This window comes from Flavobacterium xylosi (assembly GCF_042787345.1).
Taxonomy (GTDB): Bacteria; Bacteroidota; Bacteroidia; order Flavobacteriales; family Flavobacteriaceae; genus Flavobacterium; species Flavobacterium xylosi.
This window is the reverse complement of sequence record NZ_JBHZPZ010000006.1, coordinates 57672-173014: the sequence shown is the minus strand read 5'-3', so window position 1 is coordinate 173014 and position 115343 is coordinate 57672. Positions and strand designations below refer to the sequence as shown.

The 115343-nt window shown below is 33.3% G+C and carries 110 protein-coding genes and 2 pseudogenes (1 of these 112 only partly in view); 67 read left to right on the top strand and 45 right to left on the bottom strand.

The genetic code is table 11. From position 1 onward, the window contains the following. The 9 genes from ACFX5E_RS07175 to ACFX5E_RS07135 all read right to left on the bottom strand — a co-directional run. Positions 1-247, bottom strand: partial view of a YeeE/YedE family protein gene (locus ACFX5E_RS07175; protein ID WP_379854522.1) — the beginning only. 317 nt of this gene lie to the left of the window's left edge; 247 of the gene's 564 nt are visible here — the first part of the coding sequence; it begins with the start codon at positions 245-247; its stop codon lies off the left edge, out of view. A gap of 102 nt (positions 248-349) precedes the next feature. Beyond that, positions 350-919 (bottom strand): redoxin domain-containing protein, encoded by a 570-nt coding sequence (locus tag ACFX5E_RS07170; RefSeq protein WP_379854510.1) that lies wholly within the window; start codon positions 917-919, stop codon positions 350-352. A gap of 63 nt (positions 920-982) precedes the next feature. Continuing rightward, positions 983-1303: a rhodanese-like domain-containing protein gene (locus ACFX5E_RS07165; protein ID WP_379854509.1), complete on the bottom strand. Its 321-nt coding sequence runs from the start codon at positions 1301-1303 to the stop codon at positions 983-985. Between the two features lie 10 nt (positions 1304-1313). Then, on the bottom strand, positions 1314-2543 hold the full coding sequence (locus tag ACFX5E_RS07160; protein WP_379854508.1) for an MFS transporter: 1230 nt from the start codon (positions 2541-2543) through the stop codon (positions 1314-1316). Between the two features lie 47 nt (positions 2544-2590). After that, positions 2591-2899: a DUF202 domain-containing protein gene (locus tag ACFX5E_RS07155; protein ID WP_379854507.1), complete on the bottom strand. Its 309-nt coding sequence runs from the start codon at positions 2897-2899 to the stop codon at positions 2591-2593. Between the two features lie 178 nt (positions 2900-3077). Beyond that, complete coding sequence (locus ACFX5E_RS07150; protein WP_379854506.1) at positions 3078-3347, bottom strand: rhodanese-like domain-containing protein; 270 nt, start codon at positions 3345-3347, stop codon at positions 3078-3080. A gap of 59 nt (positions 3348-3406) precedes the next feature. Beyond that, the gene (locus ACFX5E_RS07145; protein WP_379854505.1) at positions 3407-4807 is read right to left on the bottom strand and encodes an MBL fold metallo-hydrolase; all 1401 of its coding nucleotides are present in this window, start codon (positions 4805-4807) and stop codon (positions 3407-3409) included. A gap of 155 nt (positions 4808-4962) precedes the next feature. After that, positions 4963-5760, bottom strand: a complete 798-nt coding sequence (locus ACFX5E_RS07140; protein WP_379854504.1) for a sulfite exporter TauE/SafE family protein — start codon at positions 5758-5760, stop codon at positions 4963-4965. A 133-nt stretch (positions 5761-5893) separates the two neighbouring features. Beyond that, complete coding sequence (locus ACFX5E_RS07135; RefSeq protein WP_379854503.1) at positions 5894-6208, bottom strand: hypothetical protein; 315 nt, start codon at positions 6206-6208, stop codon at positions 5894-5896. Between the two features lie 172 nt (positions 6209-6380). Here ACFX5E_RS07135 and ettA point away from each other — a divergent pair, with 172 nt between their 5' ends. Continuing rightward, on the top strand, positions 6381-8075 hold the full coding sequence (gene ettA, locus ACFX5E_RS07130) for an energy-dependent translational throttle protein EttA (protein WP_379854502.1): 1695 nt from the start codon (positions 6381-6383) through the stop codon (positions 8073-8075). Positions 8076-8138: 63 nt separating this feature from the next. Here the strand turns inward: ettA and ACFX5E_RS07125 are convergent, their stop codons facing one another. From ACFX5E_RS07125 to ACFX5E_RS07115, 3 genes are all read right to left on the bottom strand, one after another. After that, positions 8139-8267, bottom strand: coding sequence for a hypothetical protein (locus ACFX5E_RS07125; protein ID WP_379854501.1), 129 nt, complete (start codon positions 8265-8267; stop codon positions 8139-8141). A 77-nt stretch (positions 8268-8344) separates the two neighbouring features. Continuing rightward, the gene (locus tag ACFX5E_RS07120; protein WP_379854499.1) at positions 8345-8761 is read right to left on the bottom strand and encodes a thiol-disulfide oxidoreductase DCC family protein; all 417 of its coding nucleotides are present in this window, start codon (positions 8759-8761) and stop codon (positions 8345-8347) included. Positions 8762-8908: 147 nt separating this feature from the next. Continuing rightward, entirely contained in the window at positions 8909-11074 is a 2166-nt protein-coding gene (locus ACFX5E_RS07115; RefSeq protein ID WP_379854498.1) for an endonuclease MutS2, read from the bottom strand. 147 nt (positions 11075-11221) lie between these two features. Here ACFX5E_RS07115 and ACFX5E_RS07110 point away from each other — a divergent pair, with 147 nt between their 5' ends. Then, the gene (locus tag ACFX5E_RS07110) at positions 11222-11902 is read left to right on the top strand and encodes a uracil-DNA glycosylase (protein WP_379854497.1); all 681 of its coding nucleotides are present in this window, start codon (positions 11222-11224) and stop codon (positions 11900-11902) included. A gap of 193 nt (positions 11903-12095) precedes the next feature. On the opposite strand, the gene ACFX5E_RS07105 is transcribed toward ACFX5E_RS07110, so the two are convergent. The 5 genes from ACFX5E_RS07105 to porX form a co-directional block, all read right to left on the bottom strand. Beyond that, positions 12096-12470, bottom strand: coding sequence for a DUF4258 domain-containing protein (locus ACFX5E_RS07105; protein ID WP_379854496.1), 375 nt, complete (start codon positions 12468-12470; stop codon positions 12096-12098). 36 nt (positions 12471-12506) lie between these two features. Next, positions 12507-13706, bottom strand: a complete 1200-nt coding sequence (locus tag ACFX5E_RS07100; protein ID WP_379854495.1) for an alanine dehydrogenase — start codon at positions 13704-13706, stop codon at positions 12507-12509. Positions 13707-13797: 91 nt separating this feature from the next. Further along, complete coding sequence (locus tag ACFX5E_RS07095) at positions 13798-14271, bottom strand: GNAT family N-acetyltransferase (RefSeq protein ID WP_379854494.1); 474 nt, start codon at positions 14269-14271, stop codon at positions 13798-13800. Between the two features lie 8 nt (positions 14272-14279). Further along, positions 14280-14687, bottom strand: a complete 408-nt coding sequence (gene tsaE / locus ACFX5E_RS07090) for a tRNA (adenosine(37)-N6)-threonylcarbamoyltransferase complex ATPase subunit type 1 TsaE (protein WP_379854493.1) — start codon at positions 14685-14687, stop codon at positions 14280-14282. A gap of 83 nt (positions 14688-14770) precedes the next feature. After that, positions 14771-16324, bottom strand: a complete 1554-nt coding sequence (gene porX, locus ACFX5E_RS07085) for a T9SS response regulator signal transducer PorX (protein ID WP_379854492.1) — start codon at positions 16322-16324, stop codon at positions 14771-14773. Positions 16325-16759: 435 nt separating this feature from the next. On the opposite strand from porX, the gene ACFX5E_RS07080 reads away from it, so the two are divergent. The 27 genes and pseudogenes from ACFX5E_RS07080 (at position 16760) to ACFX5E_RS06950 (ending at position 41835) form a co-directional block, all read left to right on the top strand. Further along, positions 16760-17683, top strand: a complete 924-nt coding sequence (locus ACFX5E_RS07080) for a 5'-nucleotidase (RefSeq protein WP_379854491.1) — start codon at positions 16760-16762, stop codon at positions 17681-17683. Positions 17684-17886: 203 nt separating this feature from the next. After that, the gene (locus ACFX5E_RS07075; protein WP_379854490.1) at positions 17887-18510 is read left to right on the top strand and encodes a hypothetical protein; all 624 of its coding nucleotides are present in this window, start codon (positions 17887-17889) and stop codon (positions 18508-18510) included. A 58-nt stretch (positions 18511-18568) separates the two neighbouring features. After that, positions 18569-18739 (top strand): hypothetical protein, encoded by a 171-nt coding sequence (locus tag ACFX5E_RS07070; RefSeq protein WP_379854489.1) that lies wholly within the window; start codon positions 18569-18571, stop codon positions 18737-18739. Positions 18740-19050: 311 nt separating this feature from the next. Next, complete coding sequence (locus ACFX5E_RS07065) at positions 19051-20058, top strand: SPFH domain-containing protein (RefSeq protein ID WP_379854488.1); 1008 nt, start codon at positions 19051-19053, stop codon at positions 20056-20058. 6 nt (positions 20059-20064) lie between these two features. Continuing rightward, on the top strand, positions 20065-20982 hold the full coding sequence (locus ACFX5E_RS07060) for an NAD(+)/NADH kinase (protein WP_379854487.1): 918 nt from the start codon (positions 20065-20067) through the stop codon (positions 20980-20982). A 142-nt stretch (positions 20983-21124) separates the two neighbouring features. Then, positions 21125-21628: pseudogene (locus ACFX5E_RS07055) on the top strand (transposase). Positions 21629-21710: 82 nt separating this feature from the next. Beyond that, positions 21711-22808, top strand: a complete 1098-nt coding sequence (locus ACFX5E_RS07050; RefSeq protein ID WP_379854486.1) for a hypothetical protein — start codon at positions 21711-21713, stop codon at positions 22806-22808. 496 nt (positions 22809-23304) lie between these two features. Continuing rightward, a complete protein-coding gene (locus ACFX5E_RS07045) occupies positions 23305-23553 on the top strand; it encodes a hypothetical protein (protein ID WP_379854485.1) in 249 nt (82 codons plus the stop codon). Next, positions 23534-23797: a transposase gene (locus tag ACFX5E_RS07040; protein WP_379854484.1), complete on the top strand. Its 264-nt coding sequence runs from the start codon at positions 23534-23536 to the stop codon at positions 23795-23797. Before ACFX5E_RS07045 ends, ACFX5E_RS07040 begins: the two co-directional genes overlap by 20 nt. A 186-nt stretch (positions 23798-23983) precedes the next feature. Beyond that, positions 23984-24523, top strand: coding sequence for a GNAT family N-acetyltransferase (locus ACFX5E_RS07035; RefSeq protein ID WP_379854483.1), 540 nt, complete (start codon positions 23984-23986; stop codon positions 24521-24523). Between the two features lie 240 nt (positions 24524-24763). Further along, positions 24764-24931 (top strand): hypothetical protein, encoded by a 168-nt coding sequence (locus ACFX5E_RS07030; RefSeq protein ID WP_379854482.1) that lies wholly within the window; start codon positions 24764-24766, stop codon positions 24929-24931. A 27-nt stretch (positions 24932-24958) separates the two neighbouring features. Next, complete coding sequence (locus tag ACFX5E_RS07025; protein WP_379854481.1) at positions 24959-25369, top strand: GyrI-like domain-containing protein; 411 nt, start codon at positions 24959-24961, stop codon at positions 25367-25369. A gap of 269 nt (positions 25370-25638) precedes the next feature. Next, the gene (locus ACFX5E_RS07020) at positions 25639-26952 is read left to right on the top strand and encodes a M16 family metallopeptidase (protein ID WP_379854480.1); all 1314 of its coding nucleotides are present in this window, start codon (positions 25639-25641) and stop codon (positions 26950-26952) included. A gap of 4 nt (positions 26953-26956) precedes the next feature. Further along, a complete protein-coding gene (locus tag ACFX5E_RS07015) occupies positions 26957-28357 on the top strand; it encodes a M16 family metallopeptidase (RefSeq protein ID WP_379854479.1) in 1401 nt (466 codons plus the stop codon). 184 nt (positions 28358-28541) lie between these two features. Further along, positions 28542-29783, top strand: a complete 1242-nt coding sequence (locus ACFX5E_RS07010) for an HD domain-containing protein (RefSeq protein ID WP_379854477.1) — start codon at positions 28542-28544, stop codon at positions 29781-29783. Positions 29784-29901: 118 nt separating this feature from the next. Then, a complete protein-coding gene (gene lpxD / locus ACFX5E_RS07005) occupies positions 29902-30945 on the top strand; it encodes a UDP-3-O-(3-hydroxymyristoyl)glucosamine N-acyltransferase (protein ID WP_379854476.1) in 1044 nt (347 codons plus the stop codon). Beyond that, the gene (locus tag ACFX5E_RS07000; protein ID WP_379854520.1) at positions 30938-32326 is read left to right on the top strand and encodes a bifunctional UDP-3-O-[3-hydroxymyristoyl] N-acetylglucosamine deacetylase/3-hydroxyacyl-ACP dehydratase; all 1389 of its coding nucleotides are present in this window, start codon (positions 30938-30940) and stop codon (positions 32324-32326) included. The genes lpxD and ACFX5E_RS07000 overlap by 8 nt, the downstream gene beginning before the upstream one ends. A gap of 70 nt (positions 32327-32396) precedes the next feature. After that, positions 32397-33182 (top strand): acyl-ACP--UDP-N-acetylglucosamine O-acyltransferase, encoded by a 786-nt coding sequence (lpxA, locus tag ACFX5E_RS06995; protein WP_196850832.1) that lies wholly within the window; start codon positions 32397-32399, stop codon positions 33180-33182. A 161-nt stretch (positions 33183-33343) separates the two neighbouring features. Beyond that, entirely contained in the window at positions 33344-33910 is a 567-nt protein-coding gene (gene efp / locus ACFX5E_RS06990) for an elongation factor P (RefSeq protein ID WP_379854475.1), read from the top strand. 94 nt (positions 33911-34004) lie between these two features. Beyond that, positions 34005-34934 carry a UDP-3-O-(3-hydroxymyristoyl)glucosamine N-acyltransferase gene (locus ACFX5E_RS06985; RefSeq protein WP_379854474.1) on the top strand — a complete coding sequence of 310 codons (930 nt, stop codon included), beginning with the start codon at positions 34005-34007 and terminating at the stop codon, positions 34932-34934. A gap of 1 nt (position 34935) precedes the next feature. Further along, positions 34936-35298: a nuclear transport factor 2 family protein gene (locus ACFX5E_RS06980; RefSeq protein ID WP_379854473.1), complete on the top strand. Its 363-nt coding sequence runs from the start codon at positions 34936-34938 to the stop codon at positions 35296-35298. Positions 35299-35384: 86 nt separating this feature from the next. Then, complete coding sequence (gene sucD, locus ACFX5E_RS06975) at positions 35385-36257, top strand: succinate--CoA ligase subunit alpha (protein ID WP_379854472.1); 873 nt, start codon at positions 35385-35387, stop codon at positions 36255-36257. 216 nt (positions 36258-36473) lie between these two features. Beyond that, positions 36474-36896: a hypothetical protein gene (locus ACFX5E_RS06970; protein ID WP_379854471.1), complete on the top strand. Its 423-nt coding sequence runs from the start codon at positions 36474-36476 to the stop codon at positions 36894-36896. Between the two features lie 136 nt (positions 36897-37032). Beyond that, entirely contained in the window at positions 37033-37779 is a 747-nt protein-coding gene (fabG, locus tag ACFX5E_RS06965) for a 3-oxoacyl-[acyl-carrier-protein] reductase (protein ID WP_379854470.1), read from the top strand. 71 nt (positions 37780-37850) lie between these two features. Further along, on the top strand, positions 37851-39878 hold the full coding sequence (locus ACFX5E_RS06960) for a hypothetical protein (protein ID WP_379854469.1): 2028 nt from the start codon (positions 37851-37853) through the stop codon (positions 39876-39878). 19 nt (positions 39879-39897) lie between these two features. Further along, positions 39898-40794, top strand: coding sequence for a LysR family transcriptional regulator (locus ACFX5E_RS06955; RefSeq protein WP_379854468.1), 897 nt, complete (start codon positions 39898-39900; stop codon positions 40792-40794). A gap of 165 nt (positions 40795-40959) precedes the next feature. Continuing rightward, entirely contained in the window at positions 40960-41835 is an 876-nt protein-coding gene (locus tag ACFX5E_RS06950) for a YeiH family protein (RefSeq protein ID WP_379854519.1), read from the top strand. Here the strand turns inward: ACFX5E_RS06950 and ACFX5E_RS06945 are convergent. After that, entirely contained in the window at positions 41828-42568 is a 741-nt protein-coding gene (locus ACFX5E_RS06945) for a YoaK family protein (protein ID WP_379854467.1), read from the bottom strand. The two genes, ACFX5E_RS06950 and ACFX5E_RS06945, sit on opposite strands and share 8 nt — an antisense overlap. Positions 42569-42665: 97 nt before the next feature. Between ACFX5E_RS06945 and ACFX5E_RS06940 the strand changes: the two genes are divergently transcribed. Further along, positions 42666-43664 carry a zinc dependent phospholipase C family protein gene (locus tag ACFX5E_RS06940; protein WP_379854466.1) on the top strand — a complete coding sequence of 333 codons (999 nt, stop codon included), beginning with the start codon at positions 42666-42668 and terminating at the stop codon, positions 43662-43664. Between the two features lie 61 nt (positions 43665-43725). Here the strand turns inward: ACFX5E_RS06940 and ACFX5E_RS06935 are convergent, their stop codons facing one another. Continuing rightward, on the bottom strand, positions 43726-45825 hold the full coding sequence (locus ACFX5E_RS06935) for an LTA synthase family protein (RefSeq protein WP_379854465.1): 2100 nt from the start codon (positions 45823-45825) through the stop codon (positions 43726-43728). A gap of 170 nt (positions 45826-45995) precedes the next feature. Between ACFX5E_RS06935 and ACFX5E_RS06930 the strand changes: the two genes are divergently transcribed. From ACFX5E_RS06930 to ACFX5E_RS06810, 25 genes and pseudogenes are all read left to right on the top strand, one after another. After that, positions 45996-46427: a QcrA and Rieske domain-containing protein gene (locus ACFX5E_RS06930; protein ID WP_379854464.1), complete on the top strand. Its 432-nt coding sequence runs from the start codon at positions 45996-45998 to the stop codon at positions 46425-46427. A 19-nt stretch (positions 46428-46446) separates the two neighbouring features. Continuing rightward, entirely contained in the window at positions 46447-46881 is a 435-nt protein-coding gene (locus tag ACFX5E_RS06925) for a thioredoxin family protein (protein WP_379854463.1), read from the top strand. 5 nt (positions 46882-46886) lie between these two features. After that, positions 46887-47876, top strand: a complete 990-nt coding sequence (locus ACFX5E_RS06920) for an FAD:protein FMN transferase (protein WP_379854462.1) — start codon at positions 46887-46889, stop codon at positions 47874-47876. After that, entirely contained in the window at positions 47869-48078 is a 210-nt protein-coding gene (locus tag ACFX5E_RS06915) for a DUF4266 domain-containing protein (protein WP_379854461.1), read from the top strand. The genes ACFX5E_RS06920 and ACFX5E_RS06915 overlap by 8 nt, the downstream gene beginning before the upstream one ends. A gap of 9 nt (positions 48079-48087) precedes the next feature. Continuing rightward, positions 48088-49343, top strand: a pseudogene (locus tag ACFX5E_RS06910) (DUF3570 domain-containing protein). Positions 49344-49346: 3 nt separating this feature from the next. Next, the gene (locus ACFX5E_RS06905; RefSeq protein WP_379854518.1) at positions 49347-50009 is read left to right on the top strand and encodes a response regulator transcription factor; all 663 of its coding nucleotides are present in this window, start codon (positions 49347-49349) and stop codon (positions 50007-50009) included. A gap of 6 nt (positions 50010-50015) precedes the next feature. Continuing rightward, positions 50016-51410 carry a sensor histidine kinase gene (locus ACFX5E_RS06900; RefSeq protein ID WP_379854460.1) on the top strand — a complete coding sequence of 465 codons (1395 nt, stop codon included), beginning with the start codon at positions 50016-50018 and terminating at the stop codon, positions 51408-51410. Between the two features lie 188 nt (positions 51411-51598). Continuing rightward, on the top strand, positions 51599-51982 hold the full coding sequence (locus tag ACFX5E_RS06895) for a hypothetical protein (protein ID WP_379854459.1): 384 nt from the start codon (positions 51599-51601) through the stop codon (positions 51980-51982). Between the two features lie 103 nt (positions 51983-52085). Continuing rightward, positions 52086-56429 carry a CusA/CzcA family heavy metal efflux RND transporter gene (locus ACFX5E_RS06890; RefSeq protein ID WP_379854458.1) on the top strand — a complete coding sequence of 1448 codons (4344 nt, stop codon included), beginning with the start codon at positions 52086-52088 and terminating at the stop codon, positions 56427-56429. Beyond that, positions 56430-57554: an efflux RND transporter periplasmic adaptor subunit gene (locus ACFX5E_RS06885; RefSeq protein ID WP_379854457.1), complete on the top strand. Its 1125-nt coding sequence runs from the start codon at positions 56430-56432 to the stop codon at positions 57552-57554. It abuts the gene before it with no gap. Positions 57555-57676: 122 nt separating this feature from the next. Further along, the gene (locus tag ACFX5E_RS06880; protein ID WP_379854456.1) at positions 57677-58795 is read left to right on the top strand and encodes a VIT1/CCC1 transporter family protein; all 1119 of its coding nucleotides are present in this window, start codon (positions 57677-57679) and stop codon (positions 58793-58795) included. A gap of 51 nt (positions 58796-58846) precedes the next feature. Continuing rightward, entirely contained in the window at positions 58847-59356 is a 510-nt protein-coding gene (locus ACFX5E_RS06875; protein ID WP_379854455.1) for a DUF2231 domain-containing protein, read from the top strand. Between the two features lie 279 nt (positions 59357-59635). Next, positions 59636-60493 carry an ATP phosphoribosyltransferase gene (hisG, locus tag ACFX5E_RS06870; protein ID WP_379854454.1) on the top strand — a complete coding sequence of 286 codons (858 nt, stop codon included), beginning with the start codon at positions 59636-59638 and terminating at the stop codon, positions 60491-60493. Positions 60494-60581: 88 nt separating this feature from the next. Beyond that, positions 60582-61874, top strand: a complete 1293-nt coding sequence (gene hisD / locus ACFX5E_RS06865) for a histidinol dehydrogenase (RefSeq protein WP_379854453.1) — start codon at positions 60582-60584, stop codon at positions 61872-61874. Continuing rightward, the gene (gene hisC / locus ACFX5E_RS06860) at positions 61864-62922 is read left to right on the top strand and encodes a histidinol-phosphate transaminase (protein ID WP_379854452.1); all 1059 of its coding nucleotides are present in this window, start codon (positions 61864-61866) and stop codon (positions 62920-62922) included. Before hisD ends, hisC begins: the two co-directional genes overlap by 11 nt. Positions 62923-62927: 5 nt before the next feature. Continuing rightward, the gene (pip, locus tag ACFX5E_RS06855; protein ID WP_379854451.1) at positions 62928-63857 is read left to right on the top strand and encodes a prolyl aminopeptidase; all 930 of its coding nucleotides are present in this window, start codon (positions 62928-62930) and stop codon (positions 63855-63857) included. A 211-nt stretch (positions 63858-64068) separates the two neighbouring features. Further along, entirely contained in the window at positions 64069-65205 is a 1137-nt protein-coding gene (gene hisB / locus ACFX5E_RS06850; RefSeq protein WP_379854450.1) for a bifunctional histidinol-phosphatase/imidazoleglycerol-phosphate dehydratase HisB, read from the top strand. Positions 65206-65283: 78 nt separating this feature from the next. Continuing rightward, on the top strand, positions 65284-65865 hold the full coding sequence (hisH, locus tag ACFX5E_RS06845) for an imidazole glycerol phosphate synthase subunit HisH (RefSeq protein WP_379854449.1): 582 nt from the start codon (positions 65284-65286) through the stop codon (positions 65863-65865). A gap of 115 nt (positions 65866-65980) precedes the next feature. After that, the gene (hisA, locus tag ACFX5E_RS06840; protein WP_379854447.1) at positions 65981-66709 is read left to right on the top strand and encodes a 1-(5-phosphoribosyl)-5-[(5-phosphoribosylamino)methylideneamino]imidazole-4-carboxamide isomerase; all 729 of its coding nucleotides are present in this window, start codon (positions 65981-65983) and stop codon (positions 66707-66709) included. Further along, on the top strand, positions 66703-67458 hold the full coding sequence (gene hisF, locus ACFX5E_RS06835) for an imidazole glycerol phosphate synthase subunit HisF (RefSeq protein ID WP_379854446.1): 756 nt from the start codon (positions 66703-66705) through the stop codon (positions 67456-67458). The genes hisA and hisF overlap by 7 nt, the downstream gene beginning before the upstream one ends. A 35-nt stretch (positions 67459-67493) precedes the next feature. Beyond that, a complete protein-coding gene (gene hisIE / locus ACFX5E_RS06830) occupies positions 67494-68093 on the top strand; it encodes a bifunctional phosphoribosyl-AMP cyclohydrolase/phosphoribosyl-ATP diphosphatase HisIE (RefSeq protein ID WP_379854445.1) in 600 nt (199 codons plus the stop codon). 130 nt (positions 68094-68223) lie between these two features. Further along, positions 68224-69369, top strand: coding sequence for an alpha/beta hydrolase (locus ACFX5E_RS06825; RefSeq protein ID WP_379854443.1), 1146 nt, complete (start codon positions 68224-68226; stop codon positions 69367-69369). 89 nt (positions 69370-69458) lie between these two features. Further along, positions 69459-70892, top strand: a complete 1434-nt coding sequence (locus tag ACFX5E_RS06820; protein ID WP_379854442.1) for a leucyl aminopeptidase family protein — start codon at positions 69459-69461, stop codon at positions 70890-70892. Between the two features lie 4 nt (positions 70893-70896). Beyond that, complete coding sequence (locus tag ACFX5E_RS06815) at positions 70897-72111, top strand: ATP-grasp domain-containing protein (RefSeq protein WP_379854441.1); 1215 nt, start codon at positions 70897-70899, stop codon at positions 72109-72111. 36 nt (positions 72112-72147) lie between these two features. Next, positions 72148-73803, top strand: coding sequence for a M1 family metallopeptidase (locus tag ACFX5E_RS06810; protein WP_379854440.1), 1656 nt, complete (start codon positions 72148-72150; stop codon positions 73801-73803). A gap of 64 nt (positions 73804-73867) precedes the next feature. Here the strand turns inward: ACFX5E_RS06810 and ACFX5E_RS06805 are convergent, their stop codons facing one another. The 6 genes from ACFX5E_RS06805 to ACFX5E_RS06780 all read right to left on the bottom strand — a co-directional run bounded on the left by ACFX5E_RS06805 (position 73868) and on the right by ACFX5E_RS06780 (position 79534). Next, the gene (locus ACFX5E_RS06805; RefSeq protein ID WP_379854439.1) at positions 73868-75058 is read right to left on the bottom strand and encodes an ATP-grasp domain-containing protein; all 1191 of its coding nucleotides are present in this window, start codon (positions 75056-75058) and stop codon (positions 73868-73870) included. 15 nt (positions 75059-75073) lie between these two features. Beyond that, positions 75074-75904, bottom strand: a complete 831-nt coding sequence (locus ACFX5E_RS06800) for a type 1 glutamine amidotransferase (RefSeq protein WP_379854438.1) — start codon at positions 75902-75904, stop codon at positions 75074-75076. Positions 75905-75946: 42 nt separating this feature from the next. Then, positions 75947-77062: a carboxylate-amine ligase gene (locus tag ACFX5E_RS06795; protein WP_379854437.1), complete on the bottom strand. Its 1116-nt coding sequence runs from the start codon at positions 77060-77062 to the stop codon at positions 75947-75949. A 62-nt stretch (positions 77063-77124) separates the two neighbouring features. Beyond that, positions 77125-78066, bottom strand: coding sequence for an ATP-grasp domain-containing protein (locus ACFX5E_RS06790; RefSeq protein WP_379854436.1), 942 nt, complete (start codon positions 78064-78066; stop codon positions 77125-77127). A 49-nt stretch (positions 78067-78115) separates the two neighbouring features. Next, complete coding sequence (locus tag ACFX5E_RS06785) at positions 78116-78829, bottom strand: esterase family protein (protein ID WP_379854435.1); 714 nt, start codon at positions 78827-78829, stop codon at positions 78116-78118. Positions 78830-79129: 300 nt separating this feature from the next. Continuing rightward, on the bottom strand, positions 79130-79534 hold the full coding sequence (locus ACFX5E_RS06780) for a glyoxalase (protein WP_379854433.1): 405 nt from the start codon (positions 79532-79534) through the stop codon (positions 79130-79132). 70 nt (positions 79535-79604) lie between these two features. Between ACFX5E_RS06780 and ACFX5E_RS06775 the strand changes: the two genes are divergently transcribed. Further along, the gene (locus ACFX5E_RS06775) at positions 79605-79988 is read left to right on the top strand and encodes an acyl-CoA thioesterase (protein WP_379854432.1); all 384 of its coding nucleotides are present in this window, start codon (positions 79605-79607) and stop codon (positions 79986-79988) included. Between the two features lie 41 nt (positions 79989-80029). Here ACFX5E_RS06775 and ACFX5E_RS06770 read toward each other — a convergent pair whose 3' ends face one another. Then, the gene (locus tag ACFX5E_RS06770) at positions 80030-81286 is read right to left on the bottom strand and encodes a mechanosensitive ion channel family protein (RefSeq protein WP_379854431.1); all 1257 of its coding nucleotides are present in this window, start codon (positions 81284-81286) and stop codon (positions 80030-80032) included. Continuing rightward, a complete protein-coding gene (locus ACFX5E_RS06765) occupies positions 81279-81563 on the bottom strand; it encodes a DUF3817 domain-containing protein (RefSeq protein WP_379854430.1) in 285 nt (94 codons plus the stop codon). Before ACFX5E_RS06765 ends, ACFX5E_RS06770 begins: the two co-directional genes overlap by 8 nt. A gap of 103 nt (positions 81564-81666) precedes the next feature. On the opposite strand from ACFX5E_RS06765, the gene ACFX5E_RS06760 reads away from it, so the two are divergent. The 5 genes from ACFX5E_RS06760 to ACFX5E_RS06740 all read left to right on the top strand — a co-directional run bounded on the left by ACFX5E_RS06760 (position 81667) and on the right by ACFX5E_RS06740 (position 87253). Further along, complete coding sequence (locus ACFX5E_RS06760) at positions 81667-82206, top strand: DUF6155 family protein (RefSeq protein ID WP_379854429.1); 540 nt, start codon at positions 81667-81669, stop codon at positions 82204-82206. A gap of 94 nt (positions 82207-82300) precedes the next feature. Further along, on the top strand, positions 82301-83845 hold the full coding sequence (locus tag ACFX5E_RS06755) for a DEAD/DEAH box helicase (protein WP_103999449.1): 1545 nt from the start codon (positions 82301-82303) through the stop codon (positions 83843-83845). 141 nt (positions 83846-83986) lie between these two features. Further along, positions 83987-85324, top strand: coding sequence for a DEAD/DEAH box helicase (locus ACFX5E_RS06750; RefSeq protein WP_379854428.1), 1338 nt, complete (start codon positions 83987-83989; stop codon positions 85322-85324). A 165-nt stretch (positions 85325-85489) separates the two neighbouring features. After that, on the top strand, positions 85490-85855 hold the full coding sequence (locus ACFX5E_RS06745) for a VOC family protein (RefSeq protein ID WP_379854427.1): 366 nt from the start codon (positions 85490-85492) through the stop codon (positions 85853-85855). Positions 85856-85993: 138 nt separating this feature from the next. Continuing rightward, positions 85994-87253 (top strand): NAD(P)/FAD-dependent oxidoreductase, encoded by a 1260-nt coding sequence (locus ACFX5E_RS06740; RefSeq protein ID WP_379854426.1) that lies wholly within the window; start codon positions 85994-85996, stop codon positions 87251-87253. Positions 87254-87287: 34 nt separating this feature from the next. Here ACFX5E_RS06740 and ACFX5E_RS06735 read toward each other — a convergent pair whose 3' ends face one another. Both ACFX5E_RS06735 and ACFX5E_RS06730 read right to left on the bottom strand, forming a co-directional pair. Continuing rightward, on the bottom strand, positions 87288-88532 hold the full coding sequence (locus ACFX5E_RS06735) for a multidrug effflux MFS transporter (RefSeq protein WP_379854425.1): 1245 nt from the start codon (positions 88530-88532) through the stop codon (positions 87288-87290). A 97-nt stretch (positions 88533-88629) separates the two neighbouring features. Then, positions 88630-89346, bottom strand: a complete 717-nt coding sequence (locus tag ACFX5E_RS06730; protein ID WP_379854424.1) for a TSUP family transporter — start codon at positions 89344-89346, stop codon at positions 88630-88632. A 106-nt stretch (positions 89347-89452) separates the two neighbouring features. Here ACFX5E_RS06730 and ACFX5E_RS06725 point away from each other — a divergent pair, with 106 nt between their 5' ends. Next, complete coding sequence (locus tag ACFX5E_RS06725) at positions 89453-89872, top strand: Lrp/AsnC family transcriptional regulator (RefSeq protein WP_379854423.1); 420 nt, start codon at positions 89453-89455, stop codon at positions 89870-89872. A gap of 279 nt (positions 89873-90151) precedes the next feature. Here the strand turns inward: ACFX5E_RS06725 and ACFX5E_RS06720 are convergent, their stop codons facing one another. Continuing rightward, on the bottom strand, positions 90152-90658 hold the full coding sequence (locus ACFX5E_RS06720) for a DUF2911 domain-containing protein (RefSeq protein ID WP_379854422.1): 507 nt from the start codon (positions 90656-90658) through the stop codon (positions 90152-90154). Between the two features lie 185 nt (positions 90659-90843). Between ACFX5E_RS06720 and ACFX5E_RS06715 the strand changes: the two genes are divergently transcribed. After that, a complete protein-coding gene (locus tag ACFX5E_RS06715) occupies positions 90844-92760 on the top strand; it encodes a DUF294 nucleotidyltransferase-like domain-containing protein (RefSeq protein WP_379854421.1) in 1917 nt (638 codons plus the stop codon). Positions 92761-92763: 3 nt separating this feature from the next. Further along, the gene (locus ACFX5E_RS06710; protein WP_379854420.1) at positions 92764-93360 is read left to right on the top strand and encodes a 3'-5' exonuclease; all 597 of its coding nucleotides are present in this window, start codon (positions 92764-92766) and stop codon (positions 93358-93360) included. Positions 93361-93376: 16 nt separating this feature from the next. Here the strand turns inward: ACFX5E_RS06710 and ACFX5E_RS06705 are convergent, their stop codons facing one another. From ACFX5E_RS06705 to ACFX5E_RS06640, 14 genes are all read right to left on the bottom strand, one after another. Continuing rightward, a complete protein-coding gene (locus ACFX5E_RS06705; protein WP_379854419.1) occupies positions 93377-93862 on the bottom strand; it encodes a 4'-phosphopantetheinyl transferase family protein in 486 nt (161 codons plus the stop codon). A gap of 31 nt (positions 93863-93893) precedes the next feature. Then, positions 93894-94151 (bottom strand): acyl carrier protein, encoded by a 258-nt coding sequence (locus tag ACFX5E_RS06700; protein ID WP_379854418.1) that lies wholly within the window; start codon positions 94149-94151, stop codon positions 93894-93896. Between the two features lie 69 nt (positions 94152-94220). Beyond that, positions 94221-95540, bottom strand: coding sequence for a beta-ketoacyl-[acyl-carrier-protein] synthase family protein (locus tag ACFX5E_RS06695; RefSeq protein ID WP_379854417.1), 1320 nt, complete (start codon positions 95538-95540; stop codon positions 94221-94223). After that, the gene (locus ACFX5E_RS06690; protein WP_379854416.1) at positions 95541-95975 is read right to left on the bottom strand and encodes a 3-hydroxyacyl-ACP dehydratase FabZ family protein; all 435 of its coding nucleotides are present in this window, start codon (positions 95973-95975) and stop codon (positions 95541-95543) included. It lies immediately after the preceding gene. 31 nt (positions 95976-96006) lie between these two features. Next, positions 96007-97059 (bottom strand): type III polyketide synthase, encoded by a 1053-nt coding sequence (locus tag ACFX5E_RS06685; protein WP_379854415.1) that lies wholly within the window; start codon positions 97057-97059, stop codon positions 96007-96009. Further along, complete coding sequence (locus tag ACFX5E_RS06680) at positions 97056-97769, bottom strand: methyltransferase domain-containing protein (protein ID WP_379854414.1); 714 nt, start codon at positions 97767-97769, stop codon at positions 97056-97058. Before ACFX5E_RS06680 ends, ACFX5E_RS06685 begins: the two co-directional genes overlap by 4 nt. Continuing rightward, on the bottom strand, positions 97770-98900 hold the full coding sequence (locus tag ACFX5E_RS06675; RefSeq protein WP_379854413.1) for an NAD(P)/FAD-dependent oxidoreductase: 1131 nt from the start codon (positions 98898-98900) through the stop codon (positions 97770-97772). A gap of 143 nt (positions 98901-99043) precedes the next feature. Next, on the bottom strand, positions 99044-100951 hold the full coding sequence (gene acs, locus ACFX5E_RS06670) for an acetate--CoA ligase (protein ID WP_379854412.1): 1908 nt from the start codon (positions 100949-100951) through the stop codon (positions 99044-99046). A 532-nt stretch (positions 100952-101483) separates the two neighbouring features. Further along, a complete protein-coding gene (gene ilvC / locus ACFX5E_RS06665; RefSeq protein WP_379854411.1) occupies positions 101484-102953 on the bottom strand; it encodes a ketol-acid reductoisomerase in 1470 nt (489 codons plus the stop codon). 125 nt (positions 102954-103078) lie between these two features. Then, entirely contained in the window at positions 103079-103600 is a 522-nt protein-coding gene (ilvN, locus tag ACFX5E_RS06660) for an acetolactate synthase small subunit (RefSeq protein WP_379854410.1), read from the bottom strand. 109 nt (positions 103601-103709) lie between these two features. Further along, entirely contained in the window at positions 103710-105407 is a 1698-nt protein-coding gene (gene ilvB / locus ACFX5E_RS06655; protein ID WP_379854409.1) for a biosynthetic-type acetolactate synthase large subunit, read from the bottom strand. A gap of 131 nt (positions 105408-105538) precedes the next feature. Further along, positions 105539-107212, bottom strand: coding sequence for a dihydroxy-acid dehydratase (gene ilvD / locus ACFX5E_RS06650; protein ID WP_379854408.1), 1674 nt, complete (start codon positions 107210-107212; stop codon positions 105539-105541). 49 nt (positions 107213-107261) lie between these two features. Next, on the bottom strand, positions 107262-108377 hold the full coding sequence (gene leuB, locus ACFX5E_RS06645; protein ID WP_379854407.1) for a 3-isopropylmalate dehydrogenase: 1116 nt from the start codon (positions 108375-108377) through the stop codon (positions 107262-107264). A 50-nt stretch (positions 108378-108427) separates the two neighbouring features. Next, positions 108428-109603, bottom strand: a complete 1176-nt coding sequence (locus ACFX5E_RS06640; protein ID WP_379854406.1) for a 2-isopropylmalate synthase — start codon at positions 109601-109603, stop codon at positions 108428-108430. A 155-nt stretch (positions 109604-109758) separates the two neighbouring features. Between ACFX5E_RS06640 and ACFX5E_RS06635 the strand changes: the two genes are divergently transcribed. After that, complete coding sequence (locus ACFX5E_RS06635) at positions 109759-111303, top strand: hypothetical protein (protein ID WP_379854405.1); 1545 nt, start codon at positions 109759-109761, stop codon at positions 111301-111303. 417 nt (positions 111304-111720) lie between these two features. Here ACFX5E_RS06635 and ACFX5E_RS06630 read toward each other — a convergent pair whose 3' ends face one another. Continuing rightward, complete coding sequence (locus ACFX5E_RS06630; RefSeq protein WP_379854404.1) at positions 111721-113697, bottom strand: alpha-ketoacid dehydrogenase subunit alpha/beta; 1977 nt, start codon at positions 113695-113697, stop codon at positions 111721-111723. A 166-nt stretch (positions 113698-113863) separates the two neighbouring features. Here ACFX5E_RS06630 and ACFX5E_RS06625 point away from each other — a divergent pair, with 166 nt between their 5' ends. Together ACFX5E_RS06625 and ACFX5E_RS06620 are read left to right on the top strand one after the other, a co-directional pair. Further along, positions 113864-114814, top strand: a complete 951-nt coding sequence (locus ACFX5E_RS06625; protein ID WP_379854403.1) for an isopenicillin N synthase family dioxygenase — start codon at positions 113864-113866, stop codon at positions 114812-114814. A 149-nt stretch (positions 114815-114963) separates the two neighbouring features. Next, the gene (locus ACFX5E_RS06620; protein ID WP_379854402.1) at positions 114964-115293 is read left to right on the top strand and encodes a translation initiation factor; all 330 of its coding nucleotides are present in this window, start codon (positions 114964-114966) and stop codon (positions 115291-115293) included. Positions 115294-115343 lie beyond the last annotated feature (50 nt).

Genomic DNA, 115343 nt, shown 5'->3' with positions numbered 1-115343 from the left:
ATAAGAAACTAAAGGCAATGACACCGCCCAATAAAATACCGAACACGAAAAACATATTCCAAATTTCTTTTTTCCAATCGTATTTGAAAAATTTAATATTCGCCGGCAAGCACATGGCGCAAGTATGACGTAATGAGGCACTAATACCAAATGATTTGTTTCCAGTGATTAATAAGGCCGGAACTGTAAGTCCAACTAATGGGCCTGCAATATACCAAGGCCAAGGTTCTTTGATTAATTCTAAAATTTCCATATTTATTTTTTTATTGATACAAAGGTTATATTTATAAATGAGTAGTTATGTTACTTTTGTCACACAAGAAAAAAAAAGTAAAAAATGAAATTGATTTTATTTTTTTATTAACTCGTCTAACTTTTCTCGGAACGAATCACTATTCCAATTGGCAGTTCCAATTTTGGCTACAATCACATTTCCTTCTTGATCAATAAGATAGGTTGCCGGAATCGTTGAAGATTCCATTTCTAAAGGAGGATTTGTAACCGATTGATAAACGGGAAGCGTTAAATTTTCTTTAATCATCAAAGCATTTGCCTTTTCAAAGGAATCCGTTGTCACAAATAAAAAGACCATTTTATCCTGATAGTCAGCATATAACTTCTGCATACTTGGCATTTCAGCAATACAAGGCGGACACCAGGTGGCCCAGAAATTAATGAATACTATTTTTCCTTTGTATGCTTCCAATGACACAATCTTTCCGGTGGCGTCTTTTAATTGCCATTGGAAACTGGAAAGCATTTTTTGATCTGTTGCGGCTATAGTTTTAGGTGAAAAGGCAATTAATCGATTCAGTTGTACTTTTACAAAAGTGCCCAACGGACTGAACAGAAGCAGTGCTATCAACACTAAAAAAATAATATTTTGTAGAGTAGATTTTTTTGGTGTTTTCCAGTTCATTTTTTATTTTTTTGAATCATTACTTTCTGAAAAGAAAGAATCTCTTTGTTTTAGCTTTATACTTTATTGTAAATTCAACCATTCATTTGTTCCACCGCAAAGCCAGTTTGCATTGTATCCCATTTCTTTTAAAAGTTTAGCTCCATCCATCGATCTTCCTCCACCTTTTCCACAAGCTATAATAATTTTACAATCTTTTTTGATTTGATGTATTTGGTTTTCAATTTCTGCCAAAGTAATATTTATGGCTTCCGGAATATGATTATTTTCGAATTCTTCTTTGGAACGGACATCAATAATCTGTATTTTTTCATTTTGCTGAAGCGATTGTTTTACTGCTGCAACTTGAATGCATTCATTTGAGGAGCTATCTATTTCTTTCATGTCGTTTGAATCAGTTATTTGTCTTTTGTAAATGGTCTTTTGGCATTCGAACTTTGATTATTACTGATGATGCAATGGTGATAACACCTATCAGTACAATGGCATAATTGACTCCAAATAAATCGGCCGTTATTCCTGAAATAATAGCGCCTATCGCATATCCCAGATCTCTCCAAAGTCTAAAAGTACCAATACTTTCCGCCCTTTGATGCGGATTAGTAGCCTGCGCTATAGCAGACAAAAAAGTAGGATAAACTAAGGCCGTTCCCAAACCCAAAAATGCTGAAATGATGGCTAATTGATAGAATGCTGCAGCAAAAGGAATAAAAAGTATCGCTATTCCTTGAAGTAACATTCCCCAAAACAGCATCTTTTTTTTCGAATATATATCCGACATTTTACCGGTTATTAATTGTCCAAAACCCCAAACAGTGGGATAAATGGCAGTAATAATACCAATTTTTTCAGAATCGTAATTCAAAGAAATTAAGACGATAGGCAAAAGTCCCCAAATCATTCCATCATTTAGATTATTGACTAATCCTGCTTGTGTTATGGAGCTTAACGTTTTGTTTTTGAATGTAGTTTCCAGAAAAATATTTTCTAATTTTTCAGTTTTATCGGTCGTGTTTTCTTGGTTTACAAATATTCTGGTATCTTTCACAAAAAACAAAGTCAATAAGAAACCAATTATTGAAATTCCGATTCCTAAGTAAAAAGGGTAGGGTGTAATTCCATATTTTTGGGCGATATAGCCTGACAGAAAAGCGACTAAACCAACTGCAAAATAACCGGCAAATTCGTTGAGCCCCATTGCCAGTCCGCGGTCTTTTTCTCCAACCAAATCAATTTTCATCACCACAGTGCTGCTCCAGGTCAGTCCTTGACTAACGCCCAAAAGAATATTGGCAAAAATCACCCAGTTCCAAGAGGCAGCGTGTATCAAAATGAAAGGGATCGGCAACGCTAAAAACCATCCAAATAAAAGCAAATTTTTTCTACCGAATCGGTTTGCCAACTTGCCCGTAAAATAATTGGTAATGGCTTTTGTAATTCCAAAGGCAATTATAAAAGATAGAATAGCCGTTTTTGAAGCAATGCCAAATTCAATCTCAGCAAACTTTGGAATAATGGTTCTTTCCATCCCTATCATTCCGCCAACAAAGGCATTGACGATGACCAAAAGGGTAAATTGTTTCCAATTTTCTTTCAATCCAAGTTTGGTTGTATTTGTTTTCAATTGATGTGTTTTATTGATTTTAAATCTCCGTTTTTCAGGGAATACTATTATAATTTGTAATATTCTAACTGGTAGTCACCTATGTGTTTTTTATTTTCTGATATGGATTTTTTGTGTTTGAGATAGTTGAGGGTTCCAAGAACAAAAATTATAAATGAAGCGATAAAAAGTGCGATTTCAATGAGTAAACTATTTTCGACTTTTAATAAATTTCGCAAGCTCAAACCCGCAATCAAAAAATACATTGACGTTCTTAAAAAGGCAAGAAATGTAGATTGATTAGCCAATACAGTCCGCTGTAATGCTAATTTCTCCCTTAAAATTAAGTCTTTGTTCATTGCTTTTTTCCCTTCCATATCATTTGATGAATTAATTTCAAAAGAAATTTATTTTTATTTGCACAACCGAAAGGTACAAATTCAGTTTGATTTTTTATTCTATGATTAAATTCCGATTTCTAAATAAATAATTATGCAGTTTAAAACAAATATATTTCTTGCCTTAAACTGCACATTATTCTAATAGTACCGCTGTTTATTTATTAATCGCTTCGTTGACATCTTGCCAAGTAACGCCATTTGTCACGTTTTTGAAACCATTTTGTTCCAAAATCATTTTGGCTTGACCACTACGGTTACCGCTTCGGCAAAAAACAATGATATGCTCTTTTCCTTTGAATTTTTCCAATTGACTCGCTACTTGATCCAAAGGAATATTGGAAGATCCTTTTACATGACCTTCAACAAATTCTGACGGTGTGCGAACATCTACAAGGAACGCACCTTCTTTTATTATTTTTTCCATTTGTGTTGTGTCTTTTTTTGAAAACATATTTTTAAAAATTTCGAACATAATTGCTTTTTTTAGTATTCAATAGGATTGTTTTGGCTCACCCACTCATTCATTCCCGGAGAATAATTGAGAATATTTTTATAACCATTTCTTGCTAATAATGAATAGGCAATTGCTGCCCTGTCACCACCTTGGCAATGAATTAACACTTTTTTATCCTTGCGTATTTTATCCAAATTGTTTACTAAAGTACCTACAAATACATTGTCAGCTCCTTTGATGTGACCAGCATTGTATTCAGCAACACCACGAAGGTCAACTACTTGAACGTCTTTTTCTTGTTGCAAGGTTTTAAATTCTTCTAATGAAATCTGATTCACTTTCTCTAAAGAGCCGCCATTTTCTTCCCATATTTTTGTAGAAGGAATGTAACCATGAATGTTGTCTAATCCGATTCGCATTAGTTTTCTGGTCAAATCATCCAATTGTGATTCATCGGCAAGCAACATAAAAGGTTCTTCATAGGTAAGAAACCATCCTGCCCAAGTAGCAAAAGAATTATTCCCTTGAATGTTAATACTTGCCGGAATAAATCCTTTAGAAAATTCCGTTTTATCTCTGGCATCAATCAATTTTATTCCTTTGGATAAAGCTTCAGATAATTCGTTATAATCCAGCTGTTTCAATTTTGGAACTGCTGTAAGAAGCGGACGGTCTACTTTATTTAGTTTTTTCATCATCGCAAAATACTTAGGTGGTTCCGGTTGGTCTTCCAATAAATATTTTACAAATCCAGCTTCATCATTTTTATGCTGAAAAGCCCAGTTTCTTATTTTTTCATATCCTACAGTAGTACTTGGTACTGCTCCTAATGCTTTTCCACAAGCAGAACCTGCTCCATGGCCCGGCCATACTTGAATATAATCAGGTAATGCATCAAATTTATTAATCGATTGATACATTTGTTTGGCACCAATTTCCTGAGTTCCTTTCATTCCTGCTGCTTTTTCAAGCAAATCAGGTCTTCCTATATCACCAACAAATACAAAGTCACCGGTGAACAACATTACCGGTTCATCGCTGGCAGGAGTATCGGTCAACAGAAAACTGATACTTTCCGGTGTGTGTCCGGGAGTATGAACTACTTCTATTTTTAAGTTTCCTACTTTTAAAACAGCACCATCTTTTACGTCAACATGAGGAAATTCGTATTCCCAACCCGGTCCGCCTTCAGCTGAAAGGTACATTTCTGCTCCAGTCAAAGCGGCTAGTTCTCTTGATCCGGATAGGAAATCAGCATGGATGTGCGTTTCTAAAATATGAGTAATTTTCATATTGTTCTGTTTCGCAATTTCGAGATAGGTATCTACATCCCTTTTAGGATCGATTACCGCAGCTACTCCTGCTTTTTGACAGCCAATAAAATAACTTGCCTGAGCAAGACTCTTGTCGTAAATGTGTTGAAAATACATATTGTTTATTTTTTTAAGTTTCTAATTATTTAAGCAAAATTAGTTCATGAATTTGTTATAATTGGTGACTAATGTTACATAGGGTTTTATAATATAAAAAAAACCTGTAATTTTATTAATTATTTGTTATTTAGTGTTTTATGTCGCACATTATTTTATTTTAGAAAAAGCTCTTTGGTTATAATATAAATTCCCATTACTAAAACAAACCAACCAAATGCCGGTTTGAGTTTATTGCCATCAACCTTTTTAGATAATGCTGCGCCAATGAAAATTCCAACAATAGCAAATGCTGAAATTGTAAATAGAAATTGCCAATCAATAGCCGTTTCTCCACCTTCCCCGAAGAAACCAATCAAAGATTTTGCTGCAATGATGACTAAGGAAGTTCCAACAGCCTCTTTCATAGGTAGTTTGCTTAAAATAACTAAGGCAGGGATGATTAAAAAACCTCCGCCAGCGCCTACTAAACCAGTGATCACTCCAACAAGCGCCCCTTCAATAAGTATAAGTGGATAATTGAAATTTTGTTCTTGTGTTTCTGCTGGAATATTTTTTTTATCTTTTTTAATCATGCTATAGGAGGCAATAATCATTATTACAGCGAAGAGCAGCATTAAAAAAAGGTCTTTAGTCAGCGTAAAATTTCCTAAGGAAAATAGCTCTTTAGGAATTGCTGGGACTATTAAAGCCCTTGTGGTAAAAACGGCAATAATTGATGGAATACCAAAAACAATGGCAGTTTTGATATTTACTAAACCTTTTTTGAAATAGCCTACAGTACCAACGGCACTTGTTAAACCAACAATAAATAATGAATACGATGTGGCTACCACTGGCTCAACTGTAAATAAATAAACTAAAACAGGTACGGTGAGAATACTACCTCCACCACCAATTAGTCCCAATGCTATGCCAATAAGTATTGACGAAAAATAACCGATATATTCCATAATTGTAAATTTTATGATGCAAATATTGTCCGTTTAAATTTTATGGACAGTAACATTTATCACACAGGTTACTTTATTTAAAATTCAATATGATTTCGACAAAATTTGAAGCATCCTTTTTGCTCCGTGTTATTTAGTAACCGGAATTATTCCTCTCTTGTAGTGTTAAGTTGGTAAACAATTTCTTGATTTTGTTTCCGATTTGCCTTGTAGAATTTTGAAGTACGACAGTTAAAATAGTAAACAATGCTTGTCGAATTAAATATCCTTTACAGAAATGACGAACATAATTCATCAGTTTGTTATCAAAATATTTGCAAAATTCAGCAACAGATATCTTTATAGCAAGAGTGTTTTTGGCATTCACTTTTTTTGAAATGTGACGTATACCATGAATACAGGGTACATAACCTTTATTCTTTTTATTTAGTACGACTTTAAGCTTCATAACATCGTTGATTATATTTATATTTGCACATATTATCATAAACAGGTGTAGGAAAAAAATTGGAAAGGTGGGAAATTTGGTGTTACATTTTTAGAAAAAACGGCAACTTTTCATTATTTAACAAAATGTAAATAGATAAAAAACAAAGAATTAACTAATATAAATTAAGGTTATGGCAGACGATAAGAAAGTGATATTCTCAATGTCAAAATTGAGTAAAACCTATCAAGGAGCAGATAAACCAGTGCTAAAAAATATTTATTTGAGTTTCTTTTATGGAGCAAAAATTGGTATTTTAGGTTTAAATGGCTCAGGAAAATCTTCTTTATTGAAGATTATTGCCGGAGTTGATAAAAATTATCAAGGCGATGTAGTTTTTGCGCCAGGTTACACTGTTGGTTATTTAGAACAAGAACCTATTCTGGATGATAGCAAAACGGTTATCGAAATTGTAAGAGAAGGTGTTGCGGAAACTATGGCAGTTTTAGATGAATTCAATAAAATCAATGATAGTTTTGGTTTACCTGAAGTCTACGAAAATGCGGATAAGATGGAGCAATTAATGGATCGTCAAGCGCTCCTACAAGATAAAATTGATGCTTTGGGTGCTTGGGAAATCGATACCAAACTAGAAATCGCCATGGATGCCTTGCGCACGCCAGAAGGAGATACGCCAATCAAAAACTTATCTGGTGGAGAGCGTCGTCGTGTAGCTTTATGTCGTTTGTTGTTGCAGCAACCGGACGTTTTGCTTTTGGATGAGCCTACGAATCACCTGGATGCGGAAAGCGTTCTTTGGTTAGAGCAACATTTAGCTCAATATTCAGGAACTGTTATTGCGGTAACGCACGATAGATACTTCTTGGATAATGTTGCGGGATGGATTTTAGAATTGGATAGAGGTGAAGGTATTCCTTGGAAAGGGAATTACTCCTCTTGGTTGGAACAAAAATCAGGTCGTATGGCTTTGGAAGAGAAAACGGCTTCAAAGCGTAGAAAAAACTTAGAACGCGAGTTGGACTGGGTTCGTCAAGGTGCCAAAGGTCGTCAAACCAAACAAAAAGCGCGTTTGCAGAACTACGATAAATTATTGAATGAAGACCAAAAACAATTAGACGAAAATTTGGAGATTTATATTCCAAATGGTCCACGTTTGGGAACTAATGTAATTGAAGCCAAAAATGTTGCTAAAGCATTTGGAGATAAATTGCTATATGACAATTTAAACTTTACGCTGCCACAAGCTGGAATTGTTGGGATTATTGGACCAAATGGTGCTGGTAAATCAACCATTTTCAAAATGATAATGGGTGAAGAAAAGCCTGATTCGGGAGAGTTCTTAATTGGGGATACTGTAAAAATCGCTTATGTAGATCAAGCACACTCTAATATAAATCCTGAAAAATCGATTTGGGAAAACTTCGCTGATGGTCAGGAATTGATTATGATGGGCGGGAAACAAGTGAATTCAAGAGCCTATTTGTCGCGTTTTAATTTTGGAGGTGGAGAGCAAAATAAGAAAGTTTCGATGCTTTCCGGTGGTGAAAGAAACCGTTTGCACCTAGCGATGACTTTAAAAGAAGAAGGAAACGTACTTTTACTGGATGAGCCTACGAATGATTTGGACATCAATACACTTCGTGCTTTGGAAGAAGGATTGGAGAACTTTGCAGGTTGTGCGGTAGTAATTTCTCACGACAGATGGTTCTTAGACAGAATTTGCACGCATATTCTAGCTTTCGAAGGAAACTCTGAAGTATATTATTTTGAAGGTGGTTTCACTGACTATGAAGAGAATAAGAAAAAACGTTTAGGTGGTGATTTAACTCCAAAACGATTGAAATACCGAAAATTAATTAGAAGTTAGTCTTTATAATTACAGTTTTATTAACAAGAGGATGTTCAATAGGACATCCTCTTGTTTTTACTGTTATTCTATTTTTTTATCAGAGTTCATCAAAAGTAAAACTGTGGTGATCAGTCCTATGATTACAAACCCAAATAAGAAAACCATTATAAATGTTACGATATCCCAAGAAAAAAGTGCCGTGTCTTTCATGTTAATTTAAATTTAAGATTATTCAAATTTATACTTACTGCCAAATAAATAGAATGATAATTATCATGATTGTTATTTTATTCTAAAAACTTAGATCGGATTTCCTCGGTTGGAATCAGACAAGCGTCTTTTTTTCCATACCATTTGTATCGGTTTTTAGCGATATAATCATAAATATGATTAGTAAGAGAAGTAGGAAAAATGGAAAATATAGTTCCTAAATTATAAATTCCTCCTAAACCTTTAGCAATTTCGAATACTGCTTCCGATTTGTAATAATAAGCGATTCCTGGCTGATAGAGAATTATACTATCAATGTTTTTGGTGTCAATTCCAATGTGTTTTAGGATGTCCTGCCCCAAATCAGATTGCAACGCCACAAACCTAAAAATATCTTTTTTATCATGCTTTATCACAAATTGAACTGCTGCATCGCAGAGATTACAAACGCCATCGAAAAGGATGATTTTTTTGTTTTTAGGAATATCAAGCATGATTTAAAATTTAAAATTAGTTCATCTATTCGTTTTTTCAGCCTCGGGTAAATATTCAAAATCATTAAAACGAAATGAGATTTCTCCTTCGTCGAAATGACAAAACATATGAAGACAATGAAAACTATGACCGTAAACAGAATATTTTTACTTCTTACCCGCTTCAACGAATTCCAGCGATTCAAGGCTTACTTTAGAGGTAAACACACCGTAATTCACCACAGCCTTATTTTTCTCAATCTTATCAATACTTCCCACCGCTTTTCCATCTGACATTCTAACGCGGTTACCGACTTTTAGAATCGGTTTAGGTTTCTCTATAACTACTTTTAGCTTTTTCTCTTTCTTTTCTTTTCTGATTTCTTCGACCTGAACAGTAACCTCTTCAATAACAACTTTTTTCTGTTCAATCAGTGCTTTAGTTTCTTTAGGTGTCGCTTTTTTACGTTTTGAATTTTCAATTTCAATAATTTTCAAAAAATCGCCAATTAGGTCTTTTTTGCTTTTGTTATTAAAATATTTCTCGGCTATATCTTCAATTTTTTGGCCAATATAAATTGTTTTCTGGTTGCTGTCATACAATTCCTGATAGCTTTCCAGCTTTTGCTTGATTTTTACATTGATAGTTTCCATTTTCTTGCCTTCTTCCCTTGCTTTAGTTTCTTCTTCTTTTAGCGTTTGCGACGTTTTTTCCATTTTCGAACGCTCTTTCTGAAGGGTAGCAATTGTTTTATCGAAACGTACTTTTCCGACTTCAATTTTCTTTTTGGCACGATTGATTAAACTAAATGGAATTCCGTTTTTTAAGGCAACTTCAAATGTAAATGAACTTCCCGCTTGTCCTAAAACCAATTTGTATAAAGGTTCTAATGTTTTTTCGTCGAAAAGCATGTTGGCATTGGTGGCGAAAGGCAATTCGTTTGCCAGAATTTTTAGATTTGAATAATGTGTTGTAATTATACCGAAAGCTTCCCGATGATAGAATTCTTCCAAGAAAATCTCTGCTAATGCACCTCCTAATTCTGGATCAGAACCAGTACCAAATTCATCAATTAGAAACATGGTTTTCTTATTGCACTTCTTCAGGAAGTAGTTCATGTTCTTTAATCGATAACTATAGGTACTAAGATGATTTTCAATAGATTGATTGTCTCCAATATCCGTTAAAATTCTGTCAAACAAAAACGTTTCGCTACGTTCGTGAACAGGAATCAGCATTCCGGATTGCAGCATTAATTGGAGTAATCCAACGGTTTTTAACGAGATAGTTTTCCCTCCGGCATTGGGTCCTGAAATCACAATAATTCTGCTTTCTTGACTTAATTCAATGGTTTGCGGATGCGTAATTTCATTTTTCTGTTTGTTATTCAAATACAAAATAGGATGGAAAGCATCTCTAAAATAAAGTCGGCGGTTTTCCGTAATGGTTGGTAAAATTCCATTGATTTTATTGGCGTATTTAGCTTTCGCGGCAATAACATCAATATCACTCAGGAAATCCTGATATTTGATTAAAAGCGGTAAAAAAGGACGAATATAATTGGATAACTGTTTTAATATTCGGGTGATTTCTTCTTTCTCTTCATATTCAAGATTACTCAATTCCCTGGAATAATTCAGGGTAGCTTCCGGTTCAATATAGGCTATGCTTCCTGTCTTGGAACTGCCCAAAATAGATCCTTTTACTTTACGACGGTACATCGCTAAAACTGCTAAAACTCGCCTATTTTGAACAAAGCTTTCTTTAATATCATCCAAATATCCCAGCGAATTGTAGTGCGTCAGTGCAGTTCCAAAACTCTGATTAACTTTACCACGGACCGTATTCATATTCCGACGAATATTCAATAAATCTGGGGAGGCATTGTCTTTTATTTCGCCATATTTATCGACTACTTCATCGACCATCGTGATAATGTCTTTGGTCAGTTCGACTTGGCTAGCTCTTGCGTTTATATTTGGATAATAATCCTCGAATTTTCTTAAAAAATTCAATAGGAAATTTACCGTTGAAGAAATGGTAGCGATTTTTCTAAAACTGCCTACTTCCAAGAAACTGTCTTCTATGGCCAGAAATCTAATTTCATGAGTAATAGCGTCAAAACCATGATTGGGAATGGCATTATTATTTTGGAAAGACGAAACATACTCTGATGTTTGCATTAATGCCTGCATCAAAGATTCCTTGTCTTTAAAAGGAGTTATTTCAAGTGCTTTTTGTTTGCCAATATCTGTATTACAAATCGTCGAAATGGTTTCGAGAACGGTAGGAAATTGTAAATCTTGTAATGTTTTTTCGGTGATGGATATCATTTATTGTATTATTCTTTTCAAGACAAAAATAGCTAATAGTTAAGACTATTTAACAGACTTTCACAAAGAATTAATGAATGTTTATTATGCATTTTAGGATTTAAAAAAACGATTCTCTCTGTATCTTTGCTTTATAAATATTTAACTATGCAAATCAATCTCAATCCGGAATGGCAATCCATTTTATCAGACGAAATTCAGAAACCTTATTTTCAGGATTTAATGGAATTTGTCGATGATGAATACAAGAATCACACTTGTTATCCGCCTAAAGAATTGATTTTTGCTGCTTTTAATTATTGCAGTTTCAAGGATGTAAAAGTTGTAATTATTGGACAAGATCCCTATCACGGGAAAGGCGAGGCAAATGGTTTGTGTTTCTCGGTTAATGATGGCGTACGAATTCCGCCTTCTTTGCGCAATATTTTTCGGGAGCTAAGAGCTGATTTAGGAACTATTTTTATGCTCACTTCCGGCAATCTTGAAGCTTGGGCAAAACAAGGGGTTTTACTGCTGAACGCTTCTTTAACGGTAAGAGAAGACAATCCAAACAGTCACAAACATTTAAAATGGAATCTTTTTACGGATGCTGTAATTCAGAAAATTTCTGAAGAAAAAGAACATGTCGTTTTCTTGCTTTGGGGAAATTTTGCGCACAAAAAAGGACTCAAAATTGACCGAAACAAACATTTAGTTTTAGAGTCGGGGCATCCGTCGCCCATGAGCGCTAATCAGGGAAAATGGTTTGGGAATAAAAATTTCAGTAAAACGAATGCGTATTTGAAGCAAAATAAAATAAAAACAATTGACTGGATTGCAGTAGATTAAATATTTGTATGATGACACAAATTATTGATTTGTAGAGTGCTTCGCGTGAGTGATGGCAGTGGAGCTCTTTTTTTGAGAGGCGTTTTAGCCTATTAAAAAGAAGCGGGAACGCACAGCACGACCCGAAGTTGCGAGGAGGAACGACGAAGCAATCTGCAGGGTCACGCCCAAATGGAACAACTGTTTAGAGTTTCTATTTTTTTATAATATCTTCTAAAACGGCTTTGTCTGAGTAATTAATCACTTTAAGAGTGATTTCTTGTTTTTTTACAGTTTGGCCTTCAATAATGTACAATTTCCCTTTTTTGAGTTCCACATTACTTTTGTCGAAATCAACATCACCAAATTTCAATGTATTTTTGATATCGGCGGTGTCAATCCATTTTTCAGCTAATATTTGGGATGCTTTATCGGAATAATGGAAGGGTTTATTTCTCAAATCATTCAAAACACGGGTATTTGGAAAATAATTACAACGGGTGTCTTTTCCGCTAAAGATAGCAGCTACAAAGAACAATCCCATAATTAGACCAACAAGGTAATACGCAAAACGATGTACAAATTTCATGAATCAAATTTTTGGCAAAGGTAAAAGAAAGTTTACTTAAAAAACAATTAAATTGATATCCTTATCCGGTAAATCAAACCAGTCGCCTATGGCTTTGTTGGTAAGGATTCCGTGGTACAAATACACGCCGTTTTTTAGACCTTTATCACAACGGATTGCAGTCTCAATACCGCCGTCTTCAGCGATTTGCATCAGATACGGGGTGATGATATTGCTTATGGACAGCGAAGCAGTTTTTGAATATCGGGAAGGAATATTAGGTACACAATAATGTACAACATTGTTTTTAATAAACGTAGGCTTCTCATGCGAGGTCACTTCCGAAGTTTCAAAACAACCACCGGTATCAATACTTACATCGACAATAACGGCACCGTTTTTCATATGTTCCACCATTGTTTCGGTAACAATAACAGGACAGCGTTCTTTTCCTCTCATGGCTCCGATGGCCACGTCACAGCGTCTCAATGCTTTTAATAATGATTTTGGCTGAATGGTAGAGGTAAAGATTCGTTGGTTTAAATTGTTTTGCAGGCGACGTAATTTGGTGATGGAATTATCAAATACTTTTACACTGGCGCCTAAACCGATAGCGGTTTTTGCTGCAAATTCACCCACCGTTCCTGCACCCAAAATAACAACTTCAGTAGGAGGGACGCCGGTAATATTACCAAATAACAATCCTTTTCCAAATTCATTGGTAATCATTAATTCCGCTGCAATTAGTATGGAAGCAGTTCCGGCTATTTCGCTCAATGATTTCACTGCTGGATAAGTTCCATCTTCATCCTTTATGTATTCAAAGGCAAGAGCGGTGATTTTTTTCTTAGCCAAAGCTTCAAAATAAGATTTTTTTCTGGTTTTCAATTGTATGGCGGAAATCAAAATCGTTTCCGGATTCATCATTTGAATTTCGGCTATAGTAGCTGGCTCTACTTTTAAAATCATAGGACAGCTAAATACCTTCTTGGTGTCATTTGTAACTTCTGCACCGGCATCACAATATTCTCTATCAGAATAACTGGAACTTTGACCTGCGCCCGCTTCAATCATTACCCTGTGACCATGAAAGGTCAGCGAATTTACAGCATCGGGTGTAAGGCAAATACGGTGTTCCTGGTAACTCGTTTCTTTTGGGATACCAATAAAAAGTTCGCTTTTATGTCGCGCTACTTCCAATTTTTCTTCTTGAGGTAATAGCTGTTGCTTGGTGAAGGGCGTTATAGTAATTGACATTATAATTGTTAATTTATGGCACAATTTACGCAAAAGTTTTAGAAAAACGCAATTGTAACGGTGATAAGTACAGTAGTACTTATTTTAAAATTTAACGGATGATTCTTTCCATTTTTATATCGGCTCTTTCATAAACTCCGTTTTCTAAGGCTATTTCTGTGAAGCCATATTTTTTATACAAATGAATAGCGGGCATTAAACTTCTATTAGAGTACAAAATAAGTTTTTGAATGCCTTCCTCTTTGGCAACAGTCAAACAATGTTCCATGATTTTTTTTCCGATTCCTAAACCCTGAATCGTATCTGTAACCGCCATTTTACTCAATTCAAACGTAACATCATCTATTTTTATTAATGAAACGGCACCTATTATTTGATTATTGTATTTAGCATAAAATATCATTCCGCCTTTGTCAATAATTTCACCTTGTGGATTAGAAAGGACGATTTTGTCTTTCGGTTCTACTTTGAAATATTTCTTCAGCCATTCTAAATTCAGTGTTTTAATATGTTCCTTTAAATCTGTTGAAAAAGGAATAATTTCTACGGTATTTTCTAAACTCATAATTTTATTTAACTTAGTTCTAAAGAACGTTTTCCATCCCCGAGCAACTCAATAGTAATAACAGAATGTGCCTCAGGAATTAGATTCGGAATCTTCTCTGCCCATTCTATGAAACACCAATTCCCCGAATAAAGGTAATCATCAATTCCCATATCCATAGCTTCGATTTCATTGTTTAATCTGTAAAAATCAAAATGGTAAACAGTTTGATTTGCAGCAGTTTGATACTCATTAACTAAAGAGAAAGTTGGACTGCTTGTGGCATCCGTAACACCCAGTGTTTTACATAATTGTTTGATCAAAGTAGTTTTTCCAACGCCCATTTCCCCATGAAAAAGAATCACTTTATTGGGGTTCTCGGATATGATTTTTCGCGCAACTTCTTCGAGTTGATCTAAAGAAAAAGTAACATTCATAATTTAAGTGTTCAGTGTTCAGAAATTAGTGTTCAGTTATCTCGCTCTACTGCAAACTGACCACTGCAAACTGATCACTTTTTTTATTTCGGGTTAAAAACTAAGAAAGGGATAATCATTTCTTCCAATGAAATTCCGCCATGCTGATACGTATTTTTATAATAACTCACATAATGATTGTAGTTGTTGACATACGCCAAAAACAAATCATTTTTTGCAAAAATATAAGAACTGCTCATATTTATGGTAGGCAAACCAATATTTTTTGGTTCTTTCACCGCATAAACATCTTTGTGTTCGTACGTAAGACTGCGTCCTGTTTTATAACGCAAATTCAAGCTGGTATTTTTATCACCCACCACTTTCGATGGATTTTTCACGTTTATAGTCCCGTGATCTGTTGTCAGAATCAATTTGAAACCCATTTTCTGTGCCTGTTGAATAATTTCCAACAATGGAGAATTTTTAAACCAACTCAACGTCAGCGAACGATACGCTTTATCATCTGAGGCGAGTTCTTTTACCACATCCATCTCTGTCTTGGCATGCGAAAGCATATCCACAAAGTTGTAAACCACGGTAACCAAATCATTATCCTTAAGCGACCTAAAGCTTTCAACCAGTTTTTTTCCTCCGGCTAAATTGGTGATTTTATAATAGTCTTGCTTGATGTTTAATCCCAATCGTTTCAATTGTGCCGTCAAAAACTCCGCTTCATACAAGTTTTTCCCACCTTCTTCAGGATCGTTTTTCCAATATTGCGGAAACTGTTTTTCCATTTCAAGAGGCGTCAAACCCGAGAAAATTGCGTTTCTAGCATATTGCGTAGCCGTGGGAAGAATAGCGTAATACGGCACTTCTTTTTCCAGTTTGTAATAATTTGCCACCACGCTTTCAAAGGTTTTCCATTGATCGTAACGCAAATTATCAATTACTACAAACAGAATCGGCTTGTCTTTTTTGACGATTTCCGGCACCACTAATTCTTTGAATAAGGTATGCGACTGAATTGGTTTAGCAACTTTTGGTGCAAACCAGTCTTCATAATTGCGCTCAATGAATTTTCCAAATTGCGAATTGGCTTCCGCTTTTTGGGATTCTAGAATTTCAACCATACTTTGATCGTTGATATTCTCCAATTCTAGTTCCCAAAAAATCAATTTCTTATACAATTCTACCCAGTCTTCATAGGAATTTACCATCGCCATTTCCATGGTGATTTTTCTAAATTCCTTCTGATAATCCAACGTTGTTTTTTGCGAAATCAGTCGCGAATGGTCCAGATTTTTCTTCAAACTCAACAAAATCTGATTCGGATTCACGGGTTTTATCAAATAATCGGCAATTTTAGAGCCAATCGCTTCCTCCATGATGTATTCCTCCTCACTTTTGGTAATCATAATCATGGGAACCGAAGATTTTTTTTCTTTCATCTCCGAAAGTGTTTCCAGACCGCTCATTCCGGGCATATTTTCGTCCAGAAAAACAATATCAAAATTGTTTTCGTCAAAAATATCAATCGCATCCCGACCGTTATTGCAGGTAGTTACCTCGTAGTTTTTCTTTTCCAGAAATAATATATGTGGTTTCAAAAGGTCGATTTCATCATCCACCCAAAGTATTTTTATTTTATCCATAAGTCGTATTAACAAGTATTCAAAAGTACTAATTTAAAGTGCCAATTTACTGATTTTCGCAACGGTTCTTTGCTAATATTATGATAATTTTTAGTACAATGGCAGCTTGTATTACTAAACCAAAGATATTATTTTATTTTGTTTAAACTTGCTTTTGGGCGTGACCCATTCTCCGTAAACTCCGTCCGGGTCGGGCTGTACGCTGTATCTTTCCTTTTTAAAGAAAAAGGAAAGGATGCCGCTTCCATCCCTCACGCAGTTGAGAGAACTACTGGGTTTTTCGATTAATTTATAGGTAAGAAAAGTTTTCAGAAAATAATTGGATCATTTGATTATTTATAGCTGCTTTTTTATAAATTCGTGGAAAGTATGATGAGTGATGTTTGTCATTCAAACAAATAAATTATCAGTAATTATATAAAAACAGGATAAAATATGCCGGATTTCACCAATACGTTAGTAGTAGGAATATCTTCAAGAACACTTTTTGATTTAGAAGAAGAAGATAAGTTATTCAAAGAAAAAGGTATAATTGAATACCGAAAAATTCAAAGAGAAAAAGAAAATGAAGAATTAAGACCAGGAACTGCTTATCATTTAGTTCAAGCTCTTTTAAATCTGAATAAACTTTCAACTACAAATAGACTTGTCGAAGTTATTATTTTGTCTAGTAATAGTCCTGAAACTGGTGTCAGAATTTTAAATTCAATAAAAAGTTTAAGTTTGGATATTACTCGTTCTGCATTTACAGGTGGAGAAAAAATATCAGGATATATCGATGCATTTAGTATTGATCTATTTTTGTCAAAAAGCGAAATCGATGTTCAAGAAGTAATAGATTCTAAAACAGCCGCAGCAGCATTAATTCTAGAACATCCAACAGATTTTAATGCATCTCAAGATACTGTAAGAATTGCATTTGATGCTGATGCAGTACTATTTGCTGATGATTCTGAGCAAATTTATAAATCAGAAGGTATGGCAGCTTTCCATAAAAACGAAAGTGAAAATGAAAATATTCCTCTGAAAGAAGGACCACACGGTAAACTTTTAAAAACTTTATCTAAAATTCAACAATATATGGACACAACAATTGAGCTAACGCCCTTGCGTATTGCAATTGTAACAGCTAGAAATAGTCCATCACACATGAGGGTTATTAGAACATTAAGGGATTGGGATGTATATGTTGATGAAGCTTTTTTTCTTGGAGGAATATCGAAAGACAAAGTTCTGAAGGCTTTTAATGCTCATATCTTTTTTGATGACCAAGATGTGCATTTAAATGATACTAAAAAAGTTGTTCCGTCTGCAAAAGTTCCGTATCATTCTGATTCACCATTAAGTAAGCAAAAATAACTGCCATTATAGCTAATGCACTGGAATTAAATAATCTTAATAGAACTTTGGTTTTGTATTTGAGATGTTTTGATAAATTTTGAAAACGGGAATAATTTAGTCCCAAAACTTGTGTAGTACTAGAATATTACTTACTATTTTATAAAAAACTCAACAAAAAAAATGGATTCAGAATAAGTTACAATCAATAATTAAATAAAAAAATGAAAAATATTTTATTACTATTTATTTTAACTCTGTTAAGTTGCACTAACAAAAAGAATGAAGATTTAATCCACGAGACAGAAACTATCAGTATTATTCAAACTTTAATTGAACAAAAAGGTTTAGAAATGACAAGGGATTTTCCAACTGAAAAAGAACTTCCAATATGTTTAAACTTAAAAAAAGTTATAGTTAATACTAGATGTTTTGAAGAAACGGAACTTAATAATAAGATAACAGCAATAAAACTTCCAGAAAAATCCTTTGCAAACCAGGGAGAAGTTTGCATAGAAAAAATATACAAATCAAAACCAATTAACAACTCATTTTTCCTAATAAAGGATTCTCTAGATATTCTTAGTCAAAATGGAACTATTAAAACATTCAAAATTCCAAAAATTATAACACTAAAGTTTAAAACTGTAGAATTAAGTATAAATTTAAAAATAATTGAAAAATATATTCAATTCTCTATTCCCATTTTTTCCAAAGATAATAATAAAGCATATTTAGAATTTGATCATTACTCCAATAATGAAGAAAGCTATGGTAAATCAATATATCTAGAAAAAATAGAAGGAAATTGGAAAATAAAATTTATCGAAAAAAATTGGAATATATAAAAACCTCAATAGCGAAGAAATTCTTTACGTGCCTTCAAATATTAAAAATGATAAAACAATGAAATACACGGAATTCAATGTAGATAATAATAAAATTGAATTTTTACCCTCCATTTTAGGAAAAGAAACGGTCGTAGTAAATGGAGAAAAACTTTCTGAAAAATTCTCAATTACCGGCACGGAACATCATTTTGCCATTAAATCGAACCATTTTATTCTCAAACCCTGACCGCGCTGATCTGCCACAATCGTTAGCGCAGTTTTGCAAACTGTGCCCACAATGAGCAAACAAGAGCTGAAAGTATTGGCTCAATGTTTTGAAGTTCCGACAACACTATTTAAGGCTTTTTACGCCTTATTTTCTCTTGAGAATGTAAAAGTTACTTTTCTTAAAAAGAATTTTAATTGTAGTTTAAATCCCATATATTTACTCACTGATTAACAAAATAGAGTTCGTTTGAAGGTTTTTAGACGAACTGACCTTACCAGAGATTTTAAGAAACACCGCATTTAATAATAACTAAAATAGAAATAAGAATTATGTTTGGATTTAAACACATACAATTTGATGCAATGACTTATGTTTTACATTTTAAAAATGGAACCATAAAAAAAGAAGGTCGCGGACTTTCATTTTTTTACTTTTCGCCAAATAGTTCAATCGTTGCAATTCCAATGGGAAGTAACGATTTGCCTTTCATTTTTAGCGAGTCCACAAATGATTATCAATCCGTAACCATACAAGGTCAAATAAGTTATAAAATCACAAACCCAAAAACTTTATCTGATGTCTTGGATTTTACCGTTCAAGGTAATGGACAATACAAAAAGAATGATATTGAAAAACTAAACCAACGATTAATTAATGAAGCACAGACAGCAACTTCATCATTTATTCACGGAATAAAACTTAAAGAAGCCATTCGTTCAGCCAAAACCATCGAAGAAAGTATTATTGAAGGATTAAAAAATTCTACTGCGATAAATATGCTTGGAATAGAAATTTTGGGAGCAAATATTTTAGCGATTTCGGCAACTCCAGAAATGTCAAGAGCATTAGAAACCGAAACTAGGGAAAAATTACAACAAGAAGCCGATCAAGCGATTTATGAAAGAAGAAATTTTGCCGTAGAACAAGAAAGGAAAATTAAAGAAACCGAACTAAATACTGAAATTGCAATTGAGGAAAAACAAAAGCAAATTACAGAGAAAAAAATGGAATCGGAATTCATAAAAGCGGAGAATGACAGGAAGTTACGAGAAATGAAATTGGAAGCTGATATTTCTGTTGAAAATCAAAGAAAATTACTAATTGAAGAGAAAACAGAAAATGACAAAATCGAAGCAGAAACGCAAGGTTATGTGATTGAGGCAACTTTGAAACCTTACAAAGATATTGATTGGAAAATCTTAACCGCTTTAAACAATAATCCGGACCCTAAATTTAATATTGCACTTGCATTTAGACAGTTGGCTGAAAATGCTGATAAAATTGGAAACTTGAATATAAGTCCCGATTTATTAGATTCTTTGTTGAACGAGAAATAAGAAAAGATGAATATTGAATACGCAATAATTGTAAAAAATAAGACTCGGCTTGAACTATTAATTGAAAGATTTAATACAAAGGCGCAGGCAAAATTTTACATAGAAAGACTTGGAGGGAACTTTAATGATTACGAGATTGAAAATGAAATTTTTCAAAATTCCTTGCAATCATTGCAACTCCAACTTTCAAAAGTAGTTAAAAATAAAATCGTAGAAAGAAATTTTGTTTCCTCATTTATTTTCTCCGAAAATCAGTTAATTATCGTAATTGGTCAAGATGGTCTTGTAGCAAATACTGCAAAATATTCAAAAAATATTCCAATTATAGGAGTGAATCCAGACAAAGAAAGATATGATGGAGTTTTATTACCATTTGATACTACGAACTTTATTGGAGGGGTTGAAAATGTTATCAGTACTAAATATGATTCTAAAACGATGCGATTTGCTGAAGCAAAATTAAATGATGGACAACGACTTTTAGCCTTTAATGATTTGTTCATTGGCGCATCAACACACATTTCTGCCAAATATAAAATAACTTATAATAACTCTATTGAAGAACAGTCGTCAAGCGGTCTAATTGTTTCAACGCCAGCGGGTTCAACTGGATGGTTGAGTTCAATTTTTAATATGTCGTATGGAATCACAAATATGTTTGAAAAGAACTTAAAACCTAAAAGACCAAAACTAAAAGACAATGAATTGTTGTTTGCAGTCAGGGAACCTTTTCAAAGTGTTAGAACTCAAATTGGAATAACTGCTGGAATTATAAAAACACAAAATAATTTAACAATAGAATCATTAATGCCAACAAGCGGAGTAATTTTTAGCGACGGGATCGAATCTGATTTTTTAAGTTTTAATAGTGGTTCAATAGCAACGATCGGAATAGCTAAAGAAACAGCAAAATTAGTAATTTAAAGGAGCGAACGCATATGTGCTTACCCCGCTCCGAGCATCTCTTTAATCACTCGTGCGAGCTTCTAGCTCGTACCCGCAAACAATAGTGAGAATTATAAGTGATTAGAAAAATAAGTTTGGAGAGAAATCTGGCGCTTATTTTATAAGTTTTGCGGCCGTAAATTGGATAGATGTATTCACGAGAGACGCCTATTTTTGAACTATAGTAGAATCCTTAGATTACTGTCGTAAAAACAAAGGAATGGAACTTTATGACTATTGCATCATGCCAAGTCATGTGCATTTGATTTTTCGTTCCTCTTTGAATGATCCTTTTGGTTTAATAAGAGATTTTCAAGGATTTACTTCAAGAAAAATGTTGAAAATTATTGAAGATAATCTACAAGAAAGCCGAAAAGAATGGATGCTTTGGATGTTTGAAAGAGCAGGAAAAAAGAATAGTAATGTAAAGTGTCGACAGTTTTGGCAACAAAACAATAAACCAATTGAAATTTAGTCTTTGAACGTTTTTGAGCAAAAATTAGAATATATTCACAATAATCCTGTAGAAACTGGATTTGTTATGGATCCAATTGATTGGAAATACAGTAGCGCAAGAAATTATGGTAATGATGACCACACAATTCTAGAAATAGATATGAATTAGATCATGTGTACGAGCTGGAAGCTCGCACTAGCGAAGGACACGAGAACTTTAACAAAAGTTGCACAAAAAACATAAATTTAAAATGACCAAATATCCATTCTCAATAATATTGATTTTTCTCTCGATTTTTTCAATCTATTCTCAACATAAAATAAAAGAAACGTTTTCAGAAAAAATTATTCCGTTTGTAGAAATTTATTCTGAAAAGGGAGATCTAATTGGTGTTTCCGATATTAACGGAGTTATTTCTTCGGAACTAGAAAATAAAATTTACAATTCTAAAGCAACTAATTTAACTTTTGTAAATAGTTCATACAGAACATCTGAATTAACTATTGAAAAATTTAAAAACTCACCGGTTATATCTTTAAACAGAATTGCAATTGAATTAGATGAAGTTGTAATTATGAAGCCTAAGACCTATAAATATCTGAAGTTAAAAGGATATTTTAGAAGTCTTCAAATTAATGAAGATCGACCACATTATTTCATTGATGGAATTGTTGAATTTTATATTTCTATGAAATCCGATAAAATAAAAATGAGGATTATTTCTAATCGTTCGTTTGAAAATAAATCAATAAATCAAATAAGCCCAACTTATTTTTTTATGGTTGCGGGAGTTCCAATGTTTAATGAATTTACAAGATATCAAAACCTAAATAATGAATACAATTTAAAAACAGACAATAGTTTAAAAACAACTATTTTAGACAAAGAAACAAATCTTGAAAAAGGAACTATGTCAACTTTTTATAACAATTCAAACTTACAATTAGAAATTATTTCTACATTAAAACCAAAAATAATGAAGCTTTTTGGCATGGAAACGCATTATAATAATTATACCGTTAATTCGATTTATGAAATCAACGATTACCAGAAAATAGATTTAGAGAATATAATTTACTTCAAAGAAATTAGAAGTTATGAAATTAAAAGAAAACAAAAAGACGAATTTCAAAAAGTTGAAGCAACACACGAATTTTATTTACTTGAAAAAGAGTATGTAAATGAATTAGATTCAAAGCAGTTTGATGATTTTTATACTTTCAAAAGGCCAAGTAAATTTGAAGATAAATATTGGGAAAAAGTGGATAATAAATATTTTCAAGCTCTACCAAAATCAATAGAGAGCTATATTGAAGAAAATTTAAAACTGATTGAAAAAAGTAAATAAATGTAGAAGCGGCAAACACATATTACTCTATTTGAAATTATAGAAGCAAGGAATTAGAGGGATTTAATAGATAAAAACAAAAAACATGAAATACACAGAATACAATATTGACAACGATAAAATCGAATTTTTAAACTCCATTTTAGGAAAATAAACGGTCGTAGTAAATGGAGAAAAAGTTTCCGAAAAATTTTCAATTTCTGGTGCGGAACATCATTTTACTATTAAGTCAAACCATTTTATTCTCAAATCAAATTATGAATTATTTAAGGATAGAAAATTAAAAATTAAATTACTAAAAAAAGACGAAATATTGGATTCAAAATTCGTCAATATGAATAGGAAACAGACTATTGTTTGGATCGCTTTCGGGGCGATAATTGGATATGATTTAGTTTCATATTTATAAATAGGCTGCTGTAAGTCATCCCTGTCAGGGTTTTAAACCCTGACAGGGATAGTTAAATATGAATGTTTTTATTAAACCTATCCAATAATGGAAATAAAAGAACCAATACTTCACGGCAACTATTATCATATCTACAATAGAGGGAATAACGGTATTGATATATTTTTAGAAACGGAGAATTATTATCATTTTCTACGTCTGTATGCCAAATATATTGAACCTGTTGCGGAAACATTTGCTTGGTGTTTATTAAAAAATCATTTTCATGTTTTAGTTCGTATAAAAGAAAAAGAAGAAAGAAATAAATACTACTTAATTGAGTTATTCAACATTTGAAAATCCAAAAATTATAGATCCATACAGACAATTCTCTCATTTTTTTAATGCCTATGCACAAGCCATTAACAAGCGTCATAATAGAACGGGGAGTTTGTTTGAAAGAACTTTCGAAAGAAAATTAGTGTCTTCGCAAACCTATTTTCAGCAATTAATTTTTTATATCCATAATAATCCAGTTCATCATGGTTTTGTTGAGAATATGAGTTTATATCCATGGTCATCATATGAAACTATAATTTGAAATAAACCAACACGATTGAAACGAAATGATGTGATAACACTATACGGAGATGTTGAAAATTTTCTTTTTTATCACAATCAAGAACAAAATTTAAATGAAATTAATAATTTAATTATTGAATAATATTTGGCTGTATAACGGTTAAACACCCAGATTCGGCTAGTAATAGTAATTTTAAAACAAAAAATGAACACTATAATTCTCAAAACAGAACGATTAATACTAAGACCAATTACACTACTGGATTTGGATTATATTCACGAATTGCATTCTTTGAAAGAAACGGATGAATTCAATACTTTAGGGATTCCGGCAGATATTGATGAAACAAAACTACTTTTAGAAAAGTGGATTTTTGAAAATAACAAAGCACTTCCGACTAAGTTTTCTTTTGTGGTGGGATTAAATACCGGAAACCATAGTATAGGATTAATTGGAATCAATTTGGGGAAGGTAAAATATAAAAATGCTGAAGTTTGGTTTAAATTTCATAAAGATCATTGGAATAAAGGCTACGGTACGGAATCTTTGAATGAAATACTCCGTTTTGGTTTTAACGATCTTAATCTTCACCGTATTGAAGCGGGTTGTGCGGTGGGAAATATTGGTTCCATCAAAGTTTTAGAAAAGACAGGGATGATAAGAGAAGCTCATACGAGAAAACTACTACCGTTAAAATCCGGCTGGTCAGATAATTATGGATATGCTATTTTATCTACTGACTAAAATAGATTTCAAAGCATATGGTTATCCGATTTAAAAAATTAGATTATAAATGAATGAAAAAAAGAACTAGGTAATTTTCGGTGAAGAACTAAGTCTAAAACTAGAAAATTAGTGTTAAAAATAGTTATAGATATATTTTTTTGTTCCGTTTTACTGCACAAAAAACACTTGAACCGACGTTTTGAATAATTCAGCAAATGAGATTTTTATATTTATGTAATTTTACAAAAAACAAAACCAATGGAAATAAATTGGGTTATTATTACTGTAGTTTTGGTTTGTGCAATTGCTTTAATTCTATATTTGATTAAAAAGAATCAGAAAGATAAAAAAGAGGTAACCAAGTTTTTTAATAGGGATACTTCAATAAGAAAGGAATCAGAACCAGATGAAGATGAGGAATACTGACCAATTGAACCAAATTAAATTAGTTACATGAATCCCAGAATAGAAACGCTTCTTGAAAAGAAACTGATTGGTAAACGAATGACAATGTCTTTAGCCAATGATAAAACTCCGGAACTTTGGAAAAGCTTTATGCCAAGACGCAAAGAGATTCAAAATTGCATTGGCAGCAATCTCTATTTCATGCAAATCTACGATCCTTTGTATTTTAAGAATTTTGATTCCAATACTGATTTTGAAAAATGGGCAACCGTTGAAGTGACAGATTTTGACAAAGTTCCAGATGAAATGGATCCTTTTACAATAACAAGTGGCCTTTATCCGGTTTTAACTTATAAAGGAGATATTATCTCAGCTCCACAAGTCTTTCAATATATTTTTACAACTTGGTTACCTAATTCTGATTATATTTTGGATAACAGGCCACACTTTGAAATTTGAGTAGAAAAACATAAAAATAATAATCCAACCTCAGAAGAGGAAATTTGGATACCAATCCAATTAAAGAAATTATTTTTGTGTGAGAATTCTTAGACTGGATTACTTGTTAAACTAAAAACTTTTTTAAATTAGCAGAGAATTAAAAATCGATTTTCAAGAAGTATATTGGAATTATTTCAAGTGTTTAAATTAAAACAGCTACCCATATTTATCCTTTCTTTATTTTAAATTCAATCAAAACCAGAATGTTTAATTAATATTTATGTAATATGAAAAAAATAATCTTGCCTCTTTTTCTTATGCTGGCCTTAACAGGTCGTGCACAAATGAAAGCAGATGATGTAAAAACGTTTACCCTTAAAAACGGAATGAAATTCCTGGTAGTGGAAGACTTTTCCATTCCTAATGCCAACATGTATTTATTTTACAAGGTAGGAAGCCGTAACGAATACCAAGGAATTACCGGACTTTCGCACTTTTTTGAACACATGATGTTCAATGGAGCTAAAAAATATGGCCCCAAACTTTTTGACCAAACAATGGAATTCAACGGAGGCGCCAATAATGCGTATACTACAGAAAATGTTACCGTTTATACCGACTGGTTTCCGGCATCGGCTTCAGAAATTATTTTTGACATGGAAGCCGATAGGATTGCAAATCTAAGCATTGATCCAAAAATGGTTGAAAGCGAAAGAGGTGTGGTATTAAGCGAACGACGTACTGGATTGGAGAACTCTCCATGGCGACTTTTATCGCAGTCCGTTCAAGCAACAGCCTTCCAAGAGCATCCATATCACTGGCCAGTTATTGGTTATGAAGACGATATGAAAAACTGGACGCAACAAGATTTGGAACGTTATTTCAAGACTTACTACGCTCCAAATAACTGTGTAGTGGTGGTTTCTGGAGCTATCAAAGTGGAAGAGGTGAAACGGTTTGCTGAAAAATATTTGGAACCAATTCCAGCACAACCAACACCGCCCATCGTTCATATAGTAGAACCTGCTCAAACTGGAGAGCGCAGAATAACCGTGAAAAAAGAGGTTGCAACGCCCTATTTAATGATTGCTTATCATACTCCTGAGTCCAAAAATGAAGATTATTATGCATTGAATATTCTAAGTTCCGTTCTTTCAAGCGGACAGTCATCACGATTATATTCGGCATTAGTTGACAAACAACAATTAGCAACCCAGGTAGAGACTGATTTTGGAGATAGTTTTGATCCTAATCTTTTCAATTTCTATGCTGTTGCCAATAAAAATATAAATGAATCAGATTTAGAAAATGCGATTTACGCTGAGATTGAAAAAATAAAAACGAATGGAATTAGTGAAACAGAACTTCAAAAAATAAAAAATCAGAAACTAATGGAGTTTTATTCTCAGGTGGAAACAATCAATGGGAAGTCTAACAATATAGGTACTTATGAAGTATTTTTCGGGGATTATAAAAAAATGTTCAACGCTCCAGCCAACTATAATAAAATTACAGTTGCTGATGTGCAGAACGTAGCCAAAAAATATTTTATAAAAAGCAATAGAACGGTAGGTATATTAAAAACAAACGTAGAAAATTAATTTTATGGAACCAATCAAAAAAACAATACTAACGGCCTGTTTACTAGTATTGACACATATAAGCCTATCGGCACAGAGTTATAAATTACCTGATTATACAACTTTTAAATTATCAAACGGACTTACCGTTTACCTGATGGAACAGCATGATGTTCCGGTAATCAGTGTATCAGCTATACTTCCCGCAGGCGCAATTTATGACAATGATAAAGCTGGACTAGCATCATTGACCGCTACAGCTCTGAAACATGGTACTAAAAATTTTACAAAGACAAAATTGGATGAAGAACTAGACTTCATTGGAGCCGATGTAAATACTTATGCTACCAAAGAATATGCAGGTCTTTCTTCTAATTTTGCAGCAAAAGACAAAGTCAAAGTACTTGCAATAATTAAAGATTTATTACTCAATCCTGTATTTGATCCTACGGAGTTTAACAAAGAGAAAAGCCGTTTGTTGGTAATGCTTGAACAGCAAAAAGAAAGCCCACGATCAGTAATAGCGTCGTATTTTGATGCTTTTTTGTATGGAAATCATCCTTACGGAAATGTAATTAGCGGAATAAACTCCACAGTTAGTAAATTGACTGTTGAAGATTTGAAAAATTTCTACAAAACAAATTACAAGCCTGATAATTCTGCGATTAGCATAGTTGGAGATTTTAATACTAAAGACATGAAAGGGGAATTAACTACTTTATTTTCAACTTGGGAAAAATCAACAAAAGAAAAAGAAAATCCTGCAACAAAAGCGATTAGCATTCCTACCGAAAATAGGGTGTTATTGGTCAATAAAAATGATGCTAAGGAGACTACATTTTATATAGGAGCTCCGGGGATTAGCAGAAATAATACGGATTTTGTGGCCATCGAGGTTGTAAATACACTTTTTGGCGGACGATTTACCTCTATGTTGAATGATGAATTACGTGTAAATTCTGGTTTGACTTATGGTGCATCAAGTAGATTTAATACTTTAAAAAATGGAGGTTCTTTTGTGATTAGCACTTTTACTGCCAACAAAACGACCGAAGCTGCAATTGATAAAGCTTTGGAAGTAATGACTAAATTGCATGCAACTGGTCTTGATGAAAAATCATTATCCTCTGCCAAAAATTATGTCAAAGGACAATTTCCTCCACGTTACGAAACGGCGGGGCAATTATCCGGACTGATGACACAAATGTTCTGGTATAATTTTGACAAATCTTTTATTGACAATTTTGAGAAAAATGTGGATGGGCTTGACTTAGCAAAAGCAAACCAAATCATTACCAAATATTTTCCAAAGGATAAATTCCAATTTATCCTGGTGGGTAAATCAGAAGAAATCAAAAAAATTGCGGAAAAATACGGTAAAGTCACCGAAGTGGATATAAAAGACGAACAGAAAAAAGTATTGTAAAAAACGAAAAAGCGGGGATGATATTCTCGCTTTTTTTGTGCTTTTTATCACTACTTTAATCTCAAATTAAAGAGGTTTTTAAAAATATAAAATCAATCTCTTTTGATGAAAAATACACCACAAATTATGCTTAACTGTAATACAATCTAATTTGTCTATATTTGTTCACCAAAATAAAGTTATAGTGAGTCAAATCAATAAGCTAAAAATATTCAATGATCCCATTTACGGGTTTATTACCATTCCCAATGCCTTAATTTACGACTTAGTTCAGCATCCTTATTTTCAAAGGTTGCGACGCATTTCCCAAATGGGATTGTCGTATTTAGTATATCCCGGGGCAAATCATACGCGTTTTCATCATGCTTTGGGTTGTATGCACTTGATGCAAAAAGCCGTGGAAGTATTGCGTTTTAAAGGCGTTTCAATATCTCCTGACGAAGAAAATGCTTTATATATAGCTATTTTATTGCACGATATAGGTCATGGCCCTTTTTCGCATGCCATGGAAAGAAGCATTGTAGAAGACGTTCATCATGAAGAAATTTCACTCTTATTTATGAACCAGTTGAACGTGGAATTTAATGGTCATTTGAGTCTCGCAATTCAGATTTTCAAAGGCGAATACAACAGAAAATTCATGTTGCAATTGATTTCCAGTCAATTGGATATGGATCGAATGGATTATTTAAAACGAGATAGTTTTTATTCGGGTGTGGCAGAAGGAAATGTCAATTCAGAGCGACTGATTCAAATGATGAATGTTGTCGATGATTACTTGGTGATTGAAGAAAAGGGTATCTATTCGGTTGAGAAATTCTTGATGTCCAGAAGATTAATGTACTGGCAGGCATATTTGCATAAAACCAGTTTAGTAGCAGAGTTAATTTTGACGAAAGTCTTAAAACGTGCCAAAGAATTAACCATAAAGGGAGTGCAGTTACCTTGTAGTGAACCTTTGCTGTTTTTTATGCAAAACAAAGTCACGATGGAAACTTTTGACACTGCTACTTTAGATTTATTTTCACAATTGGATGATTTTGATATTATTAGCGCTTTAAAAGCGTGGCAAAGACAGGATGATTTTATATTGTCATCCCTTAGTAAAATGATTGTAAACAGGGATTTGTTAAAGATAAAATTAACGAGTGAGAAAGTTTCATTAGAAGAACTGCAACCGTTGAAAGAACGTTTTGCAGCGGAAAATAATATTACCTTGCTGGAAACTAATTATTTTATTTTTAAAGGTAAAATTAAAAACCAAGCCTACAGTAAAGAAGCGGAGCCGATACGAATTTTGAAAAAAGACAGAACAGTGGAGGATGTTATTGAATCGTCTGATCAGCTGAATTTAAAATCATTATCTAAATTGGTAACTAAATATTATATCTGTTTCCCAAAACAACTCGTAGAAATGAACATTTAAAATCTATTTTTTTATATTTTTGTCGCAATGAAACGAGCCAATGCATTTTTATTTTATTTTAAAAGAACTTTATATAGGGAGTTCCATCTTATGCCTATAAAAAATATAATCAGATAAGATGAAATTTACAGCAGAACAAATAGCGGGTATTTTGGAAGGTGAAGTTGTTGGGGATCCAAAAGCTGAAGTGAATCAATTGTCTAAGATTGAAGAAGGAAAAGACGGTTCATTAACTTTTTTATCGAATCCAAAATACAATAACTTTATTTACACCACGGAGGCCACAATTACGATTGTCAACAAAACCTTTGTTCCGGAAACAGAAATAAAAACAACACTTATAAAAGTGGATGATGCCTATATGTCCTTTTCTAAATTATTAGAATTTTACGATCAGGCAAAAGGTAATAAAAGCGGAATCGAACAGCCATCCGTTATTTCGGAAACAGCAAAATATGGAGAAAACTTATATTTAGGCAGTTTTAGTTATATAGGTGAGAAAGCCGTTTTGGGAAATAATGTAAAAATTTATCCTAATTGTTTTCTTGGGGATAATGTTGTAGTAGGTGATAATGTAACTATTTTTGCTGGTGCAAAAATTTATTCGGAGACTATTATAGGAAGTAATTGTACGATACATTCAGGAGCAATAATTGGAGCAGATGGCTTTGGTTTTGCGCCAAATCCGGATGGAACCTATTCTAAAATTCCTCAAATAGGAAATGTAATTATTGAAGATAATGTAGATATTGGATCTTGCACAACTATTGACAGGGCTACAATGGGTTCTACCATTATTAGAAAAGGAGTGAAGCTGGACAATCAAATTCAGATTGCCCATAATGTTGAGATAGGAGAGAATACGGTAATTGCTGCACAAACAGGTATTGCAGGTTCTACTAAAATTGGAAAAAACGGATTGATTGGTGGTCAGGTAGGAATAGCAGGTCATTTGACTATTGGGAATAATGTCCGTATTCAGGCACAATCGGGTGTTGGAAAGAATATAAAAGATAATGATATTTTGCAGGGAAGTCCAGCATTTGGATACAATGATTTTAGTAAATCGTATGTTCATTTCAAGAATTTCCCAAAAATTATCGCAGAAATAAAAGAGTTAAAAAAACAAATATTAAACCAAAAAAATGGAAAAAATGGTTAAACAGAAGACCATCAAAACAGAAATTTCACTAACTGGAGTTGGATTACATACAGGAAAAGAAGTGAAAATGACTTTCAAACCTGCTCCAATAAACAATGGTTTTACTTTTGTTAGAGTAGATCTTGAAGGAAGTCCTATTGTTGAAGCAGATGCAAATTATGTTGTAAACACGCAAAGAGGTACCAATTTAGAGAAACTTGGTGTAAAGATACAAACGCCAGAACACGTTTTAGCCGCACTGACAGGATGTGATTTAGACAATGTTATCATTGAACTAAATGCTTCAGAATTACCTATAATGGATGGTTCCGCTAAATATTTTGTCGAAGCGCTTGAAAAAGCAGGTATTGAAGAGCAAAATGCAAAACGTAATGTTTATGTGGTAAAAGAAGTCATTTCTTTTACTGATGAAGCTACCGGAAGCGAAATTTTAATCATGCCTAGTGATCATTATTGTGTGACTACCATGGTCGATTTTGGAACTAAAATTTTAGGGACTCAAAATGCAAATATGAAAAGTATTTCAGAATTTAAAACTGAAATATCCGATTCCAGAACTTTTAGTTTTTTACATGAACTGGAATCCCTTTTAGAAAACGGATTGATAAAAGGAGGCGATTTAAATAATGCTATTGTATATGTGGATAAAGAAATATCTGCCGCTACAATGGAAAATTTAAAAGTTGCTTTTGGTAAAGAGGAACTGACCGTTAAACCTAACGGAATATTAGATAATCTTACTTTACATTACCCTAATGAAGCAGCAAGACATAAACTACTTGATGTCGTTGGGGATTTAGCTTTAATTGGAACAAAAATCCAAGGTAAAGTTATTGCCAATAAACCAGGGCATTTTGTAAATACGCAATTTGCCAAAAAAATGGCGAAAATCATAAAAATAGAACAAAGAAATTATGTTCCTGTTTATGATTTGCACCAAGAACCATTGATGGATATTCATAAAATTATGGCTGTTCTTCCTCACAGACCACCATTTTTATTGATTGACAGAATCATTGAAATGTCTGAAAGTCATGTCGTAGGTATGAAGAATGTTACAATGAATGAAAATTTCTTTGTTGGACATTTCCCGGAAGCTCCGGTTATGCCTGGCGTTTTGATTGTTGAAGCAATGGCACAAACAGGAGGAATTCTTGTATTGAGCACGGTTCCGGATCCAGAAAATTATTTGACTTATTTTATGAAAATAGACAATGTCAAATTCAAACAAAAAGTATTGCCAGGTGATACCTTGATTTTTAAATGTGATTTAATAACGCCTATCAGAAGAGGAATTTGTCATATGCAAGCGAACGCTTACGCAAATGGAAAACTAGTTGCTGAAGCGGAATTAATGGCACAAATTGCAAAAAAACAGTAATTTTTTTGTTGATTTGGTTAATCGTTGATTCGGTTAATCGATTAAACAGTTAAACGATTAAATAAAGAATATGAATCAACCGTTAGCATATGTTCATCCAGGCGCTAAAATCGCCAAAAATGTAGTCATTGAGCCATTCACGACCATTCATAATAATGTTATTATTGGTGACGGGACATGGATTGGTTCAAATGTTACTATTATGGAGGGGGCAAGAATAGGAAAAAATTGTAATATTTTCCCAGGTGCAGTTATTTCAGCTGTTCCACAAGATTTGAAGTTCGGTGGAGAAGATTCTTTAGCAATAATTGGAGACAATTGTACGATTAGAGAATGTGTAACCATTAATAGAGGGACTATTGCATCAGGACAAACAACACTGGGTAATAATTGTTTGGTAATGGCTACAGCGCATATTGCACACGATTGTCATATTGGTGATAATGCCATTATTGTAAACGGAGTTGCTCTAGCTGGGCATGTTACGGTAGGTAAATTTGCAGTTATAGGTGGATTGGCAGCAATACATCAATTTATTCAAATTGGAGATCATGCCATGATATCTGGTGGTTCGTTAGTTAGGAAAGACGTTCCTCCTTATACAAAAGCAGCAAAAGAACCGTTATCTTATGTTGGTATTAATTCTGTTGGGTTAAGAAGACGAGGTTTTACAACCGAAAAAATTAGAGAAATTCAAGATATATACCGAATTCTTTATCAAAAAAATTATAATACCACACAAGCTTTAGGAATTATTGAAGCCGAGATGGAAGCAACACCGGAAAGAGATGAGATTATTGATTTTATCAGAAATTCATCAAGAGGAGTAATGAAAGGATATTCAGGGAATTATTGATCCCCTACCAGCCCTCCCCGAAGGGGAGGGAGACTAAATGCAAAAGCTGTATTGCAAAAAAAATTAAAAGAAAAATAAATAGTAAAAATAATTAGTAACTAATTTCCATTTCGACCCCCTCCCCTTCGGGGAGGGCTGGGGTGGGGAAAACAAACATTCAAATGGCATCTACATCAGATATTAAAAACGGATTGTGTATTAAATATAACAACGATATATACAAAATTATAGAATTTCTTCACGTAAAACCAGGAAAGGGTCCTGCTTTTGTGAGAACTAAACTTAGAAGTTTGACTAACGGAAAAGTATTGGATAATACATTTTCTGCAGGACATAAAATTGAAGAAGTTAGAGTAGAAAACCATAAATTTCAGTTTTTATACCCTGAAGGTGATGAATTTCATTTTATGAATACAGAGACTTTCGAACAAATTACTTTAAATAAAAATATTTTAGATTCACCAGATTTATTGAAAGAAGGAGAAAATGTAATGGTAAGTATCAATACAGAAACTGATTTACCTCTTTCTGTAGATATGCCAGCTTCTGTTATTCTTGAAGTGACTTACGCTGAGCCAGGAATTAAAGGAAATACAGCTACTAATGCTACAAAATCAGCTACAGTTGAAACGGGCGCAACAGTCAATGTTCCTTTATTCATAAATGAAGGTGATAAAATTAAAATTGATACTACAACAGGTTCTTATATGGAACGCGTTAAGGAATAGTTTTTATATGTTTTCAGTTTTCAGTCTCAGTAGACAGTTTGTGTCGGTAATGATTGAAAACTGGGACTGAAAACTGAGACTAAAAACTAAAAAAATGAAATTCCCAAAAGTCTACTCTTTAGAAGAAATTGCCAATATTATCAACTGTGAATATGTTGGTGATGCTAATTTTACAGTATCTGGAATGAATGAAATCCATGTTGTCGAATCAGGTGATATTGTTTTTGTAGATCATCCTAAATATTACGACAAAGCATTAAATTCAGCTGCTACTATAGTTTTGATTAATAAAAAAGTGGATTGTCCGGTAGGAAAAGCACTTTTAATTTCTGATGATCCTTTTAGAGATTTCAATAAATTAACCAATAATTTTAAACCTTTTCAGTTTTCCAATGTATCAATAGCTACTTCAGCTTCAATAGGGCAAGGAACTATTATACAGCCAAATACGTTCATTGGAAATCATGTAATTATTGGTAAAAATTGCTTAATACATTCTAATGTTTCCATTTATGATTATACTGTTATTGGTGATAATGTGATGATTCAGGCAGGAACCATTCTCGGAGCCGACGCCTTTTATTATAAAAAACGTGCTGAAGGATATGATCAATTGCTTTCCGGAGGTCGTGTGGTAATCAAAGACAATGTTGGAATTGGTGCTCTTTGTACCATTGACAAAGGAGTTACAGGTGACACAACAATTGGAGAGGGCACAAAAATTGACAATCAGGTCCATGTAGGTCATGATACCGTAATTGGAAAAAACTGTTTGATTGCTTCACAAACTGGAATTGCAGGATGCGTAATTATCGAAGATGATGTAACAATTTGGGGACAAGTCGGGACTACAAGTGGAATAACAATTGGAGCAAAGGCGGTTATTCTGGGTCAAACTGGAGTCACGAAATCTGTAGAAGGCGGTAAGTCTTATTTTGGCACTCCAATAGAAGAATCAAGAGAAAAATTGAAACAACTGGCTAATATCAAGAAGATTCCAGAAATCCTAAATAAATTAAAATAATATGTCTGCTAAAAAAATTGTTCAAAAATTTTATAAATCAGATGCACTGATTGACAGCGATGTCATGAAAGATTTTTTGCATCCTGAGGTTCTTTTAGATTGGAATAGCAGTAAAGGATTTTTGCAACTGAATTATGATTCTTTATTGAATTTATCGGATGATTTAAGCAAAGCCTATGTTCGATCTAAAGTAAGAATAAGCCAAATAATTGCTGAAAATGATACGATTTCAGTTCGGTATTCTCATTTTGTAAAAACTATTGAAAACCCAAGAGAAGAAATGTTATTGGCTCATTTTATGGCCATATGGCAAATAAAAGACAATAAATTATTCAGAGGTTATCAAATGAGTCAATTATCATAATTTATTTTGACAAAAAAAGGATGGGAAATAATTTCGAAAGCCTTACTTTTGCTACACAATTTTAAAAACTACATAAAATATATATCATGAGTGTTTTAGTTAATAAAGATTCCAAAATAATTGTTCAAGGATTTACAGGAAGCGAAGGAACTTTCCACGCTTCTCAAATGATTGAATACGGTACAAATGTTGTTGGTGGTGTAACCCCAGGAAAAGGTGGAACAACTCATTTAGACAGACCAGTTTTCAATACGGTAAAAGACGCTGTTGAACAAGCAGGAGCAGACACTACTATCATTTTTGTTCCGCCAGCTTTTGCTGCTGATGCAATTATGGAAGCTGCTGATGCAGGTATTAAAGTAATTATCGCGATCACTGAGGGAATTCCTGTAGCTGATATGATCAAAGCAAATGCTTACGTAAAAGAAAGAAATGCTCGATTAATAGGACCTAACTGCCCAGGAATAATTACTCCAGGTGAAGCTAAAGTTGGAATTATGCCAGGATTTGTTTTCAAAAAAGGAACTGTAGGTATTGTTTCTAAATCGGGAACATTAACGTACGAAGCTGCTGACCAAGTGGTTAAACAAGGTTTAGGAATCACTACAGCAATTGGTATTGGTGGAGATCCAATCATTGGAACTACTACAAAGGAAGCGGTAGAATTATTGATGAATGACCCAGAAACAGAATGTATCGTAATGATAGGTGAAATTGGTGGACAATTAGAAGCTGATGCTGCTCATTGGATTAAAGCTGATGGTAACCGTAAACCAGTTGTAGGATTTATTGCAGGAGTTACCGCTCCAGCAGGACGTACAATGGGACATGCAGGTGCTATCGTTGGTGGATCTGACGATACTGCAGAAGCTAAAAAACAAATCATGAGAGAATGTGGAATACACGTTGTAGATTCTCCAGCTGAAATTGGTAAAAAAGTGAAAGAAGTTTTAGGTTAATCTAAACTCTAATTAAATATTTTAAAAGCCTCACATTTTGTGGGGCTTTTTTATTATAAATTGAATTAAAGAAATATCTTTGCACTTTATTAAAATTGCCTGGTTTATCCAGTTCATAATAATAAGAGCAAACATAAACGAATGGTTTTCAGTGAGCCTCACGATTTTGTGAGGTATTTTTTTTGTTAAAGCCAATTCAAATAAAAATAAAATAGTATGTACAAAGAGTTAAAAAAATTCAAAGTTACCAATCAGTTTTCATTTACTACAGACGATAGTTTAGAAGAAGTTTGTAATGCTTCAGAAGGATCTGGAGTATTTTTAGTGTATTCAATAGGTGATGAAAAAGAGCTAATTATGGTTGGTTCTACTGGAACTGTTCAGAATGACGGGACTTTGAAAATTAAAAATGGTGGTCTTAAGGACAAAATTGTTGAAGGACACCAATTTGCAAAAACTGGAAGGAAATATTCTTGGCCAGCACAAATGAAAATCGAAGACATTAGTACAATTGAAGTAGTTTGGTATGAGACATTCAACGATAAAACTAAAGTAATCCCAACATTCGTAGAAGGACAAGTTTTACAAAACTTCCTTGACGAAAATGGAAGATTGCCAAAATGGAATGTAGCTTTTTAGTACATTTCAAAAAAATTAAAATACAATATTTAAAAGCTTTACTTCGGTAAGGCTTTTTTTGTACTACAAATTTCATAAAACGCCTAAATAATCTATATTTGTACATCAAAATAATAAACATACTTATCATCATAAAATGAAATTACTAGAAGGAAAGGTTGTCATAATTACTGGCGCAAGTCGCGGAATTGGTAAAGGAATTGCAGAAGTTTTCGCGAAAAATGGTGCAAATGTTGCTTTTACGTACAGTTCATCTGTTGAATCAGCTTTGGCTCTTGAGAATGAATTGAACGCACTTGGAATTAAAGCCAAAGGATATCAATCAAACGCTGCTGATTTTAACGAAGCGCAAACTATGGTTGATGCGGTAATTGCCGAATTCGGAACTGTTGATGTTTTGATCAATAATGCTGGGATTACCAAAGATAATTTATTAATGCGTATGTCTGAAGCCGATTTTGATCAAGTAATTGATGTCAATTTGAAATCTGTTTTTAATATGACCAAAGCGATTCAGCGCACTTTCTTGAAACAACGTTCCGGATCAATAATAAATATGAGTTCTGTAGTAGGAGTGAAGGGTAATGCAGGTCAGACCAATTATGCGGCTTCTAAAGCAGGTGTTATTGGATTTACAAAATCAGTAGCATTAGAATTAGGTTCTCGTAATATTCGTTGCAACGCCATTGCACCAGGATTTATTGAAACTGAAATGACGGCCAAATTAAGTGATGATGTGGTTCAAGGATGGAGAGACGGAATTCCGTTAAAACGTGGTGGAACTACTGAAGATGTTGCTAATGCTTGTCTTTTCTTTGCTTCTGATATGAGTGCATATATAACCGGACAAGTTATGAACGTTTGTGGAGGAATGCTTACTTAATAAAGTTAGCAGTTGTCAGTTTCAGTTTGCAGTAACTGAATACTGAATACTGTGACAGAACACTAAATAATATGACAACAACTACTATTTTATTGATTATACTTTCATTAGTCGTAGCAGGTGGTTTGTCATTTTACCAATATTTATACAATGCCAAAAACAAATCGCAAGTCAATTTGTTTTTGGCATTTTTGCGTTTTGCCTCTTTATTTTTGATTTTATTATTGCTTATAAACCCAATAATTACTAAAAATACTTTAGAAATTGTAAAAACACCTTTAGCAATTGTGGTTGACAATTCCAGTTCTGTTACTTTTTTGAATGCCAAAGAAAAGGCATTGGAATTGTATAAAAAGATTAGTTCAAATACTGCAATCCAAGATAAGTTCGATGTGCAATCCTATCAATTTGACACTGATTTTGAGCCATCTTCCACGTTTAATTTCAAAGGAACACAAACCAATCTTGAAGTAATTGCCAAGAACTTAAAGAGCATTAATCGAAATGTAATTTTCCCCACGGTTATTATAACTGATGGAAATCAAACTTCAGGAAATGATTATGTGTATAGTTTTGATGCCGCCAATAAAGTTTATCCGGTAATATTAGGCGATACGACGAAACTATTTGACTTAAAAATCAATCAGCTAAACGTTAATAAATACGCTTTTTACAAAAATAAATTCCCGGTTGAAGTTTTTTTGCAGTATTCAGGAACCAAAAATATTTCAGCCGATTTTATTATTTCGCAAGGAAATTCAGTAGTAAGCAAACAAAGTATTTCATTTTCTCCTTCGAAAAAGACGGCAACAATAAATGTACTTTTGCCAGCCAATAAAGCAGGTTTACAAGTTTTTAAAGCTAGCATTACATCGGGAGAAAAAGAAAAAAACACGTTCAATAACACCAAGAATTTTGCTGTGGAAGTTATTGATCAGAAAACAAATGTAGCAATAATTTCAGCAATAAATCATCCTGATGTTGCTGCTTTGAAACGTGCCATTGAAACTAATGCACAGCGTAAAGTTACGATTGTTAAACCAAATGATATCAAATCATTACAGGATTATAATGTTTTGATTTTGTACCAGCCAAATGGCGAATTTAAGTCAGTTTTTGATACCGCTAAATTAGCCGGTATTAATACTTTTATTATAACTGGGAATAATACTGATTTTAATTTTTTGAATCAAAATCAAAGCAGTTTATCATTCAAAATGAGTGGGCAAAAAGAAGACTATACGTCATCCTTTAATTCCCAGTTTAATCTGTTTGCGATTGATAATATTGGTTTTGAAAATTTTCCTCCTTTGAAAAATCCTTTTGGAACTGTAACTGCCAATGGTAATGTATCGGTTTTACTTTCGTCAAAAATCAGAAATATAGATACAAATTCCCCGTTACTCGCTTTTACGGAGAATCAAGGAAAACGTTCCGCTTTTCTTTTAGGTGAGAATAGCTGGAAATGGCGTTTACAAAGTCATATCGATAATCAGTCATTTGCAAAATATGATATTTTTATAGATAAGATTATCCAGTTTTTGGCTTCCAATAACTCCAAGAAATCATTAGTTGTAGAACATGAAAGTTTTTATAATTCAGGAGAAGCAATTGAAATTTCCGCCCAGTATTTTAATAAAAATTATGAATTTGACGAAAAAGCACGATTGACAATTGCCGTTACCAATACGAAAACAAAGCAAACTAAAAATTACGATTTATTAAAGGGGAATAATTCTTATACCGTTAATCTTGATGGACTTTCTGCGGGAAGTTATAATTTTTCTGTAAAAGAATTAAATTCAAAAACCACTTATACCAGTCATTTTGAAATCCTTGATTTTGATATTGAAAAACAATTTGTGAATCCTGATGTGAAAAAATTATTTCAATTAGCGATGCAAACGCAAGGAAAAGAATATTATCCGGATCAGACGGATGCTTTAATAAAATTGCTTTTAGACAATGAGGAATACAAATCAATTCAAAAAAATAATAGCACCAAAATGCCTTTGATTGATTGGGTTTGGTTGTTGGTTTTGATTTCCATTCTTCTGGCGACAGAATGGTTTGTTCGAAAATACAACGGATTACTGTAATAAAATACAATTAAACAACATGGATTTTAGACTAAAAGTATTCTTCACGGTTGCCAACAGATTGAGTTTCACAAAAGCAGCAACCGAGTTGTTTATTACGCAACCTGCTATTTCCAAACACATTCAAGAATTAGAAGAACAATATAAAATCAAGCTTTTTGATAGAAATGGTTCCAAAATTTTACTTACAAAAGCAGGTGAGTTGTTACTAAAACACACTAAAAATATATTTGAAATTTATCGGGAAATAGATTTTGATTTGAGTGCGCTCATCAATCAACAACAAGGAACGTTACGATTGGGAGCCAGCACTACGATTTCTCAATATATAATTCCGCCACTTTTAGCGCGTTTTCATCAAAAATTGCAGGATATAAAGGTTACTTTGCTTAATGGTAATACAGAGCAAATTGAAAGCGCGTTATTGAACAAAGAAATTGAAATAGGAATTGTAGAAGGGCAATCTAAAAATCAGTCTATTAAATACACCAAATTTTTAAAAGATGAATTAGTGTTAGTTTGCAACAGTAAAAATCCATTGGTCAGCAAAGAAGAAATTACAAAAGAAGATCTTAAAAACATGCGGTTTCTAATGCGCGAACAAGGTTCAGGAACACTGGAAGTTATTGAATATGCTTTGAGACCATTTGAAATTAAACTTTCTCAACTCACGATTGAAATGCAATTAGGAAGCACCGAAAGTATAAAATCGTATCTGATGAATTCTGATTGTGTTGCTTTTATTTCGATTCACGCCATAAATAACGAGCTAAAAAACAATGAATTGACTATTATTGATGTCAAAAACTTAATGATTGAACGATTTTTTTACATCATTACTTTGCAAGGAAAAACGGATTCGCTTTCGGAACTATTTATTAAAAACATAGCGAGTTACTATAATTTAAAGTTATAAGGCATTATATTAGACAATTAGTAACTATTGAATTAACTATGCACCTTTGTAAGGTAATAATTCAACAGTTTTAATTTGGAAACGAATCAATATACCAACATTAAATTATTAAAAATCAATCCAACATTACAACAAATTATTTTTGTTGTTTTATTATTGGTTTGCATGACTTCATTTATTTCACCGCCGATTGCTTTATTATTAGGTTTAGTTTTAGCGAATCTTTCTGGGCATCCTTTCTTGCATCTTAATCACAAAGCGACAAATATATTACTGCAAATTTCGGTTGTTGGATTAGGCTTTGGAATGAATGTAAACAGCGCCTTATCAGCAGGAAAAGAAGGTTTTCTATTTACAATAACATCTATTTTTAGTACTTTAATTTTAGGAACTTTTCTAGGAAGATGGTTTAACATCGACAAGAAAACTTCCCATCTAATTTCTTGTGGAACTGCCATTTGCGGAGGAAGTGCTATTGCTGCAATCGCACCGGTAATTCAATCGGATGAAAAGCAAACATCCGCTGCTTTGGGAGTTATTTTCATTCTGAATTCCGTGGCATTATTTTTATTTCCAGCGGTGGGTCATGCATTGGATTTATCACAAAAAGAATTCGGGTTGTGGTGTGCGATAGCTATTCACGATACCAGTTCTGTTGTTGGTGCTTCCAGTAAATATGGTCCCGAAGCATTACAAATCGCAACTACAGTAAAATTAGCCCGAGCTTTATGGATCATTCCAGTTGCTTTAATCACCTCAGTTATTTTTAAAAATAAATCAAGCAAATTGAAAATTCCATATTTCATCGGATTATTTATTTTGGCGATGATAACAAATACGTATGTACCTCAAACTGCTGTTATAGCGCCACATTTAGTTTATATTGCCAAAATAGGTCTTACGGTAACTTTATTTTTAATTGGTGCAGGCTTGAATCTAAATGCATTAAAATCCGTTGGCTTGAAACCTTTGTTACAGGGTATTTCACTTTGGATATTCATTGCAATTGGCACTCTCGTGACTATAATTTATTTCAATTAGTTTTATGATGGAAAGTTTTTCTTTTAATAACATGGAACTGAAGTCTGATATAATCATATAAAAGAGCTAGCAAAAGAAAGAATGCAGCTATAAAAAGTGTTTTCATTTCCAAAAAAATATACATAAAGCCTCCCGAAAAACATCCAAGAAAGAAGAAAATTATAATCGATAATCGTAGATAAATACTGGTCTTTAATTTTTTTGTTTCTTCCGGTTTTTTATAGAAAAACAATTGGGACAGTTCTATTCCTAAATCTGTAAAAAGCCCCGTTAAATGGGTTGTTCTTACTGTTGATTGTGAAATTTTTGTTACCAATGAATTTTGAATTCCCATGGCAAAAAGCATAGCGAAAGCAATCCATTTACCTTCAAATGAGGATAATTCCGATTGTCCACCAAAAATTCCAACACCAATCAAAACAATTATTTCCAAGGTGATGGGAATGACATGAGATAAATCCGGGTGCTTTTTCGAAATTAATTCGGCTAAAAAATTGGATACGAAAGAACCGATGAGAAAGAAAATCGTGAAAATAAAAAAGGTAATTGCCGCAGAATAATTATGTTTCATAACCTCTTCAGCAAAATAGGCAAAATGTCCCGTAACATTAGTAGTTAATGTTTTTATGGATAAAACGCCAGTGACATTTACAATTCCAGCCACAAATGACAATAAAGTAGCTAAACGTAAATTATGAATAAAAGTTCTGTTTTTTCCTTTATGACGAAACATTTAGATAGATTTTTTTTAAAATTAACAGAATCTTAAACTAGATTTTTTTTAATAACGATTTAAAGAAATACATTTGTCCTTCAAAAAAATAAATTTAATGAAAAATTTTAAAATTAGACCTACACTTATTGCGTTATCTGTAATAAGTATTACTTTTTTTCTTTTATCATGGGGAATCGTCGGACATGAACGAATCAATAATGCAGCGGTAATGGCTATCCCAAAACCATTACAGACTTTTTTTTATAATCATATTGATTTTATAACTCAAGAATCAACTGTTCCAGATTTAAGAAAATCTGTTTTAAGCGATAAATCTGAAGGTCCACGTCATTATTTTGACATGGAGAATTTTGGAGCCAAAGACAGTTTTCCTAAAACAATGGAAGCTGCAAAGAAGAAATATGACGAAAAATTCTTGTCTAAAAATGGAACATTACCTTGGTACATTCAGGAAATGATGGTTAAATTGACGAAGGCTTTCAAAGAAAAAAGAAAAACTGAAATTTTATTCATCGCCTCTGATCTAGGACATTATATTGCAGATGCGCATATGCCGTTGCATACTTCCGATAATCATGATGGTCAAAATACCAATCAAAAAGGGATTCATTCTTTATGGGAAAGCCGTTTGCCTGAATTATTTGTAAAAGATTATAAATTCAATGTGGAGCAAGGTAAATATATTGAAAATGTAGATCAGGCAACATGGGATATTATTTTAGACACACACAGTTTAGTAGAGCCATTATTAAGCATTGACAAAAAATTAAGAACAGCAACTCCTGAAAATAAAATGTATGTCATGGACGAAGCTGGGAAGGTTGTAAAGAATAAATATGGTGGTGTTCTATATTCTGATGAATATGCTGGTAAACTTCACACGGCTTTAGACGGAATGGTTGAAAAACAAATGAAAAAAGCGATTACCGCAACGGCTAGTTTTTGGTATACTGCATGGGTAAATGCTGGAAAACCGGATTTAAGTTCTCTTGACAATGCAGCACTTACAAAACGTAATAAAAAGGGACTAAAGCAGGATTTAAAATCATTTAAAAAAGGAAATCTTTTTGGTTTAGAAAGCGAAAAAGAATAATTTATTTTTAATATTTATTCTAAATGAAAACGGGTGAGACTAATATCTGACCCGTTTCTATTTAGTTTACTTTCTGATATTTCTTTTTCTTTAATATATCAGAAGCCGTTTGATAATAAGAAATAGTTTGATTTACTAAATCGGTTCTTTCCTTTATCAGAGGAATCTGATCGTAATAGATTTGAAAATTAGGCGCTGTTTTTTGCTCTTTTTTCAAAGTTAATTGAAATTGTTTTACTTGTTGTTTAGGCGAAATAACCGTTAAAACATTATCTTTTATCAATCCTAAATCTTGATAAGTTGCTATTAAAGCTCTTGGTTTATAATTCGGTTTTAAAACGTCCTGACCATAGAATTTGCTTTTGTAATTAAAATTCAACAATCCAAATAATGTAGGCATTACATCTATTTGAGACATCAAATTCTTGTACTGTTTTGGTTGAATATAACCTGGACTGTAAATCATTGCCGGGATTCTGTATTTATCAACTGGAAGCTCTGTTTTTCCTGCACTTGAAGCGCAATGATCTGCGAGAATCACAAAAACGGTATTTGCAAACCAAGGTTGTTTACTCGCCATTTCGAAGAATTTCTTCATCGCGAAATCCGTATATTTTACACCACCATCACGAGATTTTGCATCTCCTGGAATATCAATTTTATTATTAGGATAGGTAAATGGTCTGTGATTACTAACCGTCATAATATGGTTAAAGAACGGCTTGTTTTGCTTCGCTTCGTCATTCATCAACTTGATTGCTTTATTGTACATGTCCTCGTCACAAACGCCCCATACATTCGCAAAAGTAATTTCTTCTGGAGTAAATGTTTTTTTATCCACTATTCCGTAGCCATTTCCAGTATAGAAATCTTCCATGTTATCAAAGAATGCGTCGCCACCATATAGGAATTTTACATTGTATCCTTTTTGTTTAAAGACGTTTCCAGTTGAAAATTTGTTCTTATTATCGTCTCTTTTTACCACACTTTCACCAGCAGTAGGAGGCAAGCACAAAGTCACCGCTTCAAGACCTCGAACAGTTCTATTCCCCACGGCATAAAGATTTGTAAACAATAGGCTTTTTGTTGCTAAACTATCCAAGAACGGAGTAAGATTTTGCTCATTTCCGTATGCTTTCATAAAATCAGCACTGTAACTTTCGATGGTGATTAACACAACATTCTTATGATTCTCTGCAGCTTCACTTTGAATTTTACGCAAAGAAGTTTCTCCTGCCATTCCAGGAATTTGTTCTTGCAACAAGGTATACGCTTCTTTTTCGGGTAATGTTTTATAGAATTTGAAATAGTCTAATTCACTGTTTTTAAAGGCTAAAAAGAATTTATATATTCCATTCGCTTCTAATTCATTCGCAAAAATATTCTGAGAATTTTCCTGAGTCGCTAAAACTGGTACTGCGAATAAAGAAAGACCAAAAAGAGTAAGATATATTCCCGATAGTTTTACTTTTTGTACAAAAGTAGGGATACTGTCTATATAACTGCGGGATTTTCTAACGATTAGATAGGTTATTAAACCCGCAACAATAAACAATGCGCTGAATATTGGAATAACCGGGTAGGACTGCATAATATTTCCGATAACCTCATTGGTATAAACCAAATAATTAACTGCTATAAAATTGTATTTAACGCCAAATTCATTCCAGAAAAAGTATTCACTGATTCCATTTTGCAAAATTAAAACGACATACAAGAAAATTACAAAGGAAAACAGCCAGAATCTGATTTGACTGCGGTATTTTGGTAAAAATAGCAATAACCCAAATAAAATTGTTTTTATGGCAATGAAAGCAATTCCAATTGCAGGCAAAGCACCTCCGTATTCATTTAGAATGGTGTTACCAAAGGAGACATATAATAACAAGGCTACTAATAATCCGAAAAAAAGATAACCGTAAGGTTTAAAGTATTTTGAATTGGAAATAAAAATCAGGTATAACCATAAAAAGCCACTCACCAATACAAAAATGAAAAAGTCAGAAATTAGTCCAAAACCGAATATTTTAATGATATCGATAAAACCAAATGAGCTTTGCGTAATGGGATGAAATAATAAAACTATTCTTAAAACTACGCTTACAATAATATAGAAAAGCATAAGATTGTAAAATGGAGAGAATTTTTTTGAAAGGGTCATTATGAGTTGTTTTTTTTTACAAAAATAGTAATTTGAAACAATAAAAGCATTAAGGACTAGGCGTATTCCATTCTTAATTTTGGCTTAAGAACGTTTAGTTTTAACAATTTTACTTTATATTTAGGGTTAATTTGTAGGGTAGCAATAGTATTACTATAAAAAAAATTAATATGAATAGGAAAGATTTTTTTTCAAGAGTAGGGTTTGGAGCGGCCGCCGCGTTACTACCTGCATGTATCGCGGGATTAGCTTCAGGTTGTTCCAGTGATAATTCCTCATCACCAATAATAACTCAAGCTCCAACCGGAGTAGATTTTTTGCTTGATGTGAGTACGGGTTCATTAGCTGCAAATGGAGGATATTTAGTATCACAAGGCATCGTTGTTGCAAGAACAAATTCAGGAACTTTTATTGCCGTATCAGCTTCATGCACACATGAAGGGACTAATGTAAATTACGTTGCTTCAACAAATGATTTCCTTTGTCCAAATCATGGAGCCCAGTTTAGCAGTACAGGTGTGGTTACACGTGGTCCGGCAAACACAAATTTGAAACAATACAATACTTCTTTGACGGGAAATTCTCTTAGAGTATATTCATAAATTAACAAACGATTATAAAATGAAAAAAATAATGGTATCAATGTTACTTTTGATGGTAACAATTGGTTATTCACAAGAATGGAAAACTAATTTTGAGGATACAAAAACGGAAGCAACTAATCAGAATAAAAATATTTTACTCGTTTTTTCAGGCTCAGACTGGTGTGGACCGTGCATTAAATTGGATAAAGACATCTGGAAATCGGCCGAGTTTATGGAATATGCAAAAAATAATCTAATTCTAGAACGCGCAGATTTCCCGAAGAAAAAGCAAAATCAATTGTCTCCCGAAATAAAAAAACAGAACCAAAATTTGGCTGAAAAATATAATAAGGATGGAATGTTTCCATTGATTGTTGTTTTAGACAAAAACGGAAAAGTACTTGGCAAAACGGGTTATAAAAATGTTTCTCCACAAGAATATGTTAACCAGCTTCAATCATTTTTAAAATAAAATTAATGAGATTAATTATTTTTATTTCTTTTCTCTTTACAGTCACTTTAGGATCTGCTCAATTAACTCACAAAAGGACTTTATCGATGTTAGGCAGCCCTTTTGAAATGACTGTTGTAGCAAAAGATATTCCCGAAGCCGATTATTACATCGATATGTCGGTTGCTGAAGTATCTCGTCTTGAAAACCTCATCTCAGATTGGATTCCAACAACTTCAATTTCACAGGTAAATAAATATGCAGGAATAAAGCCTGTTAAAGTTCCACAAGAAGTTTTTGATTTAGTAGAACGCTCTATAAAAATTTCAGAATTAACCTCAGGTGCTTTTGATATCAGTTATGCTTCTATGGATAAGATTTGGAAATTTGACGGAAGTATGAACAAAATGCCAACTCCGGAAGAAATTAAGAATTCGGTTTCAAAAGTGGGATATAAAAATATAATTTTAGACCATAAAAACAGTACCATATTTCTGAAATTCGAAGGTATGAAACTGGGTTTAGGAGGTATTGGGCAAGGATTTATAGCCGATAAAGTTAAATCTTTACTTATTTCTAAAGGGGTCGTGGCAGGAATCGTAAATATCTCAGGTGACATTAATACTTGGGGAAAACAGACCAACGGCGAAAAATGGAAAGTAGGTATCAAGAACCCTTTAAACAAAAATAAAATATTTGCTACATTCCCATTAGACGATAGCGCTGTAGAAACATCGGGGAGTTATGAGAAGTTTGTAACTTTCAACGGAAAAAGATATTCACACATAATTGACACCAGAACAGGTTATCCGGCATCAGGAGTTATAAGCGTATCCGTTTTTGCAAAAACAACGGAATTAGCGGATGCTTTAGCAACGGGTATATTTGTGTTAGGAGTCGATGTTGGTTTAGATTTAGTGAATCAATTACCCGGAATAGGTTGCATTTATGTTGATGACAGCGGAAAAATATTTTCCTCAAAAAATATAGATTTAAAAAAATATAAAGATGAATAAAATAGTGCTTTTTATAATTCTAATAGTTGTGATGCAATCTTGTATAGCGGTAAAAGAATATGATAAACAATACATCAATGATCCGGAAATGAAATTAAGTGCAAAAACGGCTGAACGATACGAGACGGCATTTCAAGTGTATCGGGAAGCTGCCGCTGGAGCAAACGGAGGAAAAACAGGCGGTGGGTGTGGTTGTAATTAAGTAAGGGTTATGAAAAAAAGAATTTATTTAATTGTTTTATTAGTAAATGTAGCTGCCATGGCTCAAACTCAAGATACGACAACAACTTTTAAGAAAAGAGTTTTAGAAAATACTGAGGTTGATTTTTTATTCAGCTATTACAAACAAGACGGAGTACACTCTCCTGTTGCTGGGGGAATTGGTTCTGAAAAGTTAACTGATATTGCTTCTAATATTGTTGTAGCGCTTCCATTAAACGATGATGATATTTTAACTTTTGATGTTGGAATTTCTGCTTACACTTCAGCTTCGTCAAGTAATATAAACCCATTTAATGCTACAGGTGCATCTGGTTCCGGGAATTCGACAGGTCCTTATGGAACGCCCTGGCAAGCCTCATCTGGTGCTTCTGGAAATGATGAGTTAGCTTCAGTTGTGGCAAATTATAGTCATAGTTCTGATAATAGAAATACAATTTGGAGCGCAGATATTTCATTTTCCAATGAATACGACTATACCTCAGTTGGTTTTGGTGGAGGGTTAACCAAATTATTCAATGAAAAAAATACGGAAATAGGTTTAAAAGTAAATGCTTATTTAGATCAATGGAGACCAATTCATATTCAGCATCATTATCCTTCTCACAAATACTTTCAAAAAGGATTCAAATGTCAGTATTCATGGATGTTCTAAAACAGGAAGGATTATTGGCGACCCCTTATCAAAGAGTTTATTTTTCAGATAAATCAAATTATTATATTGGACAAGCACAGTATATCCCTGTTTATGAAACGGCAGAAAATAAAGGAGTTTATAGACTTGCTGATGATATTGAACGATTACCAAATACTCGATTTAAAGTTCCAATAGGTGCAAGAATCAATTTTTATATAAATGAATATATAGTTGCCAAGACGTATTATAGATATTACGAAGATAATTGGGGTATTCAGGCACATACCGCTTCTATTGAATTGCCAATTAAATTAGGGGAAAAATTTACAGTTTACCCTATGTACAGATATTATGTGCAAACTGCATCCGACTATTTTGCCCCTTTTGAAAAACATATTTCTACTGAAAAATATTATACCTCAGACTACGATTTATCAGCATTTAATGCCAGTCAGTATGGCTTTGGCGTAAGCTATTTAGATATTTTGCTAGGTTCTGAAATTTGGAAATTTGGATTGAAAAACATAGATTTCAGATACAATCATTATGTTCGAAATGATGGTTTGAATGCCAATATTGTGTCGTTAGGTGTTAAATTTATAATGCAATAAATGATGCATATTTTAATTGTAGAAGATGAAGTTGGTATTGTACAATTCCTAAAACAAGGATTGGAAGAGGAAGGTTATAAAATTACTTTCGCACCTGATGGTTTGCAAGGATTTGAATTAATTCAAAAGGAAAAATTTGATCTGATATTATTGGATTGGATGCTTCCAAAGATGACTGGGTTAGAACTTTGTAAAGCCGTTCGATTAAAAGATAACAGTACGCCAATTATTTTTCTGACGGCCAAAGATACTCTTCAGGAAACATTAGAAGGGTTGAAAGCCGGCGCTAATGACTATATAAAAAAACCGTTCAGTTTTGACGAATTGACAGAGCGAATTAAAATTCATTTTAGAAATCAAAAAGAGCAAGAAATCCTAAAGCTTGGTACGATTGAAATTAATATTTCGCAACATCGTGTTTTGGCGAATGGCAACGAAGTACCGTTAACTCATCGGGAATATGACTTATTGTGCTATTTAGTAAAAAATAAAGGTAAAGTATGTACACGAACCCAAATTATTGAAGATGTTTGGGATATTCATTTTGACTATGATACTGGTGTAATAGATGTTTTTATGAATGCAATTCGTAAAAAATTGAATTTAAAAATAGAAGAGGACTACATTAAAACCGTTCGCGGAGTAGGCTATATCGCTAATGACTAAATGAAAATGCAACAACTTTCCTTTAAAAACAGAATCGCGTCTAATTATATTATCACCACAGCTTTATTGATTTTTGTGGTCTTTTTTGTAATTTATTCCATTGTGAAACTTAGTGTTTTTGGTCAAATCAATTATGACATAAGAAACGAATCTCAAAAACATTTATCAGAAATTGAAATCGAAGGGAATAGTTTTCATTTAATTCGCGAGGAGGAATGGAAAGAGAGAGAACACAATACTATAGATGTAAATCCTGTTTTTGTTCAATTTGTTGACGGGATTGGAAACGTTATTGAAAAATCTCCCAACCTAAAAAACCGGACCTTAATATTTCATTCGGAAATTATTGAAAATAAATTATTCGATACAAAGTTGGCCAATAAAACCATTCGGCAAATTCAAGTTCCCATATACAAAGACAGCAAAATCATAGGTTATGTAATCGTTGCCATGTCATTAGATGATGCCACCATGGTGTTGAATAACTTATCTGAAGTATTGATTATTGCTTTTCCTCTAATTCTACTTGCTCTTTTTCTAATTGCCAGATTTATTGCCGGAAGAAGCATAAAACCAATTAGTTCCATTATTGAAACCTCTAATATTATTACAAAGGATAATTTAAAATCCAGAATTCCGCTGCCAATCAACCACGATGAATTATATATTTTGTCTCAAACAATCAATAATTTATTGGACCGGATAGAAACTGCCGTTGAAAGAGAAAAACAATTCACTTCGGATGCCTCACATGAATTGAGAACTCCTTTGACAGTTATCAAAGGAACACTGGAAGTTTTAATCCGAAAACCTCGAAATCATCAGGAATATGAAGAGAAAATAAATTTTTGTGTAACCGAAGTGAATCGTTTGAATCATTTAGTCGATCAGTTGCTTTTACTTGCACGATTCGAAAATCAAAATCACTCGTTGAAAATAGAAAAAGTGCATTTGAATGCACTAATTATGGACACAATTTCTCGATATTCCAATACAATTCAATCTAAAAACATACACGTTTCTACTGAATTTTCAAAAGAATATTATACAAACAGTGATAGTTATTTATTATCAATTATCATTAATAATTTGGTCGAAAATGCGTTAAAATATTCTAATGAAAACGCCACTCTGGCTATTATCATAACAGATACTGACAATACATTGGAATGTCACCTTATCGATTCCGGAATTGGTATTCCTTCAGAAGATTTATCTAAAATATTCAATCAATTTTATCGTTCAAACTCTAACGAACATCCTGAAATTAAAGGAACTGGCTTAGGTTTGTCAATTGTCAGAAGATTATGTACTTTACTTAAAATTGATATTGTTATTTCCAGTGAGGAAAATATTGGAACTACCGTAATTTTAAGTTTATTTGAAGCAAACCTTAAGTAATTCTTAAGTAAATCCTTATCTTTAAGCTTTACATTCATCCTTTATTTAATTGTTTATACGCAATCATGAAGTTATGAATTTAATATTTTTACAAAAGTCACCTAGGTTAAAACAAGGAACCTATTGCGTCAACGCTTAAGTATAGTATATCATTTAAAATAAAATCTAAAAATACTTATATTTGTTTCGTGAAATTTTTAAAAAACATAGTAGCTTTAATTATTTGCCTACAACTAACGGTTCCTTTTGTTGTTGAGGATAGTTTGCGCCTACCTATTTTAGTTTCACATTTTATTCAGCACACTTATAATCAAAAAGATGTTACTCTCATCCATTTTTTAACGGATCATTATTTAAACAAGCATCATGATGAGAAACATGATGATCATGGAGATTTACCTTTCCATAATCATTCGGACTTTTCGTTTAATCAAAATTTAGCAATAAACTTAGAAATAAAATTATTCAAATTTATTCCTAACTATTATTTTAAAGAATCACAAAAAATAACTTTCTTGCAAAACTATTTTTCGTCAAGTGTTATGCTATCTATTTGGAAACCACCAAAATAGTGTTAATTATTTAGTGCTTTTTTTACAATTCATCTTCGTATATACATTGATGTTAATCTGTATTACAGCATATTCTTAGAAAAATAATTAATATTTATAAATTATGTTGAATAAAATCATTGAGTTTTCAATCAAAAATAAACTTATTGTTGGTCTTTTCATTATTGCTCTTATTGGATATGGAAGTTATCAATTTACCAAATTACCAATCGATGCCGTTCCAGACATTACAGATAATCAGGTACAAGTAATCACTTCTGCACCATCACTAGGTGCAACTGATATTGAAAGACTGATTACATTTCCAATTGAACAAGCCAACAGTAATATTCCCGGGCTAAAGGAAATTCGTAGTTTTTCTCGTTTCGGTTTATCAGTGGTAACCATTGTTTTTGATGATGCAACTGATGTCTACTGGGCTAGACAACAAGTAACAGAACGATTAAGCGCTGTTAAAGACCAGATTCCAAAAGGAATCGGTAATCCATTTCTTGCACCAGTGACAACAGGACTAGGCGAGATTTACCAATATGCGGTTCGAACAAAATCAGGTTATGAAAAAAAATACGATGTAACCGAGTTGAGGACCATTCAGGATTGGATTGTCCGCCGTCAATTATTAAGCGTCGAAGGTGTTGCAGAAGTAAGCAGTTTCGGCGGAAAATTGAAGCAATTTGAAATTGCGATTGACCCCAATAAACTACAATCTTATGGTATTACGATTACTGATGTTTTTACAGCGTTAGAAAAAAACAATCAAAATACGGGTGGTGCTTATATTGAAAAAGGGCTTAAAGTGTTATACATCCGAAGTGAAGGTTTGATTAGTACTATCGAAAATATAAAAGACATTTCTATTAAAAACATCAATAGCGGTAGTCCTTTATTTATCCGGGATGTAGCTGATGTTCGAATTGGGAATGCTATCCGTTACGGAGCAATGACTTTTAATAAAAAAGGAGTTCAGTCCGGTGAAGTTTCTGGAGCAGTAGTGATGATGTTAAAGGGCGCCAACAGTAATGTGGTTATCAAAAAAATTAAAGAACGTATTGAGCAAATACAGAAAACATTACCCGAAGGTGTTATTGTAGAGCCATTTTTAGACCGAACAAAAATGGTGAACAATTCTATTTCAACAGTAGAAAAAAACTTATTGGAAGGAGCATTAATTGTACTTTTTGTTTTAATCTTCTTTTTAGGGAACGTAAGAGCCGGATTAATCGTAGCCTCAGTTATTCCTTTATCAATGTTAATAGCAGTCATATTGATGAATATGTTTGGTGTTAGCGGTAATTTAATGAGTTTAGGAGCATTAGATTTTGGATTGATTGTAGATGGTGCCGTTATTATTGTAGAAGCCTGTTTGTTTAGTTTACACAGCAGGAAATCTTCTCAAATATCACAGCAAGAAATGGACAATACCGTATTAAAAACGTCAATAAAAATGCGTAATGTATCTGTTTTTGGAGAACTGATTATATTGATAGTATACATTCCAATTTTTACATTGCGTGGTATTGAAGGGAAAATGTTTTTACCAATGGCACAAACTATTGCATTTGCATTATTTGGTGCTTTTATATTATCTCTGACTTATGTTCCGATGATGACTGCTTTATTTTTGAATAAAAACATAACGCATAAAAAAACTTTTTCAGATAGAATGATGGAAAAATTAGAAAATTTCTACCAACCTCTTTTAAATAAAGCATTGGGAATTCCACGAACAATTATTGCTACAACTTTGGGATTATTTGTTTTAGCGCTAATTACACTTTCGTTTATGGGCGGCGAATTTATGCCCTCATTAGAAGAAGGTGATTTTGCTGTAGAAACAAGGGTTTTGCCGGGAAGTAATTTGCAAACTTCAATGACAGCCATTTCACAAGGGGCAAAAATACTAATCGAAAAATTTCCCGAAGTAGAGAAAATTGTAGGTAAAACAGGAAGCAGCGAAGTGCCAACGGATCCAATGCCAATTGATGCCAGCGATATGATGATCATTTTAAAGAACAAAAGCGAATGGACATCTGCGACAACTTTTGACGAATTATCAGAAAAAATGGCAAAAGAACTAGAAGCCGTTCCAGGTGTTTCTTACGGTTTTCAATATCCGGTACAAATGCGTTTTAATGAATTGATGACAGGCGCAAGGCAAGATGTAGTCTGTAAAATATTTGGTGAAAACTTAGATACTCTGGCTTTATACGCTAATAAAATGGGCAAAATTGTGAATACCGTAGAAGGAACTTCCGACCTTTATATAGAAACTGTTACTGGAATGCCACAAATAGTAATCGAATACAACCGAGTGGCTATTGCGCAATACGGATTGAATATTCAGGATATCAATCGAATAGTAAATACCGCTTTTGCAGGACAAAGCACAGGAGTCGTATACGAAGGCGAAAAAAGATTTGATTTAGTGGTTCGTCTGGAAGGCGAAAAACGTCAGGATTTGGCAGATGTTCAAAATCTATTAATTCCAACACCAAATGGTTTGCAAATTCCTTTATCTCAATTGGCAAAAGTTGAAATTACCGAGGGACCAAATCAGATACAAAGAGAAGATGCCAAACGTAGAATTGTGGTTGGGTTTAATGTTCGAGGCCGTGATGTACAAAGTATTGTAACAGAATTACAAGTAAAAGTAGATGCACGAATAAAATTTCCAGCGGGTTACTATCCTACGTATGGAGGTGCTTTTGAAAACTTAAACGAAGCTAAAAATCGATTGATGATTGCTGTTCCGGTTTCATTACTATTAATATTCATTTTACTATATTTTGCATTCTACTCCGTAAAACAAGGGCTATTGATTTATTCCGCGATTCCACTTTCTGCAATTGGAGGTATTTTCTTTTTAGCGTTGCGGGGAATGCCTTTTAGCATAAGTGCTGGAGTTGGTTTTATAGCCTTATTTGGTGTAGCGGTTCTAAATGGATTGGTATTAATTGCAGAATTTAATAGTATTCGGAAATCAGGCGAAACCGATTTAAAAGCGATTGTTTTACAGGGAACTAAGATACGTTTACGTCCTGTTTTAATGACCGCATTTGTAGCATCTTTAGGATTTTTACCGATGGCATTAAGCAACGGTTCCGGAGCCGAAGTACAAAAACCATTGGCAACTGTTGTGATTGGAGGATTATTGGTGGCCACATTCTTAACCTTATTTGTTTTACCAATTTTATATATCATGTTTGAAAAAGGAATTAATTTAAAACCGAAAAAGATGAAATCAATCACAACAATAATTGTATTGGGACTATTTTTTTCTTTTCAAAACGCAGATGCTCAGGAAAAAATTTCAATTGAAAAAGCCATTGAAACCGCATCGCAGAATAATATAAAAATAAAAAACGGAAAACTAAATTCTGAATATTTACAGAAAATGACGAAGACGGGGTATGACATCTCCAACACAGGAATTTTGGGCGAGTACGGTCAGTTTAACAGTAATGTTTATGATATAAAAATTGGTGTTTCACAGACTATTAAATTCCCAACAGTTTACAAAAGACAGAAACAATTGTTAATTGAAGAAGCCAAAACTGGCGAATGGAACGAAGCATTACAGAAAAAAGAATTGACCGGACAAGTAACAACTGTGTTTTATGAGATGATTTATCTCAAAGAAAAGGAAAAATTATTGCTAAAAAGTGATAGTATTTATACTGAATTTTTAAGAAAATCAACACTTCGTTTTGACAAAGGAGAAAGCAATATATTAGAAAAAGCAACTGCCGAAAATCAATCAGGACAAATAAAAATTCAACTTCTGGAGTTACAAAGTGATTATAAAATGACACAATTGCAATTCAAATATGTTCTTAATACAGATAAAGACTTTATCCCGGTTTCAGATAAATTCAAAATGGATTTTGCCGAAAATTTAGATAAAAATGCTATAGACAATCAACCCAGTATAAAATTACTTGACCAAGAATTAAATAGTAACAAAGCGCAAATTTCACTTGAAAAATCTAAAAAACTACCCGAATTAATAGGCGGTGTTTATTGGCAGACATTCAAAACAAATACGGCGTTTCAAGACGGCTATAATGGAGTTTACGGACAATTTGGAGTGTCGCTGCCACTTTTCAATTCAAACATAAAAAACAGACAAAAAGCATTAGAAATCAACAGTCAAATTGCAGAAAATAATTTGACTATTGAAAAATTAAAATTGCAAAGTCAGTATCAGGAACTAGTCCAAGAATATAAAAAGCACCAAGAAACTATTGCTTATTACGAAACTCAGGCGATAAAGAATGTGGATTTGGTAACGAAAGCTGCAAATGATAAATTCATCAATGGTGACATCAATTATCTGGAATGGGTAATGTTGATAAATCAAAATACAGAAATTCAAAGTAACTACATCGAAACAGTTAGAAAATTCAATGAAACAATTCTTAAGTTAGGAAATTTAATATCAAAATAAATGAAAAATACAGTCGTTACTTTAATAGGGTTATTTTTTCTGTACTCGTGTGGTAATAAAAAAACAGAAATCGATCCCGAAGCTACTCCAGATATTGAAAAAACAACAACACTTACCGATGCTCAGATTAAAAATGCAGGTATCAAAACGGGTAAAATCGAGCTGAAAGAAATTTCATCTACATTAAAATTAAATGGAAAAATAGATGTACCTCCTCAAAATTTAGTTTCCATAAGTGTGCCAATGGGAGGTTATTTGAAATATACAAAACTTTTAGAAGGAATGTATGTTACCAAAGGACAGGTTTTGTGTGTTGTAGAAGACCAACAATACATTCAATTGCAGGAAGATTACCTTTTAGCAAAAGCAAAAATTGGGTATGCAAAATCCGAATACGAGAGACAAAAAGAACTTAACCGAAGCAAAGCCAGCAGCGATAAAGTATATCAACAGGCACAATCAGAATACAATTCACTATCGGTAATGGTGCAATCGTATGGAGAGAAATTAAAATTCGCAGGAATAAATCCAAGTAATGTATCTGTAAATTCCATTTCAAAAAGCATCAATATTTATTCGCCAATAAGCGGTTATGTGTCTAAAGTGAATGTAAATACAGGAAAATATGTAGCTCCTAGCGACATTTTATTCGAGATTGTAAATCCTTCGGATATTCATCTGGCATTGACAGTATTTGAAAAAGACATTAATAAATTAGCTATTGGTCAATCACTTTTAGCATATACAAACACTAATCCCGAAAAAAAATATCCTTGTAAAATCATTTTAATAGGTAAAGACTTTTCCGAAAACAGAAGTACCGAAATGCATTGTCACTTTACAAGCTATGACAAATCACTTTTGCCGGGGATGTATATGAATGCCGAAATAGAATTAAAAAGTCAGCAATCCAATGTGTTGCCATCAGAAGCTATTGTAAATTATGAAAACAAGAATTATATTTTTGTTGCCAAAGAAAACAAACAATTTGAAATGAAAGAAGTTACTACAGGAAATACAGAAAATGAATTTACTGAAATTATTTCAGAAGATTTGAATGAAGCTACTATTGTGATAAAAGGGGCTTATTCACTTTTAATGAAAATGAAGAATTTAGAGGAATAAAATGTTAGATTTATAATCTAAACGGAATAGTTTTTAAAATTAAAATCTTAAATTAGTGAAATGAATAGTGCAAAAAATACTGATACATGAAATTATTAATTTAGAAAAGTAAACAAGAAAATATGGATTTAAATAAGCTAAAAGGCCAATTACAAACGGAAGTAGATACAGCATTTTTATATGACAGTATTGCCGCTATTCAATCTGACGATAATCTTACAAGAGTATTACGCAGTCTTGGTGAGATTGAAAAGGGACATGCAAAACATATGCTCAATAAAGTATTGACTTTTGAGTCCAATTATACAATGCCTTTACCTTCACCAAGAGCAAAACTACAATTGAAGTTGGGAAAACTTTTTGGATATAATTCAATCATTAGCAGTCTTTCGAGTATAGAAAAGCAATTTGCAGTAAATGCAATCAAAAATAAAATTGAAAGCGGAGAAAAACCAACCGGTTTTGAACACAATCATCTCAAAATTATAGAAGCGGTAAATAATAACGCCGCACTTAATGTTTCAGGAGGTTTTTTATCTAAATTCGAAAGTCGGCATAAGTCTGTTGGCGGGAATGCTTTACGCGCTGCCGTTTTAGGTTCTAATGACGGATTGGTTTCTAATATGAGTTTGGTGATGGGAGTAGCGGGAGCCGCAGTTTCTAACAATACGATATTGTTAACAGGAATAGCAGGATTGATGGCGGGAGCAATTTCAATGGCGTTAGGCGAATGGCTTTCGGTACAAAGTTCCAGAGAATTAAACCAGCGCCAAATTGACTTAGAAACAGAAGAACTGGAAGCTTCACCTGAAGAAGAAAAAAAAGAGTTAGTATTGCTTTATCAAGCCAAAGGAATGAATATCGTTGAAGCTCAAAAATTAGCTGATAAAGCTTTTGAAAATCCTCAAACGGCGATTGATGCCATTGTTACGGAGGAATTGGGAATTGACAAAGAAGAATTAGGAGGATCAGCTTGGGAAGCAGCAACAGCGTCGTTTGTGCTTTTTGCCATTGGAGCTATTATTCCATTATATCCCTTTATGTTTTTGGACGGAAAAAATGCCATTTTATTGAGTGTAGGAAGCAGTGTTGTTGGACTTTTTGGAATAGGTGCCGCAATTACTTTATTAACAGGAAAAAGTATTTGGTTTTCTGGATTAAGGCAAGTATCTTTCGGACTTGTGGCTGCAGCTGTGACGTATGGAATTGGTTCTTTGATTGGAGTTTCACTGGCAAGATAGAATAATTAACTTATTAGAAAATAAACACTATTAAACTTTAAATAATAAATTATGAATGATGCTCACTTACACATAGTTGTAAACCATTTTCCAATTATCGGAACCATTTTTGGAATTGGAATTTTAGTAACCGGATTGCTATTAAAAAATAATTCAGTAAAAAATACGGCTTACGTTTTGTTTATTGTTGCAGCCATTTTTGGTGCATTTAGTATAGCAACAGGTGAAGGAGCTGAGAAAATAGTGGAGGATTTTCCAAATATAGGTAAAGCAATCATTCATGAACATGAAGAATTAGCGGAGAAATTAGCGTTAGTGTTATACGTTATGGGAGGCTTTTCTCTTTTTGCTTTATTTTTGAGTTTTAAAAAAAATTCTAAAGAAAAGTTAGTTTCATTTTTTATTCTTGGTCTGGGGATTGCGAGTCTATTTTTAATCCAAAAAGCAGGAACATCCGGAGGTGAAATCAGACATACAGAAATTAGAGATGATAGCACTGTTTCTGCTAGTTCCAATGAGAATTCATCTGTTCAAAAAGAATCCAAAGAGGATAATGAGTAATATTAATTTAACAAAAATATAAGTTTAAGTTAAAATAAATATTGCTTTTTAATTAATTAATCTCTTATATTTGCAAAAGAATTTAAAATAAAGAACACAAAAATGTTTACAAATCAATTACATCATCATCATTTTCATTATTGCTCTCAAGCGATGTGTTAATGGTATGTGTGTAAATCATCATATTCTAAAAACCCGTTTGAGTACATCAAACGGGTTTTTTATTACCCAATGTTTGTACTCAATCAAAATATTTTAAACAAAAACAAAAAAGACAAAATGAGTACATTAAAAATTGCAATTCAAAAATCAGGACGTTTAAACGAAGACAGCATTCAAATTCTAAAAGATGCAGGTATTTCAATAGATAACGGTATCGACCAATTAAAAGCGGAAGCATCAAATTTCCCTTTAGAGGTTTTATATTTAAGAAATTCGGATATTCCTCAATATTTAATAGACGGAGTTGTAGATATTGCTATTGTTGGTGATAACTTATTAGTCGAAAAAGGCGGCGATATTGAGGTAATTCAAAAATTAGGTTTTTCAAAATGTAAAGTATCCGTTGCTGTACCGAAAACATTTAATTACAAATCAGTTCAAGATTTAGATGGTATGCGTATCGCAACTTCCTACCCTAAAACAGTACTTGATTTTTTTAGTTCTAAAGGCGTAACAGTTGATATTCACCAGATTTCAGGTTCGGTAGAAATTGCTCCAAATATTGGTCTGGCCGATGCTATTGTTGATATTGTTTCCAGCGGAAGTACTTTATTCAAGAATAATCTAAAAGAGGTTGAAGTTATTTTTAAAAGTGAAGCGGTTTTAGCCGTTTCTCCAAAAGTAAGTCCTGAATCTCAAAAAATAATTGACACGTTAAAATTCAGAATCGAATCCGTTTTAAGAGCAAGAAAATCGAAGTATATTTTGATGAATATTCCAAATGACAAAATTGATGCTGTTGGAAAAATTCTTCCAGTACTAAGAAGTTTAACCGTTTTGCCACTGGCACAAGAGGGATGGAGCAGTGTTCACTCTGTAATCGACAAAGATACTTTCTGGGATGTTATCGATCAGTTGAAAGAAGCTGGAGCCGAAGGGATTTTAGTTTGTCCAATTGAGAAAATGGTCCTTTAAAAGTTCTAAATTATACAATGTCCTATTTAAGAATTCATTGCGAACTTTGCGAAAACCTTTGTGAACTTTGCGGTTAAAAAATAATATAATGAATAAAATATACAATCCAAAACCGGAAACTTGGTCTACCATTTTAGAGAGACCTACTAAAACTGTTGATGATATTGAAGCAACAGTAAAAGAAATTTTCAAGGAGGTACAAAAGAAAGGTGATGTTGCTGTTGCAAAATATACTTCGCTTTTTGATGGTGCGTCAATCGAAAAGTTAGAGGTTTCTAAAGCTGAAATTGATGCGGCGATTGCGTCTATTTCATCTGAACTAAAAGAGGCTATTCAATTAGCTAAGGTAAATATAAAAAAATTCCATTCCGCTCAAAAAACAGATAGAGTTGTTGTCGAAACAATTGAAGGAGTTAACTGCTGGCAGGAAAAAAGACCAATTCAAAAAATAGGCTTATACATTCCAGGCGGAACTGCTCCATTATTTTCTACAGTATTAATGCTTGCTGTTCCAGCAGAAATAGCGGGTTGCAACGAAATAGTTTTGTGTTCTCCCCCTGATAAGAATGGAAATATAAATCCCGCCATTTTATATGCTGCGAATTTATGTGGTGTAACCAAAATATTGAAAGTAGGCGGAATTCAGGCTATTGCAGCAATGACTTTTGGAACGGAAACAATCCCGAAAGTCTATAAAATTTTTGGTCCCGGAAATCAATTTGTGACTGTGGCTAAACAACTCGCAACTCAGTTTGGAGTAGCTATCGATATGCCCGCAGGTCCATCAGAATTATTGATTGTTGCTGATGATACAGCTATTCCCGCTTTTGTAGCTTCGGATCTATTGTCACAAGCAGAGCATGGAGCCGATAGTCAGGTTATTTTGGTTTCAACATCAAAGAAATTAATTGATGCCGTTGAAAATGAGGTTCAAGTTCAAATGGATTTACTTCCTAGAAAGGCTATCGCTGAGAAAGCCATTGCAAATTCTAAATTGATTTTTGTTGAAAACGATAAAACTGCCTTAGAATTAATCAATGAATACGGACCGGAACACTTTATTATTTGCTCAGAATTTGATGATTTTTACAGCAATGGCGTTCAAAATGCGGGTTCTGTATTCATAGGGAATTACACGCCTGAAAGTGCTGGAGATTACGCTTCAGGAACCAATCACACGTTGCCAACCAACGGTTATGCAAAGAATTACAGCGGAGTAAATCTGGATAGTTTTACAAAAGCGATGACTTTCCAAAAAATATCGCAAATAGGAATACAAAACATCGGTAAAGCAATTGAAATCATGGCTGAAGCAGAAGGCTTACAAGCACACAAAAACGCAGTTACATTACGATTAAAAGCGATTGAAGATGGAAAATAATTTTGACATAAATAATTTAGTCAGAGAAAACGTAAAGCAATTGAAACCGTATTCTTCGGCTCGCGATGAGTTTGAAGGTTTTGACACTGCAGATATGATTTTTCTGGATGCCAATGAAAATCCGTTTGAAAATGGTGTAAATCGTTATCCTGATCCACAACAAATGAGTGTCAAAGGAATCTTGGCAAAACAAAAAAAGGTCAAAACCAATCAAATTTTATTAGGTAATGGAAGTGATGAAGTTTTGGATTTGTTATTCAGAGCTTTTTGCGAACCAAAAACGGACAACGTAATCACTTTGCCACCAACATACGGAATGTATGGTGTTTTGGCGAATATTAATGCCGTAGAAAACAAAGAAATTTTACTTTCAGAAGATTTTCAACCACAAATTGAGAAAATCATGGAAGCTATTGACTCTAAAACTAAAATCATCTTTTTGTGCTCACCAAATAACCCAACCGGAAATTCATTCTCGGATGAAAGTGTGGTGTATCTTTTGCGAAATTTCAAAGGTCTAGTGGTTATTGATGAAGCGTATATAGACTTTTCAAAAAAGGAAAGTTGGATTAACGAATTAGATGAATATCCTAATTTGGTCATTACTCAAACGCTATCAAAAGCGTATGGTTTGGCTGGAATCAGATTGGGAATTTGTTACGCATCTACGGAAGTAATCTTGGTTTTAAATAAAATTAAACCACCGTATAATGTGAATGAATTGACTCAGAAAAAAGCTTTGGAACGATTGGACAATCCAGAAAAAATAAAATCTGAAATTGATTCTATTATAACGCAAAGAGAGGAATTACTTAAAGTCTTAGTTAATGTAAATTTTGTCGAAAAAGTTTATCCAACAGAAGCTAATTTTATTTTGATAAAAGTGGATAATGCTAATAAAAGATACGATGAATTGATTGCAAAAGGAATTGTAATTAGAAACAGAACAACCCAACCGTTATGCGACAATTGTTTGCGTTTTACCGTTGGAACAGAACAAGAAAATAAAAAATTAATAGCTGCATTAATTAATATTGCTACATCATAATATAGATGGAAAAGTCAAAATTTAAAACTAAGACAGATTTTCTTGAAGTCAGTGTGACTCATAAAATATATTATGAAGATTGTGGAATTCCTATTGATGAAACAATTTTGTTTATTCACGGTGGACCTGGTGCTGGATTTTCAGATCGTGATAAGCGATTTTTTAATTTTGATAAACAACGTGTTGTTTTTTTTGATCAAAGAGGAGCGTCAAAAAGTATTCCTTTTGGCTGTATTGAAGAAAATACGACGCAAGATTTAGTAAGTGATATAACCAAGCTTATTAATTATTTAGGGATAGATAGAGTGCTGTTGTTTGGAGGGTCTTGGGGGACAACCCTTGGATTGGTTTATGCAATTGAAAATCCTAATAGAGTAAAAGGATTATTGCTAAGAGGTGTTTTTTTAGCCAATAAAGCTTCAATTGATCATTATTTGGAAGGTGGTGTAGAAAAAGAGTTTCCTGAAATTTGGAATAGGTTTAGTCAAAATGGACCTAAAACTAGTACGTTATCAATTACAGATTATTATTTGAATAAAATGATAAATGGAACATCTACAGAGAAGCAATTTTTTTCTTATGAATGGGCATTTTATGAAATTTCGATTTATAAAAAAGGAATAACAAAAGAAGAGGTTGAAGCAGTTTTAGAGCGAATTCCCTATGAATCATTATCGATAATGGAAACACATTATTTAAGGAATAATTACTTTTTTGAAGAAAATTATATTTTAGATAATTTAAATAAATTAAAACATATTCCTGTGAAAATTGTTCACGGAAAGGAAGATGCTATTTGTCCAGTACGATTTGCTGTTGAATTGGATTCGTTGCTAAAAAATAGCGTATTATTTATTGTTGAAGGAGGACATTCTGATTCGGAACCAGAAATTGAACATAAATTGATAGATATAATAAATAGTGGTGTTTGGTAAATGAGGTTTAACGATATTTGTGGTTTTATTTTAAAAAAAATCATTTTCAATTGCGTGAGGGATAGTAGTGGAGCTCTTTTTATTTTTCAATTGCCTCGCCTTTAAAGGCGAGGCAATTGAAAAATAAAAAAGCGGGAACGAATAGCCCGCCCCGTAGTTTTTACGAAGGGTCACGCCCAAATAAATAAATAAATATAATAGTTGTAATATAATGAAAAAAATACTTTTTATAGATCGTGACGGAACAATGGTTTTGGAACCAAATGATTATCAATTAGACAGTTTTGAAAAATTAGAATTTTATCCAAACGCCTTCCAATATCTTGGTAAAATAGCAAAGGAATTGGATTTTGAATTGGTTATGGTTACTAATCAAGATGGTTTGGGAACTGATTCTCATCCGGAAATTAACTTTTGGCCAGTTCATAATTTAATCATAAAAGCTTTTGAAAATGAAGGTGTTGTTTTCAAAGATGTATTAATTGACAAAACATTTCCGCACGAAAATGTGCCAACTCGTAAGCCAGGAACTGCTATGTTGACCAAATATCTTAATAATCCAGAATATGATTTAGAAAATTCATTCGTGATTGGAGACAGAATAACGGATGTAGAATTAGCAAAAAACTTGGGTTCAAAAGCGATTTTCATTAACAGAGATGAAGCTTTGGGAGGTGATGAAATATCGTCTAAAAGACATGAATTGGACTCGGTTATTGCCTTGCAAACTACAGAATGGAAAACCATTTACGAGTTTTTGAAATTAGAGGAACGTTCTGCTTCAATTGAAAGAAAAACCAACGAAACGGATATTTACATCAACTTAAACCTTGATGGAACCGGGAAAAGTAAAATAGAAACTGGTATTGCTTTTTTCGACCACATGCTCGACCAAATCGCGCGTCACGGACAAATGGACTTGGAAATCCTTGTAAAAGGAGATTTAGAAGTTGACGAACATCATACGATTGAAGATACAGCAATTGCGTTGGGCGAAGTTTTTGCAAAAGCATTAGGAAATAAATTAGGAATAGAGCGTTACGGTTTTTGTTTGCCAATGGACGACTGCTTAGCGCAAGTGGCGATTGATTTTGGAGGCAGAAACTGGCTGGTTTGGGAAACCGAATTCAAACGCGAAATGGTTGGAAAAATGCCAACGGAGATGTTCTATCATTTTTTCAAATCGTTCTCTGACGGAGCTAAAGCCAACATTAATATCAAGGCAGAAGGAACAAATGAACATCACAAGATTGAAGCTATTTTTAAAGCTTTTGCAAAAGCAATAAAAGTAGCCGTAAAACGCGATACGGAGAAGATGATTTTGCCTAGTACGAAAGGAATGCTTTAAAAAATTATGAATTATAAATTATGAATTATTAAGTGGTTAATCCTTAATAAAACTTAATTTTTTAATGGTTGAAAAGAAATGAAAATAGTAATCATAAATTACGGCGCAGGAAATATTCAAAGCATAATGTTTGCAATCGAAAGATTGGGATTCAAAGCGGTTTTGAGTAATAATTCAGACGAAATTAAAGCAGCCGATAAAGTTATTTTTCCAGGCGTTGGCGAAGCCAGTTCAGCAATGAAAATGCTTTTAGAAAGCGGTTTGGAAACTTTGATTCCAACTTTGAAACAACCCGTTTTAGGAATTTGTCTTGGCATGCAATTGATGTGCAACAAATCGGAGGAAGGAAATACAAAAGGATTGGGGATTTTTGATGTTGATGTAATCAAATTCACGCCAAAAGTTAAAGTTCCACAGATGGGTTGGAACCAAATTTACAATTTAAAATCGCCTTTATTCGAAGGAATTAATGAAAACGAATATATGTATTTGGTTCATAGTTTTTATGCGCCAAATTGTCCCGAAGCCATTGCAAATACTGATTATGAAGTAGGATACGCCTCCGCTTTGCAGAAGGATAATTTCTACGGAACACAATTTCACCCAGAGAAAAGCGGTGATGTTGGCGAACAAATTTTAGGGAATTTCTTAAAATTATAATTTTAATGGCAATGGCAAAATTCAATAACAATGAAAATTAGTAAGTGAGATTGTTTCTTTCCTCGCAATGACAAATCTGAAATCAAAAATCGTTAATCAAAAATCATAAATCTCAATGAGAATAATACCCGCAATAGATATAATAGACGGAAAATGTGTTCGCTTATCAAAAGGCGATTATAACACAAAAATCATCTACAATGAAAATCCGCTTGAAGTGGCCAAATCATTCGAAGCCCACGGAATCGAATATTTGCACTTGGTTGACTTAGACGGAGCAAAGTCAAGCCAAATTGTTAATTATAAGATCTTGGAGCAAATTGCTACACAAACCAAATTGAAAATTGATTTTGGCGGAGGATTAAAATCAGATTCCGATTTGAAAATTGCTTTCGAAAGTGGTGCGAATCAAATTACCGGTGGAAGTATTGCCGTTAAAAACAGAGAACTATTCGAAAAATGGATTGCAGAATATGGTTCGTATAAAATTATTTTGGGAGCAGATGCTAATAATGAAAAAGTAGCAGTTTCAGGTTGGTTAGAAGATTCAAATGAAGATTTGATTCCATTTATTCAAGACTACCAAGGCAAAGGAATTCAGTATGTAATTTGTACGGATATTGCCAAAGACGGTATGCTTGAAGGGCCTTCTTTTGATTTATACGCTAAAATTTTGGCGGAAGCCAACGGCATAAAATTGATTGCTTCAGGAGGAATTTCTACTTTTGATGAATTACCAAAACTAGCAAAAATGGGTTGTGAAGGAACGATAATTGGAAAAGCAATTTATGAAGGACGAATTTCCTTGAAGCAATTGGAAAATTATATATTAGAAAAATGTTAACAAAAAGAATTATTCCCTGTCTTGATATAAAAAACGGAAGAACCGTAAAAGGTGTTAATTTTGTAGACTTGCGTGATGCTGGTGATCCAGTGGAATTAGCAAAAATATATTCGGATGAAGGTGCGGATGAATTGGTTTTTTTGGATATTTCGGCAACGGAAGAAAGAAGAAAAACCTTGGTTGATTTGGTTCGAAAAGTCGCTTCAACTATTAATATTCCTTTTACTGTTGGTGGTGGAATTTCATCCGTTGAAGATGTAGAAGTTTTATTGCAAAACGGAGCGGATAAGGTTTCTATAAATTCATCAGCGGTAAAAAATCCACAGTTGATTAATGATTTGGCACAAAAATTTGGAAGTCAATGTGTAGTTGTTGCGATTGATGCAAAGCAGATTGATGGACAATGGATTGTTCATTTAGTAGGCGGAAAAGTACCTACAGAATTGAATTTATTTGACTGGGCCAAAGAAGTGGAGCAAAGAGGAGCAGGCGAAATCCTGTTTACCTCAATGGACAATGACGGAACTAAAAACGGTTTTGCCAATGAAGCTTTGGCTAGACTTTCGGACTTAGTTAATATTCCTATTATTGCTTCTGGTGGTGCGGGAAACATACAACATTTTGTAGCTGCTTTTTTGGATGGAAAAGCTGACGCAGCCTTGGCCGCAAGTGTATTTCATTTTAAAGAAATTGAAATAAAAACATTAAAAACAGCTCTTAAAAATAACAATATCGAAGTTAGAATTTGATTTTTTTTTGACTTTAAAACTTTAGACTAAAAAACATGAACATAGATTTCTCAAAAAATACAGATGGATTAATTCCAGCAATAATTCAGGATAGCGAAACCAAAACGGTTTTGATGTTGGGTTTTATGAATGCCGAAGCGTATCAAAAAACGGTTGACACTAAAAAAGTAACATTTTATAGTCGCACAAAACAAAGACTTTGGACAAAAGGCGAGGAAAGTGGTAATTTTCTGAATCTTATTGACATCAAAAACGACTGTGATAATGATACTTTATTGATACAGGTAAAACCGGAAGGGCCAACGTGTCACAAAGGAACTGATACGTGTTGGGCTGACGAAAATAAAGTAGATTATGGCTTTATTTCGGATTTGGAAAATACAATTCAACTTCGAAGAGAAAATGCTGATTCTGAGAAAAGTTATGTTGCTTCCTTGTTTAAATTAGGGATGAACAAAATCGCTCAGAAAGTAGGTGAGGAAGCGATAGAAGTAGTTATTGAAGCCAAAGATGACAACGACGATTTGTTTTTGAGCGAAAGTGCTGATTTGCTTTTTCACTACCTTATTTTATTGCAAGCCAAAGGATTTAAGCTAAATGATGTTGTGGAAGTTTTAAAAAGCCGCCAAAAGTAAAATAGATTAAATTAATTTTTACCAATACAAACCCAATAGAAAATTCATTTGCTATTGGGTTTTCTTTTTTCTTTTATTTCAAATCGCAATCGACTATATTTACTATTTATTTTAAAATATAAGCAGAATAATGCAAGTGATGAATTCAGACAATACCACCTTTACCCAAGAATTAAATAATCCAATAATAAATACTGGTTTGTATATAATCCTTACAACCGACGAAGATGATGCTCGACCTGTTTATATTTCGGGGAATTTTAATAATTGGCGCACACAGGACAAAGAGTTTATGATGGAGAAGATTGGAAATGGTTTATATCATTATAAATTCCCACACGATTTTGATTATCCTGTTACGCTTTTGTATAAATTTACGAAAGGGGATTGGAGTGAAGTAGAAATTGACAGCCATGGAAATCGTACCGAAAACCGTTCAACAGTAGCGCATACTGGTATTCAAAAAGAACATGTTGCGAGATGGAGGAAAAACTGGTTGCCTTTTAAGCAGTCTTTTTTGCCACAAGTTCAGTTGATTTCGGATGAATTTATAATTCCGCAACTCAATAAAACGAGAAAGATTTGGGCTTTGTTGCCTCATGATTATGACAATTCAAGTGAAAGCTATCCAGTTATGTATTTGCAGGATGCCCAAAATTTATTCAATGAATCAGCCGAATTTGGAAATTGGGAAATTGATAAAAAACTGGCAGTTATGTCAGAATATAAAATTGGAAAAATTATCATTATTGCAATTGAACACGCCGAAGAAGACCGTATAAAGGAATACAATGTTGGAAAAACAGTTTTAGGAAAAGGACAAGGCAAAAAATACATCCGTTTTGTAACTGATACACTAAAACCTCACGTTGACAGCAATTTTCGAACTAAAAAAGAACGGGAATTTACTGGAATAGGTGGGAGCTCGATGGGTGGATTAGTCAGTATTTTTAGTGGATTGCGAAACCCGGAAGTCTATGGTAAATTAATGATTTTTTCACCTTCACTTTGGGTCGTTCCAGAACTAAAAATCAATTCTAAAAAAGCAAATGCGGCCGACACTAAAATATATTTATATGCTGGTGGAGATGAAAGTGCGACAATGATTGAGCACGTAAAAAAGTTTCAGGAAGATTTGATATCAAGTGAATTTGTAAAAGACGAATCGAAGATCAATTTAAATATTAATAGACAAGGAAAACATAATGAAACCTATTGGAGCGATGAATTTCCCAAAGCAATAGAATGGTTGTTTTTTAATACAAAAGAGGTGTAGAGATGCGATTTATCGCGTCTAAAACAAAAAAAATAAAAGGCATTTACATTGAGTTCAATCAATAAGCGATAAAAAAATTAAAAGAACAGATGAAAACAAATACAGTAGTAAACTTAGATAATTTTTCAGGAACAATTTTAATTCCGGTTTTTGAAACGTATTCAAAAAGTATCGTTCCAATTGCATTTAATGGACTGGAAATTACTTCTAAAGTTTTTTTTGGTAAAAAAGACACACACTATTTAGCCGAAAAAAATGACAATACATATATCTTTATTGGTTTAGGAAAAACGACAGACTATAAATCAATGAAAACTATTTTTCGCCGTATTTCATCTAAAGAAAAAGACAATTTAAGTTCGAATGTAGCTTTAGTTATACCCGAACAATTTACTCAGGATCAGACTGAAGCGATGATTTCAGGTTTGCTGTTAGGAACCTATGATTTAGGCCATTTTAAAGCGGATAAAAAGATACATCCTTTTCTTGAAGAGGATTTTACATTAACTTTAGTATCTGCAAAAGATCATTTGGCTACAGCCAAAAAAGCCATAAAAATAGCCAAGGCACAATTAGCAACCTGTAGTTTGGTCGATTTACCACCCAACACAATTAATCCTAAATACTTAGCCAATTGGGCTAAAGAGACAGGAGAAAAATATGGATTTGAGGTAGAAGTTTTAGGCTACGAAGCTTCAAAAATAGCTGGATTAGGTGCGTTTTTAGCAGTAGGAAAAGGAAGTGAAAATGAACCTCAATTTATTGTCATGAATTACACTCCTGCAGCGGAGATAAAACATATAAAACACGTCGGATTGGTGGGAAAAGGGATAACCTTTGATACTGGTGGAGTAAATATAAAAACGGCAGGAATGGTTCACATGAAATGTGATATGGCTGGCGGTGGCGCAGTATTAGGAGCGATGCAACTTATAGCCGATTTGCAATTGCCTGTAAAAGTTACCGCTATTGTTCCTTGCGCGGAAAATTCTGTGGATGCTAAATCATTTTTACCAAGTGATGTGATTCATAGTTACAGCGGACATTCGATAGAAATCATAGATACGGATGCTGAAGGCCGTCTGGTTTTGGCAGATGGATTATCGTATTTGATCAAAAATTTCAAACCAGAATATATTGTGGATATCGCCACACTTACCGGAAGCAGCGTTGGTACTTTTGGTTATGAATGTGGTGCTTTGTTTACCAATAATGCAGAAATGGCTAAAAAACTACAAGAAAATGGTGATGCAATTGGAGAGCGTTTGTGGCCTTTACCACTTTGGGATGTTTATAAATCAGATATTGAAAGTGATATTGCAGATGTAAAAAACTATAGCGGAAAGCCAGTTGCCGGTGCAATAAGTGCCGCTAAATTTTTAGAATATTTTACTCAAGAACACAAAGCTTGGGCACATCTTGATGTTGCAGGTGTAACATTTAATGATGATGAATTTGCTAAAAGCAAACACGCAACCGCTTATGGAGTTCATTTATTAACTAAATTCATTGAAAATTTATAACGTTATGGAAAACTCTAAAACCTTCATTTGTATTTCTAATTATTTCAAGGGTTCCGATTTTTTAATTAATTTAAAAAAATCAGGGAACAAAGTCTATTTGGTAACTAGCAAAAAATTAAGAAAAAGTCCTTGGCCTCACGAATATATAGATGAAATATTTTATATGGAAGGACAAGATATTGACTGGAATTTAGAGCATTTGTTATTAGGTGTGGGTAATTTGATGAAGTCTACAAAAATTGATGCTATTGTCGCTTTGGATGATTATGATGTCGAAAAAGCAACTTATCTCAGAGAAAATCTACGAATTGATGGAATGGGACAAACCACAGGACGTTATTTTAGAGATAAACTTGCGATGCGAATGAGAGCGAAGAGCTGCGGTATTCCTATTCCGGCATTTTGTTCCTTATTTAATGATCATGACATTAATACTATCGCAGATACTATTCCTGCTCCATGGGTTTTGAAACCGCGTTCTGAAGCTTCAGCAACAGGAATTATAAAAGTATTTGACAAAGAGAGTTTATGGATCCATATTAATGAAATGGGCAATAATAGATTCAAATATTTATTGGAACAATTTAAACCTGGCGATGTGTATCATTGTGATAGTTTGATTTTAGACAGTAAGGTAATTTTCAGTTTAACTTCCAAATATTTGGCTACTCCAATGGAAATTTCCCAAAGTGGAGGCGTTTTTCGTTCTGCCAACATTCCTTATGATTCGGAAGATGATAAAGCTATAAAAAGATTAAATGAACAGGTAATGAAAGGCTTTGGGTTGAAACATGGAGCGGCTCATACTGAATTTATAAAATCTAAAGAAAATGGAAAAATCTATTTTCTGGAAACATCCTCTCGTGTTGGTGGTGCTCATCTTGCAGAAATGGTTGCTGAAGCTTCCAATGTTAATTTATGGAAGGAGTGGGCAGCAATTGAAGATGCCTTGGTAAAAGAAACCAAATATACTTTACCAAAAGTAAAAAAAGGTTATGCAGGAATTGTATTAACCTTGTCTAAGTTTCAACATCCTAATTTATCTTCGTTTTCAGATACTGAAGTTTGTTTTAAAGTTCCGTTAGATTATCATGCTGGACTAATTGTAAAATCAGATAAACAAGAAAGAGTTTTAGAGTTATTAGAGGATTATGGTAATCGTTTAGCAGCGGATTTTACAGCGGTAGTTGAACAAAACAAAGTGTCCAATTTACATTAAGAAGTTAATTCTTAAGTAAACTAAATTTCTAAATTCATGAAACAATATTTTCGTATTATTTTTATCGTCCTTTTTATCACTAACGGTTTAATTGCACAAGATCTTGTTGGAAAATCAGAACAAGTTTTTACCAGACAAGATACTTTACGTGGTAGCATCACTAAAGAAAGAGCATGGTGGGATGTTAAATTCTATCATCTTGACATTAAAGTAAACCCTTTGGATAAAACTATTACAGGCTCTAATACAATACGATATCAAGTAGTAAAGGAATACAACCGTATGCAAATTGATTTGCAAAATCCTATGGAAATCTATAAGGTTATTCAAGACGGAAAAGAACTAAAATATAAAAGGGAAGGGAATGCTTTTTTTATTGAATTGGTTGCTCCACAAAAAATGGGTTCAATAAAAGAGCTAATTGTATTTTACGGAGGCATACCTAAAGCAGCTGTTAATCCACCTTGGGACGGAGGAATCACTTGGAAAAAAGACAGCAATGGAAATCATTTTATTGCTTCTTCCTGTCAAGGATTGGGCGCCAGTGTTTGGTGGCCGAACAAAGACCATATGTATGATGAAGTAGAAAGTATGGTAATCAGTGTAAATGTTCCTAAAGGTTTAATGGATGTATCCAATGGTCGTTTGCAAAGTGTAACTGAGTTGAAAGACGGTACCAAAACCTACAATTGGACTGTATCAAATCCTATCAATAATTACGGTGTGAATATAAACATTGGGGATTACGTTTCATTTTCGGAGAAATACAAAGGGGAAAAAGGTAATTTAGATTGTAATTATTATGTTTTGAGAGACAATCTGGAGAAAGCAAAAAAACAATTTCAAGATGCTCCACGTATGTTAAAAGCTTTCGAACATTGGTTTGGGCCTTATCCTTTTTATGAAGACAGTTACAAATTAGTTGAAGCGCCTTATTTAGGGATGGAGCATCAAAGTAGTGTAACCTACGGCAATGGCTTTAAAAACGGATATTTAGGAAGAGATTTGAGCGGAACGGGCTGGGGTTTAAAATTTGATTTTATCATTATTCACGAATCTGGGCATGAGTGGTTCGCCAATAATATCACCTATAAAGATATTGCTGATATGTGGATTCATGAGAGTTTTACCAATTATTCTGAAAGCCTCTTTGTAGAATATTACTATGGAAAAGATGCAGGATTTGAATATGTTAGAGGGACAAGAAAAGGAATAAACAATGACAAACCAATTATAGGGAATTACGGTGTAAACAACGAAGGTTCTGGTGATATGTATCCAAAAGGAGGGAATATGTTGCATACTTTGCGCCAAATTGTAAATGATGATGAGAAATGGAGAACCATTTTAAGAGGATTGAACAGTACTTTTTATCACCAAACGGTTACAACAAAACAAATTGAAGATTATTTGACTAAAACTACAGCAATTGAATTGAATCCATTTTTCAATCAATACTTGAGAGATATAAGAATTCCTACCTTGGAATATTTTTTCAAAGATAATAAACTTGGTTACCGCTGGACAAACTGTGTTCAAGGTTTCAATATGCCTTTAAAAGTAACTGTAAACGGAACCGAAAAATGGTTGAAGCCTGAAACAAAATGGGATACAATTTCTACTAAAACTGAAAATGCCAAATTGGAAATTGATACAAATTTTTATGTAGCGGAATTTAATATCTCGGAGTAATATTTCTTAATTGACTGAAAGCTAAAAAAAAGACCATTGTAAAGATGGTTTTTTTTATGCTTTTTTATCGTTCAAATAAACCCAATGTTCCGCCAACCCAATCTTTATCTCTATTGAATTTAACACCTATCATTTCGCCACGACTCAATCGGACTAAATTGCAAAGCAGAGTAGGAGTACTATCTTCTTTTTTCCAAACACAAAGTACACGAACTTCGGCTTTTACTTTTCCATCAGGAGATTGAACAATCGGAATGTAGTTTACTTTTTTCTGAAGAATATAAAGCTCTTTATCAACAACCGCTTCGATATCTTCTTTCTTGACATGAAAAATGACACCTGTTCCTGAGAATGAGAATAAAGGTTTCAAAACGTAGTTTTCTAAATCTTCAGGAATTTCTTTCAAATCACTTAATAAAGTAGTTTCTATGAAATATTTCCCTTTTAAGAAAGGCAAAATGAACTTACTGATTCTGAAAAACCAGTTAGGATGTCCTGCCCATTCTACATCTAAATCATCTGAAAAATGGAAATTTAGCTTCAAATCAGTTCTCAAATCCAATTCATCAAAAATAACTCGATTGTAAATTCGCTTCACGAGAATTTCATCGCCATTTTCATTTTTATAGAACAGTTGTCTTCCTTTTTTGATTAGTTCAGTCACACAAATTATTGGAATACCAATATCTCTTCGGCAATAATAAAAATCAATTTTTGTGTTTTGCTTTTCAGGTTCAATTTCAAGCAGAATAACATTTTCTTTAGGATGCTTGTTACAAATTACATCTTCCAGAATATCGATATATTCCTGTGGTACAATCTCGTTGATGAAAGGTGTTAATTCGTTAAGGAAAGGATAATGATTTTTGAATTTTTCATATAAATTAAATTGGTAATTATACAAAGAAGGAAAGCCTTGTACTTCAATTAATTTAGGAATGACAATCCCGTCTTCTTCACAAATTCCAAAATCAATAGCTAAAAAAGAAGTGTGTTCGTCTTCATTTGGAACTTTATGATTTAATTCTAATGCTTTATTAGTAAGATCCTTAAAGTTGCCTTGTTTAATTAAAGCTATAACTTCATTACATCCTTCAATCAATTGTTCTTTTAATTCATTTGAAATAAAAAAAGGCGTTTCCGCTACTCTAAAAGTTGGCAGGTAATCAAAATCGGAAGCAATATCATCTTTAAATTCTTGATATTTTTTGTCTGTAAATTGAGTATTAAATAACTCCCGATATTTTGAAATCATACACTATAAAATTTACTAATTAGACAACATTTTCTTCGTTTTCATCAAGTCATTTATGGCAATTCTAAGAAAGTTAGGAATTAAAGTTTCGTTGGTCCTGTAAATCTTATCATCATCCATTAAATCTTCCAGCATGCTTCTAAACTTCTTTTTGCCTTTCACATTTTTGATCTTTTCTTTCGCTTCTTTATTTCTCAAATGGGAAACAAAGCTTATTGGATCAGCTTCTGGGTGAAATTGCGTACCTACAAAATTGTCCGTAAAACGAACTGCCATGATAGCACGTTCGTATTGTACATTGTCTCTTATTTTTTCTAAAGAAATAATTTTGGCTCCTTTTTTGGCAAAAACACTCAATTTAGGTTGTACTACTTGATAATCTCGAGAATCGATAGCGTAAAAAGGATCCGCTAATCCTTCGAATAATGGATCAGTAAGCCCTTCTTTGGTTTTATGAATAGTCATTACACCAAAAGATGTATCGTTCCGCTTAGTTACCGTGGCTAAACCAAAATGTAGACAAGCCATTTGAAAAGAATGGCAAATAAACAATACATGTTTTTTTATATTATTTTCATTATTCCATTTAGTCAAAGAGTCAATAAATTCATAATATTTTTTATCCCACTGCCCATCACCTAACAATGGGTTTCCTGGCCCTCCTGTTGAAATATAAATATCAAACTTGTTAATTTCGGGTAATTCACATTTTAAGCGCACATCAAAAATTTCGAAACTCACAACGGGACTAAACCGGTTAATGACATCAATTATACAACGCATTCCCTGATTTGGCATACCATTGTACATATCTAATAAGGCAATTTTTATAATTCTAGTGGGCATAGGTTTACTTTAAAAAATCAATCGGCAAAGTTAATTTTTAATTTACAATCCTTTTGTAAATTCACCAGTAATAAAATCAACCACTCTGGAAAGATTACCCGTTTCTTCAAAAACAGCCAACTGTTTGTCCGCTCCAGTTCCGTTTTTCAAAATCTCATGAACATAATTGATATCATCTCGACTTCCCAATTCATCTACTACATCATCAATGAAATCAAGGAGTTCTAGAATAAGTATCTTCGTTTCCACCTCTTTTTGCAAACCAAAATCAATCATATTATTATCAATTCCGTAACGAGCGGCACGAAATTTATTTTCTTTTATCAGGGCTAGCCTATAAATATTAAAACTAGTATTATTCATATTAAGTTTATAGAGCTTAGCTACAATTGCTTGAATAATAGCCACAATACAAATGGTTTCGTCCACTGTTAAGCACATATCGCAAATCCTAAATTCAATCGTATTGTAAAACGGATGCAAGCGCAAATCCCACCAAATCTTTTTTGGATTGTCTATACAATTGGTTTTAACTAAGGTGTCTAAATAATTTTGGTATGCGGCAACCGAATCAAAATATTCCGGTAATCCGGTTCTTGGAAACTTATCAAAAACTTTGGTTCTAAATGATTTATAACCCGTTTTTCGTCCTTCCCAAAAAGGAGAATTCGTAGAAAGCGCAAAAATATGAGGCAAAAAATAAGTCGCCTGATTCATCAATTGCAATCCAATTTCGCGGTTTTCAATACCCACATGACAATGCATTCCAAAAATTAAATTGGATCGCGCTGCATCTTGCAATTCATTCACAATATCATGATATCTGGGATCATCGGTAATGGGCTGATCCTGCCATTTAGAAAACGGATGCGTTCCGGCACCACCCACAATTAAATCCTGCTTATCGGCTAATTCAACGATTTTAGAGCGCAAAAATTTAATTTCACATTTAGCTTCAGCAACACTTTTACAAATATTAGTCCCAACTTCTACAACAGATTGATGCATTTCCGCCTTCACCTGTTCGTTTAATATTATTTTGGCACCATCAACAATTTTAGATAAATGCGAACGCAAATCTCTTGTCTCAGGATCAATGATTTGATATTCTTCTTCAACACCTAATGTAAATACGGGTAGTTTGTTTAACATAATCATTTTTTTAGTGTTCAGTCGCAGTCGCAGTTTTCAGTGTGTTTACGGAAAACTGTGACCGAAAACTATTTTGCTGCATCTTTTATAAAAGTTCCCCAAGTGAGATTAATTTTACCCGGTTTTTGTTTTTTTGCGGCAGCGATAGCCATTTTTGCAGCTTCTTCAACTACCCATTCAAAGTTTTCGGCACCTACGGAAGTCAATTCAGCATCAGGAGCGGGATTTCCAAAATCTATTGCATAGGGAATTCCGTCTCGTACCGCAAATTCAACCGTATTAAAATCATATCCTAATCCTTTACAAAGTCGCAAAGTATAGTCTTTTATAGTTGCTAATAATTTTTTATCTGTTGGAGGTCCATCGATTACATAGCGCAAATGATGCGGATTTCTTGGTTCATATTGCATTATTCGCACGGCTTTACAACCCAAACAGTACACTCTGAAATATTCTGTAAAAACAATTTCTTCTTGTAACATCATCACAAGTTGTCCGGTTTCCTGATGTTTTTTCCAAAATTCTTCAACATTTTCCAATCGGTAAACGTTTTTCCAGCCTCCGCCAGCATACGGTTTCATATAAGCCGGAAAGCCTATATAGTCGAAAATCCCTTGCCAATCCATCGGATATTTTAAGTTTCTAAATGATTTCCCAGTCGTATCCGTAGGATGCTCCGCTGACGGAAGAATCACCGTATTTGGTAATGGAACTCCAAGCGTATCAGCTAATGCATTATTGAAAAATTTATCATCAGCACTCCACCAAAAAGGATTGTTAATCACATTTGTTCCTGTCAAAGCGGCATTTTTTAAATAGGCGCGATAAAAAGGAACATCTTGTGAAATTCTATCAATAATCACAGCATATTCACCGTCTTTATTTTGAACTACTTTATCAATGGCAACTGCTTCGGCAATAATTCCTTTTTCATTTTTCGAGTTTACTCTGTCAATAAATGCTTGTGGGAAGGTATCTTCCATTCCAAATAAAATTCCAATTTTTTTCATCCCTTAATTTTTTAATTACATAATACTTGATGCACGCAACTTTATAATTTTAAAAAAATTTGATTCTTGATAAATAATGAGGAAACATCTCTTTCCAGATTGGCCAATCATGATTTTTATCATGACGAATATCCAGCCAGTGATGGATATTTCTTTCACTTAAAATCTTGCTTAATTTTAGATTCGCATCAAAACAAATATCCCAGTTAGAAGTTCCTAAAACAATATCCATATTCCATAATTCCGGATCATTTAAGCCATATAAATAATCCTCCGGACTGTTGTAAAACACAGCATCATTATGAAAACCATCCATAAAATTCTTAATATTAAAAGCACCGCTCATAGAAAATAGGTGACTTACATATCCCGGATGACGAAAAGCAAAATTAGCGGCATGGTATCCGCCAAAACTGCAACCTGCCATAGCCACTTTTCCTGAAGTTGTGTTGTTTTTTATTTTTTCAACAATTTCATGACAAATCATTTTGTCATATTTAACATGATTTTCTATGCGATGTACAGGATGGATTTTTTTATTGTAAAAACTGTCTTTATCAACACTATCGGGACAAAATATTTGGAGTAAACCTTTCTTAATGAACCATTTTGCAGAGTCTATCAATCCCATATCCTTATTTTCATGAAAACTCCCCATTGAAGATGGAAATAGAATTATAGGATATCCAGCATGTCCAAAAACCAGCATTTCAATATCTCTAGTTAGATGCGGGGAATACCATTTGAAATATTCTTCCTTCATAATTTTAATTTTAACAATTATAATAAAAAAAACCGAGTAAAAATCACAAAAAATTAAGCTTAACTTATAATTATTCGATAAAGCAAAGAATATTATTAAATGGTAATGAAATTGTGATTTATATATAAACTAGGACTCCTTTTTTAAACTATACATAAAAAAACAAGAGGTTTCTTATACACTACATTTTTGAATTCAATGATGAAAGTGTTTAAAAAAACTAGAATTTAGGTGCAAATCTGATCTTCTATTAAAAAAATAGCAGAATAAAGCTTTTGAACAGTAATTCGAATTACAGAATTAGGAATTGACATTTGCTTCAAATAATTGTACTTGACTTTTTAATCTTTCGATAAGCATACTCATCATTCTTTTGTTGATACTGGAAGAATTTTTTATATACTCTGAATACTCATCGATGGTGAATAATCCTATTATCATTCCCTTTAAAGCATTTCTAAACTTGACGTCTTTTTGGATTGCATTTTCTATAACTGATAACTTTTTTTCAAGGGTGAAGCTATAAAAATCTGCTTTATTTTTTAAGACATAATTGATAAAAGAAGCAATAAACAAATCGTTTTGCAACTTTAAAACAGGTCTAAGCACTTCATTTTGAAATGATTCTTCGGTAGAAGACTGATTTGTCACGGAGCCTATTGTTTGTCCTCTAAATTCTTTTAAAAAAGTATCGCGTTCGTTCATGGTATTTTTCTTTAAAAATAAAGAAAATAGCCGTAAGAAAAGTTTATTTTTGCAGATATAAAGAAAAATTATGCGATTTCACACTAGAAAATGGGTAAAACCAGAAGATCTAAACCCTAACGGAACTTTATTTGGAGGTAAATTATTAGCTTGGATTGATGAAGAATTGGCTTTATACACCATTATTCAATTAGAAAATACTCGAATTGTTACCAAGCACATGTCGGAAATCAACTTTCGAAGCTCAGCAAAACAGGGTGATATTATAGAAATAGGTATTGATGTTGTAAAATTTGGAAATACTTCGCTAATACTAAAATGTGAGGCCAGAAACATGATGACGCGCGAAACAATTATCACTATTGATAACACGACAATGGTAAATTTGGATACTGATGGAAAACCAAAAGCTCATGGCAAAAAAACGATAGAATTTATTAAAGATCGTATGTAGTTTTCCCTAGATTGTAAGGAAACCCAAACAAAAAGCGGCTCTTAAACTTTAAAATCATTTTCGGAGACCGTTTCAAAAATTTCCAAATCAAAATAACCTACTGAGGCAATAATATGGTCGAATATATCCGACATGATGTACTCATAATTCTCAAATCGTTTGTCATGTGAAAATGCATAAACTTCAAGCGGAACTCCGTGAGAAGTAGATTGCAATTGACGACAAAGCATCAGCATATCTCTATTTAAACCGGGATAATTGAATAGATATTCTGTAATATATTTTCGAAATAAGCCTAAATTGGTCAAATTTCGTCCGTTAATAGCAATTGATTTATCTATTTTATTGTTAGAATTATATTTGTCTATTTCTAATTTTCGGGTGTCAATATAATCCGATATAAGATGAATTTTCTTCAAGTCATTTAATTCTGCTTCTTCCAAAAAACGAATACTACTCGTTTTAATAAGAATGTGCCTTTTGATACGTCTCCCATCTGAATTCAGCATTCCGCGCCAGTTTTGAAAGGAGTCAGAACTCAAACTATACGTTGGAATAGTGGTAGTTGTATTGTCAAAATTTCGAACTTTTACGGTTGCAAGATTGATTTCAATTACATCTCCGTCTGCACCAAATTTATCCATTGTAATCCAATCGCCAATGCGAACCATGTCGTTTATAGAGACTTGAACGCTGGATACAAAACCTAAAATTGTATCTCTGAAAATCAAAATTATCACCGCAGACACGGCTCCTAAAATGGTTAAAAGCTCTTTTTGGTCAATATCAAATAATTTAGAGATAATCACTGTAATTCCGACCATCCAAAGAGCAATCATAACTACCTGAATAAAGCTGTCAATGGGTTTGTCACTGTACCTGGGCTTTAGTTTTAAATAATCTCTTAAAGCATTAAAGATGGTTCGAATGATCCATAAAACCAAGATGACAATATAAATCCCCACCACTTTACCAAAAACACCTTCCCAATATTCATATCGCTCTAAAATTATTGGAACTGATTTATAAATAAACAATAACGGGATTAAATGGGCTATGTATTTTGCCGTTTTATTGGTTACTAATAAATCATCAAATTTAGTTTTGGTTTTCTGAGCTATAACCATCATGACAGTGACTAAAACGAGCCTGAATACGTAATAAATCGCGTAAGCCAAAAGGCAGAGAATGGCAATATTTAGAAGTAAACTCAGATAAGAGGCTAAATTGCTTCCTAATCCCCATTTTCTATATATTGGATATAAAAAAGTGAATAATTTCTCTATGAATTTATACATTTTTCAGGTATTTTTTATCTACATAAAAAGTGCCTAAAGGAATTAATGAGGCAATTAGAATAATGATAAAGTTTTTAAAATCCCATTTTTGAGATTTTTTCAATAAAAAAGCCAATATAATATATCCTATAAATAGTATTCCGTGACTCATTCCTATAGGATAAAGCAACGTTTTGTAAAGTGCTAAATTTGTAGGCTTGATAAAAAGCATATTCGAAAATAAAACTAGATAAGATATTCCTTCCAGAATTGCTATAACCTTGAAAATCTTGAGCATTTACTATATTTTTGATTGATAATGTACAAAAATAAGTATTATCATTGATTTTTAATCTATTGAATCCTAAAGTAATTTACTTTTGTATTCTTAAACTTTGATAATGAGCAAGCGCGATTTAAAAAAATATTTGACAGAACTCAATAAAGATCAACTCGAAGAACAAATTATAGAATTGTACGAGAAATTTAGCCCCGTTAAAGTGTATTATAATTTTGTTTTCAATCCAAAGGAACAAACCCTTTTACAGGAATGCAAACTGAAAATCTCAAATGAATATTATCCGATAAAAAAAACAGGAAGACGAAGCAAACCAAAAATGAGACGATCCGTTGCTCAAAAATACATCAAGCATTTTATTCTTTTGGGGGTAGATCCTTTTATAATTGCCGATGTAATGCTCTACAATATTGAAATTGCACAAACTTACTCCTCCGAAAATCTTATAAAGCAAGAATTATTTTTCAAAAGTATGTTCAATTCCTTTAAACAAGCTGTAATATTTTTGATTGCTAACGGAATTATAAACGATTTTAAGACAAGAATACTATCCATTCATAATCAATCCATTAAACAAAAATGGCATAATGAACCCGAGTTCAATGCGATAATAGAACGATTGGAATACTATGTTGTTGCATAATTCTATTTTATTTAATGACTCCTCTTTTTTTTTATTAAAATTGACAATAAAACTGTTTTTTAGGCGTATTTTTGCAAAAATCCAACAATAAGCAATGTCCCAAAACACTTTAGAAATCGAAATCGAAGACAAAAAAGAACTTTATGCCTACCAAAAAGGGGACATAGATGCTATCTTTGAACGTATCGACAATGGACCTCGTCAACATCATTTGTTGTACCAACTGCCCACTGGTGGAGGGAAGACAGTAGTTTTTTCTGAAATCGTACGCCGCTATTTGTCAAAACACGACAAAAAAGTAGTTGTTTTAACACACAGAATAGAGCTTTGCAAACAAACTTCAAAAATGTTGAAGGGTTTTGATGTGAAAAACAAAATCATCAACAGCAAAGTAAAAGAACTTCCGGACCAAAACGATTATTCTTGTTTTGTGGCGATGGTAGAGACTTTAAAAAACCGAATTAATGATGAAAAACTACATTTGGACAATATTGGTTTAGTAATTATTGATGAAGCGCATTACAACTCCTTCAGAAAATTATTAAGTTCTTTTAAAAATGCTTTCATATTAGGGGTTACAGCAACGCCTTTGAGTTCGAATATTAAATTGCCAATGCATGAAAGTTATGATGAATTAATTGTAGGAGATACCATTAGCTCATTGATTGATCAAGGCTTTTTGGCAAAAGCAATTACCTATAGTTATGATGTAGGATTGACCTCGTTGAAAGTAGGTATTAATGGAGATTACACCGTAAAATCATCGGATGATTTATATACGAACATGGCCATGCAGGAAAAATTATTGCATGCCTACACGGAGAAATCTTTAGGAAAGAAAACTTTAATTTTCAATAATGGTATCAATACCTCTCTGTATGTTTATGAAACTTTCAGAGAAGCAGGTTATGAAATTCGCCATCTTGACAACACCAGCAATAACGAGGAACGAAAAGATATTTTACATTGGTTTAAGAATACTCCGGACGCTATTTTAACATCCGTTGGAATTCTTACGACAGGTTTTGATGAACCTACAGTAGAAACCATTATTTTGAACCGAGCGACAAAATCTTTAACACTTTACTATCAAATGATTGGTCGCGGTTCTAGAAAACTGCCTAATAAAGATATATTTAATGTTATCGATTTAGGGAATAATGCAGCCCGATTTGGGTTGTGGAGTGAACCAGTAAACTGGCAACATATTTTTAAATCACCGGAGTTTTATCTAGAAAATTTACGTGATGATACGGAAATAGAATTGTATTTCAAATATTCAATGCCTCCGGAATTACGCGCTAAATTTAGTAAAACAGAAGTAGTAACTTTTGATGTGGATGAGGAACATAAGTTAATCATTGCATTAAATTTACGCTCAAAAGAAGTGCTGGAAAAATCATTGGAACAGCACGCTGCCATGTGTGTTGATAATTCTGAAACCTTACAAGAAGCCAAAGCATTAGGCAAAATGTTAGATGATGATATCGATTGTCGTATCAAGCGCTATTCAAAATGTTTAAGTCAGTGCAGTAAAAATTACCGTGAGTGGCTTGTTGACGATTACAAATTAAAACTAATATTGCTGACAGGGAAAAAATATCGTGAAAAAATCATGAACGAACCGGATGAAGATTAATATTTTCTTATCTAGTAGCTAATCCCACTGTACACTATATCTGTTATGGCGAACACCGCCACAACAGGATGCCGTTTCCATCGGGGCTAAAAATCACGTTTACAAAACAACTATTTTTATAAAATTATAAAATCCAAAAAAATGTCAAAACAATTCTCTGATTTAGGAATTTCTACTCCCATATTGAATGCACTGTCTGATTTGAATATTGTTGTACCAACAGAAATTCAGCAAAAAACAATTCCGTTACTATTATCAAACACAACTGATTTTGTAGGTCTTGCTAAAACTGGAACTGGAAAAACAGCGGCATTTGGATTACCATTATTGCAATTAATCGATCCTGATTCTCCTGTTATTCAAGCAGTAATTTTAGTACCGACACGAGAATTAGGACAGCAGATTTTCAGAAATTTGGAATCTTTCGCAAAATACCTGCCTGAAGTTTCTATTGCGGCAACTTGCGGCGGAATCCCAATAAAACCACAAATAGAAAGACTGCTATTGCCTACTCACATTGTAGTAGCAACTCCTGGACGTTTGATTGATTTGATTCAGCGTAAAGCGATAAACTTAAAAGAAACCAAATTCCTGGTGCTTGATGAAGCCGATGAAATGATTACCATTTTGAAAGAAGGTTTAGATGAAATAATTGCCGAATTACCTACATCTCACAAAACCTTTTTGTTTTCAGCTACTATGCCTGGAACCATTAAACAACTTATTCAAAATTACCTGAATAAAAACGTGGTACAGGTTAGCTCCAATATGGAAACGATAGGAAATCAAGGAATTGATCATGAATATATAGTAGTAAATCCTATTGAGAAACTGGATGTTTTGATGCATTTTCTAAATTCAAAAGAAGGCGAACGCGGTATTATTTTTTGTAAAACTAAAGCAGCGGTCAATAAATTAGCTAAAAATCTGGCAATCAATAGGTATTCATCTGGCGCATTGCACGGCAGTTTATCGCAAGGAATTCGTGATAGAATCATGGAGCAATTCCGTGAAGGACATATCAATATATTAGTAGCAACGGACCTTGCCGCGAGAGGAATTGACGTAAAGGAAATCTCTTATGTCGTGAATTACCATTTACCGGACGTTTATGAAACTTACGTTCACCGTAGCGGAAGAACTGCCAGAGCAGGAGCAAAGGGGCTTTCCTTGACTGTTTTACAACCAGAAGAAGAAAAAGAAATTGCCGATTTCGAAAAAGAACTGGGAATCAAATTCACCGAGTTCAAAAAACCAAGTGCGCTAAGCATCGAAGAAAACAACGCTCTATTATGGGCCAAACAAATATTCAAGACAAAACCCAACCACCAAGTAGATGCGGAATTGAAAAACAAAATAAAAACCGTTTTTCATCACTTGACAAAGGACGAATTGATCGAAAAATTATTGGCTAATTATTTGTTGCAAAACAAAAACGAACCGGCAGAGAAACCGGTGAAAAAACAAAAAATAAAATAGAATTTTTTCTGTTATATAATTGAAAAACCATTGCAATGCTTGATAAAGCGGTGCAATGGTTTTTTTTGTTTCTAATTAATTAATGATTGTGCTTTTAAATTTTTTATTTCTATTTTAGTTCCGCTGCTACATTTCTGAAAAATATAAACAAATATTACAATCATTATGATGACCAAAGCTAAATCGATTCGTGCTTTTATTGGTGCCAAAGACTTTGAAGTGTCTAGAAATTTTTATAGTGAGTTGGGTTTTGAAGAAACTATTTTGAGTCCAAATTTATCAGTATTCAAAGTGGATGGATTGGTCTTTTATTTACAAGATGCTTTTATTCAAGATTGGATAGATAACACGATGCTTTTCTTAGAAGTAGAAGATGTCAATCAATTTTGGAAAAGCCTTCTGGAACTAAATTTGACCAACAAATATAAAAAGGTAAAACTAGTTCCAATTACCGAATATGATTGGGGAAAAGAATGTTTTATACATGATCCATCTGGTATTCTATGGCATATTGGTGAATTTTATCGTTAAATAAAAGAGACGCTTCTATATAAAAAAAATAGAAAAATAATACAATCATAGTTATTTACTATTTGGAAATTTAACAGCCTCCAAATATATGAAGTATCTTTATGATATTTTTTTTACTAAAACCATAAATAACAGCTTATGAATATTGTAATCATTGGAGGCGGTTTTGCAGGAATCAATCTTGCCAAAGAACTTTTAAATCAAACAGGAATTCAGGTAACACTCGTTGACAAAAACAATTATAATTTCTTTCCGCCACTTATTTATCAAGTAGCCACCGCTTTTTTAGAGCCCTCCAGTATAAGCTATCCTTTTAGGAAATTTTTTGCCGGTAAAAAAAATCTAAAATTTCGTCTGGGAAACTTACTAAAAGTAAATCCTGCAGAAAATAAAATTATTCTGAATAATGGCGAACTAGAATACGATTACTTAGTTTTTGCCACTGGAGCTGAAACGAGTTATTTCGGAATGGAAAACGTAAAGAAAAATGCCATTCCGATGAAAACGCTCGTTGATGCCATTGAAATGCGCAATACCATATTAAAAAATTTGGAAAAAGCTACCATTTGTAAAGACATTCGTAAACGTAGAGCGCTTTTAACCATTGTTGTTGCCGGTGGTGGGCCTACAGGAGTTGAAGTTTCTGGCATGTTTGCTGAGATGAGTAAAAATATTTTATTAAAAGAATATCCGGAATTAAGTACGACCGCAAGTAATATTTATTTGATTGATGGATCAAATGCCGTACTGTCCCCGATGAGTAAAGCTTCTCAGGAAAATACATTGGAAGCGCTCACAAAATTAGGCATTATAGTAAAGTTAAACACAACTGTTGTGGATTATATCGATGACACGGTATATTTTGGAAATGGGGAAACAATTCAAACCAAAAATTTAATTTGGGCAGCAGGAGTTTCAGCAATGGTTTTCGAAGGGATTCCAGCTGAAAGTTATGGTCGCGGAAAACGAATGGCGACTGATGCATTCAATAAAGTTAATGGTACTGAAAACATCTTTGCTATAGGTGATACTTGCATCCAACTCACAGATTTAGATTTTCCTAATGGTCATCCTCAAGTAGCACAAGTTGCAATTCAACAAGGAATAAATTTGGCTAAGAATTTTAAACTAATGACAAAAAATAAGCCATTAAAACCCTTTAAATATAATGATAAAGGATCTATGGCAATTATTGGAAAAAATAAAGCGGTTGTTGATTTACCCAAACCAAAAATGCATTTCAAAGGATTTTTTGCTTGGATTATCTGGCTATTCATCCATCTTATTTCATTGATAACGTATCGCAACAGGATCAAAACATTTTTTAATTGGATGATTGCTTATTTTTCAAAAGATCAATCTTTGCGCATGATTATCCGACCTTATAAAAAAATATAAATAGAATCAAAATAAGACTAAATTACATTCAATATTAATCAAGTATTGCAATTCCTTCATCGTGAGAGGTTTTGGTAGTTTTTTTTATGGTTCGTTTTCCAAGAATTAAAATCAATAATGCTAAAAGTGTTGTAACTGTCATAATAACAACCATCGGAACTGAGGAATTTTTGACAAAAATACCAACGGCAAATGATGCCAAAGCACCTAATCCCAATTGAATAGCGCCCATTAAGGCAGAGGCACTTCCTGCATTTCTGGTAAAAGGAGCAAGGGTGAGTCCTGCCGTATTAGGATTAGATATTCCCAGACAGGCAAGGAATAAAAACAACATAGTAATTGTTCCGTACAAACCTAATAAACCATTCATGGAGAGTATAAGAAACACGATTACAATAACGGATTGTGAAATTAATGCCCCAAAAATCATTTGCTCGCTTTTGAATCTATTCAACAAAACAGAATTAAGCTGGCTGGCACTGATAAAACTCAACGACATAAAAGCAAATATCCAACCGTAAACTTTAGCATCCACTTTAAAAATATCCATAAATAAAATAGGACAAGCTGCTACATAAGTAAACAATCCGGAGAAAGCTACCGCTCCTGTAAAAGCATAGGTATAAAACTGAGGTTCTTTTACAATACCTATAAAATTAGTAATAATAGGTTTTGGTTTTAATGAAATTGAAGTGTCCGGTTTATAGGTATTTGGCAAACCAAAATGGGCTGCTAAAAGAATTAAAATTCCTAAGCACATTAGTATAAAAAAGACGGTATGCCAGCCGTAATCTGCCGTGATATAACCTCCAATTGTTGGTGCCAGCATCGGCGAAAGCCCAACAACCAACATTAATAATGAGAATACTTTTGGAATATCTTTAACAGGAAATAAATCACGAACCATAGAAACCGAAGCTACCGTGGCAGCACAGCTACCCAAAGCCTGAATGAATCGTAAACCAATAAAAGTATTAATATCAGTTACAAAAAAACAACCTAGTGATGCCAAAATGTAAACCAACAATCCTATAAATAGTGGTTTTTTTCGACCAAAGCGATCTAACAATGGTCCATAAAGCAATTGACCCGCCGAAATTCCAATAAAATAACTGGATAAAGTCATAGAGACATTTGCAACTGAAGTATTTAAATCCTTGGCAATTCCTGCAAAACCGGGTAAATACATATCAATTGAAAATGGACCCAGCGCAGTTAATGAACCTAAAATTAGAATTAACTTTATATATTTTGTTTTTGTATTTGATTCATTACTCATCAAATTGCATTTTTAAAATTTTTGCAAAGGTAAATATTTAAGATACGAATCGAATCACTTTCAGCTTTCAATGTAAGATTTGTTATTTAACTAATTATTATTTTACCAATAGCACGATTCCAGAAATAAAAAGAAGGATTAACATAATTTTCTTAAATAGAACCTCGTTTAATTTTAAGAAGACTTTATTTCCTAAAAATAGTGCTAATATAAAAAAAGGCAAGACATATAATGAGTTGTATAATTTACCGACCGTCAAAATTCCTTCAAAAATTAAAACAGGGATACGCATCATTGTAACCAATCCTAAAACACCAAACATTGTTGCTCGAAACGTCTTGACATCGGATGTTTCGCTCTTCACAACAACAACATATAGTGGTCCGCCACTGGAGAAAACCCCTGAAAAAAAACCTCCCAAAAATCCAAAAACATATTTCATTTTTGAAATGATAAGCAGTTCCTTTTTACTTCTCAAACTATTTAAAACAATCAAAATGATAAATAAACCCAATGCTTTTTTTAGAATTAAAGGTTGTCCATAGACCAACACAACAATTCCGATAAGCAGTCCTATAAAGGAAGATAACGATAGTTTTTTGAGAAGAGACTTATCAATATTTTCCCATTCTTTATACACATAAATGGGTGTCGAGATAGAATAGAAAATAGATAAATAGGCGATGGCATCAGACAATGGCATAACAAACAAAAGAAAAGGCAAAGAAACTAAAGCTCCTGCAAAACCAGTAATAGTTTGAATAAAGAATCCTATAGAAATTCCAGTAATAAGTAATAATAGCATTGTGTCCATAGTGCAAAATTAGAATAACGAATACTTAAAGTAAAATCTAATCAATGGATTTAGTGTCGTAATACCATAAAATAAATGTAATTTAGCCTTAATTAACACTTTATTTATGGTAGATGCAATCGATTTAAAAATAATAGAAAGTCTTAAAGTTAATTCCAGAACTTCATTTGTAGAGATTGGAAAGCAAGTTGGACTTTCTCCGTCATCAGTTCGTGAACGAATTCAAAAATTGGAAGACACGAATGTTATATTGGGATATAACGTACAGCTTAATAATACGAAACTTGGTTTTGGCTTAGAGGTTTTTATCATGTATAAACTCTTTAGCGGAAAACTGAAAATATTTTGTGATGATTTGAATCAGTTTCCTGAAATATATGAAGTTTATAGAATCACAGGAACTCATAATATTTTTATGAAAGTTGTATTAATTGACCAATTGCATTTGCAACAATTCATTGATAGGCTTTTAGTTTATGGTGAACCCACATCGCATTTAATCTTATCTGATTTAAAAGATTCTTAGTTGCTCCGAACACCATTCACTATATTCTTATATAAGGTTAATCTTGTAGACTAATGGATTGTACCGGTTAGCGTTATATTGCTTAAAAATCAATATATAAAAATGAACTATAATTTATATTATGTAAAATAGATTTTTTTGATTTACCTATTATTTATCCATTTTATAATAAATATAATTGTTCCTAAATTTAATTTGGTCCGATTAACGCACAGTCATAAAATATAAAAAGCACTACCTTTCACAAGTGCTTTTAGAGTTATATGAATTTAAAATAAATTATTTAACTGAAAATAGTATGTTCCATTTTTCCCAACTTAAAACAACAGTATCCTTATTTATAGTGTAAACTAATTTTTCAGCTATTGTTTCAGCAAGTTTTTGTTTTACAGTAACTCGTAACTGATCTTGTTTTTGATCATATTTATAAGTTCCCCATTGTTTTGGTTCTTTATTAAAAATGATAACACATTCTTTTTCATTTGGGATAACAAAAAAAGAATATTTACCGGCCGGCAATTTTGATCCTTCAATGGTCAGCTCTTTATCTGTTTCAAATGTGGTTGCATCATTTGCGCCCGCGCGCCAAACTTGATTAAACGGAACCAATTTGCCCCAGATTTCCCTAGTTCTCACAGATGGGCTACCATAATTAATAGTAATTGTAGCGCCATTAATTTTACCTGTAACAACTTCCTTAGTGCTTGTTGGCTTTTCTTGAGCATTTAGGAAATTAATAAACAACAATGCAAAAGTTAACAAGGGTATTTTTTTAAGTAATCTCATGATTTAAAATGTTTTAGTTATAATTACAAACTTAAAATAACTTTATTTAATTAATTGTAAATTCTTACTAATTTTAAGAAAAAAATAAGGTTTGTGTAAATTATTTTTTTTACTATAATATTGACTGTATTGTAATTATTTAATTTGTTATTTTTACAATCAATACTTTATCTATTTGTAGAACTATGAATTCAATTGCTGAGCACATTGCTGATTTTTTAAAGGAATATCCACCATTTAATCATTTGACTTTTCAAGAATTATCTGAAATAGCTACAAGCATACGCGTCGTAAATTTAGAAAAGCATAAAATATTATTTCAAATTAATGATGTTTTGCATGACAGTTTTTATGTTGTGGCTTCTGGGGTTATCAATTTGTCAGTTATAGCTGATGCGGAAGAAACGTTATTAAACAAGTGTCATGTGGGGGATATTTTTGGTTTACGTCCGTTTTTTGCCAAAAACAATTACATGATGACTGCCAAAGCTAGAGAAGAAAGTATTATTTACGCCATTCCCATCGCCACTTTTCGTCCTTTTGTTGCCAACAATTCAGAAGTTCTTAATTTTTTACTGGAGAGTTTTGCAACAAATACGCCGAATCCAAAAGACAAAGAAAATTTAAGAGGAAAACTGATTTCGGATAATGTATACTATTCGGATCAACAATCTGAAATGCAGTATTTTCAATCACTAAATTATAATAATTCTCCTTTAAAAACAACAATTACAAGTACTGTAATAGAGGTCGCTCAACTTATGACCGAGAATCTAATGAATAACGTCATTGTTTGCGATAACAATATGCCTATTGGTATTGTTACAGATAGCGATATGCGTTCAAAAATTGCAACCGGTAGATTTGCCTTAACAGCGTCGGTGGATAAAATAATGTCTTCTCCAGTAATAACTGTACAAGAGAATGTTTCCTTGGCAGAAGCTCAATTGCTTATGCTGAAACACAATATGACTCATTTGTGCGTGACGCAAGACGGGACAGATAAATCTGCAGTAAAAGGAATAATTTCTGAAAGAGATTTGATTATTGCACAAGCCAGTAATCCGGGTGTTTTAATAAAAGAAATTAAACGTTCCCAAACTCCAAAAGATTTAAAACAAATTCGGGAACGATTGGCTGATCTTATTCAAAATTCGATTCATAAAAACATTCCTCTTTCTCATATAAATAATATTGCCAGCGAAATTAACATGGCTCTGATTAAACGTTCGGTTGAATTGTCAATTTTAGATTTAGGGTCCCCTCCTGCCCGTTTTGCGTGGTTAAGCATAGGTAGTCAGGGAAGAAAAGAACAATTGTTGCTTACCGATCAAGACAGTATTTTGATTTTTGAAGATGTGACACCAGATAAATATAGAGATGTAAAAGACTATTTTCTGAAATTAGGAAAAAAAACAACTGCAACGCTGGAAAAAATAGGCTATGAACTATGTCCAAATGGGCATATGGGAAGCAATATTCTTTGGTGTAAATCATTGACAGACTGGACTAAGCAATACAACAGCTGGATGAATACTCCAGGTGAAAATAGCAATGATTTAAGTAGTATTTTCTTTGATTATGAAATTGCGTTTGGAGAACAAAAAATTGAAGAAACCATAACTGATACCGTTTTCAAGAATGCTAAAAACAATACTTTGTTCTTTGATTTTTTAGGGAATGATGCCTTAAGAAAAAACTCTCCTTTAACTTTTTTCAAAAATTTGAATGTAGAAGAAGAAGGACCAAACAAAAATAAATTTGATATAAAAACGCGTGCTTTAATGCCATTAATTGACGGAGCGCGTTTATTCACTTTAAATTATAATATAAAAGGAATTAACAACACCTTCCTTAGATTCAAACAATTAGCAATTACTGATGTGAAAAATTCAGAGATTTATCTTAATTGCGCCGAAGCATTTTTGATTTTATCAAAATTTAGAACAGTTGAAGGATTAAAAAATGATGATTGTGGTCAATTTATAAATTTGAATGAATTATCAAAAATTGATAAAGAAAAATTAAAAAATGCTCTTGCTCCAATGAAAGAATTAGAGGAGTTAATAAAAAGTAAATTTCAACTTACCCAATTTTCATAAAGTATGATCGACTGGCTGAAAAATATTAATAAAGAACATCCTGAGTTTTGGAAGGCGTACCTTTCTAAATTTGATAAAAAATCAAAACGTTTTGTGATTTTATCGACCGAAACTTCTGGTTTAAATTCTGTAAAAGACGTTATTTTATCGATTGGCTCTTTTGCAGTAATCGATAACAGTATCGTTATTGGAGACAGCTTTGAGGCCGTTTTGCTACAATATAAATTTCTTCACGATAATGGACTTTCGAACGAATTTATCGTAGAAAGTAAAATGAAAAAATTGGGGGAACCTGAAGCTATAAAATTATTGATTGATTATATTGGAAATGCAGTATTGGTAGGACATCACATTGATTTCGATGTAGAAATGATCAATGCCGCACTGGAAAGATTGGATTGTGGTCGTCTAAAAAACGAAGCTTTAGATATAGATGTGATGTATCGTAAACTTCAGGATATTAATAATAAACAATTCTCATTAGACGAATTGAGTACCATATACAACCTACCAAAAAGTGATCGTAATTCTTCATCCGAAGATGCTTATAAAATTGCATTATTATTCCTAAAATTAAAGTCTAGATTGGGAATTAAATAACAACTGAATTTATAAATCAAAGGGTAATTCCTTTCCAAAAACGCCCGTGATGAGAAATCGATACGGGCTTTTTCATTTTAGTAAATTCTTCAATTATAAAAGGAATCCCGTTCGTTTTGCAGATTTTAGCATCTAAATTCAGGTCCTTAATTTGGATAAAATAATCTTCTTCTGTAACTGCAATTGTATAAATACTTTCATCTGAAATTTTGGTATTTGTATAATAGATAGTACCATTACAGCTGACCATTCCTGAAGTCTCACTTTGATAAAAGCACTCTAGTTTCAAAGGAAAATACCCACGAATATTAGTCTGCCTGTTATAAATTTTATACGCAGCTTCTTTTCTGGTCCATAAATTCCAAACGGTGAATTCAGGATTTTCCATACTATTGATTAGCAACTGTTCTTTTTGAGTGAAAATTTTATCTAAAAAACCTTTGCGCTGCCAGTTGCTTTCTTTTCTGGCTAAAGCCAAATCTACTATATCGTTTCCAATCACTTTATCGTACTATTTTTAAGTATTAGGCATGTTATTCTTTTTCTGATAATTTAGCTTGAATAATTTCCATTGCTGATTTTACGTTGATCATTCGTTCCATCGATTCATTATCAATTACGATGTTGTATTTTTCTTCTATATCTAAAATAACATCAACTAAATTAGCAGAGTTAATTTTCAAGTCATTGATGAAATCAGTTTCTTCCGTCAATGTTTCCAATGCTTCCTGATTTGCGACGTATGGTTTTACGATATTTTTTAATTCGCCGATTGTTTGTTCTTTATCCATATTCAATTTTTTAGCCTACAAAGGCGATAAGATGAGACGTTTATTTATTAGTTCGAATACTGTTAACTATTAATTTTTTGGATTAGGCTCCCTTCCCTTTGGGAAGGGCTGGGGATGGGATTTAAACTTCTTAAAAATAACGCAGCCATTGACATCTCCAAAACCAAAACTGGCTTTTACAACGATATTTAGTTCTTTTTCAATTAATTTTCTTGGGATTCGGGACTCATTAATAAGAGCTGCAATTTCGAGATGTAAATCTTCACAATTTATATTTGGAAAAACAAACCCCTCATGTAATTGCAATACCGAGGCCACACTTTCAATACTACCAGCGCCTGACAAACAATGTCCTACCATTGATTTCAAAGAATTGATATACGGAAAATCACTTCCCTTTCTTTCTAAAGCTTCACTCCAATTCTGGATTTCTAAACTATCTTTTGATGTTGCTGTCAAATGCCCGTTAATAGCATCGATCTCATTTGGATGAATTCCTGCATTTTCAATGGCATTTTTTATACATTTCTGAACTGCGACGGGATTTGGAGCTGTCATAGTTCCTAATCCGCGTTGTCCACCAGAATTTGCATTTCCGCCTAAAACTTCTGCGTAAATTTTTGCACCGCGAGCTACCGCAGTTTCTAAATCTTCCAAAACCAAAGCTCCTGCTCCGCTTCCGGGTACAAATCCCGAAGCACTTGCACTCATAGGTCTCGAACCTTGCTCTGGGGAATCATTATGTTTAAAAGTACAAACGCGCATTGCATCGAATCCACCCCAAATATAAGGACCTGAATCACTAGTGCTTCCTGCTAAAATACGTTTTGCCAGGCCTGATTGTATGCGTTCATATGCCATCAAAATACTTTCAGTTCCGGTAGTACAAGCCGAGGAATTCGTGGTTACCTGATTTCCTAAACCTAATTTTCCTCCTAAATAAGCACTAACGCCACTATTCATTGTTTGAGCCACGGCGGTGCTTCCTAGTTTTCGAGTTTGAAAATCGTCAATTTTATAAATACTTTCTCGAAATTTATCAATTCCTGAAGTTCCTGTGCCAAAAACAGTTCCGCTATCCCAATCCGGTTCTTCATTAATTTCTAAAGATAGACCGGCATCTTTCCATGCATCAATTCCTGCAATCACTCCGTATAAAATTCCCGTAGAATTGAAGTTACGTAACTCTAATTCTGAAAAATATTGCAATGCTAATTCAGTAGAAACTTCAGGCTTTCCGGAAATCTGACAGGAGAATTGCAATCGTTCTAATTCCGGATCCTTTTTAATGCCCGAAACACCATTTTTGATGGCATGAGTAAACGCATCAAGCCCTACTCCATTTGGAGCAACTACACCAAGCCCCGTAATTACTACTCTTTTTTTCATTTATTTAGAAATTATCATCCCTGCTATTACTCCTGTGCAAACAACTTCTCCTTTTTCATTTTTCATGATTACTTTACATTTTAGTTTTCCAAATCTAAAATATATTTTTTCCGAAATCACAATCACTTTTTCATTTGGAAAAACAGGTTTTAAAAATTCAATATCATTTGATGTTAAAGCAATTGAAGTACTTTTACTAAATGTATTATTTAATAAAAATATACCTAGACAAACCAACCCAATTTGAGCCATAACTTCCGTTAAAATAACACCAGGAGTAACTGGAAAATCCTTAAAATGTCCTTTGTAAAAATCCAGATTTTCATCAAAAGTATAATTACCTTCCACTCCATTTTCATCAATATGGATAATTTCGTCCACAAACAAAAAGGGTTTGGAATAGGGTAATTGTGATATGATTTCTTCTTTTCTCATAGATTTTCTACTCCCCTTTGGGGGTTAGGGGCTAAAACTGCAATAAAACTCTTTGTGCCGAAAATCCAGGTCCAAAACTCAGCATTAATCCTTTCTCTCCTTTTTTAGGCTGATCATCCATTATTCGCTCTAAAACATACAAAACCGTAGCGCTCGACATATTCCCGTATAAACGCAAGACTTCTTTAGTATCGTTTATATTTTTCCCTAAATCCGAAAACAAGCCTTCAACCGTTTGGACAATTTTCTTTCCACCTGGATGAAAAATCAAATGGTCAATATCCTCCATTCTCAGATTGTTTTTTTCCAAGAAAGGATGAATAATATCTGGAAAATGGGAAGCAATCGTTTCTGGAACTTCAATATCCAATACCATTTGCAATCCCGAATTTGTAAGTTTAAAGCCCATCATGTGGATATTATCATAAAAATGATACATTTCCTCCGCCAGAATTTCGGGTCCTTCATCTTCTTCATGGGAAGAAAGTAAAACACAAGCCGCTCCATCACCAAAAATAGCCGCACTTACAATATTCGCCATCGAAAAATCATCCAATTGGAATGTTGCCGTTGGGCTTTCGACAGCAATTACGGCAGCCCGTTTCCCGGGATTGGCCTGCAAGAAATTTTTAGCATAAATAATTCCGGAAATTCCCGCTGCACAGCCCATTTCAGTAACGGGAAGCCGAACAATATCCTGACGCAATTTCAATTTATTAATTAAATAGGCATCTAATGAAGGAATCATAATTCCTGTGCAACTTACGGTGATGATATAATCCAAATCTTCGGGATTCCAATTCGCTTTTTCCAACGCCTTTTCGAGAACTTTTTCACCTAATTCAATTACTTCACGTACATAAATATCGTTTCTTTCTTCAAAGGAAGTTTTCGTAAAAACCTCGATTGGATCCATAATCGAGTACCGTTTATCAACAGCAGCACCTTCAAAAATTTTCTTTACTTTTCTAACGAAACGTTCGTCTTGTCCGACCAGCCAAGCATCAAGAAACGGAATGATTTCATCAGTATTCCTTGAATATTTGGGCAACTGTTTGCTTACTGTTTTTATTTTTACACTCATATTTTTGAAATTATCCATTGGTAACGAAAAGCCCACTTCCATTGGATTTTATAGTTGCTGAAATTTAATTTTTCTGAAAAATGTATTAATTCTACTTTTTTAAACCCTCTTAAAATCGAAATTAACCCATCCTCACGGGACATATCATTCAATCGAAAGACAAGACATAATGCTTGAAAAAGACGATACGCTATTGCACTCCTGTGCAAGTCATTAATAACAATTCCAATATTCGAATTAGCATTAAACACATTTAACAAATGAACTATTTCTTTGTCTTTAAAATGATGCAATGTCAAAGTACACAAAACAATATCGTATTTTAATTCTTCAAAAGATTTATCAAATATATCCTCACATTGGTAACTTATATTAGGATAATTTTGAGATAATTGCTGCGCGTGTTTTACAGTGAAATTATTTGCATCAATCCCTATCAATTGAAAGTTTAAATTATTTTTCAACCCATAATCTGCTATGGTTCGCAACATATCACCATTCCCACAACCTACATCCACGATCGAAATTGTTGTTGTTTTGGAAATGCTTCCTACAAGTTTCTGAACCCCTCGTAAAGTTAGCTGGTTTCCTCCTAAAAGCTGGTTAATTTTAGCAATTTTGTCTAGGGCATCACGTAAGATTTCTCCTTCCATGGAAAAATCGTCCATTGTTTCAGGTTCATCCGTTCTGTATTTGGTATTTAGAAGCATTTATAAGTTTAAAATTATAGGTTTACCGTGTGTCTTTTTAATGATTTTTGGCAATAAAAATGGAAATATAATTAATATACGCATCAATACACCGGATAGTTTTTGCTTTTGCAAAAGATTCGATAAAAATCTTCCCATTTTCAATCGTTGACTAAAATTAAAATTCCATTCCTGAATGTATTTTTCTTCTAATTTATTTCTGGATTTGATTTCTTTTTTGAAATATTTATCAATTAATTCTGAAACAATTTTAGCACTATGAATAGCCATTGCCATTCCGTTTCCGCATAAAGGATGAATTAATCCAGCCGTGTCACCAATCATTAAAATATGATTTTCAACAGCTTGTTTCTTCTCAAAACAAATCTGGCTAATCGTTAGAGGTTTTTCAAAAACGAGTTTACTTTGTTCAAAAATTGTTTTTAAATGTGGATTCTGAGAAACTACTTTTTCTTGATAATCGTCAATATTTTTAAATTGTTTAAAGGTTTTATAATCTGCCAAATAGCAAATATTAATAATGTCATTTTCTACTTTTGAAACTCCGCAATATCCACCTTTAAAATTGTGCAAGCCGACCAAGTTATTAGGAAAATTTCCTGAATAGTGCGCTTTCACGGCCAGCCATGGAGACTTTTTCTGAATGAAATTGCGATTTAATTTCTGATCGATATTGGATCGTTTTCCAAAAGCACCAATTAAAACTTCCGATTTTAAAATAGTCTTATCTGAAGTGGTCAGGGTAAATTCATCATTATCAAAAACAATAGATTCTGCAGTTTCCTTGATTATTTCGCAGCCATTTGCAATTGCTTTTTTAAATAAATATTCATCGAGAGTATAGCGACTAATTCCGAATCCTCCAAGAGGCAAACTGTTTTTAATTGTTTTTCCGGAAACCGTTGAAAATTCAAGATGAGTAATATTTGTCGGATGCAAAGAAGCGATATCTAAATTAAGCCAATTAAGATATGGCAAAACTTCATTCGATATATATTCGCCACAAACTTTGTGTTTTGGAAATTCATTTTTTTCAACAATGGTTACTTGGAATCCAATTTTGGATAAATGTATTGCAGCAGTCAAACCTGCTAAACCGCCACCAATAATCAAGACTTCCTTATTTTTCATACAGAAGTAAATTTATGGATTTGTTTTCTAATGCAGCTATGTAATCTAATATAAAACTTATATAATTAAATTTGATAATTCCTTGTATAGTAAAAGAGATGCCAAAAAAAAGCTGTTTTGATTACAAACAGCTTCTAATTCATTTACAATTTCCCTTCTTTTATTTCCTTAATAACTTCAGGATTCAATAAGGTTGATGTATCTCCAAAGTTTGAATAATCACCCTCCGCAATTTTACGCAGAATCCTACGCATGATTTTTCCGGAACGTGTTTTTGGTAAACCAGAAACAAATTGAATTTTATCCAACTTGGCAATTGGCCCAATGTGATCGGCTATATGCTGATTAATTTCTTTGATCAGATTTTCTTTATTTCTGGTTTCGCCGGTTTCTTTTAAAATTACAAAACCATACAATGCATTTCCTTTAATATCATGTGGGAAACCGACAATAGCTGATTCAGCAACTGCCGGATGCTCATTAATGGCATCTTCGATAGGAGCGGTTCCCAGATTGTGTCCGGAAACAATAACGACGTCATCTACTCTACCAGTAATTCTATAATAGCCTACTTCATCACGTAAAGCACCGTCACCAGTAAAATATTTTCCAGGAAAAGTCGAGAAATAAGTGTCTTTATACCGTTGATGGTCTCCCCAAATAGTTCGGGCAATTCCTGGCCAAGGAAATTTAATACACAAACTTCCTACCACTTGATTACCCTCGATTTCATTTCGTTTTTCGTCCATCAAAACGGGTTGAATTCCCGGTAATGGTAAAGTCGCGTATGTTGGCTTAGTTGGAGTAACAAATGCAATTGGCGAAATCATAATTCCACCCGTTTCGGTTTGCCACCAAGTATCTACAACAGGACATCTTTTGTCCCCAACGTGGTCATTGTACCAGTGCCAAGCTTCTTCATTTATTGGTTCTCCAACAGATCCAATAACCTTTAAAGATTTTAAAGGGTACTTTCGCACATATTCTAAATTTTCTTTCGCTAATGCACGAATAGCTGTTGGGGCAGTATAAAATTGGGTCACTTTATGCTTTTCGATAATTTCCCAAAAACGGCTAAAAGCAGGATAGGAAGGAACTCCTTCAAAAATAACAGTTGTACCGCCGTTCAATAAAGGACCATATAAAGTATAAGAATGTCCGGTAATCCAGCCTATATCAGCGGTACACCAAAAAATATCGTTCTCTTCATGATTAAAAACATTTTTAAAGGTATAGGCTGTATAGACCATATAACCAGCTGTAGTATGTACCATCCCTTTAGGTTTCCCAGTAGAACCGGAAGTATAAAGAATAAATAACGGATCTTCGGCATCCATTATTTCGGCTACATTATTATCTGATGCTTCGTCTAAAAGAGGTTGCAACCATTGGTCACGCCCCTCTTTCATGTCAATTTGTGAATGTATTCTTTTTGCAACAAGTACTTTTTCTACTCCAGGACATTGTGTCAATGCTTCGTCGATTATTCCCTTTAAATCAATTGTTTTATTTCCTCTGAATCCACCATCAGAAGTGATGACCATTTTGCAATCGCTATCATTTATTCTTGTCGCTACAGCGTATGATGAAAATCCTGCAAAGACAACCGAATGTATTGCTCCAATTCTGGCGCAAGCTAAAGTAGTAATGGCTAATTCAGGAATCATTGGTAAATAAATACAAACGCGATCTCCTTTTTTTATTCCTTGTTCTCGTAGTACGTTTGCCATTTTACAAACGCGTTGGTATAACTCATTATAAGTAATGTGTAATGCTTTTTCATTAGGGTCATTAGGTTCAAAAATTATAGCGGTCTTCCCTCCTCTTTTATTTAGATGTCTGTCAATACAATTTTTTGTAATATTTACTTTCGCTTCAGTAAACCATTTTACTTCAGCTTCTGCCATATTAAAATCAACAACTTTATCCCATTGTTGGTACCAAGTAAAGTTTTCTTCTGCTATTTTTCCCCAAAATTTTCTTGGTTCACGAACTGATTTGTTATAATGTTTAAAATATTGTTCTAAATTTTCAATTTTATAATAGCTCATGTTTTAATTTTTTATAAAAGTATCAAATCTCTATCTATTCCTAAAATTATTTAAAATATTAATTTCTATAAAAAAATTATTATACCATAAAAAAAATAGCTTTTAAATGAATATTTGTTGGTTTTTTGTTGTTTTGGATAGAAATGTTTGACACCAAAAAAGCGAGATAGTTTTTTTTTATCTCGCCCTTTGTCTCAACAAAATTTAACAATAAATAATTCAGTAATAATGAATACTAATTTCTAAACATACTAACCAAAATAATTTAGACTTTTTAACAAAATAAGCATTACCAAAAACTTCAATTATAAAACCACTGGAAATTCGAAAAAATCAAAAAAAGATTCTCTAATTATATTGTATAAAATATTAGGGATTGCTTCACTTAACTTTCAAGCTCGTTTGAAGTTAAGTGAACATTGTATTAATATTTGTTTCATTTTTAAGATAAAAAAAGTACTAATTCAATTACTCATAAAACAAATAACACATCGCAAATCCCATGCACTCAGTGGAGTGTTAATATTTTTCATTATCCTATTTTCTTCATGGCCGTCATTGATTCTCTCAACCAAGCTCCTACTTCTTCTATAGGATGTTGACGAATACTGCTATTGACAGCAATAAGTACCGCATTATCTACTCCATTTGAAGTAGAGAAAGGTTTTCCTATCACATTAGTATCTACAGTTTTCATGAATTCAGTTAATAACGGTTTGCAGGCATGATCAAATAAATAACAACCGTATTCTGCAGTATCTGAAATGATTCTGTTCATTTCATATAATTTTTTTCTGGCTATTGTATTTGCAATCAAAGGCAGTTCGTGCAAAGATTCATAATACGCTGATTCTTCAATGATACCTGTTTGGGTCATCGTTTCAAATGCTAACTCAACTCCGGCTTTTACCATGGCAATCATCAAAACTCCGTTATCAAAATATTCCTGTTCTGAGATATGAGCAGCTGTTGGTGCTGTTTTCTCAAAATTAGTTTCTGCGGTTGCACCTCTCCAAGTCAATAAATTAATATCATCATTAGCCCAGTCAATCATCATGTTTTTTGAAAATTCACCTGAGATAATATCATCCATATGCTTTTGAAACAATGGACGCATAATGTCTTTTAATTCATCTGCCAGTTCATAAGCTTCTATTTTTGCAGGATTAGAAAGGCGGTCCATCATGTTTGTGATTCCACCATGTTTCAAAGCTTCCGTTACCGTTTCCCAGCCGTATTGAATTAATTTTGAAGCATAAGCAGGCTCGATTCCTTTTTCAACCATTTTGTCGAAACATAAAATAGATCCAGTTTGCAACATTCCGCAAAGAATGGTTTGTTCCCCCATTAAATCCGATTTAACTTCCGCTACAAATGAAGAGTTTAAAACTCCAGCTTTGTGACCACCAGTAGCAACTGCATAGGCTTTTGCTTGTTCGAAACCTTCTCCGTTTGGATCATTTTCAGGATGAACCGCTATTAATGTTGGTACTCCAAAACCTCTTTTATATTCTTCACGAACCTCAGATCCTGGACATTTAGGAGCACACATAATAACCGTGATGTCTTTACGGATTTGCATTCCTTCTTCTACGATATTAAATCCGTGAGAATAGGCTAATGTTGAACCTTTTTTCATCAATGGCATAATCGCAGTAACTACTGCTGTATGCTGTTTATCAGGTGTAAGGTTACAAACCAAATCAGCTGTTGGAATTAATTCTTCATAAGTTCCCACTTTGAAACCGTTTTCAGTTGCGTTTTTGAAAGAGACTCTTTTTTCTGCGATTGCATCTGCACGCAATGCATAAGAAATATCCAAACCTGAATCTCTCATGTTTAATCCTTGGTTCAAACCTTGAGCTCCGCAACCTACGATAACTACTTTTTTTCCTTTTAAAGCTTCTATGCCATTTTTAAATTCAGATTGGTCCATGAATTCGCAAACGCCTAATTGTTCTAATTGTAGTCTTAGTGGTAATGAATTGAAATAATTTGCCATTTTTTTTTAAATATTTAATGAATGTAAAATTTAATGATTGAAATAATTAATGATTGTAAGATTGAGATTCCTCCTTCGTCGGAATGACAAACTACACTGCGACTGAACACCGCAAACTGATTACTCTAAGAAAGTTCTTCTAATAAAGTTGATATTTCCATTTTTTCTTTGGAAACTGATATTCTTCCGGATCGCACAAACTGCATGATTCCGAAAGGTTTAAATCTTTCGTATAATTCTTCAATTTCGGAACGTTTTCCAGACTTCGAAATCACAAAATAGTCTCTTGAAACCGTAACTATTTCGGAGTGACTTTCTTTAATGATGTTTTGTATCTGTCTTTCGTCAAATAATAAACTCGAATGTATTTTAAACAAAGCACTTTCTAAGAAAATAGTTTCTTCATCAACATGATAAAAAGCTTTAATAACTTCGATTTGTTTTTCTATTTGACCTACAATATTTTGCACCCATTTTTCCGTTGTATCCACAACTATGATGAATCTGGAAACATTTTCAATCTCAGATTCAGATACATTTAAACTCAAAATATTGATATGACGTTTCAAGAATATTCCAGATATTCTGTTTAATAAGCCAACGTTGTTTTCTGAATATACAGAAATGGTGAATGTTTTATTTTCCATGTTTTTTGTTTAAAGTTTTTTATGTTTAAAGTTTAAAGTTGAGCAACATTCTTATTTTACTGCTAGTGTTTCATTCCAACAACTTCTAAACTTTAAACTTTAAACTATTTTAGGACAAACGAATGTCTGAAACCGATGCTCCTGTTGGAATCATTGGGAATACGTTATTTTCTTTTTCTACCATAACTTCAAGAAAATACGCATCTTTTGAAGCCATCATTTCGGCAACAGCTGCGTCTAAATCTTCTCTTTTAATTACTTTTTTAGCTTTAATATAATAACCCTCAGCAATAGCGGTAAAGTTTGGATTGATCATTTCAGTAGAAGCATATCGTTTGTCAAAAAACAATTGCTGCCACTGCCTAACCATTCCCAAAAATTCGTTGTTTAATACCACAATTTTCACAGGAACTTTAGTCTGAAAAATAGTTCCCAACTCCTGAATAGTCATTTGAAAACCACCGTCACCAATGATAGCAACCACTTCACGATCTGGCATTCCCATTTTGGCACCAATAGCAGCAGGCAAAGCAAATCCCATAGTTCCTAAACCTCCTGAGGTCACATTACTTTTAGTCGAATTGAATTTGGCATAACGGCAAGCAAACATTTGATGTTGCCCTACATCCGAAACCATTATCGCATCTCCTTTTGAGTGTTTGTTGATCATTTCTATCGTTTCACCCATCGAAATTCCCTTATTATCTGTAGGTTTTAATTCCTCATTTATAACAGTTTCTAATTCAATTTTATATAATTCCTTGAATTCGTTGTGCCAAGATTCATGTGTTCTACTTTCAATAAAAGGAAGTAAAGCCGTCAATGATTCTTTTACATCTGCCAAGACAGCTACGGTAGTTTTTACATTTTTATCTATTTCTGCCGGATCAATTTCAAAGTGAATTACTTTGGCTTGTTTCGCATAAGCAGCTAAATTTCCTGTCACACGATCGTCAAAACGCATTCCGAGTGCAATTAAAACATCACATTCGTTAGTCAAAACATTTGGACCATAATTACCGTGCATTCCTAGCATCCCCACATTTAATAGATGATCAGTCGGTAACGCAGAAAGACCCAAAATAGTCCAGGCAGCAGGAATTCCAGATTTCTCCACTAAGGCTTTTAATTGTTCTTCGGCTTCGCCAAGAATAATTCCTTGTCCAAAAACGATATATGGTTTTTTTGCATTATTAATTAATTCCGCTGCTTCCTTTATTCTTTCTAGATTTAAAGTTGGTTTTGGATTGTAACTTCTAATACTGGTACATTTTTTATAGCTGAATTCGATTTCGTCAAACTGAGCATTTTTTGTAATATCAATTAATACGGGACCCGGACGACCTGATTTTGCAATAAAAAAAGCTTTAGCCATTATCTCCGGAATTTCAGAAGCCTCCGTGATCTGATAATTCCATTTGGTTACCGGAGTTGAAATTCCAATAATATCGGTTTCCTGAAAAGCATCTGAACCCAATAAATGTTTCCCAACCTGGCCTGTAATACAAACCATTGGTGTTGAATCGATTTGAGCATCGGCAATTCCGGTAACTAGATTTGTTGCTCCAGGACCTGAAGTAGCAATTGCTACACCCACTTTTCCTGTTGCTCTTGCAAAGCCTTGTGCCGCATGTGTTGCCCCTTGCTCGTGACGTACTAAAACATGATGCAACTGATCTTTAAATTTATATAATTCGTCGTAGACCGGCATGATTGCTCCACCTGGATAACCATAAACTAAGTCTACTCCTTCTTCTAATAAGCATCTAATAATGGCTTCTGCACCTGATATTTTATTTGTTCCCATGGGTACCTTTATTTTTTCCTCACCCCAGCCCTCTTCAAAGGAGAGGGAGGGATAACGAAATGGAATTGTTTTTCTTACTTCTGACTTTTGAGCCTCGACTCACCATCCTTCGGAGGGGGTTGGGGGGAGGATTATTTATCGGTTACGCAACCTGTTGAGGCGCTTGAAACTGCTCTTGCGTATTTTAGCAGCACTCCTTTTGTGACTTTTAAGGGTGGCTGCACCCAACTTGCTTTGCGAGCGGCAAACTCTTCATCAGAAATCTTCAAATTAATTGTATTTTTTATCGCATCAATTGTTATTGAATCGCCATTTTGAACCAATGCAATTCCGCCACCATCGAAAGCTTCGGGTGTAATGTGACCGACCACAAAACCGTGTGATCCGCCAGAAAATCTTCCGTCAGTTATTAAAGCTACTGATCCTCCAAGTCCAGCACCCATAATTGCTGATGTAGGCTTGAGCATTTCTGGCATTCCAGGACCTCCTTTTGGGCCTACATACCTTATTACAACTACGTTTCCGGGTTTTACAAGTCCATTTTGAATTCCCGGAATAACATCAAATTCGCTTTCAAAAACAATGGCTTCACCTTCAAAAAATTCGCCTTCATTTCCACTAATTTTTGCAACGGCACCATCTTCAGCCAGATTTCCATACAAAATTTGGATATTTCCTGTTGATTTTAAAGATTTTTGAATTTCATGAATCACATCTTGACCATCATCTAAGTCAGGAAGATTTGCTAAATTTTCAGATAGAGTTTTTCCAGTGACAGTCATACAATCGCCGTGCATTAATCCTTCTTTCAATAAATACTTCATAACTGCTGGAACTCCTCCTACATTATGTAAGTTTTCCATTAAATATTTACCGCTTGGTTTTAAATCGGCTAGCATAGGAGTTTTATCACTAATATCTTGAAAATCTTTCAATGTAATTTCGATGTCAACAGAATGGGCCATAGCAATTAAGTGCATTACCGCATTAGTTGATCCACCAAGCACCGCAACTATAGTAATCGCATTTTCAAAACCCTTGCGAGTCATAATGTCTTTTGGCTTTATATCTTTTTCTAATAAAATTCTAATATGTTTTCCAGCTTCTAAACATTCTTGTTTCTTTTCGTCACTTAACGCTGGATTTGACGAACTGTATGGTAAACTCATTCCGAGTGCTTCAATCGCTGATGCCATTGTATTAGCCGTATACATTCCGCCGCAAGCTCCTGGTCCAGGACAAGAATTTTTTATAATCCCTTTAAAATCTTCATCAGAAATTGTGTTTTGAAATTTTTTCCCCAATGCTTCAAACGAAGAAACTATATTTAGACTTTCCCCTTTCCAAGTTCCAGAATGGATTGAACCTCCATAAACCATTATCGATGGACGATTTACTCTTCCCATTGCGATCAAAGCACCAGGCATATTTTTATCACAACCCGGTATTGCAATCATTGCATCGTACCATTGCGCTCCCATAACGGTTTCAATAGAATCAGCTATCACATCTCGCGAAACCAAAGAAAAACGCATTCCTTCAGTGCCATTTGAAATTCCGTCACTGACGCCAATTGTATTAAAAATCAAACCAACTAAATCGGTATCCCAAACCCCTTTTTTTACATCTTTTGCAAGATCATTTAAGTGCATGTTACAAGTGTTTCCCTCATAACCCATACTAACAATTCCTACTTGTGCTTTCTTCAAATCTTCTTCTGTTAAACCAATTCCGTAAAGCATCGCTTGAGCTGCAGGTTGAGTTTCGTCTTGAGTTATGGTCTTGCTATATTTATTTAATTCCATTTATATGTTAATTTGTGTTTTGTTTTAGAATTGAGAAATTACGCTTCGATTAAACGATTGTCGATTGTCCTATTTTTATATTATCAATTTTAAAATATAAATCATCTTTACTTAAAATGAAGTTTGCAATAAAATCACCCACTTCATTGGTTCCAAATTTTGAATCTGTGTTTAAGTCAACAGTAACCACATTATATTCTATCGCTTTTTCTACCGCTTCATATACTTTTTTAGCTTCTTTATGTAGTCCAAAATGTTCCAATAACATTGCTGCAGATAAAACGGAAGCAATAGGATTCGCTATGTTTTTTCCGGTAGCTTGTGGATAAGAACCATGAATAGGTTCAAAAAGTGCGTTTGTTTTTCCTAACGATGCCGATGCTAATAATCCAATAGATCCTGTAATTACACTGGCTTCATCAGATAATATATCACCAAATAAATTCTCGGTTAAAATCACATCAAATTGTCTTGGATTGAGAATAATTTGCATCGCTGCATTATCAACAAAAAGAAAATCTAAAGCTACATCAGGGTAATCTTGACTTACTTTTTTTACTACTCGTCTCCATAATCTGGATGTTTCAAGCACATTGGCTTTATCAACCATAGTCACTTTTTTTCGTCTGTTTTGAGCACTTTTAAATGCTAAATGAGTGATTCTAGTAATTTCTTCTTCCGAATATTCACATAAATCTGAAGCTATTGTTCCGGACTCATTTAATTTTTTTTCACCAAAATAAACACCTCCCGTCAGCTCTCTAAAAAGAATGAAATCAACACCTTCAATTATTTCTTTTTTTAAAGGAGACGAATTTAATAAAGAAGAATATGGTTTTATAGGTCTGATATTAGCAAAAAGCCCCAATGATTTTCGTAATTTTAATAAACCTTGTTCTGGACGTACTTTGGCATCCGGATTATTATCGTATTTTGGATCACCAATAGCTCCAAATAAAACCGCATCAGTATTAAGACAAAGATTCAATGTTTGTTCTGGGAGTGGATTTCCAGTTTTTTCAATAGCAATTGCCCCAACAAAGGCATCTTCAAAAACAAACTCATGGTCAAAAACTAAACCAATCGCATATAGCGCTTTCTTTGCTTGTAAGATTACTTCTGGTCCTATTCCGTCTCCTGCTAGTACTGCTATTTTTAAGTTCATGGGATTGTATTTTAAAATTGTTTGCTAAAACTTTTTATCTAATATTTATATTAACTTCTAATTAATTCACTTTGTATTTTGCAGACTTCAATAATTTGATGAATATCGCCATCCAATACTTCTTTTTTGATATCGGCAAATCTTAAAAACTCTGTATAGACGATATCCAATTGTACTTTTGAAAGTTCATAACCTACTTTTTTGGCTCTATAAGCCAATGCAGCTCTTCCGCTTCTGGCTGTAAGAACTATAGAAGACTCATTGACACCAACGTCCAATGGATCCATGATTTCGTAAGTGGATCTGTTTTTTATAACTCCATCCTGATGAATTCCGGAGCTGTGTGCAAAGGCATTAGCACCTACAATAGCTTTGTTAGGCTGCACTATCATTCCCATGCTTTCTGAAACCAAACGACTCATTTCATTCAATTGTTTTGAATCTATATCGGTATATAAATTCAAATATGGATGTTGTTTGAAAATCATCACTACCTCTTCAAGTGCAGTATTTCCTGCTCTTTCTCCTATTCCATTAATAGTACATTCAATTTGTCTGGCTCCGTTTACAGCACCCGCAATAGAATTGGCAGTAGCCATACCTAAATCGTTATGACAATGACAAGAAAGAATTACATTTTCAATTCCTTTTACGTTTTCTCTAAGATATTTTATTTTCGCTCCATATTCTTCCGGCAAACAATATCCTGTAGTGTCCGGTATGTTAAGTACAGTAGCGCCTGATTTTATTGCTTCTTCACAGACTCGAGCCAAGAAATCATTATCAGTTCTACCAGCATCTTCAGCATAAAACTCTACATCCTCTACATAAGATTTAGCATGCGAAACAGCAAATTTTGCTCTGGCTATAACATCTTCTCTAGTTGTGTTTAATTTGTGTATTATATGAGAATTTGAAGTCCCAATACCCGTGTGAATACGAGGCTTTTTTGCATATTTTAAAGCAGCTGCGGCAACATCAATATCATTTTTTACTGCTCTGGTCAAACCACAAACCGTAGCATTTTTTACAATCTTGCTAATTTCTGTAACAGATAAAAAATCCCCAGGACTTGACACCGGAAAACCAGCTTCAATAATGTCAACTCCCATCTCATCTAAGCGATTTGCTATAACAAGTTTTTGTTTGGTATCTAGTTTACATCCTGGAACCTGCTCTCCGTCTCTTAAAGTGGTGTCAAAAATTTGGACTTTCTCTCTATTCATTTTCATTTATTTAATGTAATTTCACATCTTAATAACAAAAATAGATTTCAACACTTTAAATATAAAATTCATTTTAACCAAATATACTGCTTATAAAGCAACTAATAAAGACTTAAGTTATTTATTTACAGTGTATTGCACTTCTATATTTTACAATGGCTAACCATCAAAAAGATTTTTTATTTGTATTAATAAAATCCCTTTCCAAGTCTGAAAAGAGACAATTTAAGATTTTTGCAAGTAGACTGGAAACAAGTTCAAATACAAAATTCATCGAATTATTCAACATTTTAGACAAGTCGGAAATGTATGATGAGAAACTTATTTTGAAAAGTGGTATTATAAAAAAAGTGCAGTTATCAAACCTAAAATCCTATTTATATAAACAAATATTAGTCAGCATCCGTCTGAATATTCCCAGTCAAAACATTCGCTACCAATTACGCGAACAAATTGATTTTGCAACCATATTATACAACAAAGGCTTGTACAAGCAAAGTTTGAAAATCTTGGATAAAACAAAAATTTCAGCTTTAGAAAATGATGAAAAACTCATGGCCTATGAAATTGTGGAATTTGAAAAATTAATAGAGTCACAGTACATCACCCGAAGTATTCAAGGACGAGCCGATGAATTAGTTATACAGGCAAAAGAACTAAATTACCGGAACACTATATCCAGTAAATTATCCAATTTATCCTTGCAGTTATACGGAATAATGCTCAAAACAGGGTATGTAAAAAGTGACGAAGAATATAAATACATTGATGATTATTTCAACAAACACATCGCCAAATTAGATGAGAAAAAATTTGGATTTCGGGAGAAATATTGGTTCTACAATGCAAATCTTTGGCGTAGTTTTTTAGTACAGGACTTTTTAGCCAGTTATAAATATGCGTATAAATGGGTCACTCTTTTTTATGATAATCCCAATATGATTTATCTCAATCCTGTCTTTTTCTTAAAAGGGAATCATTATTTACTGGAGTCTTTATTCATGCTAAAATACAAATCGAAATTTAAAAAATATTTGTTTTTACTGGAAGAAACTATCAATGATCCGCGTTTTCCGGTAAATGATAATATTGCTTCGTTATCGTTCTTGTATTTGTATAACAATAAATTAAATTATCATATTTTGGAAGGCACTTTTGCGGAAAGTGAATACCTAATTCCAGAAATTTTAAATAAATTAAAGTTACATAGTGAACATCTTGATGAGCATCATGAAATGTTGTTTTACTATAAAATAGCTTCTATTTATTTTGGAAACGAAAAATATAATGAATGTATATTTTATTTAGAGAAAATTATAAATAACAAGAATCTTTCCATGCGAGAAGATTTAATGTGTTTTGCCCGATTACTGAGTTTAATTGCCCACTATGAATTAGGCAATGATTATTATTTGGAAAATCAGTTAAAAAACACTTATAAATTTTTATTGAAAATGAATGATTTGCATGAGGTGCAAAAAGAAATCATTAAGTTTTTGAAAAACTTAAATTCTATATATCCAGGCGATATCAAAAAGGAGTTTATCAAAATGAGGGAACGATTTATAGAATTAGATAAAAATACCTATGAAAAAAGGGCGTTTCTTTACCTCGATATTATCTCGTGGTTAGAAAGTAAAATCGAAAACAGAAAAATCAGTGATATTATCAAAGAAAAAGCAAAATTGAGTAATCGATAATATCGTTATTAAAACCAATAATGTATTTAATTCTGTCATTTCGACGAAGGAGAAATCACATAACGAGAGCAACCAATGAGATTTCTCCTTCGTCGAAATGACAAATTAGTTAAAAAACATTCTATTATGTTGCAATCCGAAAGAAAACGAGGTAAGAAGAAGAAATCGCTTTGATTAAGAAAATATTTTTGGAACTGAACTAAGATACTACTTTCAAAAAATATTGATTACTTTTAAAGGAAACTTAAAAAGATAAAATTATGAACGGATTCTTCAAAACAATACTAGCAGGTTACGGCGCCAAAAAACTAGGCGGCGGTTGCTTTGGGACAATTATACTATTTATAATTATCTATTGGATATTAGGTTATTTTTAGAATTAATACTCGAAAAATAACCCAATTACAAGTTCAAATATTAGTATTCTAACAATTCTTGTAAAGCGATTTCAAATCTTGCTTTCGGCAAATATTGATCTTCCAAGGCTTTTGCAAACGGAATTGGGCTGTCTAAACTTGCCACACGCTTAACTGGCGCATCAAGATATTTAAAGCAATTTTCCATAATCAGAGCCGAAATGTCGCTGGCAATTCCTCCAAACATACTGTCTTCCTGATAAATAATCACTCTTCCTGTTTTCTTCACCGATGCAAAAATAGCTTCGGTATCTAATGGCTGTAAGGTTCTCAAATCTAATAAATCTGCAGAAATTGTTGGGTTTTTAGCCAAAGTATCTAATGACCAATGCACTGCAGCTCCAAACGAAATAATAGTAACATCAGTTCCTTCTTTCAATAAAGCGGCTTTTCCTAATGGAATGGTATAATAGTCTTTTGGAACATCTTGGTATACACTTCTATACAATTGTTTGTGTTCAAAAAACATTACAGGATTTGGATCGTTTATGGAAGCGTTTAATAAACCTTTGGCATCGTATGGAAATGCCGGATAAACTACTTTTAAACCTGGTGTTTTAGTAAACCAGGCTTCATTAGTCTGAGAGTGAAAAGGTCCTGCTTGTGTTCCGCCACCGCAAGGCATTCGGACCACAACATCAGCATTTTCAAGCCAACGATAATGTGATTTGGCCAATAAATTAACAATTGGATTGAATCCTGTGGAAACAAAATCAGCAAATTGCATTTCTACAATCGCTTTGTATCCATTTATAGACAAACCCATTCCTGCCGAAACCACTGCACTCTCGCAAATAGGTGTATTAATAACTCGTTCTTTACCAAATTGAGCTACAAAACCATCGGTTATTTTGAAAGCACCACCATATTCGGCAATATCCTGACCCATTATCACAGAGTTTGGATGTCGTTCCATCGATTCACGCAAACTGTTTGAAATAGCATCTATAAAACGAATATTCTCTTTTTCTTCAGATGGGTTAACTAACTCAAATTGATAGGGTTTATAAACGTCATTTAATTCTTCACTGTAATAATATTCAATTTCAGGTTCTGCATTGGCAAGAGCCAAACTCTCATCAATTTCCTTCTTGATTTCACTTCTTAAAGCCGAATCAAACTCATCTGAAAGTATTCCGTTTTCAGCCAGAAATTTTCTATAATTATCAACAGGATCTTTTATCGCCCATAGGTCCATTAATTCTTGAGGAACATATTTTGTACCACTCGCCTCTTCGTGTCCACGCATTCTAAAAGTTTTAAATTCTAATAAAACAGGGCGTGGCTTTTCAATCATGGAAGCTTTCAATTCAGATAATAAATTAAACACTTCAAGAATATTATTACCGTCTATAATATGACTTTCTATTCCGTAACCAATCCCTTTGTCAGCAAGGTTTTCACAACGATATTGCTCATTTGTAGGAGTTGATAATCCATAACCATTATTTTCTATAACAAACATCACCGGCAGTTCCCAAACCGAAGCAATATTCAATGCTTCATGAAAATCACCCTCGCTTGTCGCGCCTTCACCAGTAAAGACAGCTGTTATTTTACCGTTTTTTTTGAGTTTATTGGCTAAAGCAATTCCGTCAGCCACACCCAATTGCGGGCCAAGATGAGAAATCATTCCAATGATCTTGTATTGTTGGGTGCCAAAGTGAAAACTTCGATCACGTCCCTTTGTAAAACCATTCGCCTTACCTTGCCACTGCGAAAAAAGACGATACAAAGGAATATTTCTCCCTGTGAAAACGCCAAGATTTCTGTGCATTGGCAGTATGTATTCATCCGTATCTAAAACTGCCGTAACTCCAACAGAAATTGCCTCTTGACCAATGCCAGAAAACCATTTAGATACCTTTCCCTGACGAATAAGTATCAACATTTTTTCTTCTATTAATCTTGGCTTCAGTATTCGTTTATATAAATCTAATAATTGATCGTTGGTAAGATTTTTTCTGTCAAAGGTCATTTTCTCTGTTTTTAATGTGGTTCAAAGATAAAAAAATATAACAGTTTTGGTATAATTTGTTATATTTTTTTATTTTAATACTAACTTTAAAATTTATGAATTAAAATTATTCTATATCTTTGTCTTTGCAAGATTTAAACCTTGCTATTTATAAAAATATTTAAGTATGCAAAACATTCCTAGTGTTGACTTGCGTGATTTCCTTTCGGACGACCCGAAACGTAAACAAAAATTTGTAAATGAAATCGGAAGTGCATTTGAAGATATTGGCTTCGTAGCACTCAAAGGGCATTTTTTAGGCGACCAACTTGTTGATGAATTGTACGGCGAAATTAGAAAATTTTTCGCTTTACCATTAGAAACAAAACACAACTATGAGATTCCTGGAATTGGCGGACAAAGAGGTTATGTTTCTTTTGGAACAGAACATGCCAAAGGCAGAAAAGAAGGAGATTTAAAAGAATTTTGGCATTTTGGACAATATGTATCCAAAGATTCAAAATACGCTTCTGAATATCCTGAAAATGTTGAAGTAAAAGAATTGCCTCGTTTTAATGTTGTAGGTAAAGAGGCGTATCAAATGCTGGAAAAAACAGGCGTTTACGTTCTGAGAGCTTTAGCAATTCACCTTGGTTTAGATGAATTTTATTTTGACCAATATGCCAAAGACGGAAATTCAATCTTACGACCAATTCATTATCCACCTATTACGGCAGAACCTGCAAATGCAATTCGTGCCGCAGCGCATGGAGATATCAATTTAATTACGTTATTGATGGGCGCTCAAGGGAAAGGTTTACAAGTGCAAAACCACGATGGAGAATGGATTGATGCAATTGCAGAACCGGATGAATTAGTAATTAATGTAGGTGATATGTTATCTCGCCACACGAACAATAGATTGAAATCTACCATACATCAAGTGGTAAATCCGCCTAGAGAATTATGGGGAACTTCACGTTATTCTATTCCGTTTTTTATGCATCCTGTGAGCGATATGAAATTGGATTGCTTGGAAAATTGCATTGATGCAGAACATCCAAAAAAATTCGAAGATATTACTGCAGGAGCTTATTTATACGAGCGTTTAGTAGATTTAGGGCTTATTAAAAAATAATTCTTAATTTATAGTTCAAGAAAGACATCGAGTTCGCTTGATGTCTTTTTGTTTTTTTACCATTAAGAAATTATGGTATATTAAGAGCCGTAAAAAACTTAATTTTCTTAACTTCTTAATGGTTTAATAAATCAAATTAATTTTAAAAAATGGACTTACAAGACCAATTAAAAAACCTTTTTCCGGATCACGAACCATTGCCTGAGGAGGCAGCTGAAGAAGTTGTTCACGAATTATACGTTCAAAAAGAACCCATGATTTGCAAATTCGAAAAACGCAAAGGAAAAGCCACCACTATAATTGAAGGGTACGAGGGTACTGACGAGGATTTTAAAATTTTGGCCAAAGAAATAAAAACAAAATTGTGTGTTGGTGGAACTTTTAAAGACGACTCCATCATCATTCAAGGCGATTATAGAGACAAAATCATGGTTATTTTAAAAGCCAAAGGTTTTAAAGTAAAACGTGTTGGAGGGTAATCCCCACCTAACCTCCCCGAAGGAGAGGAACCAAAAAGAAATAAAAAAAT

Bases quoted from the DNA above. Each gene is read 5' to 3' on its own strand.
- ACFX5E_RS07170 (WP_379854510.1), bottom strand. From the start codon at position 919: ATGAACTGGAAAACACCAAAAAAATCTACTCTACAAAATATTATTTTT.
- ACFX5E_RS07165 (WP_379854509.1), bottom strand. From the start codon at position 1,303: ATGAAAGAAATAGATAGCTCCTCAAATGAATGCATTCAAGTTGCAGCA.
- ACFX5E_RS07155 (WP_379854507.1), bottom strand. From the start codon at position 2,899: ATGGAAGGGAAAAAAGCAATGAACAAAGACTTAATTTTAAGGGAGAAA.
- ACFX5E_RS07150 (WP_379854506.1), bottom strand. From the start codon at position 3,347: ATGGAAAAAATAATAAAAGAAGGTGCGTTCCTTGTAGATGTTCGCACA.
- ACFX5E_RS07145 (WP_379854505.1), bottom strand. From the start codon at position 4,807: ATGTATTTTCAACACATTTACGACAAGAGTCTTGCTCAGGCAAGTTAT.
- ACFX5E_RS07140 (WP_379854504.1), bottom strand. From the start codon at position 5,760: ATGGAATATATCGGTTATTTTTCGTCAATACTTATTGGCATAGCATTG.
- ACFX5E_RS07135 (WP_379854503.1), bottom strand. From the start codon at position 6,208: ATGAAGCTTAAAGTCGTACTAAATAAAAAGAATAAAGGTTATGTACCC.
- ettA (WP_379854502.1), top strand. From the start codon at position 6,381: ATGGCAGACGATAAGAAAGTGATATTCTCAATGTCAAAATTGAGTAAA.
- ACFX5E_RS07125 (WP_379854501.1), bottom strand. From the start codon at position 8,267: ATGAAAGACACGGCACTTTTTTCTTGGGATATCGTAACATTTATAATG.
- ACFX5E_RS07120 (WP_379854499.1), bottom strand. From the start codon at position 8,761: ATGCTTGATATTCCTAAAAACAAAAAAATCATCCTTTTCGATGGCGTT.
- ACFX5E_RS07115 (WP_379854498.1), bottom strand. From the start codon at position 11,074: ATGATATCCATCACCGAAAAAACATTACAAGATTTACAATTTCCTACC.
- ACFX5E_RS07110 (WP_379854497.1), top strand. From the start codon at position 11,222: ATGCAAATCAATCTCAATCCGGAATGGCAATCCATTTTATCAGACGAA.
- ACFX5E_RS07105 (WP_379854496.1), bottom strand. From the start codon at position 12,470: ATGAAATTTGTACATCGTTTTGCGTATTACCTTGTTGGTCTAATTATG.
- ACFX5E_RS07100 (WP_379854495.1), bottom strand. From the start codon at position 13,706: ATGTCAATTACTATAACGCCCTTCACCAAGCAACAGCTATTACCTCAA.
- ACFX5E_RS07095 (WP_379854494.1), bottom strand. From the start codon at position 14,271: ATGAGTTTAGAAAATACCGTAGAAATTATTCCTTTTTCAACAGATTTA.
- tsaE (WP_379854493.1), bottom strand. From the start codon at position 14,687: ATGAATGTTACTTTTTCTTTAGATCAACTCGAAGAAGTTGCGCGAAAA.
- porX (WP_379854492.1), bottom strand. From the start codon at position 16,324: ATGGATAAAATAAAAATACTTTGGGTGGATGATGAAATCGACCTTTTG.
- ACFX5E_RS07080 (WP_379854491.1), top strand. From the start codon at position 16,760: ATGCCGGATTTCACCAATACGTTAGTAGTAGGAATATCTTCAAGAACA.
- ACFX5E_RS07075 (WP_379854490.1), top strand. From the start codon at position 17,887: ATGAAAAATATTTTATTACTATTTATTTTAACTCTGTTAAGTTGCACT.
- ACFX5E_RS07070 (WP_379854489.1), top strand. From the start codon at position 18,569: ATGAAATACACGGAATTCAATGTAGATAATAATAAAATTGAATTTTTA.
- ACFX5E_RS07065 (WP_379854488.1), top strand. From the start codon at position 19,051: ATGTTTGGATTTAAACACATACAATTTGATGCAATGACTTATGTTTTA.
- ACFX5E_RS07060 (WP_379854487.1), top strand. From the start codon at position 20,065: ATGAATATTGAATACGCAATAATTGTAAAAAATAAGACTCGGCTTGAA.
- ACFX5E_RS07050 (WP_379854486.1), top strand. From the start codon at position 21,711: ATGACCAAATATCCATTCTCAATAATATTGATTTTTCTCTCGATTTTT.
- ACFX5E_RS07045 (WP_379854485.1), top strand. From the start codon at position 23,305: ATGGAAATAAAAGAACCAATACTTCACGGCAACTATTATCATATCTAC.
- ACFX5E_RS07035 (WP_379854483.1), top strand. From the start codon at position 23,984: ATGAACACTATAATTCTCAAAACAGAACGATTAATACTAAGACCAATT.
- ACFX5E_RS07030 (WP_379854482.1), top strand. From the start codon at position 24,764: ATGGAAATAAATTGGGTTATTATTACTGTAGTTTTGGTTTGTGCAATT.
- ACFX5E_RS07025 (WP_379854481.1), top strand. From the start codon at position 24,959: ATGAATCCCAGAATAGAAACGCTTCTTGAAAAGAAACTGATTGGTAAA.
- ACFX5E_RS07020 (WP_379854480.1), top strand. From the start codon at position 25,639: ATGAAAAAAATAATCTTGCCTCTTTTTCTTATGCTGGCCTTAACAGGT.
- ACFX5E_RS07015 (WP_379854479.1), top strand. From the start codon at position 26,957: ATGGAACCAATCAAAAAAACAATACTAACGGCCTGTTTACTAGTATTG.
- lpxD (WP_379854476.1), top strand. From the start codon at position 29,902: ATGAAATTTACAGCAGAACAAATAGCGGGTATTTTGGAAGGTGAAGTT.
- ACFX5E_RS07000 (WP_379854520.1), top strand. From the start codon at position 30,938: ATGGTTAAACAGAAGACCATCAAAACAGAAATTTCACTAACTGGAGTT.
- lpxA (WP_196850832.1), top strand. From the start codon at position 32,397: ATGAATCAACCGTTAGCATATGTTCATCCAGGCGCTAAAATCGCCAAA.
- efp (WP_379854475.1), top strand. From the start codon at position 33,344: ATGGCATCTACATCAGATATTAAAAACGGATTGTGTATTAAATATAAC.
- ACFX5E_RS06985 (WP_379854474.1), top strand. From the start codon at position 34,005: ATGAAATTCCCAAAAGTCTACTCTTTAGAAGAAATTGCCAATATTATC.
- ACFX5E_RS06980 (WP_379854473.1), top strand. From the start codon at position 34,936: ATGTCTGCTAAAAAAATTGTTCAAAAATTTTATAAATCAGATGCACTG.
- sucD (WP_379854472.1), top strand. From the start codon at position 35,385: ATGAGTGTTTTAGTTAATAAAGATTCCAAAATAATTGTTCAAGGATTT.
- ACFX5E_RS06970 (WP_379854471.1), top strand. From the start codon at position 36,474: ATGTACAAAGAGTTAAAAAAATTCAAAGTTACCAATCAGTTTTCATTT.
- fabG (WP_379854470.1), top strand. From the start codon at position 37,033: ATGAAATTACTAGAAGGAAAGGTTGTCATAATTACTGGCGCAAGTCGC.
- ACFX5E_RS06960 (WP_379854469.1), top strand. From the start codon at position 37,851: ATGACAACAACTACTATTTTATTGATTATACTTTCATTAGTCGTAGCA.
- ACFX5E_RS06955 (WP_379854468.1), top strand. From the start codon at position 39,898: ATGGATTTTAGACTAAAAGTATTCTTCACGGTTGCCAACAGATTGAGT.
- ACFX5E_RS06950 (WP_379854519.1), top strand. From the start codon at position 40,960: ATGACTTCATTTATTTCACCGCCGATTGCTTTATTATTAGGTTTAGTT.
- ACFX5E_RS06945 (WP_379854467.1), bottom strand. From the start codon at position 42,568: ATGTTTCGTCATAAAGGAAAAAACAGAACTTTTATTCATAATTTACGT.
- ACFX5E_RS06940 (WP_379854466.1), top strand. From the start codon at position 42,666: ATGAAAAATTTTAAAATTAGACCTACACTTATTGCGTTATCTGTAATA.
- ACFX5E_RS06935 (WP_379854465.1), bottom strand. From the start codon at position 45,825: ATGACCCTTTCAAAAAAATTCTCTCCATTTTACAATCTTATGCTTTTC.
- ACFX5E_RS06930 (WP_379854464.1), top strand. From the start codon at position 45,996: ATGAATAGGAAAGATTTTTTTTCAAGAGTAGGGTTTGGAGCGGCCGCC.
- ACFX5E_RS06925 (WP_379854463.1), top strand. From the start codon at position 46,447: ATGAAAAAAATAATGGTATCAATGTTACTTTTGATGGTAACAATTGGT.
- ACFX5E_RS06920 (WP_379854462.1), top strand. From the start codon at position 46,887: ATGAGATTAATTATTTTTATTTCTTTTCTCTTTACAGTCACTTTAGGA.
- ACFX5E_RS06915 (WP_379854461.1), top strand. From the start codon at position 47,869: ATGAATAAAATAGTGCTTTTTATAATTCTAATAGTTGTGATGCAATCT.
- ACFX5E_RS06905 (WP_379854518.1), top strand. From the start codon at position 49,347: ATGCATATTTTAATTGTAGAAGATGAAGTTGGTATTGTACAATTCCTA.
- ACFX5E_RS06900 (WP_379854460.1), top strand. From the start codon at position 50,016: ATGCAACAACTTTCCTTTAAAAACAGAATCGCGTCTAATTATATTATC.
- ACFX5E_RS06890 (WP_379854458.1), top strand. From the start codon at position 52,086: ATGTTGAATAAAATCATTGAGTTTTCAATCAAAAATAAACTTATTGTT.
- ACFX5E_RS06885 (WP_379854457.1), top strand. From the start codon at position 56,430: ATGAAAAATACAGTCGTTACTTTAATAGGGTTATTTTTTCTGTACTCG.
- ACFX5E_RS06880 (WP_379854456.1), top strand. From the start codon at position 57,677: ATGGATTTAAATAAGCTAAAAGGCCAATTACAAACGGAAGTAGATACA.
- ACFX5E_RS06875 (WP_379854455.1), top strand. From the start codon at position 58,847: ATGAATGATGCTCACTTACACATAGTTGTAAACCATTTTCCAATTATC.
- hisG (WP_379854454.1), top strand. From the start codon at position 59,636: ATGAGTACATTAAAAATTGCAATTCAAAAATCAGGACGTTTAAACGAA.
- hisD (WP_379854453.1), top strand. From the start codon at position 60,582: ATGAATAAAATATACAATCCAAAACCGGAAACTTGGTCTACCATTTTA.
- hisC (WP_379854452.1), top strand. From the start codon at position 61,864: ATGGAAAATAATTTTGACATAAATAATTTAGTCAGAGAAAACGTAAAG.
- pip (WP_379854451.1), top strand. From the start codon at position 62,928: ATGGAAAAGTCAAAATTTAAAACTAAGACAGATTTTCTTGAAGTCAGT.
- hisB (WP_379854450.1), top strand. From the start codon at position 64,069: ATGAAAAAAATACTTTTTATAGATCGTGACGGAACAATGGTTTTGGAA.
- hisH (WP_379854449.1), top strand. From the start codon at position 65,284: ATGAAAATAGTAATCATAAATTACGGCGCAGGAAATATTCAAAGCATA.
- hisA (WP_379854447.1), top strand. From the start codon at position 65,981: ATGAGAATAATACCCGCAATAGATATAATAGACGGAAAATGTGTTCGC.
- hisF (WP_379854446.1), top strand. From the start codon at position 66,703: ATGTTAACAAAAAGAATTATTCCCTGTCTTGATATAAAAAACGGAAGA.
- hisIE (WP_379854445.1), top strand. From the start codon at position 67,494: ATGAACATAGATTTCTCAAAAAATACAGATGGATTAATTCCAGCAATA.
- ACFX5E_RS06825 (WP_379854443.1), top strand. From the start codon at position 68,224: ATGCAAGTGATGAATTCAGACAATACCACCTTTACCCAAGAATTAAAT.
- ACFX5E_RS06820 (WP_379854442.1), top strand. From the start codon at position 69,459: ATGAAAACAAATACAGTAGTAAACTTAGATAATTTTTCAGGAACAATT.
- ACFX5E_RS06815 (WP_379854441.1), top strand. From the start codon at position 70,897: ATGGAAAACTCTAAAACCTTCATTTGTATTTCTAATTATTTCAAGGGT.
- ACFX5E_RS06810 (WP_379854440.1), top strand. From the start codon at position 72,148: ATGAAACAATATTTTCGTATTATTTTTATCGTCCTTTTTATCACTAAC.
- ACFX5E_RS06805 (WP_379854439.1), bottom strand. From the start codon at position 75,058: ATGATTTCAAAATATCGGGAGTTATTTAATACTCAATTTACAGACAAA.
- ACFX5E_RS06800 (WP_379854438.1), bottom strand. From the start codon at position 75,904: ATGCCCACTAGAATTATAAAAATTGCCTTATTAGATATGTACAATGGT.
- ACFX5E_RS06795 (WP_379854437.1), bottom strand. From the start codon at position 77,062: ATGATTATGTTAAACAAACTACCCGTATTTACATTAGGTGTTGAAGAA.
- ACFX5E_RS06790 (WP_379854436.1), bottom strand. From the start codon at position 78,066: ATGAAAAAAATTGGAATTTTATTTGGAATGGAAGATACCTTCCCACAA.
- ACFX5E_RS06785 (WP_379854435.1), bottom strand. From the start codon at position 78,829: ATGAAGGAAGAATATTTCAAATGGTATTCCCCGCATCTAACTAGAGAT.
- ACFX5E_RS06780 (WP_379854433.1), bottom strand. From the start codon at position 79,534: ATGAACGAACGCGATACTTTTTTAAAAGAATTTAGAGGACAAACAATA.
- ACFX5E_RS06775 (WP_379854432.1), top strand. From the start codon at position 79,605: ATGCGATTTCACACTAGAAAATGGGTAAAACCAGAAGATCTAAACCCT.
- ACFX5E_RS06770 (WP_379854431.1), bottom strand. From the start codon at position 81,286: ATGTATAAATTCATAGAGAAATTATTCACTTTTTTATATCCAATATAT.
- ACFX5E_RS06765 (WP_379854430.1), bottom strand. From the start codon at position 81,563: ATGCTCAAGATTTTCAAGGTTATAGCAATTCTGGAAGGAATATCTTAT.
- ACFX5E_RS06760 (WP_379854429.1), top strand. From the start codon at position 81,667: ATGAGCAAGCGCGATTTAAAAAAATATTTGACAGAACTCAATAAAGAT.
- ACFX5E_RS06755 (WP_103999449.1), top strand. From the start codon at position 82,301: ATGTCCCAAAACACTTTAGAAATCGAAATCGAAGACAAAAAAGAACTT.
- ACFX5E_RS06750 (WP_379854428.1), top strand. From the start codon at position 83,987: ATGTCAAAACAATTCTCTGATTTAGGAATTTCTACTCCCATATTGAAT.
- ACFX5E_RS06745 (WP_379854427.1), top strand. From the start codon at position 85,490: ATGATGACCAAAGCTAAATCGATTCGTGCTTTTATTGGTGCCAAAGAC.
- ACFX5E_RS06740 (WP_379854426.1), top strand. From the start codon at position 85,994: ATGAATATTGTAATCATTGGAGGCGGTTTTGCAGGAATCAATCTTGCC.
- ACFX5E_RS06735 (WP_379854425.1), bottom strand. From the start codon at position 88,532: ATGAGTAATGAATCAAATACAAAAACAAAATATATAAAGTTAATTCTA.
- ACFX5E_RS06730 (WP_379854424.1), bottom strand. From the start codon at position 89,346: ATGGACACAATGCTATTATTACTTATTACTGGAATTTCTATAGGATTC.
- ACFX5E_RS06725 (WP_379854423.1), top strand. From the start codon at position 89,453: ATGGTAGATGCAATCGATTTAAAAATAATAGAAAGTCTTAAAGTTAAT.
- ACFX5E_RS06720 (WP_379854422.1), bottom strand. From the start codon at position 90,658: ATGAGATTACTTAAAAAAATACCCTTGTTAACTTTTGCATTGTTGTTT.
- ACFX5E_RS06715 (WP_379854421.1), top strand. From the start codon at position 90,844: ATGAATTCAATTGCTGAGCACATTGCTGATTTTTTAAAGGAATATCCA.
- ACFX5E_RS06710 (WP_379854420.1), top strand. From the start codon at position 92,764: ATGATCGACTGGCTGAAAAATATTAATAAAGAACATCCTGAGTTTTGG.
- ACFX5E_RS06700 (WP_379854418.1), bottom strand. From the start codon at position 94,151: ATGGATAAAGAACAAACAATCGGCGAATTAAAAAATATCGTAAAACCA.
- ACFX5E_RS06695 (WP_379854417.1), bottom strand. From the start codon at position 95,540: ATGAAAAAAAGAGTAGTAATTACGGGGCTTGGTGTAGTTGCTCCAAAT.
- ACFX5E_RS06690 (WP_379854416.1), bottom strand. From the start codon at position 95,975: ATGAGAAAAGAAGAAATCATATCACAATTACCCTATTCCAAACCCTTT.
- ACFX5E_RS06685 (WP_379854415.1), bottom strand. From the start codon at position 97,059: ATGAGTGTAAAAATAAAAACAGTAAGCAAACAGTTGCCCAAATATTCA.
- ACFX5E_RS06680 (WP_379854414.1), bottom strand. From the start codon at position 97,769: ATGCTTCTAAATACCAAATACAGAACGGATGAACCTGAAACAATGGAC.
- ACFX5E_RS06675 (WP_379854413.1), bottom strand. From the start codon at position 98,900: ATGAAAAATAAGGAAGTCTTGATTATTGGTGGCGGTTTAGCAGGTTTG.
- acs (WP_379854412.1), bottom strand. From the start codon at position 100,951: ATGAGCTATTATAAAATTGAAAATTTAGAACAATATTTTAAACATTAT.
- ilvC (WP_379854411.1), bottom strand. From the start codon at position 102,953: ATGGCAAATTATTTCAATTCATTACCACTAAGACTACAATTAGAACAA.
- ilvN (WP_379854410.1), bottom strand. From the start codon at position 103,600: ATGGAAAATAAAACATTCACCATTTCTGTATATTCAGAAAACAACGTT.
- ilvB (WP_379854409.1), bottom strand. From the start codon at position 105,407: ATGGGAACAAATAAAATATCAGGTGCAGAAGCCATTATTAGATGCTTA.
- ilvD (WP_379854408.1), bottom strand. From the start codon at position 107,212: ATGGAATTAAATAAATATAGCAAGACCATAACTCAAGACGAAACTCAA.
- leuB (WP_379854407.1), bottom strand. From the start codon at position 108,377: ATGAACTTAAAAATAGCAGTACTAGCAGGAGACGGAATAGGACCAGAA.
- ACFX5E_RS06640 (WP_379854406.1), bottom strand. From the start codon at position 109,603: ATGAATAGAGAGAAAGTCCAAATTTTTGACACCACTTTAAGAGACGGA.
- ACFX5E_RS06635 (WP_379854405.1), top strand. From the start codon at position 109,759: ATGGCTAACCATCAAAAAGATTTTTTATTTGTATTAATAAAATCCCTT.
- ACFX5E_RS06630 (WP_379854404.1), bottom strand. From the start codon at position 113,697: ATGACCTTTGACAGAAAAAATCTTACCAACGATCAATTATTAGATTTA.
- ACFX5E_RS06625 (WP_379854403.1), top strand. From the start codon at position 113,864: ATGCAAAACATTCCTAGTGTTGACTTGCGTGATTTCCTTTCGGACGAC.
- ACFX5E_RS06620 (WP_379854402.1), top strand. From the start codon at position 114,964: ATGGACTTACAAGACCAATTAAAAAACCTTTTTCCGGATCACGAACCA.